Origin of the sequence: Methylocystis sp. L43 (genome assembly GCF_015709525.1) — a bacterium.
Classification (GTDB): domain Bacteria; phylum Pseudomonadota; class Alphaproteobacteria; order Rhizobiales; family Beijerinckiaceae; genus Methylocystis.
In genome coordinates, this window is sequence record NZ_JADNRA010000035.1 from 1 (window position 1) to 113,980 (window position 113,980).

The 113,980-nt window shown below is 63.8% G+C and carries 103 protein-coding genes, 2 tRNA genes, 2 pseudogenes and 1 riboswitch (1 of these 108 cut by a window edge); of the genes and pseudogenes, 60 read left to right on the forward strand and 47 right to left on the reverse strand.

Annotated elements, in window-relative coordinates:
- Both IYX23_RS16220 and IYX23_RS16225 read right to left on the reverse strand, forming a co-directional pair.
- Nucleotides 1-263 (reverse strand): annotated as a pseudogene (locus IYX23_RS16220) (IS110 family transposase); the annotation flags it as partial.
- Nucleotides 264-535: 272 nt separating this feature from the next.
- Entirely contained in the window at nt 536-1,642 is a 1,107-nt protein-coding gene (locus IYX23_RS16225) for a cupin domain-containing protein (RefSeq protein ID WP_196394026.1), read from the reverse strand.
- A 355-nt stretch (nt 1,643-1,997) separates the two neighbouring features.
- Here IYX23_RS16225 and IYX23_RS16230 point away from each other — a divergent pair, with 355 nt between their 5' ends.
- The 7 genes from IYX23_RS16230 to gcvPB all read left to right on the forward strand — a co-directional run bounded on the left by IYX23_RS16230 (nt 1,998) and on the right by gcvPB (nt 9,595).
- Nucleotides 1,998-3,269, forward strand: a complete 1,272-nt coding sequence (locus IYX23_RS16230; protein WP_210330732.1) for an Nramp family divalent metal transporter — start codon at nt 1,998-2,000, stop codon at nt 3,267-3,269.
- Nucleotides 3,270-3,355: 86 nt separating this feature from the next.
- Nucleotides 3,356-4,399: a CoA ester lyase gene (locus tag IYX23_RS16235; RefSeq protein ID WP_196394028.1), complete on the forward strand. Its 1,044-nt coding sequence runs from the start codon at nt 3,356-3,358 to the stop codon at nt 4,397-4,399.
- Between the two features lie 93 nt (nt 4,400-4,492).
- Nucleotides 4,493-4,825 carry a heat shock protein HspQ gene (gene hspQ, locus IYX23_RS16240; protein ID WP_109024482.1) on the forward strand — a complete coding sequence of 111 codons (333 nt, stop codon included), beginning with the start codon at nt 4,493-4,495 and terminating at the stop codon, nt 4,823-4,825.
- 104 nt (nt 4,826-4,929) lie between these two features.
- Nucleotides 4,930-5,020, forward strand: a riboswitch (glycine riboswitch).
- Nucleotides 5,021-5,173: 153 nt separating this feature from the next.
- Complete coding sequence (gene gcvT, locus IYX23_RS16245) at nt 5,174-6,331, forward strand: glycine cleavage system aminomethyltransferase GcvT (RefSeq protein ID WP_196394029.1); 1,158 nt, start codon at nt 5,174-5,176, stop codon at nt 6,329-6,331.
- Entirely contained in the window at nt 6,328-6,702 is a 375-nt protein-coding gene (gcvH, locus tag IYX23_RS16250) for a glycine cleavage system protein GcvH (protein ID WP_196394030.1), read from the forward strand. The genes gcvT and gcvH overlap by 4 nt, the downstream gene beginning before the upstream one ends.
- 17 nt (nt 6,703-6,719) lie before the next feature.
- A complete protein-coding gene (gene gcvPA, locus IYX23_RS16255; RefSeq protein ID WP_196394031.1) occupies nt 6,720-8,060 on the forward strand; it encodes an aminomethyl-transferring glycine dehydrogenase subunit GcvPA in 1,341 nt (446 codons plus the stop codon).
- Complete coding sequence (gcvPB, locus tag IYX23_RS16260) at nt 8,060-9,595, forward strand: aminomethyl-transferring glycine dehydrogenase subunit GcvPB (RefSeq protein WP_196394032.1); 1,536 nt, start codon at nt 8,060-8,062, stop codon at nt 9,593-9,595. Before gcvPA ends, gcvPB begins: the two co-directional genes overlap by 1 nt.
- A gap of 3 nt (nt 9,596-9,598) precedes the next feature.
- Here gcvPB and IYX23_RS16265 read toward each other — a convergent pair whose 3' ends face one another.
- On the reverse strand, nt 9,599-10,681 hold the full coding sequence (locus tag IYX23_RS16265; protein ID WP_196394033.1) for a cytochrome c peroxidase: 1,083 nt from the start codon (nt 10,679-10,681) through the stop codon (nt 9,599-9,601).
- Nucleotides 10,682-10,954: 273 nt separating this feature from the next.
- Nucleotides 10,955-11,599, reverse strand: coding sequence for a helix-turn-helix transcriptional regulator (locus IYX23_RS16270; RefSeq protein ID WP_196394034.1), 645 nt, complete (start codon nt 11,597-11,599; stop codon nt 10,955-10,957).
- Nucleotides 11,600-11,765: 166 nt separating this feature from the next.
- Here IYX23_RS16270 and IYX23_RS16275 point away from each other — a divergent pair, with 166 nt between their 5' ends.
- Entirely contained in the window at nt 11,766-13,148 is a 1,383-nt protein-coding gene (locus tag IYX23_RS16275) for an anion transporter (RefSeq protein WP_196394035.1), read from the forward strand.
- A 5-nt stretch (nt 13,149-13,153) separates the two neighbouring features.
- Here the strand turns inward: IYX23_RS16275 and IYX23_RS16280 are convergent, their stop codons facing one another.
- Nucleotides 13,154-15,010, reverse strand: a complete 1,857-nt coding sequence (locus IYX23_RS16280) for a cation:proton antiporter (protein WP_196394036.1) — start codon at nt 15,008-15,010, stop codon at nt 13,154-13,156.
- A 255-nt stretch (nt 15,011-15,265) separates the two neighbouring features.
- Between IYX23_RS16280 and IYX23_RS16285 the strand changes: the two genes are divergently transcribed.
- The gene (locus IYX23_RS16285) at nt 15,266-15,529 is read left to right on the forward strand and encodes a type II toxin-antitoxin system ParD family antitoxin (RefSeq protein ID WP_123174377.1); all 264 of its coding nucleotides are present in this window, start codon (nt 15,266-15,268) and stop codon (nt 15,527-15,529) included.
- Complete coding sequence (locus IYX23_RS16290) at nt 15,526-15,825, forward strand: type II toxin-antitoxin system RelE/ParE family toxin (protein WP_196394037.1); 300 nt, start codon at nt 15,526-15,528, stop codon at nt 15,823-15,825. Before IYX23_RS16285 ends, IYX23_RS16290 begins: the two co-directional genes overlap by 4 nt.
- Nucleotides 15,826-15,897: 72 nt before the next feature.
- Here IYX23_RS16290 and IYX23_RS16295 read toward each other — a convergent pair whose 3' ends face one another.
- Nucleotides 15,898-17,100 carry a glycosyltransferase family 4 protein gene (locus IYX23_RS16295; protein ID WP_196394038.1) on the reverse strand — a complete coding sequence of 401 codons (1,203 nt, stop codon included), beginning with the start codon at nt 17,098-17,100 and terminating at the stop codon, nt 15,898-15,900.
- Nucleotides 17,101-17,237: 137 nt separating this feature from the next.
- Between IYX23_RS16295 and IYX23_RS16300 the strand changes: the two genes are divergently transcribed.
- From IYX23_RS16300 to IYX23_RS16335, 8 genes are all read left to right on the forward strand, one after another.
- Nucleotides 17,238-18,056 carry an alpha/beta fold hydrolase gene (locus IYX23_RS16300; protein ID WP_196394039.1) on the forward strand — a complete coding sequence of 273 codons (819 nt, stop codon included), beginning with the start codon at nt 17,238-17,240 and terminating at the stop codon, nt 18,054-18,056.
- Nucleotides 18,057-18,501: 445 nt separating this feature from the next.
- Nucleotides 18,502-19,674, forward strand: a complete 1,173-nt coding sequence (locus IYX23_RS16305) for a homoserine O-acetyltransferase (protein WP_196394321.1) — start codon at nt 18,502-18,504, stop codon at nt 19,672-19,674.
- A complete protein-coding gene (gene metW / locus IYX23_RS16310; protein WP_196394040.1) occupies nt 19,671-20,339 on the forward strand; it encodes a methionine biosynthesis protein MetW in 669 nt (222 codons plus the stop codon). Before IYX23_RS16305 ends, metW begins: the two co-directional genes overlap by 4 nt.
- Before the next feature lie 179 nt (nt 20,340-20,518).
- Nucleotides 20,519-21,328 (forward strand): Crp/Fnr family transcriptional regulator, encoded by an 810-nt coding sequence (locus IYX23_RS16315; protein ID WP_246716895.1) that lies wholly within the window; start codon nt 20,519-20,521, stop codon nt 21,326-21,328.
- Nucleotides 21,329-21,664: 336 nt separating this feature from the next.
- The gene (locus IYX23_RS16320; RefSeq protein ID WP_348643675.1) at nt 21,665-22,450 is read left to right on the forward strand and encodes a M15 family metallopeptidase; all 786 of its coding nucleotides are present in this window, start codon (nt 21,665-21,667) and stop codon (nt 22,448-22,450) included.
- 50 nt (nt 22,451-22,500) lie between these two features.
- Complete coding sequence (locus tag IYX23_RS16325) at nt 22,501-22,794, forward strand: YARHG domain-containing protein (RefSeq protein WP_196394042.1); 294 nt, start codon at nt 22,501-22,503, stop codon at nt 22,792-22,794.
- A gap of 210 nt (nt 22,795-23,004) precedes the next feature.
- Nucleotides 23,005-23,481 carry a hypothetical protein gene (locus IYX23_RS16330; RefSeq protein WP_196394043.1) on the forward strand — a complete coding sequence of 159 codons (477 nt, stop codon included), beginning with the start codon at nt 23,005-23,007 and terminating at the stop codon, nt 23,479-23,481.
- A gap of 75 nt (nt 23,482-23,556) precedes the next feature.
- Nucleotides 23,557-23,919, forward strand: coding sequence for a DUF1636 domain-containing protein (locus IYX23_RS16335; RefSeq protein WP_196394044.1), 363 nt, complete (start codon nt 23,557-23,559; stop codon nt 23,917-23,919).
- A gap of 2 nt (nt 23,920-23,921) precedes the next feature.
- Here IYX23_RS16335 and ppa read toward each other — a convergent pair whose 3' ends face one another.
- Both ppa and IYX23_RS16345 read right to left on the reverse strand, forming a co-directional pair.
- Nucleotides 23,922-24,455: an inorganic diphosphatase gene (gene ppa, locus IYX23_RS16340; protein ID WP_196394045.1), complete on the reverse strand. Its 534-nt coding sequence runs from the start codon at nt 24,453-24,455 to the stop codon at nt 23,922-23,924.
- 154 nt (nt 24,456-24,609) lie between these two features.
- The gene (locus IYX23_RS16345; RefSeq protein WP_026222669.1) at nt 24,610-25,131 is read right to left on the reverse strand and encodes a GNAT family N-acetyltransferase; all 522 of its coding nucleotides are present in this window, start codon (nt 25,129-25,131) and stop codon (nt 24,610-24,612) included.
- A 445-nt stretch (nt 25,132-25,576) separates the two neighbouring features.
- Between IYX23_RS16345 and IYX23_RS16350 the strand changes: the two genes are divergently transcribed.
- The 4 genes from IYX23_RS16350 (at nt 25,577) to IYX23_RS16365 (ending at nt 32,065) form a co-directional block, all read left to right on the forward strand.
- Nucleotides 25,577-27,154 carry a 2-isopropylmalate synthase gene (locus IYX23_RS16350; RefSeq protein WP_196394046.1) on the forward strand — a complete coding sequence of 526 codons (1,578 nt, stop codon included), beginning with the start codon at nt 25,577-25,579 and terminating at the stop codon, nt 27,152-27,154.
- A 468-nt stretch (nt 27,155-27,622) separates the two neighbouring features.
- Nucleotides 27,623-29,455, forward strand: a complete 1,833-nt coding sequence (locus IYX23_RS16355; RefSeq protein ID WP_196394047.1) for a trypsin-like peptidase domain-containing protein — start codon at nt 27,623-27,625, stop codon at nt 29,453-29,455.
- An 18-nt stretch (nt 29,456-29,473) separates the two neighbouring features.
- The gene (locus IYX23_RS16360; protein WP_196394048.1) at nt 29,474-30,352 is read left to right on the forward strand and encodes a PP2C family serine/threonine-protein phosphatase; all 879 of its coding nucleotides are present in this window, start codon (nt 29,474-29,476) and stop codon (nt 30,350-30,352) included.
- A gap of 3 nt (nt 30,353-30,355) precedes the next feature.
- Complete coding sequence (locus IYX23_RS16365; protein WP_196394049.1) at nt 30,356-32,065, forward strand: serine/threonine-protein kinase; 1,710 nt, start codon at nt 30,356-30,358, stop codon at nt 32,063-32,065.
- On the opposite strand, the gene IYX23_RS16370 is transcribed toward IYX23_RS16365, so the two are convergent.
- Nucleotides 32,040-32,387 carry a hypothetical protein gene (locus IYX23_RS16370; protein ID WP_196394050.1) on the reverse strand — a complete coding sequence of 116 codons (348 nt, stop codon included), beginning with the start codon at nt 32,385-32,387 and terminating at the stop codon, nt 32,040-32,042. The two genes, IYX23_RS16365 and IYX23_RS16370, sit on opposite strands and share 26 nt — an antisense overlap.
- Before the next feature lie 209 nt (nt 32,388-32,596).
- On the opposite strand from IYX23_RS16370, the gene IYX23_RS16375 reads away from it, so the two are divergent.
- The 3 genes from IYX23_RS16375 (at nt 32,597) to IYX23_RS16385 (ending at nt 37,204) form a co-directional block, all read left to right on the forward strand.
- Complete coding sequence (locus tag IYX23_RS16375) at nt 32,597-33,637, forward strand: alpha/beta hydrolase (RefSeq protein ID WP_196394051.1); 1,041 nt, start codon at nt 32,597-32,599, stop codon at nt 33,635-33,637.
- Between the two features lie 204 nt (nt 33,638-33,841).
- Nucleotides 33,842-36,052, forward strand: a complete 2,211-nt coding sequence (locus IYX23_RS16380) for a L,D-transpeptidase family protein (RefSeq protein ID WP_348643676.1) — start codon at nt 33,842-33,844, stop codon at nt 36,050-36,052.
- A gap of 105 nt (nt 36,053-36,157) precedes the next feature.
- Nucleotides 36,158-37,204: a class I SAM-dependent methyltransferase gene (locus IYX23_RS16385; RefSeq protein ID WP_196394053.1), complete on the forward strand. Its 1,047-nt coding sequence runs from the start codon at nt 36,158-36,160 to the stop codon at nt 37,202-37,204.
- Nucleotides 37,205-37,262: 58 nt separating this feature from the next.
- Here IYX23_RS16385 and IYX23_RS16390 read toward each other — a convergent pair whose 3' ends face one another.
- The 3 genes from IYX23_RS16390 to IYX23_RS16400 form a co-directional block, all read right to left on the reverse strand.
- Complete coding sequence (locus IYX23_RS16390) at nt 37,263-37,697, reverse strand: cupin domain-containing protein (protein WP_246716897.1); 435 nt, start codon at nt 37,695-37,697, stop codon at nt 37,263-37,265.
- A gap of 69 nt (nt 37,698-37,766) precedes the next feature.
- Nucleotides 37,767-38,468: a VIT family protein gene (locus tag IYX23_RS16395; RefSeq protein WP_196394055.1), complete on the reverse strand. Its 702-nt coding sequence runs from the start codon at nt 38,466-38,468 to the stop codon at nt 37,767-37,769.
- A gap of 38 nt (nt 38,469-38,506) precedes the next feature.
- Complete coding sequence (locus IYX23_RS16400) at nt 38,507-39,622, reverse strand: SbmA/BacA-like family transporter (protein ID WP_196394056.1); 1,116 nt, start codon at nt 39,620-39,622, stop codon at nt 38,507-38,509.
- A gap of 236 nt (nt 39,623-39,858) precedes the next feature.
- Here IYX23_RS16400 and IYX23_RS16405 point away from each other — a divergent pair.
- The 4 genes and pseudogenes from IYX23_RS16405 (at nt 39,859) to IYX23_RS16420 (ending at nt 42,626) form a co-directional block, all read left to right on the forward strand.
- Nucleotides 39,859-40,154: pseudogene (locus IYX23_RS16405) on the forward strand (type II toxin-antitoxin system RelE/ParE family toxin).
- 8 nt (nt 40,155-40,162) lie between these two features.
- Nucleotides 40,163-40,471 (forward strand): HigA family addiction module antitoxin, encoded by a 309-nt coding sequence (locus IYX23_RS16410; RefSeq protein WP_196394057.1) that lies wholly within the window; start codon nt 40,163-40,165, stop codon nt 40,469-40,471.
- 353 nt (nt 40,472-40,824) lie between these two features.
- Nucleotides 40,825-41,796: a cyclic nucleotide-binding domain-containing protein gene (locus IYX23_RS16415; protein WP_196394058.1), complete on the forward strand. Its 972-nt coding sequence runs from the start codon at nt 40,825-40,827 to the stop codon at nt 41,794-41,796.
- Between the two features lie 47 nt (nt 41,797-41,843).
- The gene (locus IYX23_RS16420; RefSeq protein WP_196394059.1) at nt 41,844-42,626 is read left to right on the forward strand and encodes a sterol desaturase family protein; all 783 of its coding nucleotides are present in this window, start codon (nt 41,844-41,846) and stop codon (nt 42,624-42,626) included.
- 513 nt (nt 42,627-43,139) lie between these two features.
- Here the strand turns inward: IYX23_RS16420 and IYX23_RS16425 are convergent.
- A tRNA-Ser gene (locus tag IYX23_RS16425) sits at nt 43,140-43,229 on the reverse strand.
- 127 nt (nt 43,230-43,356) lie between these two features.
- On the opposite strand from IYX23_RS16425, the gene IYX23_RS16430 reads away from it, so the two are divergent.
- A complete protein-coding gene (locus IYX23_RS16430) occupies nt 43,357-43,674 on the forward strand; it encodes a hypothetical protein (protein WP_196394060.1) in 318 nt (105 codons plus the stop codon).
- Nucleotides 43,675-43,707: 33 nt separating this feature from the next.
- Nucleotides 43,708-44,355 carry a peptide-methionine (S)-S-oxide reductase MsrA gene (msrA, locus tag IYX23_RS16435; protein ID WP_196394061.1) on the forward strand — a complete coding sequence of 216 codons (648 nt, stop codon included), beginning with the start codon at nt 43,708-43,710 and terminating at the stop codon, nt 44,353-44,355.
- 116 nt (nt 44,356-44,471) lie between these two features.
- On the opposite strand, the gene mepA is transcribed toward msrA, so the two are convergent.
- Nucleotides 44,472-45,431 carry a penicillin-insensitive murein endopeptidase gene (gene mepA / locus IYX23_RS16440; protein WP_196394062.1) on the reverse strand — a complete coding sequence of 320 codons (960 nt, stop codon included), beginning with the start codon at nt 45,429-45,431 and terminating at the stop codon, nt 44,472-44,474.
- A 158-nt stretch (nt 45,432-45,589) separates the two neighbouring features.
- Here mepA and IYX23_RS16445 point away from each other — a divergent pair, with 158 nt between their 5' ends.
- From IYX23_RS16445 to IYX23_RS16455, 3 genes are all read left to right on the forward strand, one after another.
- The gene (locus IYX23_RS16445; RefSeq protein ID WP_196394063.1) at nt 45,590-46,141 is read left to right on the forward strand and encodes a L,D-transpeptidase; all 552 of its coding nucleotides are present in this window, start codon (nt 45,590-45,592) and stop codon (nt 46,139-46,141) included.
- Nucleotides 46,142-46,380: 239 nt separating this feature from the next.
- Nucleotides 46,381-47,376 carry a hypothetical protein gene (locus tag IYX23_RS16450; RefSeq protein WP_196394064.1) on the forward strand — a complete coding sequence of 332 codons (996 nt, stop codon included), beginning with the start codon at nt 46,381-46,383 and terminating at the stop codon, nt 47,374-47,376.
- On the forward strand, nt 47,373-48,389 hold the full coding sequence (locus IYX23_RS16455) for a heparan-alpha-glucosaminide N-acetyltransferase (protein WP_196394065.1): 1,017 nt from the start codon (nt 47,373-47,375) through the stop codon (nt 48,387-48,389). Before IYX23_RS16450 ends, IYX23_RS16455 begins: the two co-directional genes overlap by 4 nt.
- A gap of 126 nt (nt 48,390-48,515) precedes the next feature.
- On the opposite strand, the gene trpB is transcribed toward IYX23_RS16455, so the two are convergent.
- The 5 genes from trpB to IYX23_RS16480 form a co-directional block, all read right to left on the reverse strand.
- A complete protein-coding gene (gene trpB, locus IYX23_RS16460) occupies nt 48,516-49,754 on the reverse strand; it encodes a tryptophan synthase subunit beta (RefSeq protein WP_196394066.1) in 1,239 nt (412 codons plus the stop codon).
- A gap of 186 nt (nt 49,755-49,940) precedes the next feature.
- On the reverse strand, nt 49,941-50,585 hold the full coding sequence (locus tag IYX23_RS16465) for a phosphoribosylanthranilate isomerase (protein ID WP_246716899.1): 645 nt from the start codon (nt 50,583-50,585) through the stop codon (nt 49,941-49,943).
- A 120-nt stretch (nt 50,586-50,705) separates the two neighbouring features.
- Nucleotides 50,706-52,118, reverse strand: coding sequence for a mannose-1-phosphate guanylyltransferase/mannose-6-phosphate isomerase (locus tag IYX23_RS16470; RefSeq protein WP_196394068.1), 1,413 nt, complete (start codon nt 52,116-52,118; stop codon nt 50,706-50,708).
- A gap of 104 nt (nt 52,119-52,222) precedes the next feature.
- Entirely contained in the window at nt 52,223-55,387 is a 3,165-nt protein-coding gene (locus IYX23_RS16475; RefSeq protein ID WP_196394069.1) for a helicase-related protein, read from the reverse strand.
- A 729-nt stretch (nt 55,388-56,116) separates the two neighbouring features.
- Nucleotides 56,117-56,190, reverse strand: a tRNA-Gly gene (locus tag IYX23_RS16480).
- A gap of 163 nt (nt 56,191-56,353) precedes the next feature.
- Here IYX23_RS16480 and IYX23_RS16485 point away from each other — a divergent pair.
- Nucleotides 56,354-56,722 carry a TIGR02300 family protein gene (locus IYX23_RS16485; RefSeq protein WP_196394070.1) on the forward strand — a complete coding sequence of 123 codons (369 nt, stop codon included), beginning with the start codon at nt 56,354-56,356 and terminating at the stop codon, nt 56,720-56,722.
- A gap of 96 nt (nt 56,723-56,818) precedes the next feature.
- Here IYX23_RS16485 and IYX23_RS16490 read toward each other — a convergent pair whose 3' ends face one another.
- Nucleotides 56,819-57,226, reverse strand: coding sequence for a MucR family transcriptional regulator (locus IYX23_RS16490; protein WP_196394071.1), 408 nt, complete (start codon nt 57,224-57,226; stop codon nt 56,819-56,821).
- 288 nt (nt 57,227-57,514) lie between these two features.
- Between IYX23_RS16490 and IYX23_RS16495 the strand changes: the two genes are divergently transcribed.
- Together IYX23_RS16495 and greA are read left to right on the forward strand one after the other, a co-directional pair.
- Entirely contained in the window at nt 57,515-58,528 is a 1,014-nt protein-coding gene (locus IYX23_RS16495; protein WP_196394072.1) for an MDR family oxidoreductase, read from the forward strand.
- A 257-nt stretch (nt 58,529-58,785) separates the two neighbouring features.
- Complete coding sequence (greA, locus tag IYX23_RS16500; RefSeq protein ID WP_196394073.1) at nt 58,786-59,253, forward strand: transcription elongation factor GreA; 468 nt, start codon at nt 58,786-58,788, stop codon at nt 59,251-59,253.
- Nucleotides 59,254-59,288: 35 nt separating this feature from the next.
- Here the strand turns inward: greA and IYX23_RS16505 are convergent, their stop codons facing one another.
- A complete protein-coding gene (locus IYX23_RS16505; RefSeq protein WP_348643677.1) occupies nt 59,289-60,056 on the reverse strand; it encodes a ParA family protein in 768 nt (255 codons plus the stop codon).
- A 190-nt stretch (nt 60,057-60,246) separates the two neighbouring features.
- Here IYX23_RS16505 and IYX23_RS16510 point away from each other — a divergent pair, with 190 nt between their 5' ends.
- The 6 genes from IYX23_RS16510 (at nt 60,247) to IYX23_RS16535 (ending at nt 69,610) form a co-directional block, all read left to right on the forward strand.
- Nucleotides 60,247-61,557, forward strand: a complete 1,311-nt coding sequence (locus IYX23_RS16510) for a replication-associated recombination protein A (protein ID WP_196394075.1) — start codon at nt 60,247-60,249, stop codon at nt 61,555-61,557.
- 237 nt (nt 61,558-61,794) lie between these two features.
- On the forward strand, nt 61,795-62,754 hold the full coding sequence (locus IYX23_RS16515) for an outer membrane beta-barrel protein (RefSeq protein ID WP_196394076.1): 960 nt from the start codon (nt 61,795-61,797) through the stop codon (nt 62,752-62,754).
- A gap of 253 nt (nt 62,755-63,007) precedes the next feature.
- Nucleotides 63,008-64,207 carry an efflux RND transporter periplasmic adaptor subunit gene (locus tag IYX23_RS16520; protein WP_196394077.1) on the forward strand — a complete coding sequence of 400 codons (1,200 nt, stop codon included), beginning with the start codon at nt 63,008-63,010 and terminating at the stop codon, nt 64,205-64,207.
- An 82-nt stretch (nt 64,208-64,289) separates the two neighbouring features.
- The gene (locus IYX23_RS16525; RefSeq protein ID WP_196394078.1) at nt 64,290-67,508 is read left to right on the forward strand and encodes a CusA/CzcA family heavy metal efflux RND transporter; all 3,219 of its coding nucleotides are present in this window, start codon (nt 64,290-64,292) and stop codon (nt 67,506-67,508) included.
- 2 nt (nt 67,509-67,510) lie between these two features.
- Entirely contained in the window at nt 67,511-68,917 is a 1,407-nt protein-coding gene (locus IYX23_RS16530) for a TolC family outer membrane protein (protein WP_196394079.1), read from the forward strand.
- Between the two features lie 213 nt (nt 68,918-69,130).
- Nucleotides 69,131-69,610: a hypothetical protein gene (locus IYX23_RS16535; RefSeq protein WP_196394080.1), complete on the forward strand. Its 480-nt coding sequence runs from the start codon at nt 69,131-69,133 to the stop codon at nt 69,608-69,610.
- A 68-nt stretch (nt 69,611-69,678) separates the two neighbouring features.
- Here the strand turns inward: IYX23_RS16535 and IYX23_RS16540 are convergent, their stop codons facing one another.
- The 6 genes from IYX23_RS16540 to IYX23_RS16565 form a co-directional block, all read right to left on the reverse strand.
- The gene (locus tag IYX23_RS16540) at nt 69,679-69,915 is read right to left on the reverse strand and encodes a hypothetical protein (protein WP_196394081.1); all 237 of its coding nucleotides are present in this window, start codon (nt 69,913-69,915) and stop codon (nt 69,679-69,681) included.
- A gap of 329 nt (nt 69,916-70,244) precedes the next feature.
- Nucleotides 70,245-70,526, reverse strand: a complete 282-nt coding sequence (locus IYX23_RS16545) for a hypothetical protein (RefSeq protein WP_196394082.1) — start codon at nt 70,524-70,526, stop codon at nt 70,245-70,247.
- Nucleotides 70,527-70,678: 152 nt separating this feature from the next.
- Complete coding sequence (gene acnA, locus IYX23_RS16550) at nt 70,679-73,390, reverse strand: aconitate hydratase AcnA (protein ID WP_196394083.1); 2,712 nt, start codon at nt 73,388-73,390, stop codon at nt 70,679-70,681.
- 92 nt (nt 73,391-73,482) lie between these two features.
- Entirely contained in the window at nt 73,483-74,919 is a 1,437-nt protein-coding gene (locus tag IYX23_RS16555; protein WP_196394084.1) for an MDR family MFS transporter, read from the reverse strand.
- A 71-nt stretch (nt 74,920-74,990) separates the two neighbouring features.
- Nucleotides 74,991-76,568: an ATP-dependent DNA helicase RecQ gene (locus IYX23_RS16560; RefSeq protein WP_196394085.1), complete on the reverse strand. Its 1,578-nt coding sequence runs from the start codon at nt 76,566-76,568 to the stop codon at nt 74,991-74,993.
- Nucleotides 76,565-76,861 carry a hypothetical protein gene (locus IYX23_RS16565; protein ID WP_196394086.1) on the reverse strand — a complete coding sequence of 99 codons (297 nt, stop codon included), beginning with the start codon at nt 76,859-76,861 and terminating at the stop codon, nt 76,565-76,567. Before IYX23_RS16565 ends, IYX23_RS16560 begins: the two co-directional genes overlap by 4 nt.
- 537 nt (nt 76,862-77,398) lie before the next feature.
- Here IYX23_RS16565 and ffh point away from each other — a divergent pair.
- The 5 genes from ffh to IYX23_RS16590 all read left to right on the forward strand — a co-directional run bounded on the left by ffh (nt 77,399) and on the right by IYX23_RS16590 (nt 81,508).
- Entirely contained in the window at nt 77,399-78,937 is a 1,539-nt protein-coding gene (ffh, locus tag IYX23_RS16570) for a signal recognition particle protein (protein WP_196394087.1), read from the forward strand.
- Nucleotides 78,938-78,996: 59 nt separating this feature from the next.
- Complete coding sequence (gene rpsP / locus IYX23_RS16575; RefSeq protein WP_029648641.1) at nt 78,997-79,356, forward strand: 30S ribosomal protein S16; 360 nt, start codon at nt 78,997-78,999, stop codon at nt 79,354-79,356.
- Nucleotides 79,357-79,503: 147 nt separating this feature from the next.
- Nucleotides 79,504-80,085 (forward strand): ribosome maturation factor RimM, encoded by a 582-nt coding sequence (gene rimM / locus IYX23_RS16580; protein ID WP_196394088.1) that lies wholly within the window; start codon nt 79,504-79,506, stop codon nt 80,083-80,085.
- 63 nt (nt 80,086-80,148) lie between these two features.
- Complete coding sequence (gene trmD / locus IYX23_RS16585) at nt 80,149-80,856, forward strand: tRNA (guanosine(37)-N1)-methyltransferase TrmD (RefSeq protein WP_196394089.1); 708 nt, start codon at nt 80,149-80,151, stop codon at nt 80,854-80,856.
- A gap of 112 nt (nt 80,857-80,968) precedes the next feature.
- Nucleotides 80,969-81,508, forward strand: coding sequence for a DNA starvation/stationary phase protection protein (locus tag IYX23_RS16590; protein WP_018406460.1), 540 nt, complete (start codon nt 80,969-80,971; stop codon nt 81,506-81,508).
- 21 nt (nt 81,509-81,529) lie between these two features.
- Here the strand turns inward: IYX23_RS16590 and IYX23_RS16595 are convergent, their stop codons facing one another.
- From IYX23_RS16595 to IYX23_RS16645, 11 genes are all read right to left on the reverse strand, one after another.
- Complete coding sequence (locus IYX23_RS16595; protein WP_196394090.1) at nt 81,530-82,411, reverse strand: 3-hydroxybutyryl-CoA dehydrogenase; 882 nt, start codon at nt 82,409-82,411, stop codon at nt 81,530-81,532.
- Nucleotides 82,412-82,579: 168 nt separating this feature from the next.
- Complete coding sequence (locus IYX23_RS16600; RefSeq protein ID WP_196394091.1) at nt 82,580-83,524, reverse strand: FAD-binding protein; 945 nt, start codon at nt 83,522-83,524, stop codon at nt 82,580-82,582.
- Between the two features lie 2 nt (nt 83,525-83,526).
- Nucleotides 83,527-84,273 (reverse strand): electron transfer flavoprotein subunit beta/FixA family protein, encoded by a 747-nt coding sequence (locus IYX23_RS16605; RefSeq protein ID WP_196394092.1) that lies wholly within the window; start codon nt 84,271-84,273, stop codon nt 83,527-83,529.
- 162 nt (nt 84,274-84,435) lie between these two features.
- Complete coding sequence (locus tag IYX23_RS16610) at nt 84,436-85,254, reverse strand: rhomboid family intramembrane serine protease (RefSeq protein ID WP_196394093.1); 819 nt, start codon at nt 85,252-85,254, stop codon at nt 84,436-84,438.
- Nucleotides 85,255-85,308: 54 nt separating this feature from the next.
- Nucleotides 85,309-86,736: a lipopolysaccharide biosynthesis protein gene (locus tag IYX23_RS16615; protein WP_196394094.1), complete on the reverse strand. Its 1,428-nt coding sequence runs from the start codon at nt 86,734-86,736 to the stop codon at nt 85,309-85,311.
- Nucleotides 86,737-89,970, reverse strand: a complete 3,234-nt coding sequence (locus tag IYX23_RS16620; protein ID WP_196394095.1) for an isoleucine--tRNA ligase — start codon at nt 89,968-89,970, stop codon at nt 86,737-86,739.
- Between the two features lie 250 nt (nt 89,971-90,220).
- Entirely contained in the window at nt 90,221-90,493 is a 273-nt protein-coding gene (locus tag IYX23_RS16625; RefSeq protein ID WP_196394096.1) for a hypothetical protein, read from the reverse strand.
- Nucleotides 90,494-90,543: 50 nt separating this feature from the next.
- A complete protein-coding gene (locus IYX23_RS16630; RefSeq protein ID WP_196394097.1) occupies nt 90,544-91,527 on the reverse strand; it encodes a bifunctional riboflavin kinase/FAD synthetase in 984 nt (327 codons plus the stop codon).
- 16 nt (nt 91,528-91,543) lie between these two features.
- Nucleotides 91,544-92,029: a MaoC family dehydratase gene (locus tag IYX23_RS16635; protein ID WP_018406450.1), complete on the reverse strand. Its 486-nt coding sequence runs from the start codon at nt 92,027-92,029 to the stop codon at nt 91,544-91,546.
- 61 nt (nt 92,030-92,090) lie between these two features.
- Nucleotides 92,091-92,999: a TIGR01459 family HAD-type hydrolase gene (locus IYX23_RS16640; RefSeq protein WP_196394098.1), complete on the reverse strand. Its 909-nt coding sequence runs from the start codon at nt 92,997-92,999 to the stop codon at nt 92,091-92,093.
- A complete protein-coding gene (locus IYX23_RS16645) occupies nt 92,996-93,712 on the reverse strand; it encodes a carbonic anhydrase (RefSeq protein WP_196394099.1) in 717 nt (238 codons plus the stop codon). Before IYX23_RS16645 ends, IYX23_RS16640 begins: the two co-directional genes overlap by 4 nt.
- A gap of 158 nt (nt 93,713-93,870) precedes the next feature.
- On the opposite strand from IYX23_RS16645, the gene IYX23_RS16650 reads away from it, so the two are divergent.
- The 3 genes from IYX23_RS16650 to IYX23_RS16660 all read left to right on the forward strand — a co-directional run bounded on the left by IYX23_RS16650 (nt 93,871) and on the right by IYX23_RS16660 (nt 97,629).
- A complete protein-coding gene (locus tag IYX23_RS16650) occupies nt 93,871-94,740 on the forward strand; it encodes a CoA ester lyase (protein ID WP_196394100.1) in 870 nt (289 codons plus the stop codon).
- Nucleotides 94,741-94,806: 66 nt separating this feature from the next.
- Nucleotides 94,807-96,210 (forward strand): hypothetical protein, encoded by a 1,404-nt coding sequence (locus IYX23_RS16655; protein WP_196394101.1) that lies wholly within the window; start codon nt 94,807-94,809, stop codon nt 96,208-96,210.
- Between the two features lie 15 nt (nt 96,211-96,225).
- The gene (locus IYX23_RS16660; RefSeq protein ID WP_196394102.1) at nt 96,226-97,629 is read left to right on the forward strand and encodes a heme biosynthesis HemY N-terminal domain-containing protein; all 1,404 of its coding nucleotides are present in this window, start codon (nt 96,226-96,228) and stop codon (nt 97,627-97,629) included.
- A gap of 109 nt (nt 97,630-97,738) precedes the next feature.
- On the opposite strand, the gene IYX23_RS16665 is transcribed toward IYX23_RS16660, so the two are convergent.
- The 3 genes from IYX23_RS16665 to IYX23_RS16675 are packed head-to-tail and all read right to left on the reverse strand — an operon-like array spanning nt 97,739 to nt 100,142.
- Nucleotides 97,739-98,290 (reverse strand): Smr/MutS family protein, encoded by a 552-nt coding sequence (locus IYX23_RS16665; RefSeq protein ID WP_196394103.1) that lies wholly within the window; start codon nt 98,288-98,290, stop codon nt 97,739-97,741.
- Complete coding sequence (locus IYX23_RS16670; RefSeq protein WP_196394104.1) at nt 98,287-99,402, reverse strand: MltA domain-containing protein; 1,116 nt, start codon at nt 99,400-99,402, stop codon at nt 98,287-98,289. The genes IYX23_RS16665 and IYX23_RS16670 overlap by 4 nt, the downstream gene beginning before the upstream one ends.
- A 2-nt stretch (nt 99,403-99,404) precedes the next feature.
- The gene (locus IYX23_RS16675) at nt 99,405-100,142 is read right to left on the reverse strand and encodes a Tim44/TimA family putative adaptor protein (protein ID WP_348643678.1); all 738 of its coding nucleotides are present in this window, start codon (nt 100,140-100,142) and stop codon (nt 99,405-99,407) included.
- A gap of 78 nt (nt 100,143-100,220) precedes the next feature.
- On the opposite strand from IYX23_RS16675, the gene IYX23_RS16680 reads away from it, so the two are divergent.
- Together IYX23_RS16680 and secB are read left to right on the forward strand one after the other, a co-directional pair.
- Nucleotides 100,221-100,664 carry an FxsA family protein gene (locus IYX23_RS16680; RefSeq protein WP_196394105.1) on the forward strand — a complete coding sequence of 148 codons (444 nt, stop codon included), beginning with the start codon at nt 100,221-100,223 and terminating at the stop codon, nt 100,662-100,664.
- A gap of 98 nt (nt 100,665-100,762) precedes the next feature.
- Nucleotides 100,763-101,251: a protein-export chaperone SecB gene (gene secB, locus IYX23_RS16685; protein WP_196394106.1), complete on the forward strand. Its 489-nt coding sequence runs from the start codon at nt 100,763-100,765 to the stop codon at nt 101,249-101,251.
- Nucleotides 101,252-101,372: 121 nt separating this feature from the next.
- Here secB and dnaQ read toward each other — a convergent pair whose 3' ends face one another.
- Genes dnaQ through IYX23_RS16700 form a run of 3 tightly spaced genes read right to left on the reverse strand, consistent with a single transcriptional unit; the run spans nt 101,373 to nt 103,321 of the window.
- The gene (gene dnaQ / locus IYX23_RS16690; RefSeq protein ID WP_196394107.1) at nt 101,373-102,089 is read right to left on the reverse strand and encodes a DNA polymerase III subunit epsilon; all 717 of its coding nucleotides are present in this window, start codon (nt 102,087-102,089) and stop codon (nt 101,373-101,375) included.
- A gap of 3 nt (nt 102,090-102,092) precedes the next feature.
- Complete coding sequence (gene coaE / locus IYX23_RS16695) at nt 102,093-102,683, reverse strand: dephospho-CoA kinase (protein ID WP_196394324.1); 591 nt, start codon at nt 102,681-102,683, stop codon at nt 102,093-102,095.
- Between the two features lie 11 nt (nt 102,684-102,694).
- Nucleotides 102,695-103,321 carry a Maf family protein gene (locus IYX23_RS16700; protein ID WP_196394108.1) on the reverse strand — a complete coding sequence of 209 codons (627 nt, stop codon included), beginning with the start codon at nt 103,319-103,321 and terminating at the stop codon, nt 102,695-102,697.
- Nucleotides 103,322-103,716: 395 nt separating this feature from the next.
- Here IYX23_RS16700 and hemE point away from each other — a divergent pair, with 395 nt between their 5' ends.
- Together hemE and hemJ are read left to right on the forward strand one after the other, a co-directional pair.
- Nucleotides 103,717-104,748, forward strand: a complete 1,032-nt coding sequence (hemE, locus tag IYX23_RS16705) for a uroporphyrinogen decarboxylase (protein WP_196394109.1) — start codon at nt 103,717-103,719, stop codon at nt 104,746-104,748.
- Nucleotide 104,749: 1 nt separating this feature from the next.
- On the forward strand, nt 104,750-105,169 hold the full coding sequence (gene hemJ / locus IYX23_RS16710; protein WP_196394110.1) for a protoporphyrinogen oxidase HemJ: 420 nt from the start codon (nt 104,750-104,752) through the stop codon (nt 105,167-105,169).
- Nucleotides 105,170-105,284: 115 nt separating this feature from the next.
- On the opposite strand, the gene IYX23_RS16715 is transcribed toward hemJ, so the two are convergent.
- On the reverse strand, nt 105,285-106,340 hold the full coding sequence (locus IYX23_RS16715) for an amidohydrolase family protein (protein WP_196394111.1): 1,056 nt from the start codon (nt 106,338-106,340) through the stop codon (nt 105,285-105,287).
- On the reverse strand, nt 106,330-107,094 hold the full coding sequence (locus tag IYX23_RS16720; protein ID WP_196394112.1) for a hypothetical protein: 765 nt from the start codon (nt 107,092-107,094) through the stop codon (nt 106,330-106,332). The genes IYX23_RS16715 and IYX23_RS16720 overlap by 11 nt, the downstream gene beginning before the upstream one ends.
- Nucleotides 107,095-107,433: 339 nt before the next feature.
- Here IYX23_RS16720 and rho point away from each other — a divergent pair, with 339 nt between their 5' ends.
- Entirely contained in the window at nt 107,434-108,699 is a 1,266-nt protein-coding gene (rho, locus tag IYX23_RS16725) for a transcription termination factor Rho (RefSeq protein ID WP_018406432.1), read from the forward strand.
- Nucleotides 108,700-108,748: 49 nt separating this feature from the next.
- Here rho and IYX23_RS16730 read toward each other — a convergent pair whose 3' ends face one another.
- Complete coding sequence (locus tag IYX23_RS16730; RefSeq protein WP_196394113.1) at nt 108,749-109,261, reverse strand: GNAT family N-acetyltransferase; 513 nt, start codon at nt 109,259-109,261, stop codon at nt 108,749-108,751.
- 59 nt (nt 109,262-109,320) lie between these two features.
- Between IYX23_RS16730 and IYX23_RS16735 the strand changes: the two genes are divergently transcribed.
- The 4 genes in view from IYX23_RS16735 to IYX23_RS16750 are tightly spaced (at most 36 nt apart) and all read left to right on the forward strand, a layout consistent with a single transcriptional unit that may run on beyond the window.
- Nucleotides 109,321-110,298, forward strand: coding sequence for an aromatic ring-hydroxylating dioxygenase subunit alpha (locus IYX23_RS16735; RefSeq protein ID WP_196394114.1), 978 nt, complete (start codon nt 109,321-109,323; stop codon nt 110,296-110,298).
- Nucleotides 110,295-111,593, forward strand: a complete 1,299-nt coding sequence (gene mnmE / locus IYX23_RS16740; protein WP_196394115.1) for a tRNA uridine-5-carboxymethylaminomethyl(34) synthesis GTPase MnmE — start codon at nt 110,295-110,297, stop codon at nt 111,591-111,593. The genes IYX23_RS16735 and mnmE overlap by 4 nt, the downstream gene beginning before the upstream one ends.
- A 36-nt stretch (nt 111,594-111,629) precedes the next feature.
- The gene (gene mnmG, locus IYX23_RS16745) at nt 111,630-113,471 is read left to right on the forward strand and encodes a tRNA uridine-5-carboxymethylaminomethyl(34) synthesis enzyme MnmG (RefSeq protein ID WP_196394116.1); all 1,842 of its coding nucleotides are present in this window, start codon (nt 111,630-111,632) and stop codon (nt 113,469-113,471) included.
- A protein-coding gene (locus tag IYX23_RS16750; protein WP_196394117.1) for a 16S rRNA (guanine(527)-N(7))-methyltransferase RsmG crosses the window boundary here: on the forward strand, nt 113,468-113,980 show its 5' portion. 126 nt of this gene lie beyond the right edge of the window; the window shows 513 of its 639 coding nt (coding positions 1-513); the start codon lies at nt 113,468-113,470; the stop codon falls past the right edge of the window. Before mnmG ends, IYX23_RS16750 begins: the two co-directional genes overlap by 4 nt.

Here is a 113,980-nt window from a genome sequence, read left to right on the forward strand (position 1 = left end):
AAAGCGCGCGCAAAATCGCGCGCCTGTTCGGGATTGACGCGCGCATGAGCCACGCCGGCGGCTTCAAGACCCAGACGCAATACGCGATCGTAACAGCCGGTCGCCTCGAACACCACGAAACGCCCCTGGACGAGCTGCGTCGAGACAAAGGCGGAGACCGCGCTGATCGTGTTTTCGATCCGAAAATAGCCTGCCAACGGATCAAAAATATCGAGATAGGCTTTGGAAACGTCGATTCCGACGCAAACAGGGGTTATGCTCATCGTGCCTGTCCCTGTGATGCGAGGTCTGTTGGCGCAGCCTCGTGCAACTGTTCAGGTGAACTTCGAAAAGCGGACGGGGATCAGGCCCGATACGGTGGCAACACCAGGAATCCAACGATCTCCCGTCCGCATTCTCAGTCTCTCACAAAACAGACACACAGGAATCCAGAGCAAATCCAGCACTCCTGAGTCGGCTCTGGATTCCCGGTCAGGCCTTCGGCCTGCCGGGAATGACAGGCCCCGCAAATGGATCAACCGGATTTCGTAATTACTCACTTCGTCATGAAGACGTCCCTGCGCGGGAATTTCTCGAAGACCGACGGATCCTGCCCGAAATTCGTCGCGAGAATGTCGGTCGGATTGCCGGCGATCCATTGCGACAGATCGATCGTCTGATAATGGGCGTTGTTGAAGACGATGAGCACGCGCACCGTATCGGTCCCGACATTTTCGAGCGAATGACCCATGCCCTGTGGGATATAGCCGACGTCGCCTTTCGAGAACGTCTCCTGGCGCCAGCGGCCCTTTGACCCAAACAGCGTGACGCAAAGCTGTCCGCTCAGCACATATTGCCATTCGGAAGCATTGGGATGCCAATGCAGTTCGCGAAGCGCGCCGGGCTCCATTTCCAGAACCACGCCGGTCATCGTCGTGGAAATCGGGAATTGCGATCCGTCGACGCGCCACTCGATTCCACCCGGAAACGTCTCGAAGGGCTTCTGCGACAGAAGGCTGTATTTGTGGGTGAGCGGCGGCGGCTTCCATCCCTGCAACGGTCGCGCGGGGGTCTCCGGCGGAATATTGCCCCGTGCGAAATAGACTTCCTGCTTGGGGAAACTGTCGAAGGTCGACGCCGGGACGCCGAAATTCTTGGCGAGCAGCTCCTTGGGCGCATGGCCGATCCAGTCGCTGATGCTGAATGTGCCGAATTCGGAGAAATAGCCATTGTCGAAGACGAGGATGAAATGACACAGGTCTTTTCCCAGCGTCTCGATGACATGGCCATGGCCGCGCGGAAAATACCAAAGATCGCCCGCCTCAAAGTCATTGGTCTCCGAGCAGCCCGCCGGATCGATGACCGTGGTGCGCACGCGTCCCTCGGTGACGAAGCCCCATTCGGCGGCGGTCGCGTGCCAGTGAAGCTCGCGCATGACGCCCTGCTCCATGCGCATTGAAACGCCGGCGATATCCTTGGAGATCGGCAGCTGAGCGACGGTCGCTTCCTTGCCATAGCTGGCGCCGTCGACGCGTCCTTGAGATTTTTCAAGCTCGAACTTGAACGTCGGCAGCTCGGCGCCCGAGGTCGCGGGATCGGGCACATTATTATGGAAGCTCGTGTGTCCGCCTTCCGAGCTTATCGGGATCGTCAATGAGAACATTACCAGCCCCCGCTGTTCTGACTGTGTGTCGCAATCTCTCGTCGCCTGACAAGCGCATCGGCTGATTCTGAATCGCGACGGCTCAGCTTGCGAGCATGCCTGCTCGGACGGCGCGCGACAAGGCGCGGCTGCGGCTGCGCTTCGCGCGCAGATGAAATTCTCCCGTCACGATTTACATTGGTGACAAAGGGAAGCCTTAAGGCGAAAACTTCTTGCTAAGAAGCGGCCCTTCCCGGCCTTGCCGAGAAGCGGCCCTTGCCAAGTAAATCCTGTGTCCGGCCGCCGCCGGCGCCTCGTGGAGACAAATGTGACGCCAGCGACGACCGCCAACGCGCCCGTTCCGCAGCGCGGCGATATGCGCCGATCCGTGCATGTGCCCGAAGGCGGCGCATTTTTTAGGCGGCTCTTCGTATTTCTCGGTCCCGGCTATCTCGTCGCCACCGGCTATATGGACCCCGGCAACTGGGCGACGGCGCTCGCCGGCGGCTCGAAGTTTGGCACGGCGCTGCTTTTTGTCGCCGTGCTGTCGAGCCTGATGGCGATCGTCCTGCAATCCCTTGCGGCGCGGCTCGGCGTCGGCGCGGAGCTGGATCTCGCGCAGGCCTGCCGGCGGCATTATCCCTTCCCGGCCGCGGTCGGGCTCTGGATCTTGGCGGAAATCGGCATTTTCGCCACGGATCTCGCGGAAGTGATCGGCACCGCCATCGGGCTGCAATTGCTGTTCGGCCTGCCGCTCGCGGTCGGCATCTTCATCACGGTGCTCGACACCTTTCTGGTCCTTGCTTTGGAGCGGGCCGGCTTTCGCAAGATCGAGCTTTTCGTCGTCGCGATGCTTGCGCTGATCGCCTTTTCCTTCCTCGCGCAACTCATCATGGCGCGCCCCGATTTTGCGCAGATCGCGCAAGGGCTCGTGCCGACGCGGCGCTTTTTCACCGATCCAGAGATGCTCTACATTGGCCTGGGCATCCTCGGCGCGACGGTGATGCCGCATAATCTCTTCCTGCACTCTTTCGTCGTGCAAACCCGCGCCGTGGCCGAGCCGCTCGATAAAAAGCGCGAGGCGATTCGCTTCGCGGTGATCGACAGCACGCTGGCGCTGTTTCTCGCCCTGTTCGTCAACGGCGCCATCCTCGTTCTCGCCGCCGCGGTCTTCCACGCGACCGGCCACACCGAAGTCGCCGAGCTTGGCGAGGCCTACCGGCTGATCGCGCCGCTGCTCGGGCAGCCCGTCGCGGCGACGCTCTTCGCCGTGGCGCTCATCGCCTGCGGGCTCAACTCGACCGTGACCGCCACCCTCACCGGCCAGATCGTCATGGAAGGATTCGTGCGGCTGCGGATGAAGCCGGCGACACGCCGCCTCATCACCCGCTGCATCGCGATCGCGCCAGCGATCGGCGTGACGCTCTATGCGGGCGAGTCGGCCACGGCGCAGCTGCTCGTCCTGAGCCAGGTGGCGCTGAGCGTGACGCTGCCCTTCGCGGTCGTGCCGCTCGTGGCCTTCACGGCGCAGCGCAGCGTCATGGGCGACCTCGTCGCGCCCAGACGCACCACCGCGCTTGCGGCGATCATCGCCGTCGTCATCATCGCCCTGAACCTGAAGCTGCTCTGGGACGCCGTAGCCGGCTGAACCGCTTACGGTTGTGACAACTGCTCAGCATTGCCAAGCCGACACATCTGGCTTAACTCGACGCAGTTTTTTGGAGCTGCGTCGAGATGAAACTTCCCAATCAATTCTACCGTCCGCTCGCCATCGGCGCCCCGGCGCCGCTGCGCGAACCGCCCGTCAAGGTTGAGCGGATGATCCATTTCGTGCCGCCGCATCTTGAAAAATTACGCGCCAAGGTTCCCGAACTCGTCAAACAGGTCGACGTCGTCCTCGGCAATCTTGAAGACGCGATTCCGGCCGACGCCAAGGAAGCCGCCCGCGCCGGCTTCATCGAAATGGCCAAGGCGACCGACTTCGGCTCGACCGGCCTGTGGACGCGCATGAATGCGCTGAACAGCCCCTGGGCGCTCGACGACATGATCGAGATCGTCGGCGCGGTCGGGAGCAAGCTCGACGTCGTCATGCTGCCCAAGGTCGAGGGACCCTGGGACATCGCCTATCTCGACCAGCTCCTGGCGCAGCTCGAAGCGCGGCATAGCGTGACGAAGCCGATCCTTATTCACGCCATTCTGGAGACGGCGGAAGGCGTCAAGAATGTCGACGCCATCGCTGCGGCGTCGCCGCGCATGCATGGCATTTCGCTCGGGCCGGCCGATCTCGCCGCGTCTCGCGCCATGAAGACCACGCGCGTCGGCGGCGGCCATCCGGACTATAAGGTGATCGCCGACGCCGTGCCGGGCCAAGACCTGCGCGCCTCTTTTCAGCAGGACCTTTGGCATTACACCATCGCCAAGATGGTCGACGCCTGCGCTTCCGCAGGCATCAAGGCCTTCTACGGACCCTTCGGCGATTTCTCTGACGCCCCGGCCTGTGAGGCCCAGTTCCGCAACGCCTTCCTGCTCGGCTGCGCCGGCGCCTGGTCGCTGCATCCGTCGCAAATCGCCATCGCCAAGAAGGTTTTTTCGCCCGATCCGCAAGAAGTCGCCTTCGCCAAGCGGGTGCTTGACGCCATGCCGGACGGCACCGGCGCGGTGATGATCGACGGCCGAATGCAGGACGACGCCACTTGGAAGCAGTGCAAGGTCGTCGTCGACCTCGCCAAGCAGGTCGCCGCCAAAGACGCCGACCTCGCCAGGATCTACGGATTTTGAGTGAATTTGGCTGTGGCGCCGCGTCCGATTGACGGCTGCGCCCCGGCTGCGTTACTAAAAGGCAAGTAAACAGCGTGTTAAAGGCGCCTTGGAATGCCGCGAGAAAACTCCGCGAAATTTTCTATTGGACAGGTGGTCAAGCATCGCCGCTATCCGTTCCGCGGCGTGATCTATGACGTTGATCCGGTGTTCGCCAACACTGAAGAGTGGTGGCTTTCAATTCCGGAAGAGCTGCGTCCGAACAAGGATCAGCCTTTCTACCACCTCTTCGCCGAGAACGCCGAAACCGAATATGTCGCCTATGTGTCGGAGCAGAATCTGCTGCCCGACAACAGCAACAAGCCGGTGCGCCATCCACAGGTCGACGAGACCTTCGAGCGCGACGACGATGGCGTCTACCGCATGCGGGCGCCTAAGCGCCACTGAGCAGCGGCGCTCCCGATCGGACCGGCGCTGCCGCATTGCGGAAAAAACCCGCAGCCGCCGGGATTGACGATCGCGCGAATCGACCACATTTTGATTGCAGGTCGAACTTCATCGCGGGAGAGACCGGCGCTCGCGCCGGCGCCGAAGGCGAAACCGCCCCGGAAACGCTCAGGCCCAAAGGACCGCGACGAAGTAGAAACTCTGGAAAGCGGCGAAGCGCGCAGGCGTTTCGCCCACCGAAGGGCGTAACCTGTCGCTTTAGCGCAGGGAAATCTCTCAGGTCACCGGACAGAGGGGGCGCGTAGCGAAGTTAGGCTTTGCTGCGCCAACCATGTCCTGGCGGAGTTGATGGTGACCGAACTCGACGTCGCGACCGCCGCGCCTCCCGCGCTGGCCAGACTTCCGCTCGACGCCGTGCATCGACGGCTTGGGGCGCGCATGGCGCCTTTCGCCGGCTACGAGATGCCGCTGCAATATGAGCAGGGCATCGTAGCGGAAACGCTCCATACGCGACGCCTGGCAAGTCTGTTCGATGTTTCGCATATGGGTCAGGCGATCCTCGCCGGCGCGCGCGCCGCACGGGCGCTTGAAAGCCTAACGCCAGCGGATTTGGCGTCGCTTTCGCCGGAGCGCACGCGTTACACGCAGCTGCTCAACGAGAACGGCGGCATACTCGACGATCTTCTCGTCACGCGTCTGCCAGGCGTCGAAGAGCGGCTGCTGCTTGTGGTCAACGCCTCGCGCAAGCAAGCCGATTTCGCGCTTATCCGCGCCGCGTTGCCGCAGTTTGATTTTAATCCATTGGACCGCGCGTTGCTCGCCCTTCAGGGCCCGCGCGCGGCCTCGGTCCTCGGCGCACTCCTCCCCGGCGCCGAGGACCTTCCTTTCATGGGCTGGCGCGCCTTCGACTTCGGCGGCGCGCCGCTCTTCGTGTCGCGCAGCGGCTATACGGGCGAAGACGGATTTGAACTGTCGCTGCGCGCCGAGCATGCCGAAGACCTCGCGCGTCTCCTGCTGTCGTATGAGGACGTTGCGCCGGCGGGCCTCGGCGCGCGCGACGCCTTGCGGCTGGAGGCGGGCCTGCCGCTCTATGGCCACGACCTCGATGAAACCACCGATCCGGTTGAGGCGGGACTCGGCTGGTCGATCGGCAAACGCCGACGCGTGGAAGGCGGATTCCCCGGCTTTGAGCGCATTCGGCTCGCGCTTGAGCAGGGCCCTGCCCGCAGGCGCGTCGGGCTCGAGCCGCAATCAAAGGCGCCGCTGCGCGAAGGCGCGGAGCTCTCGGCGCGCGACGGCGAAGCTGTCGGCCATGTCACGTCGGGCGGCTTTTCGCCGACGCTGCAACGCCCGATCGCGATGGGCTATGTCGCCAGCAATGACGCAAAGCTCGGCGCGACGCTTTCGGCGCCGCTGCGCGACAAACGCGTCGACGTCACGGTGGCGGCTTTGCCCTTCGTCCCGCACCGCTATTTCAAAACGCCGGCTGGAAAGGATGCGAGATGACCGAGCTTCGCTACTCCAAGGATCATGAATATGTCGCGCTCGACGGCGATCTCGCGACGCTGGGCATATCGGATTATGCGCAGTCGCAGCTCGGCGACATCGTCTTCATCGAACTGCCCGAAGTCGGCAAGAAGGTCGCGAAGGGCAAAGAGATCGCGGTCATCGAGAGCGTAAAGGCGGCGAGCGAAGTCTATTCGCCGGTGAGCGGCGAAGTCGTCGAAGTCAATCCGGAGCTTGGCGAAGCGCCGGCGCTCGTCAACGACGATCCGCTTGGACGCGGTTGGCTCATCAAGGTGAGAGTCAGCGATCCTGGCGAATGCGCATCGCTGATGGACGACGCCGCCTATTCGAGCTTCCTGAAGACGATTTAAGCGCAAGGAAAAGAACGATGCGCTATCATCCGCTGTCAGAGGCCGACAGAAACGCGATGCTCGCGACGATCGGCGTGTCGTCGATCGAAGCGCTCTATGCCGATGCGCCGCGCGCGACGCTGCTAAAGACGCCGCTCGATCTCCCAAAAGGCAAGTCGGAGCAGGAAGTCGAGCGTTTCTTCGCACGGCTTGCCGCCCGCAATATGCCTGCGTCGCGCGCGTCTTTTTTCGTCGGCGCCGGCGCTTACAAGCATCACATTCCTGCTAGCGTCGATCATCTCATTCAACGTTCGGAATTCTTGACGAGCTACACGCCCTATCAGCCGGAGATCTCGCAGGGCACGCTGCAATATCTCTTTGAATTCCAAACCCAGGTCGCTCTGCTCACAGGCATGGAGGTCGCCAACGCCTCGATGTACGACGGCTCGACGGCGACCGCCGAAGCCGTGCTCATGGCGCATCGCGTGACGAAGCGACGCAAGGCGCTACTGTCCGGCGGGCTACATCCGCATTACGCCGAAGTGGTCCGCACCATCTCGCGGCTTGCCGAAGACGAAGTCGAGACGATGGCGCCCGACATCGGCGCCGCCGAAGATCTCATCGCGCGCATCGACGACACGCTTTCTTGCGTCGTCGTGCAGACGCCCGATTTCTTCGGCAATCTGCGCGATCTGACGAAGATTGCGCAAGCTTGCCACGCGAACGGCGCGCTTCTTGTCGCCGTCTTCACCGAAGCCGTGTCGCTGGGTCTCCTCAAATCGCCTGGCGCGATGGGCGCCGATATCGTCGTCGGCGAGGGCCAGTCGATCGGCAATTCGCTGAATTTCGGCGGACCTTACGTCGGTCTCTTCGCCACGCGGCATGAATTCCTGCGGCAGATGCCCGGCCGCCTCGCCGGCGAAAGCGTCGACGCCGACGGCAGGCGCTCCTATGTGCTGACGCTGTCGACGCGCGAGCAGCATATCCGCCGCGACAAGGCGACCTCGAACATCTGCACCAACTCGGGCCTCTGCGCGCTCGCCTTCACCATTCATCTGACCTTGCTTGGCGAAGCCGGATTGACGCGGCTGGCGCGCGTCAATCACGCCAATGCGGTCTTGCTGGCGCAGATGCTCAATGACGTTCCAAAGGTCGAAGTGCTCAACGAAACCTTCTTCAACGAGTTTACGCTTCGCATCGGAGGCGACGCCGCCGCGCTTGTTGAGAGAATGGCGGCGCGCAGCGTTCTCGCCGGCGTTCCCGTCGCGCGGCTTCTGCCGCACGCCGCGCTTGACGATCTTCTCCTCGTCGCCACCACCGAAGTGAATACGCAAGAAGATCGCGACGCGTTCGTCGCGGCGCTTAAGGAGTCGCTCTGATGCTCGACAGACCCGCAGTCGTCGAACCGCTCGATGACGACAAAACGCCTGCGACCTTCACCGGCAATCGCGGGCTCGATCAGGAAGAGCCGCTGATCTTCGAGATCGGCCGCATTGACGCGACCGGCGTCGATGTCGACGATCCTGCGCCCGTCGCGACGCGGCTCGGCGCGCTGGAGCGCAATGCGCCCATCGGTCTTCCGGGACTGACCGAACCGGAGACGATGCGCCATTATGTGCGTCTGTCGCGCAAGAACTATTCGATCGACGCGGGGCTCTATCCGCTCGGCTCCTGCACGATGAAGCATAATCCGCGCAGCAATGAGAAGATCGCGCGCTATGAAGGCTTCGCGGATCTGCATCCGCTGCAGCCGCAATCGACCGCGCAAGGCGCGCTGGAGTTGATGCAGACTCTCGCCGACTGGCTGATGACGCTCACCAACATGCGGGCGGTGGCGATGTCGCCGAAGGCCGGCGCGCATGGCGAACTCTGCGGCATGATGGCGATCAAGTCTGCGATCGCGGCCAGAGGCGAAGCCGCGACGCGCAATGTCGTGCTCATTCCGCAATCGGCGCATGGCACCAATCCCGCGACGGCGGCGCTGCTCGGCTTTTCGGTGCGCGTCGTTCCGGCGGCGGCGGATGGAACCGTGCGCGCCGAGGCTGTCAAAGAGGCGCTCGCTCCCGACGTCGCCGCGATCATGCTGACCAACCCCAACACTTGCGGGCTGTTCGAACGCGAGATCGTCGCCATCGCCGACGCGATGCACGAGGCCGGCGGCTACTTCTATTGCGACGGCGCGAATTTCAACGCCATCGCCGGCGTCGCGCGTCCCGGCGACTTCGGCATCGACGCCATGCACATCAATCTGCACAAGACCTTCTCGACGCCGCATGGCGGCGGCGGACCTGGCGCAGGCCCGGTCGTGTTATCGGAACGTCTTGCGCCTTTCGCGCCGGTCCCCTTCATTCGCCGCAGCGGCGACGCGCTGGAGCTTGTCGAAGCGGCTGAGGGCACACAGAGCTTCGGCCGGCTGACCGCCTTCCACGGCCAGATGGGCATGTTCGTGCGGGCGCTCGCCTATATGCTTGCGCATGGCGCCGACGGACTCGCCCAGGCCTCGAAAGACGCCGTGCTCTCGGCGAACTATGTCCGCGCGTCGCTGCGCGATGTGATGACTCAGCCGTTCGGCGATCGCATCTGCATGCATGAAGTTCTGTTCGACGACGCCTGGCTGCGCGGCACCGGCGTGACGACGCTCGATTTCGCCAAGGCGATGATCGACGAAGGCTATCATCCGATGACGATCTATTTCCCGCTGGTCGTCCATGGCGCGATGCTCATCGAGCCGACGGAATCGGAATCGAAAGCCTCGCTCGATCTCTTCATCGCGACGCTGCGCGATCTCGCGCGCAGCGCCAAAGCCGGCGAGGTCGCGCGCTTTGGCCCCGCGCCGCGATTGGCGCCGTGCCGGCGAGTCGATGAAGCGCTCGCGGCGAGAAAGCCGGTGCTGCGGTGGACCGCCGCAGCCTGATCGTCACTGCGCTTGGGCGACCGGCGGGCCAGTGCGCGGCGGCAGAATCGGCAGGACCACCTCAGGCTGGCGCCCGGTCAGCGAATTGAGGAAGGCGACGATCTTGTCGGTCTCGTCGGCGCTAAGCGCGACGCCGAGCTGGCTTTCGCCCATCACCGCCACGGCCTTCTTCAGATCGAAGGTCGCGCCGGTGTGGAAATAGGGCGTCGTCAGTTCGACATTGCGCAGCGAGGGAACCTTGAAGGCGTATTTGTCGGCGATCGCCTTGGTGATCGCGAAGCGGCCCAAATCGTCCGGCGGCAGAAATTCCGCGCTCGGCTGTTTGACGACGCCGAAACGCGCATACATGCCGCCGCCGACATTCACGCCGTTGTGGCAGGTGACGCAGCCCTTCTCGACGAAGAGCTTCAGACCATCCTTCTGCGCCTCGGACAGGGCTTGATCGTCGCCTTTGAGCCAACGGTCGAACGGCGCGTCCGGCGTGATCAGCGTCGCTTCGAACAACGCGATGGCCCGGCCGATATTGTCATAGGCGACGGGATCGCTCTGTTCGGGAAAGGCCTGTTTGAAGGCCGCCACATAGCCCGGAATCCTCTTGAATTGCTCGACGGCGCGCTGTTTTGCGATCGCGTGCTCCGCCGTATTGATCGGCATCGGCCCGCCGCGCGTCTTCAACATCGCCTTGGGATTGGCCATCACCGAATTGACCACCTGGTCGGAAAGATTGGCGGCGCGCCCGTCCCAATACTGGGACTTGTTGAAAATGGCGTTCAACACCGTCAGCACTTCGCGGCCGGCGAGCTGCGCATTATGCCCGCCCGAAAGCTTGCCGCCGTCGACGCCGCCCATGCTCAGATTGTGACAGTCGGCGCAGCTGACATCGCCGCTTCCGGAAAGTCGCGGCTCGAAATAGAGCATCTTGCCGAGCGCGAGTTTTTCCGGCGTCGCCGTCTCTCCAGGAATCGCGGGCGGCGCTGACGGAATCGGCTCGAATAATTCTTTCGCCCGGTCCCGCAGGCCGGCGTCGGCGTAAGCCGGGCCGGCGAAAAGGAGCGCGACAAGAGAGACGATCGAAGAAAGACGCATGGCGGATTTCACCCGGATGGAAGCGGCGCAAGAGGTTGAAGCTTATACCACAGCTGCATGGGCGCGAGGCTAGATGCGTCGGTCGGCGGCTAAGCGTCACACGTCATGGATTCCGGCTGAACCTTTCGCTTGGACCCTTGTCATTCCCGGCAGGCCGAAGGCCTGACCGGGAATCCAGGGCCGATGCGGAAATGGTGGTTTTGCACTGGATTTCCGATCGCGCGCGTTGCGCGCGTCGGGAATGACAGCCAAGCAGATCGGCCGAAATTCGTATCATTGGCTCGCCCAGAGAATGCGGGCCATCCAGCTGACCTCGTCGCGCGGAATCGTGCGGTCGGGGTAGGCCGGATTGACCGAACGCAATTCGATCGTTCGCGCCGTCTCGCGCTTCAGCTCCTTGGCCATGATCTCGCCCGCGGTGGTCTTCACCACCACCCGGTCGCCGCGCCGCACCGGCGCCGCCGGCGAGACGATCACCACATCGCCGTCGCGATACAACGGCGCCATGGAGTCGCCTGAGATCTCCAGCGCGTAGGAATGTTCGTCGGCCTCGGCCAAGACGTCGATTTCGTCCCAGCCGGCGCCGGTGGCGAAACCCGCATCGTCGAAGAAGCCGCCGACCCCCGCCTGCGCTAGGCCGATCAGCGGCCGCGTATGGCGCCAGCGGCCGGCGGCGCTGTTCGCCATCACCAGCGACATGAATTCGTCGAGCCCGGCGCCGGTCGCCTGCAACACTTTGGCGATTGATTCGGTCGACGGCCAGCGCTGGCGCCCGCTCGCCGTTTCACGCTTGGAGCGATTGAAGGTCGTGGGGTCGAGGCCGGCCTTGCGCGCGAGACCCGACGGCGTCATGCCATATCGCTCGCCGAGCGCGTCGATCGCCGCCCAGATCTGAGCATGGGTGAGAATGTCGGACATGGCTGGCCGCCGCTCGGAAGAATTTCCTAGTTGGTAGGAATATATCTATTAACTATGCCGCACAATAGGAAATCAGCGCTGCCGGCTTGGCGCGCGCAAGGCCAGGCGCCATAACCCTCCTCTATGCGTCGTCTTCCACGCCGCGCGCTCTAACTTGCCGGGTTGCATGCCTTCCTCGCCCGAGCCCGCGCCAAATCGCACGCGCCACCCTTTCCTCACACTCTGGCTTGGGATTCTCGTCGCTATCATTGTCGCGGGGAGCGCGGCCTTGGCCGCTGTGGCGATCCTCGGGCTCGGCGAATTTCTGTCGCTCGTAAGCCGCCTGCCGACGCCAACGCCGCAGACGGCGGCCGTCGCCGCGATTTTCGCGGCGACCTATCTCGTGCTCGCGATCGGCAAGCTGCCCTATTATCGGCTCGACCGCGCCGGCGGCGCGCTGCTCGGCGCGAGTCTGATGATCGGCGTTGGCGCCTTGAGCCTCGACGAGGCCTATCGCGCCATCGATTTCGACGCCATCACCCTGCTGCTCGGCATGATGATCGTCGTCGCCAATCTGCGCCTTTCAGGCTTCTTCCGCCGGGCCGCCGACTGGCTGGCGGATGTCGCCCGGCGTCCGATCTTTCTGCTCATCGCGGTCGCGGCGGCGACGGGGCTGTTTTCCGCCTTTCTCGTCAATGACGCGATCTGTCTCGTCATGCCGCCGCTGGTCGTGGATTTGGCGCATCGGCTCAAGCGCGATCCGACGCCCTATGTGCTGGCGATCCCGCTCGCCTCCAATGTCGGCAGCGTCGCGACGATCACCGGCAATCCCCAGAACATGATCATCGCGACCGCCTCGGGCATTTCCTACGGCGACTTCGCTGAGGCGCTCTGGCCGATCGCCCTCGCCGGCGTCGCGCTGACGATCCTTTTGGTGGCGCTCGCCTTCCCGCGCGAATTCTTCTCGCGCAAGAGACTTACGCCGATCGTCGCGGCGCCGCGCGCTTTTCATGCGGCGCTCGCCTCGAAAGCGCTGCTGATCACCGCGGCGATGATCGGGTTCTTTTTCGCCGGCGTTCCGCCCGCCAAAGCGGCGATCGTCGCCGGCGGGCTGCTGCTGCTCACGCGACGCATCGGCTCAAAGAAAATCTACCGCGAAATCGACTGGCCGCTGCTGCTGATGTTCGCCGGACTCTTCATCGTCGTCGGCGCCTTCGACAAGGTGGTGCTGACGCCAGGAGAGATCGCGGACGTCGGGCGGCTCCATCTCGATGACGCGTCGACGCTCGCGCTCGTCTCCGCCGTGCTGTCCAATATCGTCAGCAATGTGCCGGCGGTCCTCGCGCTGAAGCCGTTCATCGTCGGACTGAGCGATCCGAGGCGCGCCTGGCTGATCGTGGCGATGGCGTCGACGCTCGCCGGCAATTTCACGCTTGTCGGCTCGATCGCCAATCTCATCGTCGTCGAGCGGGCGCGCGCGCTTGGCGTCACGATCGGCTTCTGGACCTATTTCAAGGTCGGCGCGCCGCTGACCCTCGCGACGATCGCATTGGGGCTGTGGAGGTTATAGGGGCGCTACGCCTCCTCCCCGCTTTCTTCCGCCGCGCGTCCCGATATGCGCCGGCGCGTATGCTCGCGCCTGATCTTTCGATTGCGCTCGGCATGCCGCGCGCGCGTCTTGTCGTCGGACGGCTGCAACAGCTTGCGAAACTCGTCGCGTTTCTCATGGATCGAGGCGATGACGAAGCCCATCGGCACGCCGATATCGACGAGCACGGTTTCGGCGAGCTGCAGGCTGGCTTCCACCGTTTCGGGAATCGCGTCGGTTGCGCCAAGCTTGTAGAGTTCGGTGGCGTGGTCGGCGTCGCGCGCCCGCGCGACGATGGTGAGATCGCCGCGCAGTTCATGCGCGAGACGGACGATCTCTCCGGCGGCGTGAACATTTTCGATCGTCACGACGAGCGCGCGGGCCTGCGCCACGCCGCAACGCATCAGGAACTCGCGCCGTGTGGCGTTGCCCCAGTAGATTTCGACGCCGTCCTCGCGCCCCGCGGTCACCAGCGACACGACGTTTTCGACGGCGACGAACGGGATGTCATGGCGCTTCAGCATTTCGCCGACAAGGCTGCCGATTCTGCCATAGCCGACGATCACGACGCGGTCCCCGGCGATTTCAGCCGTCGGCGCGAGATCCGCATAAAGCTGTTCGTCTTCCGCTTCTGTCGTCGGCGGGACGAGAGCGGCCCCGATCCGGCCAAGAAGGGGAATGGCGAAAATGCTGATCGTGACGACGATCATCGCGTCGGCGCCATAGTGACCCGGAAGCACGCCGACGGCCATCGCCGAGGTCAGCAGCGCGAAGGCGAATTCGCCGCCCGGCGCCAGCAGCAGCGACGCCTCGGCTGAAGGGCGCCATTCGACGCCAAAGAGCCGCGCGAGAACGAAGATGATCGCGCCCTTAACCGCGATCAGCCCGGCGGCGTATATGAAGATCGGAACGGGATCCGCGGCGACGGCGCCCATGTCGAGACCGGCGCCGACGGAAACGAAGAAGAGCCCGAGCAACAGGCCCTTGAACGGCTCGATCGTCACCTCGACCTCGCGCCTGAACTCCGTCTCCGCCAGCAGCAGCCCGGCGATAAAGGCGCCAAGGCCCATGGAGAATCCGGCGGCCGCTGAAAGCGCCGCCTCGCCGATGACGACGAGAAGGCAGGCGGCCATGAACAATTCGGTCAGCTGCACAGCCGCGACCATCCGAAACAGCGGACGCAGCAGCAGCCGTCCGATGAAGATCAGCGCGCCCATGGCGAGGAAGGCGCGCCCAAACGCCCACGCCGCCTGTTCGCCCGTGAAGCCGCCGTTCTTGGCTTCGGCGAGCGCGGAAACCAGGAAAAGAGCCGGCGCAACGGCAAGGTCCTGAAACAACAGCACCGAGAACGCGACGCGGCCGGACGTCTTGTTTAAGCGCCGCGCCTCGGCGAGCACCGGCAGGACGACGGCGGTCGACGACATGGCGAGGGCGATGCCCATCAACATCGAGGGGCCGAGTTCGACGCGGAAATAATAGAAGCCCACAGCCGCGAGAACGCTTGCACACACCACCAGCTGAGCGAGCCCGAGTCCAAAGACGAGCCGTCGCATGCGGGCAAGACGCTCCCAGGACAGCTCCAGGCCGATCATGAACAGCAGGAAGACCAGCCCGAATTCAGCGAGATTGGAGACGCCCTCGACATTGGTGATGGTGAAATTGCGCGCCCATTCATGGTCGCCCGCCAGTCGGCCGAGACCGAACGGCCCAAGCACGACGCCGGCGAAGAGAAAGCCCAGCACCGGCGAAACCTTGATGCGATGAAACAGCGGGACGACGACCCCCGCCGTGGCGAGAAAGACCAGCGCTTCGCGATAGGATTCAAGATGGATGGAGCTCGTCATGCCGCCTCGTTGCTCGCGCGCTGGTCCTTCGCGAAGAATAAATGGGTCACGCGGCGATTGGCGATGAAGACAGCAAGAGTCGCGCCGCCGGCGAGCTTGGGGGGAAGCCCGACTGGCGCGACCATAGCTGCTCGCGAGATCAGTCCGATTGACGGCCGAACACTATCCGATTCGGCGGCTGTCTCGCGCCCGCAGCGTCGGAACCCTTGATAATAGTTATTGGTCCGTGACATGTTAACTATAAGGAGACTCGTGATGGCCATCAGCGCAGATTTGGGGAGCCAGCTCGAGGCCTTCGTCGCCAAGCTGGTGGCGTCGGGCCGCTACAACTCAAAGAGCGAGGTCTTGCGCGAGGGGGTTCGCCTCATTCAGGAGCGCGAGGCCCGTCTTGCCGCCCTGGACGCCTCGATTGCGAGGGGCATCGCCGACGCGGACGCCGGACGCGCCAAGCCCGCGAAGGCGGTGTTCGATCGCTTGGAGGCTAAGTTCAAAGCCAAGGCGCAAGCCCGGCGCCGATGATTGTTGTCATCACCCAGGAGGCCGAAGCCGATCTTGAATCGATCGGCGATCATATTGCGCAAGAAAGCCCCGAGAGGGCCGTGACATTCGCGCGGGAGCTCCAGGAGGCGTGCGAGCGACTGGGCGACATGTCGCAACGATTTCCGCTCGTGGCGCGCTATGAACACGCCGGGATCCGCCGTCGCGTCCACGGCAATTATCTCATTTTCTATCGGGTCGGAATTGAAACCGTTGATGTGGTCCATGTGCTGCATGGAGCCATGAACTATGAACCGTTGCTGTTCCCTGAGGGGTGATTGGCGGTCGCAACTCAGGGATCGCCGTTTTTGGCGTTGTGAGTTTCCCGTCAGCGCGAACGGTGACTTCGGCTAGAGCCCGAGCAGACGCTCATAGACCTGCAGCGTGGCGCGCTGCATCTCCTCGACCGAAAAACGCTCCTGCACGTTTTGGCGCGCCCGCAGCGCCAGGTCGTCATGCGCCGAGGCCTGCAGGCTCAGCGCCTCTGCGATGGCGTCGGCCAAGGCGACCGGATCGCCGGGCGGCGTCCGCCAACCTGTCGCAAGGTGGCGCGGGGTCTGCGGCGGCGCCAGGACGATCTCCGGCGCGGCGCCGATATCGGAGATGATCACCGGCGCCCCCATCGCCTGCGCTTCGACGGCGATCCGCCCGAACGCCTCCGGCTCCGTCGCCGGCGCGACAATGACGGCCGCGGCCATATAGGCGGCGGGCATGTCCTCGCAGTAGCCGGCGTTGCGAACGACGTCGCTCAGGCCGGCGTGCTCGATCTGCGTTTCGAGGGCGCGGCGCGTGGAATCGCTGTGGGCGTCGCCGACGAAAATGACGCGCAGATCGCAGATTCCTTCCTTGATCAGCCGCTTGGTCGCCTCGACCAAAACCGAATGGCCTTTGCGCGCGGAAAGCCGCGACGGCAGCAGCACGACGCGATCATGCGCCGCGACGCCCCACGCCCCGCGCAGGCGTTCGACGCGGCGCCGGTCGACGGCGGCGGGCGAGAAGGCGCGCAGATCCGCGCCGCGCGGGATGACCACAATCCGCTCCGCGCTTTCCGGATGCAATTCCCGGATGCGCTGGGCGGCGAATTCGGAAATGGCGATCACCGCGTCGCCCGCCGACATGATGGCGTTGTAGCGCTGCTTGATCGCCGACGCGCCGCTATAGGCGCTGTGATAGGTGGTGACGAGCTTCGCGCCGGTCTGACGCGTCGCATAATAGGCGACCCAGGCGGGCGCGCGCGAGCGCGCATGCACGATGTCGACGCCTTCGTCGCGGATGATTCGCGCAAGCCGGACCGAATTCAGCGCCATCGCGAAGGGATTTTTCGTCGCCGCCGGAAACGGCGCCCAGACGCCGCCTTTCGACTGCAACTCGCTGACCATGCGGCCGCCGCGTGACGCCACAAGACAGCGGGCGCCGACCCGGCTGAGCGCCTCGGCCACGTCCACCGTCGCGCGCTCCGCCCCGCCCGACTGGAGATCGGGCACAATCTGCAGGATCGTTCGTCCGGCGAGTCGCTGGCCGGGCGCGGCGATCGTGGCGGTTTGTTGCGACATCGCTGGGCTAACGCGCGCCCCGGACAGAATCGTCCGGCTGCGGCATTCTGTTGCGAGATCCTTTACCAACTATGAGCGAACCGCCTATTTTCAATCGCGTCGCCTCTTCGATCCCAAGTGAACCTGAGTGAACCTGCTTGTCGGACACGCTCGACTTCCTCGACATTCCCAATCCTGCGGGCGGCGTCTGGCGCATCGCCCGGCGATGGCGCGCCGCGACGGCCGAGGCTGGAAACGCGCCGGGCCTCGTCTGGCTTGGAGGCTTCGCCTCCGATATGGACGGAACCAAGGCGAGCGCCCTCGACGCATGGGCAAAAGCGCGCGGGCGCGCTTTTCTGCGCTTCGACTATTCGGGCCACGGCCGCTCGGCGGGACGTTTCGAGGAGGGCTGCATCGGCGACTGGCTGGAGCAGAGTCTCGCCGTTTTCGAGCGCTCGACGCAAGGGCCGCAGATCGTCATTGGCAGTTCGATGGGGGGCTGGATCGCGCTGCTTCTGGCGCGGCGGCTGGCGGAAAAAGGCGAGAGCGCAAGGCTCGCCGGACTCATCCTCCTCGCGCCGGCGGTGGACTTCACCGAGGCGCTGATGTGGGAAGGCTTCGACGAAGCGACCCGCCGCGAACTCATGGAAAAGGGCGTCCTGCCCGCCAAGGAGCCGGATCACGGGCCGGTCACGCGGCGGCTGATCGAAGAGGGACGCCATCATCTGCTGCTCGGCGGCCTCATGCGCGCTTATGCGCGCGTGCATATTCTGCAGGGCATGCGCGATGACGCCGTGCCCTGGCGGCATGCGCTGACGATCGTCGAACATCTGAACGCCGATCCCGTCACGCTGACCTTTATCGCCGACGGCGATCATCGGCTGTCCCGCCCCGAAGATCTCGCGCAGCTCGCCGCCGCCGTGGAGACGATGAGCGCCCCGCCGCCGGGCGAGCCGCCGCCGACGCTGTTTGATTAAGGGGGGCGGCTACCACGCAAGGGCGCTTGTTGCTAACTTTCTTGGGCGGCGTCGCCAATTCGAGGGCGATCCAATCCGCGCCCGCACGAGCGAAGGCCGCGCGCCGTCCGGCGCTCCCGCAGGCTTCGAACTCGGGTTGATTTCAGCTCACTTCAGCCGTCATGGCCGGGCTTGTCCCGGCCAGCCACGCCGGGACATTGCGAAAACGCATCGCGCGGAGACGGCATGTTAGGCTCATGTTGTCACATTGGATCGGTCATCGCGTGGAGGACCGCGACACGCGCGGACATGAAGCGCGGCCATGACGCGGCTAGATGACGTCTCGTTAATCTGGATTCGAAACATTGTGCGCCGCCGCGCGGCGCTTGACACCTCCGCCGGCCCCATCGATGTTGCCGAACGAATTGTTCGGCATATCGAACGCTAGGATGATCGCTTGTCCGTATTGTCAGAAGCGCGGCCGGCCTGCAGCGAGGGCTTCGCGCCGAAAACCGTCGTCTTTCAGCCCGACCGACCGCTGTTGACCGACGGCGGCGGCCGGATCGCGCCGCTCGCCATCGCTTACGAGACCCGTGGAACGCTCAACGCCGCGCGCAGCAACGCCATTCTGCTGTGCCATGCGCTCACCGGCGACCAATATGCCGCGGGCGTAAATCCCGTCACCGGCAAGCCCGGCTGGTGGGAGGCGATGGTCGGCCCCGGCAAGCCCTTCGACACCGATCGCTATTTCCTGATCTGCTCGAATGTCGTCGGCGGCTGCATGGGCACGACCGGCCCGGCGTCGATCAATCCAACGACCGGCAAGCCCTATGGCGTCGACTTCCCGGTCGTCACCATCCGCGACATGGTGCGCGCGCAGGCGATGCTCATCGATCATCTTGGCATCGAGACGCTGTTTTGCGTCGCCGGCGGCTCGATGGGCGGCATGCAGGTGCTGCAATGGGCGGCGAGCTATCCGGAGCGGGTCTTTTCGGCCATGCCGATCGCCACCGCCGCCAAGCATTCGGCGCAGAACATCGCCTTTCACGAAGTCGGCCGACAGGCGGTGATGGCCGATCCGGACTGGCGCTCGGGGCGCTATCAGGAGCAGGGCGTGCGGCCCGAGAAGGGACTCGCGGTGGCGCGCATGTCGGCGCATATCACCTATCTCTCGGAAGCGGCGCTGCAGCGTAAGTTCGGCCGCAAGCTGCAGGACCGCAGCGCGCCGACCTTCTCCTTCGACGCGGATTTTCAGGTCGAGAACTACCTGCGCTACCAGGGCCTCGCCTTCGTCGAGCGCTTCGACGCCAATTCCTATCTCTTTGTCACCCGCGCCTGCGACTATTTTGATCTTGCCGCCGACTATGGCGGTTCGCTGGCCATGGCCTTCAAGGACACGAAGACGCGCTTTTGCGTCGTCTCCTTCACGTCGGACTGGCTCTATCCCACATCGGACTCGCGCGCCATCGTTCACGCGCTCAACGCCGGGGGCGCCTCGGTGTCCTTCGTCGAAATCGAATCCGACAAGGGGCATGACGCGTTCCTGCTGCACGAGCCGATGTTCATCGCGACGACGCGCGGCTTTCTCGATTCCGCCGCAAACGCACGTGGGCTCGCGCCTGACGGAACCTCGAAATGAACTACACGCCTGCGGCCGACGCGCCTCAGCGGCCCGCGCAGCCGCTCGAGCAATCGCGTCTCGATCTCGCCGTCATCGCCGAGATGGTCGCGCCCGGCGCGCGCGTTCTCGACGTCGGCTGCGGCGACGGCGCCTTGCTGCAGCTCCTGGCGCAGAAGAAGGGCGTCGACGGCCGCGGCGTCGAACTCTCGCAGCGCGGCGTCAACGAATGCGTGGCGAAAGGACTCTCCGTCATTCAAGGCGACGCCGACACCGACCTCTCCGATTATCCGGACGACGGATTCGACTATGTGATTCTTTCCCAGACGCTGCAGGCGACCCGTCGTCCGCGCGCGGCGCTCGCCAATATGCTGCGCATCGGTCGGCGCGCCATCATCTCATTTCCCAACTTCGGCTATTGGCGCGTGCGCGCGCAGCTCGTCTTTGGCGGCCGCATGCCTGTCACCGGCAGACTCGACTATCACTGGCATGACACGCCGAACATTCATCTTTGCACCATCCGTGACTTCGTCGAGATCGTCGACGAACTCGGCGCGCACATCGAGCGCGGCGTCGCCTTTGATCGCGCCGGCGCGCCGATCCGCTTCAGCGCGCCTTGGTGGGTTTGGAATCTCTTCGGCGAACAGGCTGTGTTTCTGCTGGAGCGTGGCGACCAACGACGCTGACGCGTGCGACGGTTTGTCCCGCGTGCGTCGCCTTTCGCGGGTTGACGGTTCGCGTTAGCCTTCCCCTTGGCGGCATTAAGAGAATTATGCGCGGGAGGGAGCGGCGGCGCCTCCGCTTCATGCGTCGTCATCCCTTGGATGACGCGCGTAATTCCGTGCGCTTCGGAGGAGGCGCGAGCTTGACAGTCGACACCGGCCCCGCCGTGCGAAGCTATGACAGCGCCTCGCAAAAGAGACGCGCCGGTCCCTGTGCGCCGCAGCCGGCAGGACCTGGGGAACTGCGCAGCGCGCCGCTCTTCGCGGGGGTCGACGAAGCGACATTGTCGCGTCTGTCGGCGGACGCCAGTATCGAGGCCCTCCAGGACGGCGATGTGCTTTTCCATCAAGGCGCTGTGGTCACGGACCTCGCATTCGTCTTGAGCGGCTATGTGAAGCTGCTGCGCATTTCATCCTCGGGACGCCAAACGCTCATCGGCATTTGCTCGGACGGCGAAATCATCGGCGAGGCCCCGACCGACGCCGATGAGAGTCACACGCTCTCCGCCAAGGCGGTCGGCGCGACCCACGTGCTCAAGCTGCCGGCGGCGCTGTTCGCTCGGCTCGTCAAGGAGTCGCCGTCGCTCTGCGCCGCGGTGATGCAAAACTCCAAGGAGAGCATCGCGCGTCTCCTCGGCGAGATCGAGTCGCTCAAGAGCCAGAACGCCGATCAGCGCCTGGCCAGTTTCCTACTCGGCCTCTGCCCGCCGGGCGAAGACCGGTGCCGCTTCCGCCTGCCCTATGACAAGCGCCTGATCGCCGCGCGGCTCGGCGTTAAGCAGGAGACACTATCGCGCGCCTTCGCCAAACTCCGCGCCCATGGCGTCCGCACGGAGACGCGCAACGTGCATGTCGAAAGCGTCTCGCAACTCGCCGACCAGTGCGACCGGCTGGGTCGGCCACGCCTGTCTTTGGGACGACGCAAGATCGAGACGCAGTGCGACGCCGCTTAGAGATCGGCTCGCGAATTAAAGTGAAGTCCGGCTTTTTCGCGCGAGGCGCGCTATAAGCCGTAAGGGAGTTCCCCGGCTTTGCCGGAGGCGGTAGAAGCGTACACATAGCGGAGATGCTTTGGCCTCTCGCCGTCGGGCGCGAAGAAAGCGTCGGAAATTATGGCGTTGGCGAAATATTGGCGGCGCGCAATGGCTTCTCACGGCAGCAAGAATGAAAAGACAGCGCCGATTCTAGATGACGCTGCATTTTGGCGGAATCGCCAAAATGCAAATAGCGTGATCGCTTCCAAAAGCTTAGAGCGCGCTCGACGCGCAAACTCGGATTCCACTTTTTTCGTGAGCCGCGCCCTAAAGATCGGCTTGCTCCTCGCGGGCGTCGAGATGCTTTTCTTTTCCGTCGCCGCTCGCGGGCAGGCAATTTCGCCCGACGCGTTGACGCACGCCTATCCAGATCAAATCGCCGGTCGCGACGACGCCGGGATCATATTCCGCGACGGAACAAGACAAAATCTCTCTGACGGCAGGACCGACAAGAGCTTCGACGAGAAACTGAAAAACGCCTCTCTCCTAGATCAGTTGAGCCTTCCCTATCCTAAGGGCGCGCTGACGCAGCCTCCCGGACCGCAGGACGATCCGGGACGCTTCCGCAACGCCGCCTTCTTCGACAAAATGTATGGGGATTGCGACAAGGGCGAAACGCAGAAGCATTTGACCGATATTCCCTGGTTCACTGGCAAGGTGAGAGTCACCAAGATCAATGGCGTCGCCGAAAAGCTGCGCGCGATCGCCACGGAAATCGATCGTCTGCCACAGGACATTAAGCGTCATGCTTATCCGAGCGCCGGCGCCTTCAATTGCCGCGTTGTGAAGGACACGGGCAAACGCAGCATGCACGCCTATGGTGCGGCGATTGATCTCAACACCGCCTTCTCTGATTATTGGCTCTGGCGCAAAGGCGGTTACCGCAATCGGATTCCTTACGAAATCGTGGAGATTTTCGAACGCCATGGGTTCATCTGGGGCGGCAAATGGGGGCATTTTGACACGATGCATTTCGAATACCGGCCCGAATTTTTCGACACGCCGCTAGGCGGCGAAGAGAAAAAACAACACGGTGATTGAAAAGAACTGCGCGGATCGTACGTAACATCAATTCGAGGAGGGGACTTCCGATGAGAATACAGAAGATTTTCGCGGCGCTTAGCCTTATCGGCGTGATAGGCGCGGGATCGATGGGGGTCGTCGCGCCGACCCCGGCGGCGGCGCAGGATCCGGCTTACATGTCTTGCGAGGAACTCTGGTACGCGCGCAACCGGATTTACGCGCGTAACGGCCATTGCTTCAATACAGACCGAGGGCGGGCCGCCTTCGGAGCCGGCTGTTTTCCACCTTACGGGCGGCTGAGCGGTTGGGAGAAAAGCCGCGTCAATCAGCTTCAAATGTGGGAGCGCCGTAAGGGCTGCTGAGCCCCATGTGCGGGCAAAAAATTCGCAGTTCAACAAGAGCCGCCACATAATCGAGCGTAGACGGTCCGCCTGCGCCTCTAATTTTCAGACGCGCATTCACGGTCGCGGAAATGGCGGATATGTTCGTCGCCGTCGACTGAACGCGCCTGCGTCGCAAATTCGGCGTCGGCTCTTGGTCAATTGCGCAGATGCATTTGTCGGGGAATCGCCATGATCGCCAATAAATCAATTGGGCTGCTTTTCTTGTCCATCATCGCGCCCGCGGCCGCTCAAGCGGGGGCGAGCAACGGCTCGAATGCGCTCGCGCTCGCGGCGATCGTCGGCGAATTGGCGCCCCAGACGAGCGCGCCCAATAAAAAGCTTCTTGCGGCGTTCTTCAGCGGGAAGGCGGACGCGCCGCACGCCAAGGATCTGCGCATTGCGGTCAAGGCCGACGCGATCGACTGCCGCGCCGGCAACGTGGACATCACCTCCCGCGCCTGCGAACTGACCTTCGGCGCAAAGAAGATCGAATTGCAGGGCCGGAAGGCGCATGAACTCTATGCGACCTTGATCGAGAACGGCGTTGTGTTGGAAGGCGCGGCGGGCACAACCCACGCGTCGATCACCGGGCTCGACTGCATCGTTGACGCCGACGAGGTGGCGGAAAAGGGTGGCGGCGGCGCGCGCTGCGCCTTCAATCCCTAAAAGCTGCGCCGCCGCACGCCCTTGTCTTTGGCGCGACTTTGGCCGAGAAGGCGCGTCCATAGACAGGAGTTCTAAATGGCTGCGCCGGGCGTCACGGTTTTTGTTTGCGTCTCCTGCCGCCACGGCGGCGACGCCGACATGCGTCCCGGCGCGCTTTTGCTGGAGGCGCTGCGCACGCGGCTGAACGAGCGCAATCTCGATATCGCCGTCGAGCCGGTGGAATGCCTCGCGGTGTGCAAGCGCCCGGCGACGGTCGCCTTCGCCGGCGGCGGCAAATGGACTTATGTGATCGGCGATCTCGACGGCGGCGTCCATGTCGACGAGCTGATCGATTCGGCGCAAAGCTTCGCCGCGACGGATAATGGCATCGTCGCCTGGAAGGACAGACCGGCGTGCTTCAAGAAGGGCGTGGTGTCGCGCACGCCGCCGCTTCGTTAAGCTTATTTCGCCGCTCGCGCCCGTTCGATCGCCTCGCTGATCAGCGCGCGCGCCTCGGCGGCGTCGCCCCAGCCAGCGACCTTCGCCCATTTGCCGGGCTCGAGATCCTTATAATGCACGAAGAAGTGCTCGATCCGGCGCCAGGTCATTTCCTGAAGGTCGGTGTAATTCTCGACGTCGACATAGCGTTGCGTGAGCCGCGCCGACGGCACCGCGACGATCTTTTCATCGCCGCCAGCCTCATCCGTCATGCGCAGCACGCCGATCGGCCTGACCGCGATAACCGCGCCCGGCGCCACGGGACGGGTGTTGGCGACGAGCACGTCGCAGGGATCGCCGTCATCGGAAAGCGTATGCGGAATGAAGCCGTAATTGCCGGGGTAGCGCATCGCCGTATAGAGGAAGCGATCGACGAAGAGCGTGCCGGAAGCCTTGTCGAGCTCATATTTGATCGGCTCGCCGCCAAGCGGCACCTCGACGATTACATTGACTTCGTGCGGCGGGTTCGCGCCGATGGGAATGGCGTCGAGACGCATTCAAGTGCTCCGATTGCGATAGATGGCGCAGCCTGAACGGCCGGCGCAGTAGTGGGTTGTGTTGAGGAAGGTCGCGCAACAAACCTAGCGAGGATCGCGGCGCTGCGCGGTCTGTATCCTCACATTGCTTCGCGTTTATGTCGCCAAATATGATTTACCGCACCGGGGCGGAAACGAAGCCGAAAGCGACGCGCGTCAGCATGTCCGCGCCGAACCGCTCCTCCGCGCGGCGGACGGTCTGTCCGCCGAGGCTGCGATAAAAGGCGAGCGCCTTCTCATTGTCGGCGAGCGCCCAGACGATGGTGGAGAGATAGCCGTGCTCGGCGAGTTCGCGCCGGGTGGCGTTGAACAGCCGGCGACCCAAGCCAAGCCCCTGCTGCTCAGGCGCCAAATAGATCTCAAAGATCTCGCCGGAATAGGGCATCGACGGCACGCGGTTTCGCCCATAGGTCGAGTAGCCGACGATAGCATCATCGAAGTCGAGAACGAGAAGACCGGTGCCGCGCACGATGGCCGAATGCCACCAGTTGGGACCGCGGCGAGCGATCATCCGCTCAAGCTCGGCGCCGGGTATGACGCCGCGATAGGCGTAGCGCCACGAGGCGTCGTGAACGCGCGTGATCTGCTCTGCGTCTCCGGGACGTGCATGACGGATGGAGAATGCGGTTTTGACCATGCCTTTGATGTTAGGTCCCATCGGTTCGTTTCGGCAAGAGCCATAAGCGTTTCAGCCGCAAAAATTCTCCTCGCCCGGACGCTTAGGCGTTTGGCGTCATTGCCTGTTTCACTTTATGACGCTCGCGAGTCGCGCGAGATGGCGCGCGGCGACGCGGCGCTTGCGGCGCGGGGCCTTCTTGCGCTATTCTTCCGGCGATTGCGGCTAACGCCGCCGGAACGGGACGAGATCGTTGCCCCACGCAACCGCCTTTGCGAATGACCCTGTGACGCCCGCGCGCGCACACGGATTCGCGCGGCCGCGTTCCCTGCCGCTTTTCGGCCTGCTGCTTCTTAGTCGCCCCTGAGCGCCCGACGGGCTCGCGCCCAGGCCTTCAGGGGACATGTCATGCAGTCAGACGACAAGAGCCCCTCAGCGGGCGCGGCACAGCAGGATTTCAAAACCGATGAGCAACACGTCACAGCCCGGCGCCGTCGCAGATAATGACGCGCGCGTCCTGATTTTCGACACCACTCTGCGCGACGGCGAGCAATCGCCCGGCGCCTCGATGACCTTGGAAGAGAAGCTCGAGGTCGCCGATCTCCTCGACCAATTGGGCGTCGATATTATCGAGGCCGGCTTCCCGATCGCCAGTCCCGGCGATTTCGAGAGCGTCAGCGAAGTGGCGCGGCGCGTCAAGAACGCCTCCGTCGCCGGACTGGCGCGCGCTTCCGAGAAGGACATCGACCGCTGCGCCGAAGCGCTGCGGGAGGCGAAGCGCCCGCGCATCCACACCTTCATCTCCACCTCGCCGGTGCATATGAAATACAAGCTCCAGCTGGAGCCGGAGCGCGTTTTGGAGATGGTCTCCGCCTCGGTGACGCGCGCGCGCAATCATGTCGCCGACGTCGAATGGTCGGCGGAGGACGGCACCCGCACGGAGCTCGATTTTCTCTGCCGCTGCGTGGAGGCTGCGATCAAGGCTGGCGCAACCACCATCAACATTCCCGACACTGTCGGCTACATCACGCCCACGGAATATGAGCAGCTGTTCCGCACGGTGCGCGAGCGGGTGCCCAATTCCGACAAGGCGATCTTCTCGGTCCATTGTCACGACGATTTGGGACTGGCCGTCGCCAATTCGCTCGCGGGGGTGCGCGGCGGCGCGCGGCAGGTGGAATGCACCATCAACGGCATCGGCGAGCGCGCCGGCAATGCGGCGCTCGAAGAAGTCGTGATGTCGATGAAGACGCGCGCCGACGCGCTGCCCTTCTTCACCGACATCGACGCCAGGCTCTTAACCCGCGCCTCGAAGCTGGTCTCGGCGGTCACGTCCTTTCCGGTGCAATACAACAAGGCGATCGTCGGGCGGAACGCTTTCGCGCATGAAAGCGGCATCCATCAGGACGGCATGCTCAAAAATGCGCACACCTATGAGATCATGACGCCGGAGAGCGTCGGGGTCTCCAAGACCTCGCTCGTGATGGGCAAGCATTCGGGCCGCCACGCCTTCCGCGAAAAGCTGAAGGAGCTCGGCTATGACCTCGGCGAGAACGCGCTGCTGGACGCCTTCAACCGCTTCAAGGATTTGGCCGACCGCAAGAAATTCGTTTACGACGAAGATCTGGTGGCGCTCGTCGACGACGAGATCGTCAACGCTCATGATCACATCAAGGTCGAGGCCTTGATGGTGATGGCCGGCACACATGGCCCGCAATCGGCGGCGCTCACGCTCGACGTCGACGGACAGAAGCTGACGCATCAGGCGACCGGCAACGGTCCTGTCGACGCCATCTTCAACGCCATCAAGGCGCTCGCGCCGCATGACGCAACACTGGAACTGTTCCAGGTCCACGCCGTGACTGAGGGCACCGACGCGCAGGCGGAGGTCTCCGTGCGCCTCTCCGAAAACGGCAAGTCGGTGACCGGCCGCGGCGCCGATCCCGACACTCTCGTCGCTTCGGCGCGCGCCTATGTCTCGGCGCTCAACCGGCTGATGGCGAAGCGCGCACGCGGCAAGCCCGAGGCCATGCAGGCGATATAGGCGGCGCGGCGACGCCTGACGCATACGGCGGCCGCGAGCGGATTTGACGATCCTGCTCGCGGCGCCAATCGGCCGTCCTTGAAATTCGACGCGCAGCCAACCCGTGATGTTTGGTGACGCATAACGCCGGCACGGCGGTGAAGCTGTTGACGAGAGGGCCGCGCGCCTCCGTTGCCGCAAATATATTCAATCGGTCAAAGAACGCGATTGCGCAAAAGGACAGTGTCCGTGCGGGTCGACCCGCGCGCGACTACCATCTAGATATCTTTGAAGAAATAGCACAGCGCTCGCCCAGCGTCTGAGCCGCTTGATCGCCGCCGCAAAAGAAACGCGCGCGCGCGCCTGCCGCCGCCATGGCCAATCGGCCTTGCCACCCGAGGAAAGTCGGGTCTATCCTCGAAATTGGGGCAATTCACGCATTTTCAAACGGCGAAGACGAGCGCGCCTTTTTTGGCGCAGGGGGCTGAAATGACGACTCCAATCGAGCGTATCATCATACGACATCTGTCGGGCTCCAAAGCCAATCAGATCGAACAGCTGCCCGTCGGCGACGCACGCGAATTCACCATCGGCCGCGATCCCACGTCGAAGATCGCTTTCGATCCTGTCGGCGACAGCGTCGTCAGCCGCAAACATGCGCTCATCCGCATCATGGGCGAAGGCGACAATATCTCCTTCAAGCTCTCGGACGCCGGCAGCAGCAATGGCACCTTTCTCAATGGCGAGCGGGTGAACGGCGAGGTCGAACTTCTTCCCGAAGACACGATCGAACTTGGCGCCAAGGGGCCGAAATTCGCCTTCGACGTGCAGCCGCGGCCCGCAAGTTTCGCCGCCAGAACTAAGGTGATCGGCGTCGGGGACACGGCGGCGACCCGCGTCATCAAGACCGCCGAAGCCGCCGCCTCGACGGCTGTGAACGCCGCCGCGACCGGCGCCAGCACGGCGGCAGGAGCGAACGCCGACGGCGGAGCGCCGAAGAAGGTCGGAATCGGCCACGAAACTGTGCAGCGGCTCATCGGAGAAGAACGCGGCAAGGCCAATCGAAACATGACAGGCGCGATCGCCGCGGTGGTCGCCTTCTTTGTACTCGGCGGCGCGGCGCTCTACTGGGTTCAGCATCGCGAACTCGAGCGAAAAGACGCGGAAGACAAGCTCGCTCAAACCGAGACGGATGAAAGGCTGTCGCGCATCCCCGGCGACGTCAACCTCAAGATCGGCATGAAGCCGCGCGAGATCTATGACAAGTACGCGAAAGCGACTGTCCAAGTCGGCATGATGTGGCGGCTGTACGATAAGCAGACCGGAAGGCCCATCCAGCACAAGACGATCGACTACAAAGGCCGGCGCTATCCCGCCTATGTGCAGCTGCCGAACAATCTCGGCGTCGTGCGCTGGTTGACCCTTGAAGACGATCACATCACCAATCTCATGGTCGGCGGCGGCGGCACCGGCAGCGGCTTCGTCATCAGCGAGCAGGGCTATATTCTCACCAACAAGCATGTCGCCGCCGGCTGGCAGGTCGCCTATGGCGCCGAAGGCGGCAGGGAGGGCATCCTCTACGATTACGTCGTCGTCTCATCGGGAAAGAAGCGCAAAGCCAAAATCAAGGAGCCGAAGCTCATCGATCTCTATGATTCGACCTATTCCGACGTTTTCCATTGGATTCCAGAATCCGGCGGCTACATTTTCAAGACCGACGATCCGACGACGGCGCTCGCGGGCAACACTCCTGATCCAAATTCCAACAACAAGGCGTCTTTCGTCGGCCGCAACGAAGTTCTCGAGGTCAAGTTTCACGGCAGCCGCTTGGGCGTGAACGCCAGTCTCGTGAGGACGTCGGCGGACGCCGACGCGGCGCTGGTCAAGATCGATTCGCCCCAGACGTTGACCAAAGTGGATATGGCGCCCAACGCCGCCGTCGAGATCGGCGAGAACATCACCGTGCTCGGCTATCCCGCCGTCTCGGTCGAAAATTTCGTGCTGCGGCAAACGGAAGAGCGCGGCCGCATTCGCAGCCAGCTCGAAAAGATCACCGAGGCGACCGTCACCGAAGGCATTGTGTCGAAGACCGCGAGCGGCGTGAAGTCGACGGAGGGCGGCACCTTCGCCAGCGACATGGGCGATGTTTACCAGCTCAGCGTCGTCGCCACCGGATCGGGCAACAGCGGCGGGCCGGTGTTCAACTCCTCCGGCAAGGTCATTGGTCTGTTCACCTACAGCCGCAATGTCGGCGACACCAAAGCGACCATGGCGGTTCCGATCAAATATGGCGCCGAACTCACCCAGGCGCAGCGCGAATAGCGAAGGGTCCGTCCTCCCATGACGGCGAACCAGCCAGAAGATCCGTTGCGCATCGCAGGCGCCATCCGCACGGATGTCGGATGCGTCAGGCAGCTCAACGAAGACTCCGTCGCCTTCATCGCAAGCGCCGGTCCCTCGCAGGCGCTTGACCACGGCGCGCTCGCGCTTGTCGCCGACGGCATGGGCGGCCACGCCGCCGGGGAAGTTGCGAGCGCGCTCGCGCTCGAAGTCGTGCGGCGCGTCTATTATTCGCTCGACAAGATCCCGTCCGAGGCGCTGCGGACCGCTTTTGACGCCGCCAATCGAGCGATCTTCGACTACGCCGCCAAACATCCTGACTGCGCCGGCATGGGAACAACCTGCACGGCGTTCGGCGTCAGGGACGGTCTTCTGTGGCTCGCGCATGTCGGCGACAGCCGCGCCTATCTGATGCGCGACGGCCGGCTTGTCCAACTTTCCGACGATCAGACGCTGCACGCGCAATTGGTGCGCGACGGCGTGATGTCGCCGGAGGACGCAGGCAAAGGCGCCGGAAGCAATGTCATTCTGCAGGCGCTCGGCACGCGTCTCGACGTCGAGCCGACAATCTGGACGGAAGGCCTGCCGTTGCGACAGGGCGACATCGTGGTCTTGTGCTCCGACGGTTTGACCAATCTCGTCTCCGACGCAAGGATCGCCGAAGTGGTCTCAAAAAACCCGCCGCCGGAGGCATGCCGGCTATTGATCGACGCCGCGCGCCGCGGCGGCGGACATGACAATATTTCGGTGGGCGTCTTCGTGGCGGAAACCGACGGCGCCGGTCGGACGGCCGATCAAGCGGCGACGAAGCGGATTAACATCGCCGACCCGCCGATGGGCGCCCTGACGGCGAAGATCGACGCCATCGCAGAGGGTTGAGCCATGACCGACCCGCAGATGATCGGACACTATCGCATCGTCAAACTGCTCGGCGTCGGCGCGATGGGCAAGGTGCACGCCGCGCTCGACACTTTCCTCGAGCGCGAAGTCGCGATCAAATCCCTGCGCGCGGAGCTCACGCAGGATCCTGATTTCGTCGGACGATTCCGCGCCGAAGCGACGAGTCTCGCCAAACTCAATCACCCCAACATCACGACGCTCTATTCGCCGGTGCTGCAGGGCAGCGACCTCTACATGGTCATGGAGCTCATAAACGGCCGGCCGCTCGACGAGATCTTAAGGGAGCGCGGCAAGCCGCTCGGCGTCAAGGAAAGTCTCGCCGTCATCGCGCAGGCGGCGGACGGACTCGCCTATGCGCATCAGATGGGCGTCATTCACCGCGACATTAAGCCGTCGAACCTCATGGTCGCCGACGACGGCCGAATCAAAATCATGGATTTCGGCATCGCGCGGGTGCGCGGCAGCGTGCGTCTCACGCGCGCCGGCACGGCGGTCGGCACGCCGCTTTACATGTCGCCGGAGCAGTGCCGCGGCGGCGAAGGCGATGAGAGAAGCGATCTCTATTCGTTGGCCGTCGTGCTTTACGAGATGCTTGCCGGCGCGCCGCCCTTTTCCGGCGCGACCGAATATGATCTCACTCAGGCGCAGATCCACGCCGAGGCGCCGCCGCTCGTGCCGCGCATATCGGGCGTCACGCCGGAAATTGAATCGGCGATCATGACGGCGCTGTCGAAACGTCCGGAGCAACGCTTCCCGACTATGCGCGCCTTCAGCGACGCGCTCGGCGCCACGGCGCTGCGCATTGACGCCTCGAGCATTATTCGAAGCGCGGGACATCTCGTCCAGGATTCGACGGCCGAGCGCGACGTGCCGACGCCCGAGCACATGTCGACGAAGCTTATCGCCCTCGCCAAAAGTCGCAGCGCGACGCTCGTGCGCCGCTTCAAGCGGCTGCATCCCGCGGCGCAAGGCGCTTCCCTCGGCATCGCGGCTGCGGCGCTCGCCACATTGGCTTTTCTCGCGCTGATCGAGCCGTCGTCGCCAGTACGGGACGAACGCCAGACCCGAATCGATCCAGGCGACGGCGACCGCCGTCCCATCAGCAGAGTCAACGATGCGCCGATCACTCGGGGCGGCGACTGCAATTCGCAGTTTGCGACGCGAAACGATCCGTTGGGCTGCAATTGGCGCCAGCCATCCTCTTCAAACTCGAGCGCTTCGATTTCCGAGCTGCGCGCGGCGATGAAGGATCGCGGACGATGGGATGTCGCCTTCCCGCTTGCGCAAAAACTGGCGGAGTCCGGCGACAAGGAGGCGCAGTATCATCTCGCCACTCTCTACGCGAAGGCGCCGGGCCGGCAGAATTTCTCGGAGGCCTTCAACTGGTTCAAAAAATCAGCGATGCAGGGCTATGCCGACGCGCAGGCGTCGCTCGGCGTCATGTACAAGGACGGCATGACGCCCGACGGCAGGCAAGACCCGACCGAAGCGGTGCGTTGGTTTGAGCAGGCGGAAGCGCAAAACAACGGCAGAGCGCAATATTGGCTCGGCGAAGCCTATGAGAAGGGCCTGGCGGGACTGGACGTCAGTCGCGGCAAGGCCGAAGAACTCTATTACAAGGCGAGTCTGCAGGACGTCCCCGACGCCGCCGAAGCCTTGCAAAGACTCAAGCGGCGACGCGGCCGGCGTTAAAGTCCGCCTTTGCTGAATTGTCCGCCGCCGCCACCCCCACCCCCGCCGCCGCCGCTGTCCCCTCCGCCACCGCCGCCGCCATGACGGCGACGGTTCGCGACACGTACGCGTCCGCGATGACGCGCGTAATGGCGGCGCGCCTGATAATGATGGTAGCCGCCAGAATGGCGGCGGTGAAATCGGAAGCGAAACCCTCCGAGCATCGCGCCAATAAGACCCAGCTGCGCGGACGCCGGCTCCGGGTCCAAAATGACAAGAGGCAGCGTGAAAGCGCCGAGCAAGAGACCTCGGCGCGAAAGCCGACGGTCGGCGCCGTCGTCATTGTCAGTCATGGAACTCGCCCCCGCAGACGGTAGGCGATGATATTGTTCTCGCGGCTGCGTCCTGTCAATTTGCCGCGCGCTTCGTCAGATTTCGCATCGGTTCTTGAAAAATCGCGCTTAGGCCGACGGTCGGCGTTGGCCGCGCCTTCAACGATGTATCATCGACGCGCCGGATAATCCCGAAAGCGCGAAGTTTTGGAGAAGGTTGATGGGCGACATCGAGAATCGCGGCGCCGCGCCGTCCGACTTTGTCGACGCGCGCGCGGACGGACCGGGAGTCGTCCGCATCTTTGAAGATGATCCAGCCGCGCCCTTCTATCGATTGCTGTCGAAACTGCGCGCGCCCGTCGCGATGCGAGACATGATGATGGCGCCCGTGCGCGCCTGCTACAGAGGCGAAGGGCTGACGATCGACCCGGCGGAACTGCCGCCAAGCGCCGCGCAGCTCTATCCGCAGGTCTCGGTTTTCACCCTCGCCGTTCCTTCGGACGCGGGACCAATCCGCTGCGAATGTTACGCGCCGCCCGGCGACGGCCCGAAACCGCTGATGCTGTATGTGCATGGCGGCGGCTTTGTCGTCGGACGATCCGAGGACACCGCCTATGTCACCAGCCGCATCGCCGCCGAAAACGACGTCATCGTGGTCAGCGTCAATTATCGCTGGGCGCCCGAATGGCCCTTCCCAGCCGGCCTCGACGATTGCATGGCGGTTTTGCGCTGGATGCGTGACAGAGGCGCGGACGTTGGCGGCGACGCATCGCGCATAGTTGTTTGCGGAGATTCCGCCGGAGGCAATCTCGCGGCGGCCTTGCCACTAAGAGCGAGAGGCGACGGCGCATCGATTGTCGCGACCATACTATTATGTCCGGTCACGGATTTTCACTTCGAAAAATTTGCGTCCTACGAGCGGCTTGCCCCGACCGGCGTCGTGATCGACGCGTCCTTCATGGGATTTGCGCGCGGCGCCTATCTTTCGAAATCGCAGCAGTGGCGGGACCCCTGCGCAAGCCCGGCGCTCGGCGATTTGACCGGCTACCCGCGAACTCTGCTCGTCAGCGGAACCGCCGATCCGCTTGTCGACGACAATCGCGCCTTTGCCGAGAAATTGACGGCGGAAGGCGTGAAGGTCACGCATTTCATTGGCGAGGCCATGCCGCACGGCTTCTATTTCTTCCCCGGCATATTGAAGGAGACCGACGCAGCCTTCGCGGCGATCGCGAAATTCCTCCCGGCGGCGCTCCAAGGCTAAGTCAAAACAAGCTTCTCTTCGCTGCGCACGAAGCAAAGCTCAAGCACTGGATCTTGATCTTGGTTGCTGTTTGGCCACGTATTAGCCATTCATTATCGATTAAATAAGAAATTCGCCTTAGTACCGAAGGTGCTCAACCGCAGTTTGGAGCGGCAAATGCGCTTGCGAACGCGCTCTCGCGCCCGACTTTTTTCGAAGGTGGCAGTGACCGCCGCCGCGACGCTCGGCTTGGCGCGGACGCCTGTCATGGCGCAGGGCTATTATTTCTGGGGCGACCGCGAGCCTCTCATCAATGCGGTTCCGGAGCCAGAGCGCATCTCTCGCCCGCAACGCCCGGCCGCGCGAAAGAAAATCTCCCGTCCGGCGACCGCCAAAAACGGCGCGGCGTCTCTGCAGGGCGCCAAGCCCGAGGTCGCACAGCTCGACCGGCCGCTCTTCGTCGTCGCCTCCATCGCCGACCAGCAGGTGTCGATCTACAACCACAGCGGCCTGGTCGCCCGTTCGGCGATCTCGACAGGCATCGTCGGACATCCGACGCCCAAAGGCATTTTCACCATCATCGGCCGCGAACGGTTCCACCGGTCCAACATCTATTCCAGCGCGCCGATGCCCTTCATGCAGCGGATCACCTGGTCCGGCATCGCCATGCATCTTGGAGTCGTTCCGGGGCATCCCGCCTCGCATGGCTGCATCAGGCTTCCCGCTGCATTCGCGGCGAAGCTCTGGGGCATGACCAGAATCGGCGAGCGGGTCGTGATCTCGCCGCACGACGTGTTTCCTGCCGAATTCGAACACCCGCTGCTGCCAGCGCCTATGATGCGCGCATCCGAAAAAGGCGCGCCAGGGGGCGACTCTCAACAGCCTCCCAACGTCGCCGCAGATCGCCCCGCCCAGCCTCAGGCGGAGCAGCCTAAAGCCGAGGCGGCCCAAACAGACGCGCCGTCGGCAAGCGCCGCGGATCGGGAGCCGTCCCTCGTCGAGTCCGATCCGCCAGGGGGTGCGCGGCGCGAAAATGCAGAGCAGCCCAAGGCCGAAACCAGCGAAAAAGCTGGGGGAACGGACCCGCTAAAGCAGCCCCTTACCGCAGGCGACCCGCCGGCGGCCAATCCGCAGAACCGGGCGGAGACGCCTAAAATCGACCCCGGTGCCGACGTAACTGGAACCGCCAAAGCCGCGACGGCCGCTGATCTGCAGCAGCCCTCCCCCGTCGAAGCCGACGCGCCAGCCGCGCCTTCGCTGCAACAAGCGGAGCAGTCCGAAGTGGAAACCGGCGACAAGATCGCTTCGGTCGACGCAGCCGCGCCCGCTGCAGACTCGCACCGGCCGGCGCTCGACTCGGCTGAAACGCCTGCGATCAAGGTCGAGCACAATGCGGACCAGCCGAAAAGCGAAGCCTCGGCTGACAGACCCGCGTCCTCGGCTCCCTCGAGCCAAGCCGCCGTCACCGATCGACTGACGGTGAATCCGCGTCAATATGCCCAGCGACTCAAGGCCAAGGCTATGGCCGAAGCGGCCGCCGCCAGCAAAGCCATCAAGGCTATATCCGCTGAAGTCATCCTCAAGCAGAAGGAAGCCGCGCGCGCCGCGGCGGCGCTCCGCGCCGCAGAAGCCGCGCAGGCTGCGGCCCGCGTTAAAGCAGACGCGGCCGCTGCATTGCACGGCGCGGCGGCCGTGGCGGCCGCCAGCCAGCAAGAGCCGGCCATGGCGGCGGAACGCAGCGCGACGGCGGGCGATGAGCAGGCCAAAGCCAAAGCTGACCGCCTGACGAGAACCTATGGCGAAGCTCTGCTCGCTCAGGATGCGGCGCTGCTGACTCAAACGGACGCCGCCTCCGCGTTGGTCGAAGCCACGGCCAAACTCGAACAGGCGAGAGCGGCCGTCGTCGCCGGGGACTCGGATCTGGCGGACGCCGAGCGGCGTTTGGATGAGGCGAAAACGACCGCCGCCGCCGCTGCAACCGCTCAAAGAGAGGCCGAGCGGCGCCTGGCGCCCATCTCGGTGCTGGTCAGCAAGAAGGATCGGCGGATCTATGTTCGCCAGGGCCTGTCGCCGCTTTTTGATGCGCCAATCGAGATCCGCGATCCAAACGCGCCGCTCGGCTCGCATCTTTATATTGCGACGGCGGCCAAGGACGACGGAAGCTCGCTCAAATGGTCGGTCCTGTCGATGCCGGAAGCGCAGACGGAGCGCAGGAAGAATCTGGCGTCGGCCGATGCAAAAGCCGACATATCCTGGGATTGGCGCCCTGCGAGCGCGACCCCGTCCGAGGCTCTGGAGCGCGTCGACATCCCAAAAGACGTTCGCGAGCGGATCGCAGAGCGGCTGTGGACTGGGGCGTCGCTCATCATCTCGGACCAGCCGGTCAGCAGCGAGACCGGAAACGACGGCACGGATCTGACGATCAAATTGCGCTAGGCGGTAGTCTCGGTTGCGGCGATCGAGTCGAGCGACATCGCGCGACGCCGGCGCGCGATTAGCCAAAGGCGCATCCCGCCGGCCATCCACCAAGAGAGGTGAGCGATGAATCTGGACATGAACAAGCTCGACTCGCTGCTCGGAACTGTCGTCAATGAACTGGGCGCCGCTTCCAACGCGGCTCTGGTGATCATCGGGGACAAGCTCGGCCTGTTTCGCGCGCTTTCGCAAGGCGCCGCCACCTCCGCCGAACTCGCCGACAAGACCGGCACGCATGAGCGCTATGTGCGCGAATGGCTCTCCGCGCAAGCGGCTTCCGGCTTCGTCGATTATGACGCCGAAGCGGGCACGTTCTCGATGTCTCCCGAGCAGACCGCGGTGTTTGCGGCCGAGGACAGCCCCGCCTTCATGGTGGGAGGCTTCAGCCTGATGTCGGCGATTTTTCACGACGAACCCAAACTCGCCGAAGCCTTCAAGAGCGGCAAGGGCATGCATTGGGGCGACCATTGCAATTGTCTGTTCTGCGGCGTGGAGCGCTTCTTCCGGCCGGGCTACCGGACGCACCTCGTCGCCGAATGGCTGCCGGCGCTTGACGGCGTCGCCGCCAAGCTCGAGCGTGGCGCGAAAGTCGCCGACGTCGGCTGCGGCCATGGCGTCTCGACCTTGCTCATGGCCGACGCCTTTCCGAACTCGGAATTTGTCGGGATCGACTACCATGAGGGTTCGATCGCGCATGCAAGGGAGATGGCCGACGGTCGCAAGAACGTGCGCTTCGAAGTGGCGCGGGCGCAGGATTTCGCCGGCGCGCGCTACGACCTCGTGACGATGTTCGATTCGCTGCACGATATGGGCGATCCCGTCGGCGCCGTCGCACATATTCGCGACGTCTTGGCGGAGGACGGAACGCTGATGCTGATCGAGCCCGCGGCCGGCGACAGCCTTGCGGAAAATCTGAACCGTGTTGGGCGGGTCTATTACGCCGGCTCGACCCACATCTGCGTGCCGACGTCGCTCAATCAGGACGTCGGGCTCGCGCTCGGCGCGCAAGCCGGCGCGAAGCGCATCGGCGAGGTCGTGCGCGAAGGCGGCTTCTCCCATTTCCGCAAGGCGGCGGCGACGCCGTTCAATATGATCCTGGAGGCGCGACTCTAGGACGACATGAAAAACACCTGTCGGTTGTCTAACGGACGGGCGTTCGAGTTCTGCCGTGCTACGGCGCTGGCGGTCGGTTGATCGTGACTTCAGCGCCCGGCGGCAACTGATCGATCACCAGCAATTTGACCGGAACGGCGCCGACCGTCGCGCCGAAATGCCAGCGGTCGACGCTCTCAATCACGAATTCGCCAGCGTGATAGACGCGCGGCGCGGAATCGCCCTGCTGGACCATCAGTTCGCCTTCAAGAATATAGGCATAGCGCTGATACCGATGCTTATGTTCCGGCAATCTGACGCCGGGCGCCAGAGTGTACATCGAAGCCACGACCTCCAAGGGCCCCTGCGGAAGCGTGATCGGCTGCCCGGTGGCGGTTTTTGTCGCCCTGGCGATTTCCGTCACGACTTCGGCGGGCGCAGGCTCCTTCGCGACGGCCGCGCCGACCAAATTGAAAGCGACGCACAGGACCGCGACAAACCCCAGGCGAATCATCTGCTGCTCCATTCGCGATCTGATTCTTGCGTTCGCCATATAGAACCGTTTCTTCAAGCGCCGGTTCATTTAAACGGCCATGCCGAAAATCTTGCCGACGCCCGCCGTCAGCGCCAGCGCCAATGCGCCCCAGAAGGTCACGCGAACCGCGGCGCGCAGGACGCCGGCGCCGCCGGCTTTCGCGCCGACGGCGCCAAGCAGCGCCAGGCACCCCAAAGACGCGACCGAGACGATGGAGATGATCGCGGCGCGCGGCGCGATCCCGACGATGAGGAGTGGCAGCGCGGCGCCAGCGGCAAAGGTCACGGCCGACGTTAGCGCCGCCTGCACCGGCCGCGCGCTGGCGATCTCCGAGATGCCCAATTCGTCGCGCGCATGCGCGGTCAGCGCGTCCTTCTCCATCAGCTGCAAAGCGACCTGTCGGGCTAGCTCAAGGTCGACGCCGCGCTCGACGTAAATATGCGCAAGCTCCTCCCTTTCGAGCTCGATTTGCTCGCTCAATTCCTTGCGTTCACGCGCGAGATCGGCCTTTTCGGTATCGGATTGGGAGCTGACCGAGACATATTCGCCCGCGGCCATCGACATCGCGCCGGCCACCAACCCCGCCGCGCCGGCGATCAGCACCTCACTGCGCGTCGCTTGCGCCGCGGCGACGCCGACGATCAGGCTCGCCGTCGACACGATGCCGTCATTGGCGCCGAGCACCGCCGCCCGCAGCCAGCCGATGCGCTGGACGAGATGGCTTTCACGGTGCATGCGAAGTCGGCTCATGTTCCCTCTTGGTCAGCGCTGCGTCGCAAGCGCGCGCGCTATTCCTCTCGTGTCGTGTCAATCGCTAAATCAAGAGCCGCGACGCGCCGCGCCGAAGCCGACCAGTTCGCGATGCTCAGGGCGTTGTCGGCGAGCCAATTGAGGGAAAGCTGCACCTGCAAAAAGGCTGCGGCGGCCTGCATCAGATCTCCGAGCGTCAAATCGCCGGCAAGATATTTCGGCGCGCCAAGCAACAGGGGGACGGCGGGAGCCAGTAGATTGTTCGCATGCGTTAAAAAAACGATTTTCGTCTGCCCCTGGATCACGCGCCCCCAGGTTGTTGCGAGCAGAAAGAGAAATCTGTCGAAGGGATTTCCGCTCTGGGCGTCGATCTCGGGCAGCCGATCGGGAATGATCGGAACCCCCTTGACGACGGGATGGCGCAGGTAATCGCCGATATCGCGATCGATGTCCTCGTCGGCTTCCACCACCGCTCTCGATTCGAACTCATGACGGGCGCGGGTGAGCGCATAGCGGAAGTTCCCCTCCGCCGCGGCCTTTGCTTCGACGCTTGCCACCAGCGGTCGCCCGAGCACCCACATGCAAAACGAAGTCACCACTGAATAGACGAAGACCGCGAGCACCAGATAGCCGGGTATGACCACGCCGAGAAACTCATAGGAGCCCCCGACTTGCCAGAGAACGAGGATGAAGGCGGCTGACACCAAGAAAATATTGATGACGCCGCCGGCGAGATCGACAAAAAGCTCGATCGCCAGCCGACCGTCGTCGGCGATGCGGGCTTCCGGATTATCGATCGCGGGGGATATGGCGCAGGCTTGGCGAGACTCATTGACGAGCCATTTTTCGATGAGCGAGGCGGTGAGCCACAATCGCCAGTTGACCTGAAGTCGCATACGAAACTGCGTTGTGGCGATCGAGGCAAGACCGACGCCGACGGCCAGAATGGCGAGTTGAAGAATTCCCCCGGTCACCTCATCGACTTTATGCGTTTCAAGCGCGTCGAAGAAACTCTTGCTCCAGCGATTCACGGCCAGAGCCATGTAAGTGTTCACAACCAGGCAGATAAGAAATCCAACCGAGAGAACCCACGCCGGGCGTTGCGTCTGGCCTCTCCAATAGCCCATCGCAAGCCAGAGGAACCGCTGAATCACGTCGTTCCCTTCGAGCGAGATTTGTGAGATCGGCTTGAGGATTGCGCTGCGCGCGCGAGCGACAAGACCCTATTCATGCTTCGCTTTGTAGCTGGTCTGGGCGCAGCAGGAAACGCCGGCGGATCGGGGGGCGTTGCCGCCGGTCAATGTGGGATTGCAACACCCGAGCCTTGGGTGGCGGTCCGCATTGCAATGTGACCCACAGAGTGGTACATATACCCCTATAAAGTTGCGGCATGATCGAAAGCTTTCGGGACGATTGGCTGCGCGCCTTCTTTGTCGACGACGTCGTTCAAAGAAAATCCCGCCCGATCTCGAAAACCGCCTGTTCCGCAAACTCCAGATGATCGACGATGCGACGACGGATCAGGATTTGCGTGTCCCGCCGAGCAATCACTTCGAGAAACTGCGCGGCGATCTTTCCGCCTTTCATTCGATCCGGGTGAACAAGCAGTGGCGACTTATCTTTCAGCGGGATGGCGCTAAGGGCGAAGCATCCGGCGTCTATCTGGACAATCACAGTCACCAGTGAGGCGAGCCATGTTGATGACGACGCGCAAGCCGGTGACGGTGGCGGAGATTCTGGTCGAAGAGTTCATGGAGCCGATGGGGCTGACCCAGGCCGCGCTGGCGGAGGCGATGGGCGTCCAGCGCAAGCATGTCAACGAACTGTGCAATGACCGCAGGAATGTGACGGCGGCGACGGCGCTCATTCTCGCCCGCGTGTTCGGCAATAGTCCCGACTTCTGGCTGAACGTGCAGCGACGCAGCGATTTGTGGGAAGCGATGAACTCACCTCGCGAGCGCGAGCGTATCGAACGGGCGAAGCCGTTGAAGGCCGTCGCGTGATGCGCGCCGGCGCTCCCTTGACGCAGCCGACGATGGCCGCATCCCGGCGCCGAAATCGCGAAGCGAGCGCCAGCGTAGCGTTCTGAACTGGCGGGCCGAGAACAATGAAGATGAAGATGGGAACTACGTCTGCGCTATAGCCCTATGATATTTCCTGCTGGAGTGCGGGAGCGATAGGAAGGCGCATGACGTGGTGGCGACGCTGGCCGGACGTGATTAACGCCGTCATCCAAATCCAGCAAGACTCATGCAGATCGACAGCTGCCGAACCAATCGACAACTTTCTAAGTGGAACCTACCTCCGCTGAAGCACACTGAGAATTCTTGGGTTAGGCGCCGGTGCGGGATCTGACATGAGCGTTCATCGGGAAATGACGCCTGACAGCGTCGACTTTCAGGCTCTGCAGGCGGAGTGCGGGCAGGTGGACTTTCCGGCCGGCGAGAGCCTGCGGACGGCCGGCCAGCATTACCAGGACATGTATCTGCTGGTCGAGGGCGCCGTCGAGGTGGATTTCATCCCCGCCGGTCGCAAAGGCCAGGTCGTGTTGACAGGTTTTGGCCAGCCCGTGGGCGAAATCGGCTTTTTGCACGGGCGTCCGGCAACGGCGACTGTCACAGCACTTAGGCCAACGCGCGCGTTACGTATCGACGATGCCACTTTTTTGCGCCTGGAAACGCGGCACCCGGCCGCATTTGCCTCGATTTTGCGTCGCCTCGCGGAAATCGCTGAAGATCGAACCAGTCAGAATCTCGTTCTCTATCTGCCGACAGAATTCGCTGGCGAGCAAAGCGTCGAGGTTCTGCTGTGCCGCAACGAGGAGATGCTCACGCGCGCACAGCGGTTGCGATATGAAGTCTACTGCGAGGAATTGGCAAGAAGATCCCCGTTTGCCGACCATGAAAAGAAGGTCATCGCCGACGAACTGGACAAATTTGGCCGCACGTTGATTGCGATCGAGGCGGGGAAGGCCATAGGCACGCTACGCGGCAATCTTCCGCGCGAGGGGCCGCTTGGCGCCCTGGCGCAGCTTTATGGAATGGAGTCGTCGCCGCATTTTCCTGACTGCGTCGCAGTTTGCACAAAATTCGTCGTGCGGAAATCAACGCGCACGGGTCCCGCAGCATTGAAGCTGATGTCCGCAATGGTCCGCCTCGGTCTTCGACTCGGCGTGAAGGAATGTTTCATAGACTGCGTTCCGTCCCTCTTGCCCTTCTATAAGGCGATCGGCTTTTCCGTCGCAGGCCCCATGTTCCTTCATGTCGAAAATGGTCCGTCGCTGCCGATGGCGATCGACGTTGTCAAACATGGCGCGCGCCTGAAGTGAGCGACGGGACGTCGCACTTGAACGACCGATATGGAGGGAAGGCGGCCATGCTCACAACGACGGAATGGATGATGCTGCTGGCGATTGCAGCGCTCGGGCATGTGATGGCGCTGATTTGGCGCTTTGCGGCGATGAGCGAGTGGAAATTGTGCGGGCGCAAGATCTATGACCTGTCGATCAGCGAGGAGCAGATTTGGCGCGAGCTGAAGAATTCGCTGCATGCGCCCATACATGCGGTGATCCTGGGCGCCTTTCTTCTGCTCGGGTTTTTCGTCAACCGCAGCCTATCGTCGTTCATCGCGACCGCGCTTGCGACAACGCTGTGGGCGGAGGTCTGGCATTATGTTTCTCATCGCGCTTTCCATCTGACCGCGTTGCATTGGATTCACGCCGAACATCACCGCAGCCGGATCAACAGCCCGTTCACCGCAATCTCCTTCTCCTTTACTGAAAAGATCATATTTGACCTCGGATTGCTCGGGCCCCTGGCGGTCATTGATCATTTCGTTAGCTTGAACATTTATGGCATAGCCGCTTGGCTTATCGGTTATCTCGTCATCAATTCCTTCAGCCATGCGAATTTTGAAATAAAGTCACGCGACTATAACAAGTGGTCTGGAAAGATTCTGACGACGGCGACCTATCACGCGCTGCATCATTCTCGATATACGGGCAATTATGGTCTCGGAACGCGGATCATGGACCGCGCTTTCGACACTGAATGGGCTGACTACGAAGCGCTTTACGACCGCGTCAATCGCGAGCGGCGGCCACTGCGCAATCTGCGCGAGAAGGCTGCGCCGGTCGGTGCGCCGCCGGTTGCGCCATAGACCCGTGGCCATGCCGGAAAATCCGCGCGGCCGGCAGGCGATAGCCCCGAGGAATCAAGGCACACGGGTCTCTGCGACGTAAACGGCTGCCGAGTCACAGCCAATGTCGACGAGGCTCTGTCCATCGTGCGTGATCTTATCGGTCGTCGCTCAGCGGGCGATTCCGATGGAAAAGCGGGACGACCTCGCCGCCCGTCATTTGAAGGATCGTCTGCCTGACCCAGAGCGTCTTTCCGAAATCCTAGCCTCCGTTACCAACCGGCGGCAGGATCGCGCGCGAGCGTCGCCGCGAGCATGTCCCGAACTCATCCGGCTTTGTGGAGAAGCCCGCGAATGCATCCGTCTTCCCGGCGATGGCTATCGCCGGGACCTGCTTCGCGCCTCGCTCAGTGGGTCAAAGTCGCAGAGTGGGAAGTCCGCATCATGGGATCAAACGGAAAGTTGCTGCGAACCCTCGCCGGCGCAGCAGGCGCAAAATTGGCTATCGGCCGCGCGCCCACTTCTGTTCTGACCTGGCGGAGGGGGCGGGATTCGAACCCGCGATACGGTTTCCCGCATACACACTTTCCAGGCGTGCGCCTTCAACCACTCGGCCACCCCTCCGCGAAGCGCGCACTATATTCACGCGCGACCGGAACGCAACGCCAAGCATGGACAGACGCGGCCGCGGCGCCTATTCTCCCCACGCTTTTTCGACCCCTCGCAACATTTACGTTCTAACGAAGAGACCATGCTGCGACTCCTCACAAGACTGATCGGCCTTCTCCTGCTCGCCGGCGGCTTCATCGCCCTCATCGTCGACGGCACGCGCTCGATCGCCGCCGGCCGCGTCATGGTGACGAGCATCAGCAGGGGAACGTCCGCGGTGTTTCCCGGCCTCTACCAGTCGCTGCAGTCGAACGTCGAGAACGTCTCCGCCTTTCTGTGGGACCCGGTTCTGACCACGCTGATGCTGGCGCCGGTCAGCGTCGCGTTTGGCGGCGTCGGGGCCCTGCTGATCCTGCTCAGCCACCGGCGGTCGGCGCCTCTCTATTACGCACGGCGCTAGTTTCCCTCGAGCCGCCACACTATATCGGGCGCCATGACGATCTTCGACGAACTCGGACTTTCCAAACTGCTCGGGCCCATACCCGACCGCGAAACGCCGGTGGCGCATGGCGCGCGCCATTTCGTTAACGGGCGGCCGCTCGATCCGCCATTTCCGCTGGGGTCCGAACAGGTTCTCTTCGGCATGGGCTGCTTTTGGGGCGCCGAGCGCAAATTCTGGCAGGCCGGCGACGGCGTCTATGTGACGGCGGTCGGCTACGCCGGCGGCGTGACGAAAAATCCCACCTATGAGGACGTCTGCAGCGGCCGCACCGGCCATGCGGAGGTGGTGCGCGTCGTCTACCAGCCGCCGGCGATGAGCTTCGAAGCGCTGTTGCGCCTCTTCTGGGAGGGCCATGACCCGACGCAGGGCATGCGCCAGGGCAATGACGCCGGCACGCAATATCGCTCGGCCATCTATGTCTCGACGCCGGAACAGCTCGCCGCCGCGAAGGACTCGCTCGCCATGTATCAACGCGTATTGACGCAAGCGAATCTCGGCGCGATCACGACGGAAATCCGCGAAGCTCCGCCGTTTTATTACGCCGAAGAATATCACCAGCAGTATCTCGCTAAAAACCCCGCCGGCTACTGCGGACTCGGCGGAACCGGCATCGCCTGCCCGCTCGGCTCTTGCGACTAGAGCGCTTCCCGATCACATGGGAATCATGTGATCGATAAGGAATCGCTCAAAATCAAAACATTGGAGCAGGTTCTCATAGAAAAGTCGGTCAACTTTTTCGGAACCTGCTCTGAGCCCTATCGCGCGCGCAAGACCTCGCGGCAGGCTGACGGCAATCCCGCCATGGTCATCGGGGGCCAGCTCTTGCCGCCCGGCGTTCTCGGGCGCAGCACCTCATCCTTGAACCACCAGGCGAGCGACGCGTCGCAGCCGTCGCCGGCGGGGGTCGGGTCCTGGTCGCGGCAGTTGGAGCCGTTCGGGCAGTGAAGCCGGATGTGGAAATGGTAGTTGTGGCCCCACATCGGCCGCACCTTGTGCATCCAGCTTTCGCCCTGCGCCGAGCGGCATAACGCGCGTTTGATCGCGGCGTTGACGAAGATGCGCTGCACGGCCGGCTCCATCGCCGCCGCGCGGATCACGGCGATATGGCCTTCGCTCCATATGTCGGTCCGAACGTCGAGCCGATCGTCGCGCACGACGTCGGTCGACATCACCTCTTCGCGCTCTTCGCGCGTCAACTCGCGATTGGGCATCGGCGTGAGCCAGATGTCGGCGTCGAGGCCGATCTGATGCGACGCGTGGCCGTTCAGCATCGGCCCGCCGCGCGGTTGCGACAGATCGCCGATGAGCAGGCCTGGCCAGCCCGATTCGCGCGCCGCCTTCGACGAAAAATGCTTCAAAAAGGCGATGAGATTGGGATGACCCCAATTGCGGTTGCGCGACAGGCGCATGACCTGCCAGTGGGGGCCGTTGATCGGCAGCGGCTCGCCGCCCGCGAGACAGCCGCGCGAATAGAAGCCGATCGGATCGGGATGGAGCGGCGCCGCCGCCTGCGCGCGGCCGAACAGCTCTCGCGCCGGCGTCACCGGACTGGACGGATTGGCGAGCGGCGGCAGCGGCTTTGGATCGAGCGTGCCCCTATCCTGCGCCAGAGCGCCATCTGTCGTCGCCAGCGCCGCCAAGGACGCCAGGGACCCCAAGCCTGCTAAGGCGAACAGCGCCACGCGCAGCGCGCGCAATATCGAATTTGTCGTCATGGGCGTTTCGCCCCCAGTCGCGAAGCGCGCGTCGCCGGCGCAAAGGTTTGCGATTCATCCTTGCCGCGAAAGCTTACCGCTTCATTTAGTTTGATGGAGCGCCAAGCCACAGCAGAAACGCCGGCGAGGCCGCTTGCGCGTTCGGTTAGGAGTCCGTCATGCGTATTCCCGTCATCCTTCCTTTCATTCTTTGTCCATTCGTGGGTGCGAGCGCGGCGAACGCCGCCGCCCACATCCATATCAATCTTTCGACGCAGACCATGCATGTCCAGTCTTCGTCGGGCAGCTATTCGTGGCCGGTGTCGACGGCCCGCGCGGGCTATTCTACGCCGCGCGGCTCGTTTGCGCCCACCGGCATGCAGCCCATGCATTATTCGCGAAAGTATCACATGTCGCCCATGCCCCACTCGATCTTTTTCCGCGGCGGCTATGCGATTCACGGCTCTTATGAGACCGGGATGCTCGGCCGGCCCGCGTCGCACGGCTGCGTGCGCCTGTCGCCCGGCCACGCGGCGATGCTGTATCAAATGGTGCGGAATGAAGGCGGCCGCATTTCGATCACCGGCTCGCCGCCTCACGGCCAATACTATGCCAGCGCGCGGCGGGGGAGCAGCGTCCACTATGCGTCCTCGCGCGGCCGTTCCTATTATGGCTCGGGCTACGCAGTCGCCGATCCTTTCGCCGCTCTGTTTGGCGGCGGCCTTTTCTGAACGCTTGAAGCGCTTCCCGGTCGCATGGAGCATGTGATCGGTAAGAAATCGCTCAAAATCAAATTGTAGCAGGTTCTCATCGTCAACTTTCGGCGCCTGCTCTAAGCAAGGGCCTGTCCTCCCGGGGGCGGGCCCGCTCCTTGTTTTCGCCTTTTGCGCCCCATTAATGGATCGCGACGCTTGCCGCGCGCTTTCTTTGCGCGCGATAAGGAGCTCAAAAGCAGCAAGGAAGCTTCCAGTTGACGACATTCGATCGCCGCCGCTTTCTTTTGGGAGCCGGCGGCTTGGGAGCCGGCGGCTTGGCCTTCGCCGGCTCAGCCTCGGCACAGGCTCCGGACGCGGCCGAAGAGTTGCAGGTTCGCGTCGAGAATAATTCGGCGCCCGAGCTCTGCGCCGAGAAGGACAATGTCGAACTCGACTTCATCTCGCCGCGCGTGCGCAGTCTGCAGATCCAGGCCGTGCACCCCTCCTACATCAACACGATCGCCTCGGATCGCTGGGCGCCCGACTGGTCGAGCTGCGATTTCACCGTGGACCCCAAGGCGTTTTCGCAGGCGCGCCGCAAGACCTTCTGGGAGACGCCGGAATTCTGGCTGACGGGCTACACCTTTCCCTCGTTTTGGCGCCCCAACGACGTGCCGATCCGCGTCGGCGATTCCGTCGAGCACGGCTTCCATCTGATCCAGCTCTGGATGTGGCATCGTGAACGCGCCGAAGAAATCATGGTGCTCTATCCGCCCGACGGCTATTGGCGGGCGCGGCCGCTGCCCTTCGACGACATGCGCTGGACGGCTTACGGCTCGTCCTTTCTCATCGGGCCGGTCGAGACGCAGGAGCGGCCGATCGTCGATCTCGAGGAAATCGTCTTCGAGCCACAATCGCGTAGCCTGATCCTCAAATTCAGGCGCGGCGGCGAAGGCCGCCTCTCGATCAAAAGCGTCGATCAGGACCGGATAACGCTCGACGTCTCCTTCAGTCAGGCGATGCCGAACGGATTGCCCTTCGCGGCGCTGCGGTCGATGTACGCCATGGAGACGATGAGCGACGCCGCCATCGTCGCCTGGCGCAGTAAGCGCGGGAAGAGTTGGGAGGAAGCGCCCGTCATTCGCTTTCCTGGCGCCAGTGCGACGGAAGTGTGGGTCGGCCGTCATCTGCCGTCACGCCATAATCTTTCGGCGCCCGACATGGTGTTCAGCAAATTCCAGGGCGCGCCGCCGGCGGCCGCGCGCCGATGAGTCAGGCCCGCTGGTGGGCGCTCGACGCGGCGCGCGGAATCGCCGTCCTGGCGATGGTCGTTTTTCACGTCATCTGGGATCTCGCGCATTTCGGCTATGCGCCGGCTAATCTCCCTTGGTCGACGCCCGTCAGGCTCTTCGGCCATTCGATCGCCTTCGCTTTTCTCTTCATCGCCGGCGTCGCGCTGGTCCTGGCGAATCGGGAGCATATGCGCTGGCCGGCCTTCTGGCGCCGCTTCGCGCTCATCGCCGCGGCGGCGGCGCTGGTGACGGCCGGCACCTATGCCCTTTTTCCCACCTCCTATGTGTTCTTCGGCATTCTGCATTGCATCGCGGCCGCCAGTCTGATCGCCGTTCCCTTTCTTTTCGCGCCGTGGCCAGCCGCATTCGCTTGCGGCGCCTTTTTCCTTCTCGGCGGTGAGTTCTTCGCGTCGGCCGCCTTCAACGCCGATTGGCTGCAATGGATCGGGCTTTCGACCAGCGAACCGATGACCCAGGACTGGCGCCCGCTGTTTCCCTGGGCCGGCGCGCTGCTCCTCGGCGTGGCGGGGGGAAAACTCGCTCTCCCCCTTTACGGGGAGAGGCTTGGCGTGAGCGGCGAGGGCATTTCACGCGAAAGAATGACGCAGAAAAATTCGCGGGATTTTGCCACGCCGCCAAACCCCCAGGCCCCTCACCCTAACCCTCTCCCCACGAGTGGGGAGAGGGGACCGCTTCCCTTCCTCGGCCGGCACAGCCTTCTCATTTATCTCGCACATCAGCCGGCGCTCTTCGCGCTCTTTATGGGACTCGCCTATCTCATTCCGCCCGCCGTCGACGCGACGGAATTCGTCGCCTCATGCGAAGCGCGCTGCATGAATGAGGGCGGCGAGGGAAAAATCTGCCACGACGCCTGCGCGTGCACGGCGCGGGAGGCGATCAGCAGCAAGGCGCTCGCCGGCGTGACCGATGAGGTCGAGCGTGGACGAAGGCTCAACGAGATCGCGCAGAGGTGTGTGGCGAACGGCAGATGAGCCTTGCATTGCCCTCATGCTGAGGAGCGCCTGCAAGGCGCGTCTCGAAGGGCGAGGAAAATGGCGGCGCATCCTCGTCCTTCGAGACGGCGGCTTTGCCGCCTCATCAGGATGAGGATGCTTTTTTCACATCCCGCCGAGATGCTCGGCGACGGTGAAAATATCCTTGTCGCCGCGGCCGCACATATTCATCACCATCAGATGATCGCGCGGCTTCTGCGCCGCGAGTTCGAATACTTTCGCCAGCGCGTGCGACGGCTCCAGCGCCGGAATGATCCCCTCGAGTTTTGAGCAGAGCTGAAAAGCGCTCAGCGCCTCCTGATCGGTGGCGTTCAGATATTTCACGCGGCCGATCTCATGCAGCCAGGAATGTTCCGGGCCGATGCCGGGGTAATCCAGCCCCGCCGAAATCGAATGGCCTTCGAGAATCTGGCCGTCGTCGTCCATGAGCAAATAAGTGCGGTTGCCGTGCAGCACGCCCGGACGCCCGCCGGTGAGCGACGCCGCATGGCCGTTCGGCACATGGACGCCATGGCCCGCCGCCTCGACGCCGTAAATCTCGACGCCGGCGTCGTCGAGAAACGGATGGAACAGGCCGATGGCGTTGGAGCCGCCGCCGATGCAGGCGACGAGCGAATCCGGTAAGCGCCCTTCCATCTCCTGCATCTGAACGCGTGTTTCATTGCCGATGATCGACTGAAAATCGCGCACCATCGCCGGATAGGGATGCGGCCCCGCCGCCGTGCCGATGCAGTAGAAGGTGTCGGCGACATTCGTCACCCAGTCGCGCAGCGCCTCATTCATCGCGTCCTTCAAGGTGCGGGCGCCCGACTGCACGGGGATGACTTCGGCGCCGAGCATCTTCATGCGGAAGACGTTGGGCTTCTGCCGCTCGACGTCGACGGCGCCCATATAGACCACGCAGTCGAGGCCAAAGCGCGCGCAGGCGGTGGCGGTCGCGACGCCATGCTGGCCGGCGCCCGTCTCGGCGATGATGCGTTTCTTGCCCATGCGCCGCGCGAGCAGGATCTGCCCGAGCACATTGTTGATCTTATGCGCGCCGGTGTGGTTGAGCTCGTCGCGCTTGAAATAGACCTTGGCGCCTTTGCCCTCGCCCGCGCGTTCGCGCACATAATCGGTGATGCGCTCGGCGAAATAGAGCGGCGAGGGGCGCCCGACATAATGTTTGTGGAGGCTCGTGAGCTCCTCGTGAAAGGTGGGATCGATCTTCGCCTTCTCGTACGCCGCTTCGAGGTCGAGCACGAGCGGCATGAGCGTTTCGGCGACGAAACGCCCGCCGAAAATGCCGAAGCGGCCGTTTTCATCCGGGCCGGCGCGGAAGGAATTGGGAATCGGCTTGTTCACGGGGGCGTCCTCGCTCTGCGTCGCTACCCCCTCCCCAGCCCTCCCCCGCTACGGGAGAAGGAGTCAGATTCGGCGCTTCATCGAGTTTCCCGCAATGCGGCTCGTTGGCGTCCCCTCTCCCGCGTAGCGGGGGAGGGACAGGGAGGGGGCCGATCCGTCGGCGCAGTCTTAAACTGTCAAACGCCGCTATGAAAGCCGAGCGGCGGCCAGGAAGGCTGCAATCTTCGCTGCGTCCTTGACGCCGCGTTCGCGCTCGACGCCGGAAGAGACGTCCACCGCGCGAGCCCCGGTTCGGCGCATCGCTTCCGCCACATTTTCGGGCGTGAGTCCTCCCGAGAGCATCCAGTGCTTCGCAGCGACGCCGCGCAGCAGAGACCAGTCGAAAGCGACGCCGGCGCCGCCGGGAACCGCCGCGTTCGGCGCGGGCTTGGCGTCGAACAGAATGACGTCGGCGACGTCTTCATAGGCGCGCGCCGCCTCGACGTCGCCGGACGTCGCGACGCCCGCCGCCTTGATGACCGGCAGGCCGAAGCGCGCCTTCACCTCGGCGACCCGCGCCGGCGTCTCGCTTCCGTGAAGCTGGAGATAGTCGGGCGCGAGCGCGTCGATGATGTCTTGAAGCGCTTCGTCGTCAGCGTCGACGGTGAGCGCGACTTTGCTGATGCGATCCTGCGCGAGAAGACCAAGCGTGCGGGCGGTCTCGAGGTCGATATGGCGCGGACTTTTCTCGAAGAAGACGAAGCCCGCCATGTCCGCGCCGGATTCGATCGCCGCGAGAAGCGTCTCGGGCGACGACAGACCGCAGATTTTAACGATGGCTGATTGCGTCATGGCCGCGCTTGTCGCGGCCATCCACGCCGGCCGCTACGGTTATTTTGCAAAGTTGGCGCGCGTTCTTGAACGTGGATGGCCGGCGCAAGGCCGGCCATGACTAGGGAAGTCGGGCGCCCACTACCCGCGATTATACGCGTCCTCGAAGCGGACGATATCGTCTTCGCCAAGATAGGAGCCCGTCTGCACTTCGATCAGCTCCAGATCGATCTTGCCCGGATTGGTCAGGCGGTGCTTGCTGCCGATCGGCAGATAGATCGACTCATTCTCATGGACGAGATGGATTTCCTCGTCGCGGCCGACCTCCGCCGTGCCGCGCACGACGATCCAATGTTCGGCGCGGTGGAAATGCTTCTGCAGCGACAGCCGTTGGCCGGGCTTCACCACGATGCGCTTCACCTGATAGCGCTGGCCCTCGTCGATCCCCTGGTAATAGCCCCAGGGCCGGAAGATGCGCTTATGTTCGCCGGCCTCGCGCCGGTTCTCGCTGCGCAACTGATCCACGAGCTGCTTAACCTGATCGCCATGCTCATGGCTGAGCACCAGCACCGCATCCTGCGTGGTCACGACGATGATGTCATCAACGCCGACGACCGTCGTCAGCGTGTCCTCGGAGCGCACATGGACGTTGCGGGCGTTCATGACGACGCCTTGGCCGCGGATGGAATTGCCGAGTTCGTCGCGGTCCGACAATTCCCAGACGGCGCGCCAAGTGCCGACGTCGGACCAGCCGATGTCGGCGGGAATCAGCGCCGCTTTGTCGGTCTTCTCCATCACGGCGTAGTCGATGGATTTCTTCGGGGCATGCGCGAAGGCTTCGGCGTTCAGGATCATGAAGCCGAGATCCTGGCGGGCGGTTTCGATCGCGGCTTCGGCGGCGGCGAAAATGCCCGGCTCGAACTGCGCGATCTCCGACTGCATGACGTCGGCGCGAAAGATGAAGTTGCCGCTGTTCCAGAAATAGCCGGCGTCGACATAGTCCTGCGCCGTCGCGCGGTCCGGCTTTTCGACAAAGGCGTCGAGCTTGTAGACCTCGCAACAGGACTCGAGCGGCGCGCCGGGGCGCAGATAGCCGTATCCCGTCGCCGGGCCGTCGGGCTTGACGCCAAGCGTGACGATATAGCCCTGGGCCGCCGCGGCGCTCGCCCGCTTGCACAGATCAATGAGGCCATCGGTGTCACGCACGACATGGTCTGCGGCGAGCACGACGACGATGGTGTCGGGCGCGCGGCGCGCGGCGAGGCCCGCCGCGACGGCGACCGCCGGACCCGAGTCGCGGCGCGACGGCTCCAGCACGACGTCCGCCTGCGCGCCGATCTCGCGCAGCTGGTCGGCGATGAGGAAGCGGTAGTCGAAGTTGGAGACGACGATCGGCCTTTCGAACGCCGGGTCAGCGAGCATCGCCAAGGTCGTCTGAAAGGTGGAGCGCTCGCCAACGAGCGGAATAAACTGCTTGGGAAGCGTCTCGCGTGACTCGGGCCACACCCGCGTCCCCGATCCCCCGCACATAATAACGGGCAATATCTTCGTCATAAGCCCCTCTAGCACTCGGCCGCGCCCGCCCCGGGGCAGCAATAGTTGTCAGCCCGACTATTGGCAATACGATGGCAAAGCTATGGGCATAAGCGCAAGCGCCGCTATTTGCCCTTCTTCTCAAGTTCGGCCTTGAGCGCCGCAAGCTTGGCGAAGGGCGAATCCGGATCGGGCTGGCGCTCGCGCCGCTCCGGCGCGGCGAAGCCTGCAGGGCGCCGGGCGCGGGCGTCATCGCGCGGCGGGCGGCCCTCGAAGCGCGGCTTTCCGGCCGGACGCCCCTCCTTGCCTGGAGCGTTGCCGGGCCGCTGGTCGCGGCGCGGCGGCCGCTGCTGCTTGTCCTCAGCGCCCTGACCGGGCGCCTGCCGATGCGCGCCGGCCTCGCGGGGGCGCGGAGCGGAATGCACGTGGCGCTGCGGACGCCAGATTTCGATGGATTCCGGCTCGGTCGGCGCGGCTTTGGCCGGCGCAGCCGCCGAGGCGGGCTCTTCTCGCGCGTCAGTCGCTGTCGCCTCTTCTTCGCGCGCCTCGGCGCTTTCTTCCACGGCGACGGACGCCGCCGCCTCCGTCGTCGGCGCTTCATCGGCGGCAGGCGTCTCGACCGGCGCTTCCGCCGAGGCGGCCGGTTGCGACGCGAGAGCCGGCTCCGCTTCCGCGGCGACAGGCGCCTCGGCGGCGGCGCTTTCGGCCTGAATATCCTCGCCCGCGGCTTCCGCAGGCTTGGCCGCAGCTTTTGGCGTCACAGGCTCCATCGCAGCCGCGGGCACGATCGCAACGGTAATCGCCGGCCCCGGGCGCTGCGTCGAAGCATAGCCGAGCGACTTCAGGATCGAGGAAAAAGCCTCGCCGGAACAGCCCGTCAGCGAGGTCATCGCGACGGTGACGACGAAGCCGTCGGCGTCGGCCGCGCCGGGCGGCGGCTCGCCCGCGGTGAGCCCCGGACGGTAGGCGATCGCCGGCCGAATGAGATCGGCGAGACGTTCGAGAATATCGACGCGAACGACGCGCTCGCCGCAGACCCGAAAGCCGGCGGCGCGATAAAAACCTTTCGGGATCGATGCGTCGGCGGCGAAGGAGGTGCGTCCGGAGGCCGCCAGATGCGGCACTTCCTCAAGACCCCTCACGTTCTCGAGACCGCCGTGATGCAGCGCCCAGAGCAGCGCCGAAAGCGCGCGCGGCGCCGGCTTGAGGAGCGCGGGCAGATAGATGTGATAGGCGCCGAACCGCACGCCGAGCTTGCGCAGCGCGGCGCGGTCCTCCTGGGAGAAAGCCTTCACGTCCTTGGCGACGCGCGCGCGGTCCAGCACGCCCAATTCTTCCGCGAGCTGAAAGGCGACGCCGCGCGTCACCCCTTCCAAGCCTTCGCCCTTCTCCAGCTGCTCGAGCGGCCCGAGCAGCTTCTTGACATGTTGCGCGAGCCAAAGGTCGAGGCGTTGCTTGACCTTCTCCAGAGCCGGTCCTGTCAGCTGCTCGTCGGCAAGCACGCGCGTCGTGGGCGCCAGCACGCCGGCGCCGGAGGCGATTTTCCCCACAGGCTCGCCGAGCCAGCGAATCAGGCCGTCATTGCCGAGCGCGAAGGCGTCGTCGACCGCGTCGAAGACGCGGGTCGCGCGCGCCTCGAACTCTCCAGCAAGCGCCTTCTGCGCCGCGGCGTTCAACGTCTTGGCCGCTTCGCCTGCCGCGCCGGGGTCCGGCGTGAAGCGAAATCCCTGGAGGCTTCCGACGTGCTGGCCTTCGACCAGAACGTCGCCGGCGGCGTTGATTTCGGCTTCAAGCATCGCGTTCTCTCTTAAGCGGCGCGCCAGCACGCTGGTGCGGCGGTCGACGAAACGCTGCGTCAGTCTGTCGTGCAACGCGTCGGATATGCTGTCCTCTACCCGACGCGCGACGCTCTGCCAATGCTGAGAGTCGTCGAGCCAGCCGGAACGGTTGGCGATAAAACTTGCGGTACGCACTTGCGCGAGGCGGTTCGACAGCGTCGCGATGTCGCCGTCGATGCGGTCCACCGCTTCGATCTGCCGCGCCATCCAGTCCTCGGGGATCTTGCCGCGCCGGGCGACGAACGCGAATATCGCCAGCGCGAGCTCGGCGTGAGCGGCGGGCGAAGTCTTGCGATAGTCGGGGATCTGACAGGCTTCCCAAAGCCGCGCGACATCGGCCGTCGTCTTGGCGTTGCGGCGCGCGATGTCGTCGCGGCTCGCGGCTTCAAGCGCCCTTTGATCGTCTGCGACCCGCGCGCGCACCAGATCCGGATGCGCCGGGACCTGATCGAGAGAATGCATCAGCGCGTCGATCGAAGAAAAATCGAGGGCGCTGTTGCGCCACTGCAGCGTCTTCACTGGATCGAAGCAATGGTCTTGCAACGCCTCGATCAAGTCGTCGTCGAAGGGCGGGCAACGGCCGGTCGCGCCAAAAAAGCCGTCGCTCATATGGCGACCCGCTCTGCCGGCGATCTGTCCAAATTCGGCCGGCGTCAGTCTCCTATGGCGCAATCCGTCGAATTTGCGATCGGACGCGAAGGCCACATGGTCGACGTCGAGGTTGAGGCCCATGCCGATGGCGTCCGTCGCGACAATGTAGTCGACGTCGCCGCTTTGATAGAGCTCGATCTGCGCGTTGCGCGTGCGCGGCGACAGCACGCCGAGCACCACGGCGGCCCCGCCGCGCTGGCGCTTGATGAGTTCCGCGATCGCGTAAACCTCTTCGGCCGAAAAGGCGACGATGGCGGTGCGCGGCGGCAGCCTCGAGATTTTCTTGTCGCCGGCGAAGGAAAGTTTTGAAAGTCTCGGACGCGTGAAGATCGGCGCGCCGGGAAAGAGCTCCGTAACAAGCGGCGCCATCGTCGCCGCGCCGATCAGCAGCGTTTCCTGGCGTCCGCGCCAGTGGAGTAGCCTGTCGGTGAAAATATGGCCGCGGTCGAGATCGGCGGCGAGCTGGATCTCGTCGATCGCGACGAAATCCGCCTGGACGTCGCGCGGCATGGCTTCCACCGTCGCGACCCAGTAGGCCGGCGCCCGGGGCTTAATCTTTTCCTCGCCGGTGATGAGCGCGACGTTTTCCGCGCCGACGCGCTCGACGACGCGATTATAGACCTCGCGGGCGAGCAGGCGCAGAGGCAGCCCGATGACGCCGGAGGGAAAGGACAGCATCCGCTCGATGGCGTGATGCGTCTTGCCGGTGTTGGTGGGGCCGAGCACCGCCGCCACGCCCCTGTCGAACGGCTTTGCGCGGGGGGCGGCGCGGCTCGTCGGGTAAGACGGCGCGACTGTCATTTGTTCTTTGCTGCCTGACGCGCGCCGCAGCGCGCCCTCGTTTCATATCGAAACTTAGAGCAGGGCGCGACTTTACCTTCTGAACAGCCTGCGAACGAATCGCGCCCGAATCGCTGACTCTCGCCGAGTCATGCTCTGTTCCAACAATATATGGATGCGCGGGCAAATCGAAACGCCAGAACTTGCGAGAACGGCCCATCGATGGCGTCGCGCGCACGCATAGCGAAAAAGCCGCCGGCGGACTCTTTTCGGCGGGTCTGTCAACGGCCAAGATTAGCCGGTTTGGCGTCTTACCGTTAAGCTTTGGGATTAACCGGGAACGCAGCAGGCACGAATCAGCGTTCGATCTCAGTTGGCGTTGCGTTCCGGCGAATTTGCGCGACCCTCGATCGCGTCATCGCCGCGTCGATACGAGGAGCGAGGAGAAAACGACCAACAACGCTTAACGCTGCGTCCTTGTCTGGGACGCTTGAACGAGGCGGCGCGGCGTTCGCGCGCGTGGCCCCTCGACGTTGCGGCGGCTTTGCGCGGCGCGCCTCTGCGCCTATTGGTAAACGCCAAGGTTGATTCGCATGTTTGGCGAGACTCCAAAAAACGGAGCGAACCGGCGGTGCGCGAACGGGGGAATAACGGGCCGGAGATCCGGCCGCAGTGGTCAAGGCGCGGCCGAACGCAAACGAACCGGCGGGCCGTCATCGCTCGAGCCAGGGAAAGCTCACTGAAAGGGGCTGGAGCGGGTGAAGGGAATCGAACCCTCGTATTCAGCTTGGAAGGCTGCTGCTCTACCATTGAGCTACACCCGCGTGACGGCGATTCTATGCCAATCTGCGCGGCGCTTGGCAATGGGCGCGCAGACAATGCATTTCCCATTTGACAGCGAGGCGGGACGCCACTAACCGGAGCGCCCACACAGTCTCTCAATACAGGCGGGACGTTCCCACGCTGCTTCTCGAGGACCCATCGACCGTGGCCAAACCCGAACTCGGCGCCAAACGCCAATGTCAGTCCTGCGGGACGAAGTTTTATGACTTTAACAAGGACCCGATCGCCTGTCCGAAATGCGGCGCGATTTATCAGGTTGTGGCGCTGACGCGCGCGGCGGCGCGCGCGCAACAAGAAGAAGAAGAGAGCGAACTCGAAAAGGAGAACCCGGAAACCGTGTCGCTCGAAGAAGTCGAGGAGACGGAGACCGTGGCGGAATCGATCGATGTCGAAGATGATGTGGAGATCGAGGGAGACGACGCCGAAGACGACACCTTCCTCGAGGAAGAAGAATCCGACGACGATGTGTCGGGACTGATCGACGGCGATATCGAAACTGACGAAGAGACCTGAAACTTCGGGGCGTCGTCAGCAGCGCCCGCCTGGCGCGACAGAGCGCGCCGCGGCTTTCAGGTCAGTTGGGGAAAGGGCGGCCGTTTTGGCCGCCTTTTATTTGCCGCGACGCCGGCGCTGCTGGCCGAGCCCCATCTGCTTGGCGAGATTAGACCGCGCCTTGGCGTAGTTGGGCGCAACCATCGGGTAGTCGGCCGGGAGGCCCCACTTCTCACGATAGTCTTCGGGCGACAAGCCGTATTGCGTGCGCAGATGACGCTTCAGCGATTTGAACTTCTTCCCGTCCTCAAGGCAGATGATGTAATCATTGGTCACCGAACGCTTGACGGGAATCGCCGGCTTCGGCGGCTCGGCGGGCGCGGCCGCGGAGCCCACGCCAACGCGCAACAAGGCGTTATAGACTTCGCTGATGAGCCCGGGCAACTCTCCGGCGGGGACTGAGTTGTTGCTCACATAGGCGGAGACGATGTCGGCTGCGAGTTCAATGTTGTTGGCTTGATTCATCGGATTGCTCACCACTTCCTGTTGAGACGGGCGCCGCCCCCGCCGCCCTTGTTCAATGCTTTGCTGCATAGAATCATCGCCTGGCCGTTACTTGTTGACTGCCTAACAGAATAGTGCGACTGCATCAAGAAATATTATGCACTATTGGCGCCGGCCAATTCTGCATAGTTGATCCATCAGAATTTCGCGCGTTACGGCGGTGACGGTCTCATGTTTTCCTTTTTTTTGCTTTTTTTTCTCCGCTAAAAAGCGCTGGTTTGGCGCAGCCAACAGCGGAGGCGCTGCCATATGACTGGTTTCAGAGCCATTCGCATCGACAAAGACGATCACGGTCAACACGCCGAATACGTCGTCATGCGTGAGCGCGACCTGATGGAGGGCGATGTCGACGTCGACATCGCTTTCTCGGCGATCAACTACAAGGACGGTCTCGCCGTCACCGGGAAGGGACCGGTGGTGCGTCGCTTTCCAATGATCCCCGGCGTCGATCTCGCCGGTCGCGTCACGCGCTCCGCGCATCCGGAATTTGCGGCGGGCGACATTGTGGTCGCGACGGCCTGCGGCCTGGGCGAAGCGCATTATGGAGGCTTTGCGGAAAAGGCGCGGCTATCGGGCGACTGGCTCACGAAACTGCCGCCGACGCTGACGCCGGCGCGCGCCATGGCGATCGGCACCGCGGGACTGACCGCCATGTTCTGCGTGCTTGCGCTGGAGCGTCATGGCGCGCGGCCCGAGGACGGGCTCGCGGTGGTGACGGGCGCGACGGGGGGCGTCGGCTCTTTCGCCGTCGCGTTGCTCGCCAAGGCCGGCTGGCGCGTGGCCGCCGTCACCGGACGCGCGAGCGAAGACGCCTATCTCCAACGCCTCGGCGCGTCCGAAATCATCAGCCGCGACGAATTGTCCGCTCCGGGAAAGCCGCTGCAAAAGCAGCGCTTCGCCGTCGGCGTCGACACGGTCGGCGGCGTCACTCTCGTCAATCTTCTTGCGCAGACGCGCTTTGACGGCGCCGTCGCCGCTTGCGGCAATGTCGGCGGCATGGCGCTGCCGGCGAATGTCGCGCCTTTCATACTGCGCGGCGTCGCGCTGCTTGGCGTCGAAAGCGTGCGCCCGCGCATCGCGCTGCGGCGGGCGGCGTGGGCCCGAATTGCGCAGGATCTCGATCCCTCCGCAATCGACGCCATGAGCGAAATCATCCCCTTCGATAAAGCGCTGGATCGGGCTCGTTCGATCGTTGGAGGAAAAATTCGCGGACGCGCGGTCATCGACATGGGCCTGCATCTGTCGCTCCCAGACGCGGGTTGACAGGGTCGCCAGCGCAAAGAAGAGGACCCGGCGCCGCCCCTGCCGCCCTTCACACTTGAAACCGCGACACAGAAACCTGGGTCTTTGAGCCGCCAAGCTAAGCCTTCGTAAGCGCGCGCGAATCGTCGCATCGACGCGCCAATTTCTCGACAAGCGCGCCCGTCTCGGCTCTAATGCCCGTGACGGCCCGCTTGGGCCGATTATTTTTGTTAAGGACGCTCGCCGCATCGGCGCGGCGAACGAAAGGTCAAAAGCGCATGAGTTCGGCTTTTACGAAAGAACAGGACGACGACAATCCGCGCGAGGATCTGCCTGACCGGCCCGTCAGTCCGCACCGCAATCTGGTCACGCCCGAGGGCCTCGAACAGATTGAAGCCGAGCTTGCGCGCCTGCAGAAGGAAATCGAACGCGCGACGGCGAGCGAAGACAATCACGCGCTCGCGCTAGCGCAGCGCGATCTGCGCTATTGGTCGGCGCGTCGCGCCAGCGCCGAAGTTATCCGGGCGATCGCCGATCATTCGCATGTGCGGTTCGGCCATCGGGTCGTCGTCGAACTCGAGGACGGCGAACGCCGCAGTTTCCGGCTCGTCGGCGAAGATGAAGCCGATCCGACCAAGGGGCTCATTCCCTATGTCGCGCCGCTCGCCAAGGCGCTGATGGGCAAGTCCGTCGGCGATAAGGCGGAGGTCATCCACCACAGCGCGCGAATCGTCGAGATCGGGTAGACGCGCGCGCACCACCTTCCGGCGCGCTTCGATGATCAGGCGGCCTTCTTGGCCGCCTTTCCTGCCTTCGAGGCTGGCGTCTTTGCTGCGCTCGGCTGTTTTTTCAGTCGGCGCTTGATCGAGCCCCAAAGTTCGCGCATCTCCTCGGCCGCGACGCCGTCCGGGTTGTATTCGCCGACGCCGCGCCCGAGCCGCGCCGCTTCCTGATAATCGACGCGCGACGAAACGAGCGGCGCGAGGAGCCCGCCCATCGCCTGCAGCGCCTTGGCCCCGAGTTCGACGCGCGCGCTCTGTTGCGCCGGCGGACATTGGTTGAGCAGAAAGGCGTAATCCTTGCCTTTCTCCTTCACGCGCATGCGCGTGATTTCCGACGCCCACAGATCGAAGGCGTTGGGGCGCGCCGGAATGACGCAAAGATCCGCGGCGCGCACGGCCGCCGAAAGATAGTCGCCCTCCTGGCCCGGCGCATCGATAATAGCGAGCGTCACGCCCTTTGCGGCGAGCGCGGCAAGCGCCTTGCTCAGTTTCGACGGGGGCACATGTTCGACCGCGATGTCGGCGGCGCCGCGCGCGCGCGACCATTTGACCAGAGTCTGCAGCGGGTCGAGATCAATGATGAACACGCGTTCCCCAGCCTGGCGCGCGGCGACGGCGACGCTGCTGGCGAGCGTGCTCTTGCCGGCGCCGCCCTTCTGGGTGACGAAAGCGATGGTGCGCATGTGCGACGGTCCAGTCTTGTGATTGATGTCGACGCTGTGCACGCGATACTTAACGAGGGAGATCGAGCTTCCAAACTCGTTCACCTATTTGTAATACTTGCGGCAGGGTTAACCGCGCGTTAACGGCTTGGCTTCAGCGGTCGAGACTCTGATGCCCGGCCGCTATTGACTCCCTCTTCGCCAGACTCTTTTTTCAGGACGCCGCGCTCTTTTGGCGGATTCGGCTACCAGAGATTCTCGCAAGCAAGCCGTCTCGCTATGTTAATCAGTAACCATGTCCGATCTGTTCCAAGCCGCGAAGCTCGAAGACGACGCGCCGCGTCCGCTCGCCGACCGGCTCCGGCCAACGCGTCTCGATGAGGTGGCGGGACAGGATCATCTGCTTGGTCCCGAGGGCGCGCTGACGCGGCTCATCCGCGCCGGCGCGCTGGGCTCGCTCATTTTCTGGGGTCCGCCCGGCACCGGCAAAACCACGGTCGCGCGGCTTCTCGCGCATGAGACCAAGCTCGCCTTCGTGCAGATTTCGGCGATCTTTTCCGGCGTCGCCGATCTGAAGAAGACATTCGAGACGGCGCGCGTCAGACGCGCGGCCGGCCAGGGGACCTTGCTCTTCGTCGACGAGATTCACCGCTTCAATCGCGCGCAGCAGGATTCCTTCCTGCCGGTGATGGAGGACGGCACGATCACGCTCATCGGCGCGACGACCGAGAATCCTTCCTTTGAACTTAACGCCGCGCTGCTCTCGCGCGCGCGCGTGATGACCTTCAAGGCGCTCGACGAAGCGGCGATCGAACAGCTGCTCAAACGCGCCGAAAACGCCGAAGGCAAGCCGCTGCCGCTCGAACCTGACGCGCGCGAAGCGCTGGTCGGCATGGCCGATGGCGATGGCCGCGCGGCGTTGACGCTCGCCGAGGAAATCTGGCGCGCCGCAAAGCCCGGCGAGATCTTCGATCGGACGGGGCTCGTCGACATCGTGCAGCGCCGCGCGCCGATCTACGACAAGGCGCAGGAAGGCCACTACAATCTCATCAGCGCATTGCATAAATGCGTCCGCGGTTCGGACCCCGACGCCGCGCTCTACTATCTCGCGCGCATGCTCGCCGCCGGCGAAGATCCGCTGTTTCTCGCACGCCGCATCGTGCGCATGGCGGTCGAAGACATCGGCCTGGCCGATCCGCAAGCGCTCGTTGTCGCCAACGCCGCCAAGGACGCCTATGATTTCCTCGGCAGCCCCGAGGGCGAACTCGCGCTGGCGCAGGCGGTGATCTATGTGGCGACCGCGCCCAAATCGAACGCCGCCTATGTCGCCTTCAAGCGCGCGCAGCGCGTGGCGGAGGAGAAGGGCTCGCTGATGCCGCCGAAAGTCATCCTCAACGCGCCGACGAAAATGATGCGCGAAGAGGGCTATGGCGCGAACTACGAATATGACCATGATTCGCCCGACGCCTTCTCAGGCCAGAACTACTGGCCTGATTCGCTCTCGCGGCAGAAGTTCTACAAACCGGTCGAGCGCGGATTCGAGCGCGAGATCGCCAAACGCATCGACTATTGGGATCGACTGCGCAAAGAGCGCGGCGATTCATAAAAATGCGCGCGTGAAGACGTCGCGAAATCGAGTCTTTCGCTGTTGCATATTGGTCACGTCCTTTAGCAAAAGCGCCTGTGAACGCCCAAAACCGCAGCGTTTTGATTGACCCCTGGAATGTTTCCAACGTAAGCCTGAACCTATCGGCGCATTGTCGCAGAAGCGGCGATCTTATTCGGCGGGATCGTTTGGAATAGGGGCCGCAGGATCTGAATTTTACTGTAGAGGGGGTCACACATGACCAAATTGCCTGTCGCCGCCGGCCTCGCGCTGGCGCTTACCGCCGGATCGGCGCTCGCCGCCGACCTTCCGCATTATAAGGGCCCCCCGCCGTTCATGCCGCCGCCCTTCACCTGGACGGGCATCTACGGCGGCGTCAACATCGGCGGCGCCTTCGGCAATCAGGACAATCAGTGGACGCGTGAGAACATTCACTCCGCTCTGGGCGCGCCGATTTTCGGCGGCGTGGGTTGGAACCGCAAGTCCAACCTCAGCGGCGTGATCGGCGGCGGCCAGATCGGCTACAACTATCAATTCAATCCCTGGTTCGTCGTCGGCGTGGAAACGGACTTCCAGGGCGCCGGAATTCAGAACACCACCAACGGTTGGGGCCCGGGCGTGACGACGCCTGGGATCGCCATCCCGGGCGTGCTCTCAAGCGCTTATGCCGGCGCCGGTACCGTCAACAGCCGCGTCAATTGGTGGGGCACAGTCCGCGGCCGCGTCGGCGTCACGCCGTTCATGCCCAACCTGATGTTCTACGCCACGGGCGGCTTCGCTTACGGCCAATCCAGCAGCAACTTCAACTATGGATCGACGCGCGGCATCTCCGGCGCCATCCCCTTCGGCCCGTTCGCCATCCCCTACAACATCACCTCGGGCGCCTTCGGCAGCGCGAGCTTCGACAACGTCAAGACCGGCTGGACCGTCGGCGGCGGTTTCGAATATGCGCCGCTGATGTTCCCGAACTGGTCGTTCAAGCTGGAATATGACTATGTCGACCTCGGCCGCACGACCTTGACGACCCTTGGTCTGGGCACCACGACGTTTGCCATCGGACCGTTCGCCGCATCTGCGCCGTTCTTCAACAGCGCGACGACGAGCGTTCAGACACGCTTCCATGTGGCGCGCGTCGGCCTCAACTATCGGTTGAACTGGTTCAGCGCGCCGTCGGCGCCGGTGCTCGCCAAATATTGAGCCAACGGCAAAGCGGCAAACTCCACGCAAATAGAAGCTCGGCCTTTTGGCCGGGCTTTTCTTTTTAAAAACTGCGGCATGTGCGAAAGAGCCGAGAACCGCCGCATAGACCGGGTCAGCCAACTCCTTTAAAGAAAGATGAATCAACGCCGGGCGCGCGATATCCCCCTTGCGTCCGCGGCGGCCAATGGCTCGAGCGGCGCGCCAACGCCACGCCTTTCAGACCGCTCGTGACGGAGCTGACTTCGCGATCATGACCCGTTATCGGTCCGTCCTGGTTCTTGCCGTTCTCGCGAGCCTGGCGATTGGCGCCGCGCTGCCGTCGCTCTTTGGCGCCATGCGCAGCCGCGTCTCGCCTGACCGCCAAAGCGAGGCGACTGAGCCCGGGCCCGCCGACGGCGAAGTTCGGCTTTCCGCCGCTCAGATCGAAGCGTCCAAGATCGCGACGGCGAAGGTCGGCCCTGGCGTCATTACGCGCCGGATCACGGCGCCTGCCGCCGTCAAACCCGATCCGGACAAAATCGCGCGGGTCGCCGCCAAGGTCGCAGGCGTCGTCGAAGAGATGCGCAAGCGTCTGGGAGACCAGGTCGCGCGCGGCGAAATCATCGCGATTATCGACTCCCGCGAAGTGGCCGAAGCGAAAAGCGAGTATCTCGCCGCATCGGCGAATTTCGATCTGCAGAATGTGCTTTTTCAACGCGAAAAAGGGCTTTTCGAAAAGAAGATCACCGCAGAGCAGCTGTTTCTGAAAGCCAAAACCGTCTTCATGGAAGCCAAAGTGAAGCTCGATCTTGCGCGGCAGAAGCTCGCCGCGCTGGACATGAGCGAGCAGGAGATCGCCGCCCTGCCCTCTCAGCCCATCGCCGATCTTCGCCGCAAGGAGATCCACGCGCCGATCTCCGGGCGCGTCATCGAGCGTCTGGTCAGCGTCGGCCAGCCCGTCGGGGGGGAAGGTCAGGCGAAGGAACTCTACGTCATCGCAGATCTCTCTGTCGTAGAGGTCGAACTTGCGGTGCCTGCCGCCGATCTCGGCCTGTTGCGCGATGGCCAGGAGGTTCGGCTGCAAAACGCGGAAGGTCGCGGATTCGACGGCAAGATCACTTATGTCAACGCGCTCATCACGCGCGAGACGCGTTCGGGCCAAGTCCTCGCGCGCTTTGCGAACCCCGATTTCGCACTGCGGCCGGGCAGCCTGCTGGAAGCGGATATCTCGCTCAAGGAGACCCGGGTGAAGCTCGAGGCTCCGCGCTCGGCGGTGATGATCATCGACGGCAAGCCCAACGTCTTCGTTCGCACGACTGAGGGCTTTGCCAAGCGCGAAATCGAGTTGGGACGTGGCGATGATGACTCGGTCGAGGTCGTCGACGGCCTGAAGGAAGGGGAGGAGATCGCCGTTTCTAACGTCTTTCTGCTGAAGGCCGAGCTCGGAAAACAGAGCATCCCGGAGGAATGATGCGCGCGGACGGCCTTTTGTTCTCGTTTCCGTCGATTCAACCGGGCGCCTCTAATGCGCCTTCGACCGCCAGTTGCCGTCGATGATCAAGAATCTCATCGCCTTCTCGGTCCGAAGCCGGTGGCTCGTGGTGTTGATGACAGCGCTCGCCGTGCCGCTTGGCGTCTGGTCGCTCTTGCGATTGCCGATCGACGCCGTGCCGGACATCACGAATAACCAAGTTCAGATCAACGCCTTCGGACCGGCGCTTTCCGCCTTCGAGATCGAAAAACAAGTCACCTATCCGATCGAGAACGCCATCGCGGGAATACCTGGGCTCGAATATACCCGTTCGCTTTCCCGCAACGGCTTCGCCCAGGTGACCGCCGTCTTCGGCGACAGCGTCGATATTTATTTCGCCCGCCAACAGGTGGGCGAACGCCTCACGCTCGCCAAGGAGTATTTTCCACCCGGCGTAGAGTCGCATATGGGCCCGGTCGCCACCGGGCTTTCAGAGATCTACATGTGGTCGGTCGCCTACACGCCGAGAGGCGGGGATGAACCGGCGCCGGAAGGAAAGCCGGGCTGGCAGAGCAATGGCGATTATCTGACGCCGGAGGGGCAGAGACTTCGCAACTTGGTCGAAATGAACGCCTATCTGCGGACGGTGCAAGATTGGATCATCCGGCCTTTGTTGCGCACCGTGCCCGGCGTCGCCGGCGTCGACTCGCTTGGCGGCTACGTCAAGGAATATCACGTTCAGCCCGACCCCGCGAAAATCTTCGCTCTCGGACTGTCCTTCGCCGATCTCGCCGGCATTATCGAGCGCAATAACATCAGCCGCGGCGCAGGCTACGTCGAGCGCAATGGCGAGGGCCTCGTCGTGCGTAGTCCGGGGCGGCTCGAGTCCATGGACGACATCGCCAAGGTCGTCGTGTCGACGAGAGGCGGCACCCCCGTGCGCGTCGAGGATATCGCGGAGGTGGGCGTCGGACGCGAGCTGCGCGTGGGCAGCGCCAGCATGAACGGCGAAGAAGTGGTGATCGGCACCGCGCTGATGCTGATCGGCGCCAACAGTCGTGAAGTGTCGGGCGCCGTCAATGCGAAGATGAACGAGATTCGCCGGCTGCTGCCGCCCGGCGTCGAAGTGCGCACGATCTTAAACCGCACCGTGCTCGTCAACGCTACGATCAAAACGGTCGCCCTGAATCTTGTTGAGGGCGCCGCGCTCGTCATCCTCGTGCTCTTTGTCATGCTCGACAATTTTCGCGCGGCGCTCGTGACGGCGATGGTCATACCGCTGACGATGCTGCTGCTGGGCATAGGCATGCATGTCGGAAAGATCAGCGCCAATCTGATGAGTCTCGGCGCGCTCGATTTCGGGTTGATCGCCGACGGGGCCATCATTGTCACCGAGAACTGCCTGCGCCGTCTTTCGCAGCGTCAGAGCGCCTTGGGCCGCGCGCTCACGCTGGAAGAACGGCTGACGACCGTGATCGACTCGGCGGTCGAGATGCGACGGCCGACCGTCTACGGCCAGGCGATCATCATCCTCGTCTATGTGCCGATCCTGACCTTTTCAGGGGTCGAAGGCAAAATGTTCCATCCGATGGCGATGACCGTCATCATGGCGCTCGCCTCCGAGTTCGTCCTGTCGCTGACGTTCTTTCCGGCGATGATCGCCATTGCGCTTTCAGGTCGCGTGCGCGAATCCGAAAACGTCGTCGTGAGCGTCCTCAAGCGCGCATATGAACCCATTTTGAAATGGGCGATGGCTGCGCCTTTGAAGCCGATCGCGCTGGGCGCGGGCGCCTTCGTCCTCGCGGCGCTTCTCTACTTGACGCTGGGCGAAGAGTTCGTGCCGACGCTCGACGAAAAAAACCTCGCGATGCAGGCGAACCGAATTCCCAGCGCGTCGCTGACGCAGGCGCAGGCGATGCAGTTCGAGATCGAGAGCGCGCTACGCAGTTTTCCCGAAGTCGACTATGTCTTCTCCAAGACCGGCACGGCCGAGATCGCGACCGATCCCATGCCGCCAAACCTGACCGACACATTCATCATGTTGAAGCCGCGCGACAAATGGCCCAACCCAGGCCTCGACAAGGCGGCGCTGATTCAAAAATTGGAGGCGCGGCTCGCGCAACTGCCGGGCAACGCCTATGAGTTCTCGCAGCCCATTCAATTGCGCTTCAACGAATTGCTCGCCGGCGTGCGCGGCGACATCGCCGTAAAAGTGTTTGGCGAAGACTTTAACGTCATGTTGAAGGCTGCCAATCAGATCGCCGGCATTCTCAATTCGATCAAGGGCGCGAGCGACGTCAAGGTCGAACAAGTGGCCGGATTGCCGATTCTCGATGTCGCCGTCAACAAGGGCGCGATTGCGCGGCTTGGCCTCAGCGTCGCCGCCGTGCAGGACGTGATCGGCGCGGCGATCGGCGGACAAAGGGCTGGAGTGGTGTTCGAGGGCGATCGCCGCTTCCCTATTGTCGTCCGGCTGCAAGACAATTTGCGCGAGGACGCGCAGGCTTTGGAGTCCATTCCCGTCGCGCTTCCCGGAGCGGCGAACGACAACGCGCCGGTCGTGCTGCTGAAGCAGGTGGCGAAATTTTCCATCCAGGACGGCCAGAACCAGATTTCGCGGGAAAACGGCCATCGCCGCGTCGTGGTCACCGCCAATGTGCGCGGCCGCGACATCGCGTCCGTCGTCGATGAGGCGCGGGCGAAAATCGAGTCAAAAGTTATCCTGCCGCCCGGCTACTGGATTGCCTGGGGCGGCCAGTTCGAGAATCTCGCGGCGGCGCGCACGCGTTTGATGTTCGTCGTGCCGATCTGCTTTTTCCTCATTCTTCTGCTGCTCTACTCCTCGCTCGGCTCGGCGCGTGACGCGCTGCTGGTGTTCACCGCGGTGCCGCTGGCGCTTTCCGGCGGCGTCGCCGCGCTGTGGCTGCGCGGCATGCCCATGTCGGTCTCGGCCGCTGTCGGCTTCATCGCGCTCTCGGGCGTCGCTGTGCTGAACGGCCTCGTCATGCGCACCTATATTTCGCAGTTGATCGCAGGCGGCATGGCCGAACGCCAGGCGATCTTCAAAGGCGCCATGACGCGACTGCGCCCTGTCGTGATGACGGCCCTTGTCGCCTCGCTCGGATTTCTGCCGATGGCGCTTGCCACGAGTACCGGAGCCGAAGTGCAAAAGCCGATCGCGACAGTCGTCATCGGCGGCCTGATCAGCGCCACGCTTCTCACTCTTGTCGTTCTGCCGGCCCTTTACGCGTTCTTTTGTCGCTCGCCAGAGTCAGCTTCCGCGCAACAAAGCGGGGGCTGACCGTGAGCGTGCGCGGCGTCGCCTCGGTCCTGATCTGCTTCATTCTGAGCGGCGGCGCGTCCCACGCCGAAACCTTGATGGGCGCGATGTGTCGCGCCTACAACGCCAATCCGCAGCTCAACGCCGGCAGAGCGGAGCTGCGCGCGATTGATGAGAATGTGCCGCAGGCGCAGGCCGGCATGAGGCCGCGCATTACGGGCGACGGCTACCTCGGCGTCCAGCGCAATCGCTATATCACGCAACAACGAGACGTCGATCTCAACGACCCCACCCTCTCAGCCCGCACGAAGAGCATCCAAAACGGCGGCAGCGTTCCTCGCTCCGCCACTTTGACCATCGAGCAGCCGATTTTCGACGGCTTCAAGGCGCGAAACGAAACGCGCGCGGCGGAATCGGGCGTATTCGCCGGACGCGAACGTTTGCGCCTCACCGAGCAACAGGTCTTATTTGATGCCGTCGCCGCTTATATGAACGTCTTGCGCGACACGGCGGCGCTCAAACTTCAGGAGAGCAATGTCGCCGTTCTGAAGGAGCAATTGCGCCAGACGCGGGAGCGCTATCAGTACGGACAGATCACCTTGACGGATGTCGCGCAGGTCGAGGCGCGGCTCGCGGGCGGAAAATCTCTTGCCGGCGCCGCGCGCGCGACGCTCGACGCCAGCATCGGCGTCTATCGCAAAACGGTCGGCGTCGAGCCGACGAAGCTCGCGCCGGGCGCGCCGATCGACCGATTGCTGCCGAAGTCGCGCGAAGAAGCGGAACGCATCGCGCAACACGAACATCCGTTCATCCTCGCGGCCCTTCACGAGGCCGACGTCGCCGATCTCGACATCAAGGCGCTCGAAGCCGACTTCATGCCCAAACTATCAATCGTCGGCGACGTTTTTACGCAGACCGACATCGCGGGCATTGGCAATCGCAACATCGGGGCCAAGCTCGGAGGCCATCTCAGCGTGCCGATTTACGAGGGCGGCCTGACGTCCTCCCGCGTGCGGCAGGCGAAGGAGACCGCCGGCCAGCGCCGGTTTGACGCCGACGTCGCGCGCGCCGAGGTTCTCTCGCTCGTGCGCGCCTATTGGGGCGCGCTGCAGGCGGCGAAAACTCAGATTTCAGCAGCGCAAACGCAGATCGCCGCGGCCGAGCGCGCGCTTTACGGCATAAGAGAAGAAGCCAAGGCGGGTCAGCGGACGACGCTCGAAATTCTTATCGCGCAGCAAGAGCTGCTCTACGCCCGCATCGCGCTCGTCTTCGCTCAGCGCGATCGCGTCGTCGCCTCCTATGCCGTGCTCTCTTCGCTCGGGCGGCTTTCTTCGGCCTGGCTTGGCCTTACGCCAAACGGCTATGATCCTGCGATTCACTTCGAGCAGGTGAAGGATCTCTGGGGCGACCCGACCACGCCCGACCGCTAAGATTTACGACGCGTCGCGAATGCTGCGATAAGATGCGAGAGCGCTTCCCGATCACATGGAATCATGTGATCGATAAGGAATCGCTCAAAATCAAAACATTGGAGCAGGTTCTCGTCGAAAAAGTCTGTCAACTTTTTCGGAACCTGCTCTAAAGTTTAAAAAACGGACGCGCCCTGGGCGGCGGAAATCATAAAGGTTGAGGGAGAGGACATCATGCGAGGCGCTTTCACAACATTCGCCGTTGCGATGCTGCTGGCGTTGCTACCGGCGATCCCGGCCAATGCTTTTTGCATGTTCGGCTGCAATCCGACTGAAGCGCATGCGCGGCAGATTTTCGAGAACTTGCTGAAGCAGCGCGTCGACAAGCCGTTCAAGATCGTCGAGTTCAAACAGACGATGACCGAGCGCCTTGAGATGCACGCCACCGGAGAAAAGGGCTACGAAATCTTCTTCAATGCGCGGGTCGAGTTTCCGGAAGGCGCAAATCTCGAATGCAAAGCTGACGAGGCTGGAAAGTTTCCCGAGGGCTGTTCGCCGAGCAACCATTATGTGACTGCGCCGCGCAGTTCCGATCCCCCGGGCAAGCAATATATCGCGCCCGGCTCAACGGTTCTGTTCGATGAGGAATATCGCTTTTATGAAGCGGGCAGCGGCTGGAAAGGCCCGGACGGGAAGGTCTATACGGTCGATTGATAAAAAAACGGGCGCGCAGTGAATGCGCGCCCCGTCTCTACCGACCTCGCTCGCGAGGCTCGGGTTTTTTATTCCTTGGTGTTCTGCGGACAGCCGCAGGCGGCGTCGCAGGCCTTCTTGTTGGCGGCAAGCTCAGCTTTATTGGAGCCGTAATTCATCTTGCGGGCCAGATACTCGTCGTCGCATTTCTCGGCGCATTTGGCCTGCTTGTCTTCGTCCGCTTTATGGACGTCGCAATCTGCGAAGGCCGGGCTGATCATGCCGACGACGAGCGCCGCCGCCGTCACAATGGCGAAATTCCTCATATGGTCGTTTCCTTCCCTTACCCATTCAGGGCGTTTAGACTGCGCTTGCGCTCGACCCCTCCCGCCTTGGAACAGCAACGGCCGCACATAACGCAATGAGCGGCGGGACGATGTCGTATGTGGCCTCTCATGTCAATTGCGCGCCACTGGCGCCATGTCTCAAGCCGCTTCGCCGGTCTATGGCGCGGTTCGCGAAAATCGTCTTGTTTCCATGTTCTTGATGAACACGAAGACGCGGCGTGACGGTTCCTGCGTTTGATCGGCGCAACGCGAAAAGGGCGCGCGATCGCTCGCGCGCCCTAGTACCGCTGTACGAACCAATGAGACTGTTAAAGGCCCTTCGAGTTCTCCGGGCAGCCGCACTTTTCGTCGCACGCTTTCTTGGCGGACTTGATCTTGCTCATGTCCGCCGTCCAGCCCTGCTGGTCCTTGAGATAGGCGTCCTCGCATTTGCTGGCGCAAACGGCCTGATCGTCTTCAGCGTGCGTGTCGCAGCTGATGCGCGTCGCCTGGCTCGGTGCGCGCGAACCGACGCCGGCGTCGAAGGCGAACGACGGCGCGGTCGTCGCCAGAAACAGGGCGGCGGCCGCCGTAAGGGCGTATTTATTCATATGCTGATTTTCCTCTTCTTCGCGTCGTGAGCTTTTTTGTTTTTGTAGAGCGCTGCGTTGAAGACATTGCAACCGCAACGGCTCGAATCCAACGCAAAGCACAGCAACGCTGTCGGAGGACCTCGACTGAGTCAATGGTTTTTTGTCCAGATCTAAGGGGCGAGTTGTCGCAACACATAGGCGAGGATGCCGCCGTTTTTGAAGTATTCCAGCTCGTCGAGCGTATCGATGCGCGCGAGCAGCGGCGCCGTCTTGGTGGACCCATCCGAAAATAAGATCGAGGCGACCAGAGTCTTGCGCGGCGCAAGCCCCTCGCACAGGCCATGGATGGTGACGGTTTCATCGCCCTTGAGTCCGAGCGTGTCCCAACCTGTCCCCTCCGCAAAGGTGAGCGGCACGACGCCCATGCCGACGAGATTGGAACGGTGGATGCGCTCGAAACTTTTGGCGATCACCGCGCGAACCCCAAGCAGCATGGCGCCCTTCGCCGCCCAGTCGCGTGACGAGCCATTGCCATATTCGGCGCCGGCCATGACGACCAGCGGCGCGCCCTCGTCTCGGTAGCGCATGGCGGCGTCATAGATCGGCATGATCTCGCCGCCCGGATAATGCTTGGTCAATCCGCCTTCCGGCGTGAGGCCTTTCGCATCCCGCATCATGTGATTCTTAATGCGGATGTTGGCGAATGTGCCGCGCATCATCACTTCATGATTGCCGCGACGCGTGCCGTATTGATTGAAATCGGCGGGCGCGACGCCATGCTCCATCAGCCATTGGCCCGCGGGCGAAGCCGCCTTGATCGAGCCGGCGGGCGAGATGTGATCGGTGGTGATCTTGTCTCCAAAGAGCGCGAGGATGCGGGCGCCGACGATATCCTCCACAGGCGTAGGCTCGCGCTGCAGACCGACGAAATAGGGCGGGTCGCGCACATAGGTGGACTGCTCGTCCCATGCGTACGTCTCGCTGCTGGGCGCCTCGACGGCGCGCCAGTGCGCGTCGCCCGAAAAGACGTTGGCGTAGGTCTCGCGAAACAGATTGCGCGTCACCTGATCGCGGACGAAGGTCGCTATTTCCGCATTCGGCGGCCAAATGTCGCGCAGATAAACCGGCGCCCCGGCGCTGTCATGTCCAAGAGGCTCCTTCGTCAGATCGATCGCCATCGTGCCCGCGAGCGCATAGGCGACGACGAGCGGCGGCGAGGCGAGATAATTCGCCTGGACGTCGGGATTGACCCGCCCTTCGAAATTGCGGTTTCCCGACAGCACCGAGGCCGCGACGAGGTCATGCTCATTGATGGTCTTCGAGATCGCCGGCGGCAGCGGCCCCGAGTTGCCGATGCAGGTTGTGCAGCCAAATCCCACAAGATTGAAGCCGAGATCGTCGAGATATTTCTGCAATCCGGACTTCGAGAGATATTGCGCGACGACCTGGCTGCCCGGGGCGAGCGAGGTTTTCACCCAGGGTTTCACCTTCAGTCCGCGCGCGACCGCGTTGCGCGCCAGCAATCCCGCGCCGATGAGCACGCTGGGGTTGGACGTGTTGGTGCAGGAGGTGATGGCGGCGATGACGACGTCGCCATGGCCGAGATCGAAACCTTCGCCTTCGACGCCATAGCGCTGCCCGAGTCCGTCTTCCTTCTTATATTCGGTCGCGAGCGCGCCGAGGAACGCCGAGCCGACTTCGGAAAGCGTGGCCCGGCTCTCGGGGCGCTTCGGGCCGGCGAGCGACGGCGTCACCTCCGCAAGATCGAGGCTCAACGTATCGGTGAATTCGGGATCGGGCGCGCCGGACTCGCGCAGCATCCCTTGCGCCTGGGCATAAGCTTCGATCAGCGCGATGCGGTCGTCGGCGCGCCCCGACATCCGCAGATAGGAAAGCGTCTCCTGATCGATTGGGAAGAAGCCGCAGGTCGCGCCATATTCCGGCGCCATATTGGCGATGGTGGCGCGATCGGCGAGGCTGAGATGATCAAGCCCTTCGCCGAAGAACTCGACGAATTTCCCGACCACGCCTTTTTTGCGCAGCATTTGCGTGACGGTCAGGACGACGTCCGTCGCCGTCACGCCTTCCTTTGGCGCGCCGGTGAGCTTGAAGCCGATCACTTCCGGCGCGAGCATCGACAATGGTTGGCCGAGCATCGCGGCCTCGGCCTCGATGCCGCCGACGCCCCAGCCAAGAACGGCGAGGCCATTGATCATGGTCGTATGCGAATCGGTGCCGACCAGCGTGTCGGGATAGGCGAGTTCGACCGTCTTGCCGTCGATGCGCTCGGTGCGCGTCCAGACGGTCTGCCCGAGATATTCCAGATTCACCTGATGGCAGATGCCGGTGCCGGGAGGCACGACGCGGAAATTGTCGAACGCCGACTGGCCCCATTTCAAAAATCGGTAGCGCTCGCCATTGCGCTCATATTCGAGTTCGACGTTGCGGGCGAAGGCCTGCGGCGTGCCGAAACTGTCGACGATCACCGAATGGTCGATGACAAGATCGACGGGAACCAGCGGGTTGATCTTCTGCGCCGTCCCGCCGAGCGCGACGACGGCGTCGCGCATCGCCGCAAGATCGACGACCGCCGGCACGCCAGTAAAGTCCTGCATCAGCACGCGCGCCGGCCGGAAGGCGATTTCGCGTTCCGTCTTGCCTTTCTCCTCGAGCCATTTCGCGAAGGTTTCGATCGACTCCCTGGTGACTGAACGGCCGTCCTCGTTGCGCAGCAAATTTTCGAGAACGACCTTGAGCGAATAGGGCAGGCGGGAGACGTCGCGAAGCCCGTTCTCCTCCGCCGCCCTCAGCGAGAAATATTGATAGGACCGGTTTCCGACGACGAGCGTCTGGCAGGCGTTGAAACTATTGAGAGAGGCCATGGAAGGGTCCTTGCGGCGCGGGAAGGCGGAATCTTTCTAGAAAATTCCATGCCATGGGGGCAAATAGAAAAGACGGGAGCAAAATCGACCCGTCAGCTGCGCCGCTCGCCGCGCAGCGGCCGCTCCTCCATACGCGCGAGGAAAAGCAGGGACAGGCCCACGCAAACGGCAAGCGCCAGAAAAACGAGACGAAAGCTCGAAAACAAAGCGGCGCCGTCGACGTCCGTCTTCATCTCCTCAAGCAATTGCGCGCGGCCGCCGCCAATCGCCAGGGCGGCGAAAAGTGCGACGGCCGCCCCGGCCGCGAGCTGCCGAAAGAATTGCATCGAGGCCGTCGCCGTCCCGAGATCGCGCGAATCGACCGCATTCTGCACCGAAACTGTGGCGACAGGCAGCATCGCGCCGATCCCGAAGGTCGTGACGGTGAGCAAGGCGTTGAGCCAAAGCAGCGAGCGGCCCGAGCCCATCATCGCCGCCGCGCCCAGCGCCGCGAGAGCGCCGGCGCCGAGCCCGAGGAGCGGAGCCGTCTTGTAATGCGTCAAACGCCCCATCAATCGTCCCGACAGTGTGGCGCCGGCGACGGTGCCGACCATCAGGGGAATAAGCGTCAGCCCCGATTCGCTCGCATTCATCCCGCCGCAGATTTCGTAATAGATCGGCATCACGACCGAAAGTCCGACGAACCCGCCGAGCCCAAAGGAGCTCGACAGGATGGCGTCGCGAACGATCCGTAGCCGGAGAATGCGCAGCGGAATGAGCGGCTCCTCGGCGCGCGCCGTGCGCCAGGCGAAAAGTCCCCAGGCGAGGGCGGAGGCGGTCAGGAGCCCGACGATCGGCGCCGACCGCCACGGATAGCGCACGCCGCCCCAGCCGAGCGCCAGCACGAGAAGGCCGGAGCCGGCGATCAGCAACATCGCGCCCAGATAGTCGACGCGATGCGGATGACGCCGCTCCGGCACGCGCTTCAACCTCGAATTGACGATCAGGAGCGCCGCGAGCCCCAGCGGCAGATTGATCCAGAAGATCAGCGACCAATGCCAATATTGCGCAAAAATGCCGCCGAGCGCCGGACCGGCGATGCTGGAGGTGATGAACACCGCGGCGAAATAGGACTGATATCGGCCGCGCTCGCGCGGCGAGACAAGATCGGCGACGATCGTCTGCGCGAGCGAAATCAGGCCGCCGCCGCCAAGTCCCTGAATGACCCTCGCGCCGGCGAGCGCCGCCATGCTCGGGGCCAAAGCGCAAGCGACCGATCCGATCACGAAAGTGATCACCCCGACCAAAATGACGCGCCGCCGTCCGTAGACATCGGCGAATTTGCCGTAGAGCGGCGTCACCACCGTCGCCGCGATGAGATAGGCGGTCACGATCCAGGGCAGATCCTGCGGATCGCCGAGGTCCGCCGCGATGGTCGGCATGGCCGTGACGACAATCGTCTGGTCGAGGGCCGAGAGCAGCATCGCGAGGCCGAGCCCGAACATGACCTGTCGCAGTTCGGCGGGGTTTGGCGGCGGGTTAGCGGACATGGCCTCGGGGGAACAGCACGGGGAGCCCTAACTACAGTGTTGCGGCGCCGAACGAAACCCTCACGCCGGCCTTATAGGGCTTCGCGGATCACCCGCAGCAGCGCCGCCGCATCTTCGAGCCCCCGCAGCAGCGGATGGTCGGCGCCTTGCGGCCTTTCCCGCGCGAGGGCGCGCAGCGCCTGTTCGGAGGCGACGATTCGCGGCGCCAAACCGCGCCGTTTGGCGATGGCGAGCCGCTCGGCCTCGAGCGCGCGCAGCAGGCGCGCCTCGGCCACCGTCAGCGGCGGCTCCTGCTGTTGTCGCGGCGTGTCGATCGGCGCTGGCGTGAGCTCAGGCAGATCGGCATCATCTTCCGAAAGGTCGGCGCGCGCGGCGAAGCCGCTTGCGAGCGCGACGCGCCATCCGAGCGCGAATGATGAGAGGCGCCGGGGCCACGCCAGCGGTCCGCCGCGGCAATGATCGCATCGGCCGCAAGGCCCGCTCTCTTCGCCAAATTCTGCGAGGAGACGCTGAAAGCGGCAGCCCGGCGCGGCTGCAAGCCGGGCCATCGCCTGACGTCTGGCGTAATCGCCGGCGGCCGCGTCATTGTCTTGCGCCGCTTCCGGAATGCGCCAGCGCAGCGCCAGCTCCGCGGGCGAGAACAGCGTCAGCGCGCGGGCCGGCGCGCCATCGCGTCCGGCGCGGCCGATCTCCTGATAATAGCCTTCGACCGAGGTCGGCAGATCGGCGTGAACGATGAAGCGCACGTCGGGCTTGTCGACGCCCATGCCGAAGGCGATGGTCGCCACCATCACCGCGCCCTTGCGGGTAAAGAAAGCGTCCTGGCTCTCCGAGCGCGTGTGGGCGTCGAGCCCCGCGTGATAGGGCAGCGCATCGAAGCCGAGCCGCGAGAGTTCGCGCGCCAGCGCGTCGGTCTTGTTGCGCGAGTTGCAATAAATGATGCCGCTTTCCTTCCCGGCGCCGCGGCCTTTGCGCGCGAATTCGACGATCTGTCGCAGGCCGGCGCGCTTCTGTGCGAAATCGAGCGCAAGATTCGGCCGCGCGAAGGAGCGCTGAAAAATCTCGGGAGGCCGAGAAAACAGCGTGCGGGCGATGTCGTCGCGGGTGCGCGGACCGGCCGTCGCGGTGACGGCGAGCATCGGCGGGGCGCCGAGCTTTCGGGCGATGTCGCCGAGCGCGCGATAGTCGGGGCGAAACTCATGGCCCCAATGCGAGACGCAATGCGCCTCGTCGACCGCGAAGAGTTTTATGCGAATGCTGCGCAATAAATTCTGCATTCCGTCCTGGGCGAGACGTTCGGGGGCGGCGTAAAGCAGCTTTGCCCGGCCCGATGCGACGGCGTCGATCGCGGCGGCGGCCTCATTGTCCTCCTGCATGGAGTGAAGCGCGACGGCGCCGACGCCCGAATCGGCGAGGGTTCGAAGCTGGTCGCGCATCAGCGCGATCAGCGGCGAGCAGACGAGAACGAGCCCGCCCCCCGGCGCCGCGGCCGGCAGCTGATAGAGCAGCGATTTGCCGGAGCCCGTCGGCATGATGGCGATGGCGTCGCGGCCGTCGAGCACCGCCTCGACGATCTCCGCCTGCCCCGGCAGAAAGTCCGGAAAGCCGAAAATGCTGCGCAGCAATTCTTGCGCGGACAGTCCCATCATGGCGCCGCTTGCGGCAGCAGCGCCTCGGCGATTTCGCGCCATTCGTCTTCGAGCGGGCCTCTTTGCGGCTCTCGCCCGGCGCGGCGATACCAGTAGAAGGCGTTCGAAAGATCGCCTTCCTTGCGATGGAGGTAGGCGTGGACCCACATGCTCTGGGGGTCGGATTTGTCGTCGACGCATTTATGCGCCGCGTTCCAATCGCCCGTGGCGTCGAACCACAGCGCGCGCAGCGGCGGCGGGAGCGCCGGCGGCTCGGGTGCCGAAAGCGATTCGAGAAAAGCGTCGACGGTCATGGGCTGCTCTCAAATCATAAGAAGAGCATCATGGCGGCGCGAAGCAGCGCAACAGCTCTTTCTGCATTTCGCCGCGCCAACCATAATTAATCGAGCGAACGACTCTGCTCGGTAGTTAGCGGAAATACCTCCCCCTTGCGGGGAGGTCGGCGGTCGCAGACCGCCGGGTGGGGGTCTCACCGCGCCAGCATGCAATGACCCCCACCCGACCCCGCTTCGCGGGGCCACCTCCCCGCAGGGGGGAGGGAATACGCAAAACCCCAGCCCTCGACTCGATCCAAAGTCGCCAAGCCGACCAACGCGACCGATATTCGTGAAGTTCGCGCTTAGCTATTCGCGTCGGATTCCTGCTCTGAAGTTATGAGTATAACCCCCAGATGTTGACGCACGAAACCATCCCGCGTATCAATTCCTCCAATCTCGAAAGAGAACCCTAATACGCCGAGCCGCCCGAGAGGCGGTAGGCCAACGCCCGGCAGCGCGATGCGCCCCCGGGCGCGTTTTGCTTTGGAGCCTTCGCGCTCGCGGGAGAACAGCATGTTCGAGAGCCTTTCCGATAAGCTCTCCGGCATTTTCGACAAGCTCACACGGCGCGGCGCGCTTTCCGAAGCCGACGTCAATGAGGCGCTGCGCGAAATCCGCCGCGCGCTGCTGGAGGCCGACGTCGCGCTCGACGTCGTGCGCTCCTTCACCGACAAGGTCCGCGACCGCGCGATCGGCGCCGGCGTCATCAAATCGGTGACGCCCGGCCAGATGGTCGTCAAGATCGTCAATGACGTGCTGATCGAGACGCTCGGCCAGGACGCGGAGCCGATCGATCTCGTCGCCGCGCCGCCGCTCGCCATCATGATGGTCGGCCTGCAAGGCGCCGGCAAAACCACGACCACCGCCAAGATCGCCAAACGGCTGAAGGAGCGCCACGGCAAGCGCACGCTGATGGCCTCGCTCGACGTCAAACGCCCGGCGGCCCAGGAACAGCTCGCCGTGCTCGGCCGGCAAGTCGAGGTCGACACGCTGCCGATCGTGCCCGGCCAGACGCCGGTGCAGATCGCCAAGCGCGCGATGGAGGCGGCGCGGCTGCAGGGCTATGACGTGGTGCTGCTCGACACCGCCGGCCGCACGCATATCGACGAGCCGCTGATGGCCGAGATGGCGGAGATAAAGACCTCCTCCAAGCCGCATGAAATCCTGCTCGTCGCCGATGCGCTCACCGGCCAGGACGCGGTCAATCTCGCCCAGAATTTCGATGCGCGGGTCGGGCTGACGGGCATTGTATTGACGCGTATGGACGGCGATGGCCGCGGCGGCGCGGCGCTCTCTATGCGCTATGTCACCGGCAAGCCGATCAAGCTCATCGGCGTCGGCGAAAAGATGGACGCGCTCGACGAATTCTCGCCGACGCGCATCGCCAACCGCATTCTCGGCATGGGCGACATTGTCGCGCTGGTCGAAAAGGCCGCCCAGGCGATCGACGCCGAACAGGCCCGCAAGGCCGCCGAGCGGATGGCCAAGGGCAAGTTCGATCTGCAGGACCTTTGCGATCAGCTCGCCCAGGTGGAAAAGATCGGCGGATTGGGCGGCATCATGGGTCTGCTTCCGGGCGTCGCTAAGATGAAGGATCAGATCGCCGCGTCCGGTTTCGACGACAAGATGGTCAGGCGCCAGCGCGCCATCATCCTTTCGATGACGCCCAAGGAGCGGCGCAATCCCGATCTGATGAAAGCCTCACGCAAGAAGCGCATCGCCGCAGGCTCGGGCGTCAAGGTCGAGGACGTCAATAAGCTCCTCAAGCAGCATCGGCAGATGGCCGATCTGATGAAGTCCTTCGGCGCAGGCAAGCGCGGCGGCGGCATGATGGGCAAGGCGGCGCAAATGATGGGGCTCGGCCCCGGCATGCAGATGCCGTCTCAGGAAGAGCTGCAGCAGCTGCAGGCGAAGCTTGGCGTCCAGCAGCCGAAAGCGCCGCCCGGCGGCATTCCGGCGGCGCCGCCCCCCGATCTTCTCGCCAAGCCAAGCCTGCCGGGGCTCGGCGGCGGCTTGCTGAGCGGATTGAACCCCTTCGGGAAGAAGAAATAGCAAACCGGCGATTGTCGTCGCCGGCCCTTCACTCACCTCAACGCAACAGGAACGAAAACATGTCCCTTAAAATTCGTCTCGCCCGCGGCGGCGCCAAGAAGCGTCCCTTCTATCGTGTCGTCGTCGCCGACTCGCGCTCGCCGCGCGACGGCCGCTACATCGAGAAGATCGGTTATTTCGATCCCTTGAAGGAGAAGGACGCGGCCGACCGCCTCGTGCTCGACACGGAAAAGGCGAAGGCCTGGATGGAGAAAGGCGCGCAGCCAACCGACCGCGTCGCGCGCCTGCTCGACGGCCTTGGCGTGATGAAGCGCGAAGCGCGCAACAATCCGCAGAAGGCGCAGCCCAAGAAGAAGGCGCAGGAGCGCGCCGCCGCGGCGGCCGAGGCCGCAGGCGCGGCGGAAGCGCCGGCGGCGTAAGCCTTCTGTGCGTCACGTTTCATTCGCCCTCATGCTGAGGAGCGCCCAACGGGCGCGTCTCGAAGCACGAGGGCGGACAGCGCGCGCGGCGATTTCCTCGTCCTTCGAGACGCCGCCTGCGGCGGCTCCTCAGGATGAGGAAATCGAATGAAAGGGCCTGCGAAAGGCCTCGTCCTCCTCGGCCGCTTCGGCGCGGCGCATGGCGTGCGCGGCGAGATCCGACTGCAGAGCTTCACCGCCGATCCTTTGGCGATCGCGGCCTATGACGGCCTCACCGATAAAAGCGGGACGCGCCATTTCAGGCTGCGCGCCGTGCGCCCGCAGGGCAAGGACATGCTCGTCGCGCAAGTCGAGGGCGTCGACGACCGCGCCGGCGCCGAGGCCTTAAGCCGCGTCGAAGTCTACGTCGCGCGCGACAAACTCCCCGCGCCGGAAGAGGACGAATTTTATATCGCCGATCTCATCGGCCTTCGCGCCGAAACGGCGGATGGCCAAATGGTCGGCGTCGTCGTCGCGGTGAGAAATTTCGGCGCGGGCGATATTCTCGAGATTGCGCCCGCGCAGGGCCCCGAAAAATTATCAGACTTTGCGGACGAAGCCCCGCGAAGCAAGGTCGGCGTCGAGACGCTGCTTCTGCCCTTCACCAAGGCCACAACGCCCCTCATCGACGTGAAAGCGGGGCGCGTCGTGATCATTCCGCCGACGGAGGTGGAAGGGGAAGCTCCGTAGGCGTTCGCCAGGCAGACTGCGCCGCTCTTCTCCGCTTCCCGCGCTTCATGCCATAACCGCACCATGTTCCGCGCGACGGTCCTGACGCTCTTTCCCGAAATGTTTCCAGGTCCCTTGGGCCTGTCGCTCGCCGGCGACGCGCTGTCGCGCGGCGTCTGGGCGCTTGAGCCGCGGCAGATCCGCGAGCATGGGCTCGGCCGCCATCGCGCCGTCGACGACACGCCCGCCGGCGGCGGCCCGGGCATGGTGATGCGCGCCGACGTGCTAGCGGCGGCGATCGACGCCGCTGCGCCCAAGGACGATCCGCGCCCGCGCCTGCTGATGAGTCCGCGCGGCGCGCCGCTGACCCAGGCGCGCGCGCGCGCGCTCGCCCAAGGCCCCGGCGCGATCATTCTCTGCGCCCGATTTGAAGGCGTCGACGAGCGCATCATCGACGCTCGCGCGCTCGAAGAAATGTCGATCGGCGATTTCGTGCTTTCGGGCGGCGAGATCGCGGCGCTGGCGCTGATCGACGCCTGCGTGCGGCTCATTCCCGGCGTGATGGGCGAAGAAGCCTCAGGCGTCGAAGAAAGTTTTGAGGCCGGGCTCCTCGAATATCCGCATTACACGCGGCCACGCGAGTTCGAGGGGCGCGACATCCCCGACGTGCTGCTCTCCGGCGACCATGCCAGAATCGCCAAATGGCGCCATGAACAGGCGCTGGCGCTGACCCGCGCGCGACGCCCCGACCTGTTGGCGCCCCAGACAGGCGACGCTTCCCGCCACCGCTAAATCTCCGCGCTCTGCTCTATTTTTCATCTGGTCCGCCAGCGCGCGCGATCTAGCTAATAGCAGCGCACCCCGAGCTTGAGCCTGGAGCCAGGGCGCAAGGAGGCCCACCCAAATGCAAAAAACAAAGACGCCGATGAAGCCCGACACCGAACGTTCGGCGCTGGATACGCCGACCGATCTCGAAAAACAGTCGACGATGAAGGTCGCCGCGGAGGTCAACAAGCTCGTCGCCGACGCCCTCGCGCTTTATATGAAGACCAAGAATTTCCACTGGCACATGAGCGGCCCGCATTTCCGCGACTACCATCTGCTGCTCGACGAGCAGGCGACGCAGATCTACGCCGCCGTCGACCCGCTTGCCGAGCGCGTGCGCAAGCTCGGTCAGCCGACCCTGCGCTCGATCGGGCAGGTGGCGCAGATGTCCCGCATCAAGGACAATGACGAGGAATTCGTTTCGCCTTACGACATGCTGTGCGAATTGCTCGACGACAACAAGGGCATGGCCGAGTCGCTGCGCAACGCCCATAAGGTCTGCGACGACAATGAAGACATCGCAACGGCGAGCCTTCTCGAAACTTTTCTTGACGAGACCGAAAAGCGAACCTGGTTCCTGTTCGAGGCGGCGCGCGGCGCCGGCCCCGGCGGCCACTGACACAAGGCGGCCGTTCGAACGCTAGCGCGTCGGAACGGGCGTGCCGCTGCGATAATCGTAGAAGCCGCGCTGCGTCTTTTTGCCGAGCCAGCCCGCTTCGACATATTTCACGAGCAGAGGGCAGGGGCGGTATTTCGAATCCGCCAGGCCCTCATGCAGCACCTGCATGACCGAAAGACAGGTGTCCAGGCCGATGAAATCGGCGAGTTGCAGCGGACCCATCGGGTGGTTGGCCCCGAGCTTCATCGCCGTGTCGATGGCGTCGACCGAGCCCACGCCTTCGTAGAGCGTGTAGATCGCCTCATTGATCATCGGCAGCAGAATGCGGTTGACGATGAAGGCGGGGAAGTCCTCAGAAACGCTGATCGTCTTGCCAAGCTTGACGACGAACGCCTTCGTCTCCTCGAAAGTGACGTCATCGGTCGCAATGCCGCGAATGAGTTCGACAAGCTGCATGCGCGGCACCGGATTCATGAAATGAATGCCGATGAAGCGCTCCGGCCGACCGGTGACGGCGGCAAGGCGCGTGATCGAAATCGATGACGTATTGGAGCTGATGATCGCGCCGGGCTTCACGAACTGCGCGAGCTCGGTCAGAATCTTTCGCTTGAGGTCTTCGACCTCGGTCGCCGCCTCGATTAAGAGGTCGGCGTCGGCGAAGTCGGCCATTTTTGGCGCGCCGGATATACGCTCGAGCGCCGGTTCGACCGCCGCGGCGTCGATCTGGCCGCGCTCCACGGCGCGTCGCATCTGCGCGGCGACATCGGCGATGCCGGCGTCGATGCGTTCCTGCGAAATGTCGTTCAGGGCGACGTCATAGCCGGCAAGCGCGCAGACATGGGCGATCCCCTTGCCCATCTGGCCCGCGCCGATGACGCCGATCTTGCGAATTTCGAAGCCCATTTTTTACCACCGTCAGCCAAGCTCGCGCCGGATAGCAAGCGGCGCGCCCGCGCTGAGTGCGTGCCGCAGTGCAATATAACTTGCGTTCCTTCGCAAAGAAAACAAAGAAAAAGCTCTGGGCGCCGACGCGCCGGACCATGCGGACCGAAGCGACGGCGGTTTTTGTGGTCAGCGGCCGATCTTCACCAGTTCGGCTTCAAGCTCGGGCAGCGCCGTGAAGAGGTCGGCGACCAGGCCATAGTCGGCGACCTGGAAAATGGGCGCCTCCTCATCCTTGTTGATCGCCACGATCACCTTCGAATCCTTCATGCCGGCGAGATGCTGGATCGCCCCCGAAATCCCGGCGGCGATGTAGAGATCGGGCGCCACGGCCTTTCCGGTCTGGCCGACCTGCAAGTCGTTTGGCGCATAGCCGGCGTCGACGGCGGCGCGAGACGCCCCGATCGCGGCATTAAGCCGCGTCGCGACCGGATCCAGCACCTTCTGGAAATTCTCCGCCGACCCGAGCGCGCGCCCGCCGGAAAGAATGATCCGCGCTGAGGTGAGTTCGGGGCGCTCCGACTTCGCCAGCTCTTCGCTCTTGAAGGCGGAAACGCCGGGATCGGCGGGCGCCGAAATCGCCTCGATGGGCGCCGAGCCGCCTTCGGGGGCCGCCGCGAATGCGGTGGTGCGCACGGTGATCACTTTCTTTGCGTCCTTCGCGCGCACGGTCTGGATCGCATTGCCGGCGTAGATCGGCCGCTCAAATGTGTCGGCCGAAACGACCTTGATGATGTCCGAGACCTGCATCACGTCGAGCAGCGCCGCTACGCGCGGCAGCACGTTCTTCGTCGCCGAGGTCGACGGCGCGATGATGACGTCATAAGCGCCGGCGAGCGAGACGATCAGCGCGGCGACAGTCTCGGCCAGAACATGGTCGAGCGACGCGTCTTCGGCGACGAGGACCTTCTCGACCCCGGCGAGCTTGGCCGCCTGCTCGGCCGCGCCCTTGAGGCCGGGCCCGACGATGAGGACATGAATGGGACCGCCGATCTCCTTCGCCGCGGTGAGCGCCTTGGCGGTCGCCGGGGCGATCGCGTCGCCGGCGGTTTCGGCAAGAAGCAGAATCGTCATCTTTAAAGCACTCCCGCTTCCTTGAGCTTGCCAACGAGCTCGACGACCGAGCCGACCTTGACGCCCGCCTTGCGTTTCGCAGGCTCAGTGGTTTTCAACACGTCAAGGCGCGGCGAAATGTCGACGCCATAATCGGCCGGCGACTTCACGGCGACTTCTTTCTTCTTGGCCTTGATGATGTTGGGCAACGAGGCGTAGCGCGGCTCGTTGAGGCGCAAATCCGTGGTGACGACGGCCGGCAGCTTCAGGCTGACGGTCTGCAGCCCGCCGTCGATCTCGCGCGTCACGTCGACGGAGCCGTCCGCCATCTCGACTTTCGAGGCGAAGGCGCCCTGACCCCAGCCGAGCAACGCCGCGAGCATCTGGCCCGTCTGATTGCAATCGTCGTCGATCGCCTGCTTGCCCATGATGACGAGCTGCGGCTGTTCCTCGGCGACGATCTTGGCCAGGATTTTGGCGACGGCGAGCGGCTCGACGGTCTCGTCGGTTTTGACCAGAATGCCCCGGTCGGCGCCCATGGCGAGACCGGTGCGCAAGGTCTCGTCGGCCTTGGCCGGTCCGATCGTGACCACCACGACTTCCGTCGCCTTGCCGGCCTCCTTGAGCCGCAGCGCCTCTTCGACGGCGATCTCGTCGAAGGGGTTCATCGACATTTTCACATTGGCGAGATCGACGCCCGAACCGTCCGCCTTGACCCTGATCTTGACGTTGTAATCGACGACCCGTTTGACGGGCACGAGAATCTTCATCGCGCGACCCCTTGGTCCTTCTGACCCTTTGGCGAGACGGTGTCGGAACGCCGCTTGCGCGCGCTCCATTCTGGCTAAAGCCGTCGCGCGGTCTGGTAGCGGGGGCGCGCGCGCAAGTCAAACCGCCCAAGTCAAACAAAGCGATCGCGCCGAACTGATCGATCAGGGGGCGTCGTCGCCGGCGTCCTGCGCGCGCGGCGTGGGGGCGAGCGCGCCGCTCCTGTCGAAAAGCCGGTGCCGGCGGCGCTTGAAGATCGGCGTCAGCACCAGACCCGCGGCGATGCCGCCGACATGCGCCATCCAGGCGACGGCGCCGCCCTCGCCCATGGAGGCGTTGATCAGCTGCATCACAATCCAGGCGCCGACGAATAGCCAGCCGGAGGCGACAAAAGAGAACAGCGGCGCCCGCAGCCCCAGGATCGACCTCGGCCGCGCCCCGGAGAGCCAGGCGCCGAGATAAATCGGCGCGAGCGCCAGCGAGAGGGGCGGAAAAATTCCCGCGACCGTGGCGCGTGGATGGAGCAGCAGAAAGGCCGCGCAGACGCCGGAGATCGCGCCCGACGCGCCGACGAGCGGCAAGATCGAATGCGGCGTGGCGTAGATGTAGAACACGCCGGAGGCGACGCCGCAGGAAAGATAAAACAGTAGATAGTGGAGCGACCCCATGGCGTCTTCGACATTGTCGCCGAAGACGTAGAGGAACAGCATATTCGAGCCGAGGTGCACCCAAGACGAGTGAAAGAACAGCGCGGTGACGAGCGTCAGCGCAGCCGGCGGCCCGACGATCCAGTCGGCGAGCTGGGCCTCGCCGAAGAGCACGCGCGGGATGATCGCGAAGCCGCGGACGACGGTCAGGGGGTCGCCGAAAATCTCGCTCTGCACGACGAGGAAGACGATGACGTTGAGCGCGATCAGCGTCCAATTCACGATCGGCCGCCGCAAATAGCGCAACGGCGCATCGTCATAGATCGGCATCACCATGGGCGCGCTCCTTTCGACCGCTAGCCTAACATAGGGCGACGCCGACTGGCCGCGTCACGACCGGGCAAGTCGCCGATTGAGCCACGTCGTCGCGAGAACGCCCAGCCCGGCGATGTCGAAGGCGACGGTCAGCAGTCCGTAGACGACCGCGCCGGCCAGGATCTGCGCAATCAGCGTGGAAATGCCCGGACTCATCTCGCGTAAAGGCGTGAGCGCGAGCGACATCGCGCCCGTCGCCACAAGCGCCGCGAACATGTCCCAGAACGACGGCCAGATCGGCTGCGTGCGCAGCGCGAAATAGACCGTCGCCACAAGCGCCGCGATATAGGCGCCGGCTTGCGCGATCGCGAGATTGGACGCGTCCTCGCCCCAGGGCAGAAAAAGCAGCAGCGCAAGGCCGAAGGCGACCGCCGCAAGCGCCGCGACCATCAATGGCGCCGTCTTCTTCTCAATCTGAAAGACGGGATTCACGCCGAACAGAATGACGCCCATCGCGAAAAGTCCCGGAAGCAGCAGGCCGAGGTAATGACCGAAGGGACCGCGATATTGCGCCGGCACGATCAGCGCTTCGATCGACGGCATGACGAACCACAGGCCGGCGCACGCCGGCAGTAAAAAGGCGACGACGATGCCCATGTTGCGCGCGACCTGCTCCTTGGCGCGGTCGACGCCATGGAGTTCATGCGCCGCGACGGCGATCTGAAACAAGAGCACGTCGAGCGCCGAACCGAGCGCCTGCACCGCGCGCACGCCAAGATCATACGCCAGCGCGAACTGCCCGGTTTCGGCGAAACCGAAGACGCTGGCCACGATGGAGCGCGCCGCGAGCGGCATCGCCTGGTAGAGAAGATGCGCGGTGACGATCGGCGCGCTATAGGCCGCAAGCGCACGCGCATTCTGACTCGAGGCGGCGCGAATATCGGCGCCGGGATCGAGCAGCGCGCGACGCCCGAGAACGACCGTGCCGAACAGGCTCGCGACGCCGCCGGCGAGCGCCACCGCCGCCGAGTGAAAAATAAAGGCGCCGCCGCCAATCAGGACAAGCGACAGCGCGTTCTTAGCGAGCATGAGGCGCACATAGGCGTGGTCATGAAAACGTGCGCGCACAAGCGCGGTGCAATAGTCGAAAAGCCCGTTGGCCACCGACGTCAGCAGCGCAAGCAGGATGAGATTGGTTTCGAAGTCGAGCGGCGGCCCGGCAAGCGCATAAAGGCCTGTGGCCAATGCAAGGAAGAGCGTGACGCCGATGAAGGCCGCGTCGAGCGTCGAGCGCACCACCGGCTCTTTGTCGCGCGTGCGCTTTGAGTAAAAGCGCGTCGCGGAAAGACGCAACCAGTCGTAGAGCGCCGTCTGCACGACGACCGCGATGGAGAAGGCGAGCGCAAAGCGGCCATATTCCTCGGGGCCGAGAAATTTCGCCACCGTGAGGCCGATGACGAAATTGACGATCGTATTGGCGAGAAATGCCAGAAGGACGTTCACTTACGAGCCTGCCCCGCTCCAGCGGCCGAGCGCGACAAGCTCGCGCAACGCCTGCGCGTCGCGCGGCGTCACGTCGGGATAATCAGGATCCGCCGTCGCGGGATCGAAATATTTCCACGAGCGGGCGCATTTGACGCCGGCCGCGCGTTGCGAAACGACGCCGACGCCCGGCGCTTCCGGCAGGCGGAAGGCCTCGATCGGCGCTTCTCCCGGCAAGACGCGGATATCCGAGGCGATGCAGATTTCGGCGAAGTCGACGCCGTCGAGCCCGGCGCGCAACGACTCATCTTCTACATAAACGGTCGGCGCCGCTTCCAGCGAAGAGCCGATGCGTTTTTGCGCGCGCTCGATTTCAAGCGCGCCGGTGACGACCGAGCGGATCTTGCGAATCTTCTCCCATTTGGCGGCAAGCGCGTCGTCGCGCCACGCCTCGGGAATGGTGGGAAAATGCTCGAGATGCACGGATTGCGCGTTCGGAAAGCGCGAAAGCCACGCCTCCTCCGCGGTGAAGACGAGAATCGGCGCGAGCCAGGTCGTGACGCTGCGGAAGATGCGATCGATGGTCGCGAGCGCCGCCTTGCGTTTGACGCTCGAGGGCGGATCGCAATAGAGCGCGTCCTTGCGCACGTCGAAATAGAAAGCCGACAGCTCGCTCGTCATGAAATGGGTGAGCAGCGCGACGACGCGCTTGTAGTCATAGGCCGCATAGGACGCGCGGATCGACTCGTCGAGCTGATGCAGACGATGCAGCATGAGACGTTCAAGCTCTCCCGCCTCGCGCATCGCCGCATCGTCATTTGGCTGATAATGCGCCAGCGCGCCGATCATCCATCGCGTTGTGTTGCGCAGCTTGCGATAAAGCTCGACGAAAGTCTTGAGGATTTCGGGGCCAACGCGCAGATCGTCGGCGTAATCGGACGCGGCGACCCAGAGGCGCATGATGTCGGCGCCGGAATCGGCGATAATTTTTTGCGGCGCGACGACATTGCCCAGCGACTTCGACATTTTGCGGCCCCGCTCGTCGAGCACGAAGCCATGCGTCAGCACGGAGTCGTAAGGCGCGCGGCCGCGCGTGCCGCAGCTTTCGAGAAGCGAGGAATGAAACCAGCCGCGATGCTGATCGGAGCCTTCAAGATACATGATCTCGTCTTCGCCGCCGTCGCGCTTGCGACGAATGCCCGCGAGCATCGGAAAATGCTGCGGATCTTCGAGCGTGAAGGCGTGGGTCGAGCCTGAATCGAACCAGACGTCGAGAACGTCGGAGATTTTCTCGTAATCCTCCGCCTTGTAATCGGGCGAAAGAAAACGCTCGGCGGCCTTCGCTTCATACCAGGCGTCGGCGCCTTCCTTCTCAAAGGCCTCGATGATGCGGGCGTTGACGCGCGCGTCGACAAGCGGCTCATGCGTGCCCTTCTTGACGAAGACGGCGATCGGCACGCCCCAGGCGCGCTGGCGCGACACGACCCAATCGGGACGATTGGCGATCATGCCGCGAATGCGGTTTTCTCCGGCCGACGGCGTCCATTGCGTGCGGGCAATTTCCTCAAGCGCGATCTCGCGCAGCGTCGACGCGTTAGGGCGCGCACTTTCAATGCTCGCGCTATCCCTCCCCTCGACGGGGAGGGTCGCATCGCGAAGCGATGCGGGGTGGGGTGTGTCGTCTTGATCCCCCACCCGGCCGCCTTCGGCGGCCGACCTCCCCGCAAGGGGGAGGTAGGGCGCCGCGCCAAACGGCCGATCCATCGCGATGAACCCAGACGCGATGGATTTATCCATCGCGATGAACCATTGCGGCGTGTTGCGGAAAATTACCGGCTTCTTCGAGCGCCATGAATGCGGATATTGATGCTTGAGCTTTCCGCGCGCGACGAGATTGCCGGCCTGAACGAGGGCGGCGATGACCGCCTCATTGGCGTCGCCCTTCTCGCCCTTGTCGGTGATGACGCGCTTGCCTTCAAAGCCCGGCGCGTCCTTCGTGTAGAAACCGTCCTCGTCGACCGTATAGGGAATGCGCGTCTCGACGCCGCGCGATTGCAGTTCGCGCGCGTTCGCCATCCAGATGTCGAAGTCCTCGCGGCCGTGGCCCGGCGCGGTATGCACGAAGCCCGTGCCCGTGTCGTCGGTGACATGTTCGCCGTCAAAGAGCGGCACGTCGAAATCATAGCCAAGATGCGCAAGCGGATGCGCGCAAACGAGTTCTAGAAGCTCATCAGTACTGACATCGCGAACGCGAGTGGATTTGCCCTTAGCTTTCGCGAATACGTCATCAGCGAGATTATCAGCCAGGATATATGCGTCGCCCTCCCGAGCGTTGCTGAATTCTGTTATTTCATCAAGGCGATACAATCCGTATGAAATCTTGCTCGAAAACGAAATCGCGCGGTTTCCAGGCAGCGTCCACGGTGTTGTGGTCCAAATGACGACTCGGACATTTTCGTAGCTCGGAAAATTTCCGGAAGAGACCTTGTCGAGTTCTCTAAGCGGCCGTAGCGGTGCTAATTCCCCGATCGCCCGAAATCCGCTGCGATGAGACGCGCCTTTGATCGGAAACGCCACCCAGACCTGGTCGCTCGTATAATCCTCATATTCGACTTCGGCTTCGGCGAGCGCGGTCTTTTCGACGACGCTCCACATCACCGGCTTCGAGCCGCGATAGAGCAGGCCGCTGGCGGCGAATTTCATGATCTCGCGCGCGATCGTCGCTTCCGCCGGAAAAGCCATCGTCGAATAGGGATGGCCCCAATCGCCGGCGACCCCTAAGCGCTTGAACTCCTCGCGCTGAACGCCGAGCCAATGTTCCGCATAGGCGCGGCATTCGCGCCGGAAGGCGATCATGGCGCCTGGATCGGTGAAATCGGGCTTCTGCTTGCCTTTGGCGCGGTAATTCTCCTCCTCGATCTTCCATTCGATGGGCAGACCGTGGCAATCCCAGCCCGGCACATAGACGCAGTCCTTGCCAGTCATGCGCTGACTGCGCGTCACGAGATCCTTGAGGATCTTATTGAGCGCGTGGCCGATATGGATATTGCCGTTGGCGTAAGGCGGGCCGTCGTGGAGCGTGAATTTCGGACGGCCTTCGCCCGATTCGCGCATTTTTTGCTCCAGGCCGATGGTCTCCCAGCGCTTGAGGATTTCCGGCTCGCGCTCCGGCAGGCCGGCGCGCATCGGAAAATCCGTGACCGGCAGATAGAGGCTTTTGGAATAGTCAGGCCCTTTTGGGCTGTCGTCGTTCATTGTCGTGAAAACCGGCTGGGGCGGGACGCAGGCGCCATAAGCGCCGCTATTGCGCGCTGATTAGAGGATTTGTGGAAAGAGCGCCAATCGCGCCGCGCCCGGACCCTGCGCGAGCCTTTAGCTCAGGAGCGCGCTGCGAAAAAAATGCAGCGTGATCTCGCGCAGGCCGGGCCGGTAATTCGAATGGCGGTCAGGAAAAGCATCTGGTCCTCAGTAGCAGCGCAGACCCAACGGGAAAAGAGGCCAGGTCCTAACGCGGCCGCCTCAGCCCAAGCATTCCGGCGAGATACGCGAAGCCTCCCGCCACGACGGCGACAAACAGCAACACCAGAAACGCGCCCGACAGCAGCGTGAACCCGATGAAGAGCAACAACAGCAGCACGGCGGTGACGATCAGGCTCTGCCACGGCGAGAGCTTGACCACCTTGATCCGGCCGGCGCCTCTCCCGACCCAGATCCGGGAGGCGTCCGTCTCCTCGCCCGGCAAGATGATTTCGACGCGTCCCTTGGGTTCTTCGTCCATACGTTTTCCTCCTGTCGAGGATGATGTCCCCAAGCTAGATCGCGCGCAACTTATGGCAACAGATCATTCGCTCGGCTCAAAGCGCCGCTTTCGGCCAATAGTCTTCGCGCCTCTTCGACGTCGACGCGCATTCTTTCGACGAGCGCCTCGACGCTGTCGAATTTCGCTTCACCGCGTATGAAGCCGTAGAAGGCGACTTCCACCTCCTTGCCGTAGAGGTCGCCATCGAAATCGAAGAGGAAGACTTCAAGCAGCGGCGCGCCATTGTCAAAGGTCGGCCGGCGTCCGAAACTGGCGACGCCCTCATAAATCTTCCCCTCGAATTCGACCGTCACGGCGTAGATCCCGTGCTTGAGCCGATTGGCGGGATCGAGCGCGATATTGGCGGTGGGAAAGCCGAGCGCGCGCCCGCGCTTCTCGCCGTGGCGCACGACGCCGCGAATGAAATAAGGGTGGCCGAGGAGCCGTCGCGCCAGCGCCGCGTCGCCGCGTTCCAGCGCTTCCCGCGTCGCTGTCGAGGAGACGGCTTCTAAGCTGCCTTCTTCGTCCTGGGTGATGCGATCGACGATCTCCACGATCATCCCGAGCCGTTCGCCTTCGGCGCGCAAAAACTCCGGTCCGCCTTCGCGGCCGGCGCCGAAACGAAAATCATAGCCCGCGACGACGGCCGAAAGCTGCAGGCGCTTGTGCAAGATCTCTTGCGTGAAGATGCGGGCGGAGCTTTTCGCGAAGTCCTTGTCGAAGGTGAGCACGATCATTCCGTCGAGCCCCAGCCGAGCGGCCTGCGCCGCCTTTGCATCGGGCGGCGTGAGCCGAAAAATCACCGTCTGTCCCGCAAAAAAATCCGCCGGATGGGGCTCGAAGGTCAGCAGAATGCAAGGACGCGAGAGTTTCGCGGCGAGCGCCTGCGCGCGTGCGATGACGCCGCGATGGCCTCTGTGCAGCCCGTCGAAATTGCCCACCGCCGCGACCGCGCCTTCCAATCCAGGCGGCGGCGCTTGAGGGTCGCGCGCGACGATGAAGGAGGCGGACACGGCCCGGCCGGAGGCGTTAAGCCGAGGCCGGCTTCGCCTCTGCTGGCGCTGGCGCCGCGACGCGCATCACCTGCTCGCGGCTCGGCACCATAACGAAGGCCTCGCCGTCGAGCACGACTTTGCCGTCGACGAGACATTCGCATTTGAGCTTGGCGCGCCGGCCTTTTTCGATCAGCTCCACCACCTCGACGATGACGGTGATCACGTCGCCGATCTTCACCGGCGCGCGGAAATTCAGCGTCTGCGACAGATAGACGGCGCCGGGGCCCGGCAGATACATGCCGATGACCGTCGAAATGAGCGACGCCGTATAAAGACCGTGCACGATTCGCTCGCCAAAGCGCGTCTTCGAGGCGAAGTGATCTGAAAGATGAATCGGATTGCGGTCGCCGGAAAGATCCGCGAAGGCGATGACGTCGTCGTCCATCACCGCCTTCATCAGCGTCTCGCGCATGCCGACGCTCAGATCTTCGAAATAGTAGATTTTGAACGGCGTCGACATGGAAGCCACCGGAAAGTTGCGCGCGGATCGTGACCGCAGATGAGGCCTGTGCAGCCCCCTTTTACCAGAAAAGCTCGCGAGCCAAAGCCTTGGGACGAGCGCCGGCGCGCACGAAGAGCGATTCGAGCGCCGCTTCGTCAAGCGCGCCGCCGCCGGGATGCAGCTCGGCGCGATGCACGCCATGGATGATGAAGAGGCAGTCGAGCCCGGCGCGGCCCGCGCCGGCAAGGTCGGTGAAGGCGCCGTCGCCGATCGCCAGCGTGCGCGCCTTGTCGAGTTCGCCCCCGCGCAAATTCTTGAGCCGCTCCAAGGCGGCGGCGTAGATCGGGGCGTGGGGCTTGCCGAAGGTCAGAACGCGGCCGCCGATCGCCGCATAGCGATCGGCGATGGCGCCGGCGCAGTAGACGAGATCATTGCCGATGGCGACGACAACATCGGGATTGGCGCACAGCATCGTCAGGTCGCGCGCTTTCAGCGCCGCGAGCTCTTCGTCGTAATCCGAGGGGGTTTCGTTGCGGTCGTCAAAGAGGCCGGTGCAGACGATGTAATCGGCGGCTTCCGGCCCGACGCGCATGATCGGCGCGCCGAGACGCCGCGCGGCCGCCCGGAACAGACCGTCGTCGCGCGAGGGACCCAGGTGGTAGACCGCCTGTCCGTCCCGCGCGACGATTTCGCGCAGCGCCAGCTCCCCCGCGGAGAGGAGATCGTCGAAACAATCCTGCGGCACGCCAAGGCCGAGGAGCTGGCGGCGCACTTCTTCGTCGGGACGCGAGGCGTTGGTGATCAGCACGACGGTTCCGCCTTGCGCGCGAAAGCGCCGCAGCGCCTCGGCGGCTTCCGGGAAATGCCGCCGGCCGTCGATCAGCACGCCCCAGCCATCGCACAGAATCGCGTCATACCCGTTCGCGATGTCGCGCAGACCGGCGATGAAGGGAATGCGGCTGCGGTCTGGCGCGGGCCCTGCCGTCAAAAGCGCGCCTCGGCGAATGCGGCGGCGTAGGCTCCATCGCAGACGGGATTGAAGAGCCCGGTCGATTCGTCGAGCAAGAACAATCGCCCGTCCATGATTCGAAACAGCGCGCCGTGCAGCCGCAGATGCCGGTGATGTTCGAGCACCTGGATCATGGGAAAGGAGCGCAAGTTACGCAGCGTCTGCTTCACCGACTCGAACTCCAGGCGCTCGACATAGGCGGCGTCCTTGGGATTAGGCCGAATGCCCAGGCGATCAGCCGCCGGGCCAAGCATTTTGATCCAGTCGCCGATGAAGTCGCTGTGGCTCAGCCGCGGGGCGTCGGGATCGGCGGCGATCTCCGCATAGGCGCGCACGCCGCCGCATTGCCCATGGCCAAGCACCACGAGGTCCGTAACCTTTAGCGCCATGACGGCGTATTCGAGCGCCGCGGACGCGCCGTGATAATGATCGTCAGGCTCGTAAGGCGGCACCAGCGCCGCGACGTTGCGCAAGACGAAAAGCTCGCCGGGGCCAGCGTTGAAGATGGTCTCAGGCGCGACGCGCGAATCGCAGCAGCTGATGATCATCGTTTTGGGGGTCTGGCCCCTGACCGCCAATTCTTCGAATCGGTCGTGATCGGCCAGGAAACGCCCGCTGATGAAGGACTCATAGCCCGTTATGAGGGTTTCCGGCAGACCGGCCGCGCCGTATGACTGCTCGTGATCCGCCATTTAACGTTCCCTTCGCGCCACTTGACCAGATCCGCTTTGGCGCAGTCGCCTTGGTCCAGTTCGCCTTTGGCCGCGCGGATGGCGGACCCCGCGGTTATTGTGTAGATCACGCGGCGGGGTCAAGAGCAGGCCGAATCCTTTCGATACCGGAGTTTCGAATGATTTCCCGACTAAAGCGCAGCGTGCTGGCGATGCCGGGCTCGAACGCCCGAGCGCTGGAGAAGGGCAAGACGCTCGCCGCCGACGTCCTGATGTTCGAACTTGAAGACGGGGTCGCGGAATCCGCCAAGGCGACGGCGCGCGCACAGGTTGCGGCGGCGGTGGCCGACGGCGGCTATGGCGCGCGGCAACTCGTCGTGCGCGTCAACGCCCGCGGCTCCGAATGGTATAAGCCCGACATCGCCGCCATCGCGCCGCTCGGCCCAGACGGAATCGTCATTCCCAAGGTCAATTCACGCGACGAAATTTTGAAGGCGGCCGCCGATCTCGTGGCCGCCGGCGCGCCGTATAAGACGCGCCTCTGGGCGATGATCGAGACGCCGCGCGCCGTCTTTGACATCGAAAAAATCGCCAGCGCCGCAGACGATCGGGCTTCGCGACTCGAGGTCCTGGTGCTTGGCCCCAACGACATCGCCAAATCGACGCGTGCGCGGCTCACGCCCGGACGGCCGGCGCTTTTGTCCTGGCTTTCGGCCGGCGTGCTTGCGGCGCGGGTCCACAACATCGAGATCATCGACGGGATCTACAACGACTTCAACGATCTCGACGGCCTGCGGCGCGAGGCGGCGCAGGGGCGCGACTTCGGCTTCGACGGCAAAATGCTCATTCATCCAGGTCAGATCGGTCCGGTGAATGAAATTTTCGCGCCGAGCGCCGATGAGGTCGATTTCGCCCGCCGGATCATCGCCGTGTTCGACGAGCCGGAAAACGCCGACAAGGGCGTCGTGCAGATCGACGGGAAGATGGTCGAACGTCTGCATCTCGACATTGCGCGCCGCACGTTGCAGCTTGTCGAGGCGTCAGGCTGACGGCCGCCTGTTTTGCGGGCGCCCAACGCATCAACTATAAGGATGCGGGACAGCAAGGATTAGCCAATGGTCTTGCCGAACGACGAAGAACCGAAGCGCGTCGAATCTTCGGAAGCGCCCATCGATTATACAGAATCGCCGTCTGAACCGCCGCCTCCGCCGCCGGTCAGACGCAAGCGGCGCTCCTTCTTCAGCCTGCTGGCGTCGACGCTGCTGCTGCTCGCGGTCGTCGCGGGCGCGGCGCTTTATGCGGCGATCGCGTTCAAGGACCGAGACGAGCGCCTAAAGGTCGTCGCCGACTATGCCGAGCCTTATGTGGATCAGGCGAGCGGCGCCTTAGGCGTGTTGAAGGACCGCGCCGCTTCGCTCATCGGCGAGACCGAACCGGCGCAGACGACGACGCCCGAGACGCCGGCGGAAGGACAGTCAGCCACGAGCAGCGCGGAAGCGCCCCAGCCCTCCACCGCGGCCCCGCCTACCACGCCGCAGTCCGCCACCGCGCCCATGAAATCCCCCGAACCGGCGGTCGAACCGACGCCGCTGGCGCCGCCCACGTCGGCGCCTAACGCCACAATGGAAGCACAGAAGGCGGCCATCGAATCGCAAAAAGCGGCGATCGCGGCGTTGCAGGGCCGCGTCGATTCGGCCGAAGACCTGGCGCAACGCGCTTTGCGCGCCGCCGAAGCGGCCGAGGCGGCCGCCAACGCCGCGAAGAGCGCCGCCGATGCGGCGGCGAAGGCGAGCCCGGCCCCCCTCGCTCCGGTCGCTCCCGTTGAACAGGGCGAGCCCGGGGCGCTAACCGCCAGCGAGCAGATGACGGCGCTTGAAGGCCGCATCGACGAACTCGGGAATGAGACCAAGGCGCTGCGCGAGCGCTTCGAGTCTTCGAAGGGCGAGACGCGCGCGGCGCCAGAAACCACGGCGGCCACGGCGGCGAAGACTCCCGACGGCCCCGCGGCGATCGTGGTCGTCGCCTTTGCGCTGCAGCGCGAGTTGGAGGCCGGCCGGCCCTATGCGCTCGAGACGAAGGCGCTGACGCGGCTCGGGGCCGATCCCACCGCGCTGGCGGCCCTCTCGCCATTGGCCGAAAAGGGCGCGCCGACCGCCGCGCAATTGAAGACGGACTTCGCGCCAGCCGCCAAGCGCATTCGCGCGCTCGAGACTGGCGCTTCCGGCGATCTTGCAGAGCATCTGATGAAGGGCGCCAGCAAACTCGTGCGCGTTCGACCCTCGGGTCAGGCGCCGGCGACCGAGGCTCAGACGGTGGAAGAAAAAGTCGCTCACATCGAAGCGGCGCTCACCCATGGCGACCTCGCTCAGGCGAGCGCCGTTTTCGCGGCGCTCCCCGAAGCGGCCCAGAACGAAGCCAAAGATTTCGGCGCGACCTTGCGCGCCCGCGTCGACGCAGGACGGGCGGCCGACGATCTGCTGCATGGCGCGATCGCCGCGCTTGGCGCAACGAAGGAATAAGCGGGATCCATCGCCATGCTGTTTCTGTTTTTCTTCATCATCGCGCTTGCCGCGGTCGCCTATGGCCTCGAATTGCTGATCGAACAGCCCGGTTCGCTGACGCTGGATTTCGCCGGGTACCAGTTCGAAGCGTCGATACCGGTGGCGGTTGCAGGTCTGCTGCTGGTCATCGCCGCGACGATCGTCCTCTGGGCGATCGCCATGGCGGTGCTGCGGGCGCCTAGCCGTTGGAGCGGCGGCTCCCGAATGAAGCGCCGCGATAAGGGATTCGATGCGCTTTCGCAGGGATTGATCGCCGTCGGCTCAGGCGACGCCGCCCGCGCCCGCAAGGCCGCGCACGTCGCCGAACGGCTGCTGCCAAGCGAGCCGCTCACACAAGTGCTGAAGGCCCAGGCGGCGCAGCTCGCCGGCGATCGGCGGGTCGCGGAAGAGACCTTCCACAAGATGACGTTGAAGCCGGAGACAAAGCTGCTCGGGCTCCGCGGGCTGCACATCGAGGCGCGGCGCCGCGAGGATACGGACGCGGCGCATCATTTCGCCAAGGAGGCGCATGACATCGCGCCAGTGCCCTGGGCGGGCGCCGCGATGCTTGAGCACCTCGCCGCGCAAGGCGACTGGCAGAAGGCGCGCGAGGCGATCGAGGCGAGCCTCACCGCCAAGGCGATCGACGCGCCGACGGCGCAGAACCTTCGCGCCGTGATCGAAACCGCCATGGCGATGGAGAAGGAGCGCGACCATCCCCATGACGCGCTCCATCTCGCACGCCAGGCGTTGAAGCGCCGGCCGGGCTTCGCGCCGGCCGCCGTCGCCGCGGCGCGCGTGCTTGCCCGCCATGGCGACCAGAAGCAGTCGCTGAAGCTGATCGAAACGGTCTGGGCGACGAAACCGCATCCGGACCTCGCCGCCGCCTATCTCGAGGCGCTGTCGGGCGAGTCGAATACGACGAAGCTCGCGCGGGTGGAGAGGCTCGCCCGCGCCGCCCCCAATGCGCCGGAGAGCCGGCATATCGTCGCGGAGGTCGCACTGTCGGCGCGCGATTTCGCCAAGGCCCGCGACGCGCTCGCGCCGCTCATCGCCGCCGGCCGTCATCCGACGGCGCACACCTGTCTGATGATGGCGGAGATCGAAGACGGAGAGCACGGACCGTCAGGTCCGGTGCGCGAATGGCTCGCCCGCGGCTCGCGCGCCCCGCGCGATCCAGTCTGGATCGCCGACGGCGTCGTCTCCAAGAACTGGCTGCCGATGTCGCCGGTCACCGGCCGGCTCGACGCCTTCGAATGGAAGCCGCCGCCGGACTCCGCGCAACATCTGACCGAAGAAGGCAAGCCCAACATTCCGGCCGCCTTTTTGACCCGTCCCGCCGAACCCGTGGCGCTGCCAGCGGCCGAGGTCTCGGGCGCGGCCGGGCAGCAGGCTTAGAGCGCTTCCCGATCACATGGAATCATGTGATCGATAAGGAATCGCTCAAAATCAAAGTATTGGAGCAGGTTCTCATCGAAAAAGTCTGTCAACTTTTTCGGAACCTGCCCTAGCGTATCCGATCCGCCCGTCGGATGCGCACATAGAGCGCGCCTTCGCCGCCGTGATGGCGCGCCGCTTCGCCAAAGCCGACGACGACGTCGCGCAGATTCGGCGCTTCGAGCCACATCGGCACGACGCGCCGCAGCACGCCGCCTTCGTCCCGCGTCAGCCCCTTGCCCGTCACGATGATCGCGATTCGCGCGCCATTCGCCTGACATCGGCGCAGGAAGGCCGTTAGCGAGCGCTGCGCCTCCGCCTGCCGCAGGCCGTGAAGGTCGAGCTTGGCGTCGACGTCAATCCGTCCGCGCTTGATCTTCACGAAGGTGCGCGGGTCGATGTCGATCGGCCGCGGCGCCGGCTTCGGCGCCGTTGGGCGGTCGCCGTCCACCGAAGGCTCCAAAGGCGCCAAGCGCACGGGGCCTTCGGTCGACGGCGTCGGCGACACGTGCTTTTTTGGACGCGCCCGCGCAGGTCGAACGTCAGCCGTCGCTATTGTCCAGAGCTCGGCCTCGGCCTGCGAGAGCCGGCGCGCATATCGGCGGGAATTCTCCTCGCTCACGGATCGTCCCCAACGTCCTTCGGCAGCAGCACAATCATTTCGGCGGCGTGCCGGATGTCGCCGGCCCGCCTCCCCGCCGCTTCGCCCGCGCCGAAAAAAAGATCGGCGCGCGCTGGACCAATTATGGCAGATCCGGTGTCCTGCGCGATCATCAGTCGACGAAATGGCGTTTCCGCCTCTCCTTGCCATGGAATTCGCGCGGCAATCCAGAAGGGCAGGCCGTAGCACCAGATCGAGCGGTCGACGGCGATCGACCGGAATGGCGTCAGCGGCGCGCCCTGCCCGCCGATCGGTCCGATCCTGCGCCGCTCAGACGCATCGATCTCGAAGAACACATAGGAACGGTTCTCCTGCAACAGCCGACGACCCGCTTCGCCGGGGCCGGCGCCGAGCCGCCGCAATGTCTCCTTCATCAGATCGAGCGACATCTCGGCTTTCGTGACCAGCCCGCGCTCAATCATCAGCCGGCCAATGGACGTATAGGGCCAGCCGTTGCGCCCCGCATAGGTCAGCGTCATGACGCCGCCGCCGGGAAGTCGCAGCCGCGCCGAACCCTGCACCTGGATGAGAAACAATTCGACGGGATCGCGAACATAGGCGAGAGGATGCGCGCTCGGCGCCGCGCTTTCCTCTTCGATCGCGCGGCGATCGGGATAGGGCGCGAGCGCGCCATCGGCCTGCAGGCGCGCGCTGGTCAGCGTCTCGCCGGTGGGCAGCGAGAGCGGCGAGTCGTTCAGAGTGATGAGATCGCGCGGACGCGACAGGACCGGGGTCGTGAAACCCGGCTCGGGCGACAATCTGGCGTCGACCTCCACCTCGTAATAGGCGGTCACGAAGCCCTTCGTCTTGATGGCGTGCGGGCGAAACCAATCCTGAAAAAAGCGGCCAGGATGGTCGAGGGCGCCGAGCGCCGCGCGCGCCGCGGCGATGAGCGAAGGGGGCGGCGCGACGGCGCCACGTTGCTCTTGCGCCTTGGCGTCGATGATCTCGGCGGAGCGTCGGAAGGCGTCGAATGCGGCGGCGAGATCGTCGGCCGCAAAGCCGTCGATCTCTTCAAATTCTATCTTTTGCAGCAGATCGGAGGCGGAAAACTGCGGCGCATTCCGCGACATGCTCAGTCTTCGGTTTGCGTCGCGACGAGCTTCCAATTGGGATCATTCGCCTTTGCATCGCGCGCAAAGGTCCAGCGCTCGACGACTTTGCGCGTCTGCCCGCCGTCGATCGTTTCGCCGGCCTGGTCACGCCGCACGCTCATCAGTCGAACGACGAAACGCACCGTCACCTCATTGCGGCCGGCGATGGCCCGGGCGGCGTCGACCGTCGCCGAGTCGATCGCGACGACGGCGGTCTCCATGCTTTCGCCCTGCTGCTCACGCCGGGCAATCTCCGCCGAAAACCCGTCGAAGACGTCCTGCGACAGCAGCGGCTTCAAGGTTTCCCGGTCGCCCTTGGCGAAGGCCGTGACGATGAGTTCATAGGCGCGGCGCGCCCCGCCCACGAAGGATTTGCCATCGAAATTGGGGTCCGACGCCGCCACGGCGTCGAGGCCGCTCCAGGCGGAGGCGACGCCTTTCTCAGCCACGCCCTCCCAACGCTCCGCGCCAGTGGGGCGCGATGGCGCTTCGGGGGGCGGCGCGACGCCCGGGGCCGGGGTGACCGCAGCTGGGGCCGGACCACGCGGCGCGAAGCGGGCGGGGGGCGGCGTGTCGCGATCCACCCGCATTCCGAGCACCGAGCGCAGCTTCCAGATGACGAAAACCGCGAGCGCCGCGAAAACGATAAGGCTGGGATCGAAGAGATCGCCGGAGGCCGGCATTGGCAACTCCCGAATGAATTTGTCGTCGGCTATCATGTCGCTTCGTACATGTCACGAATCAAGGGGCGGGCGTATCGCCGCGGGCGGTCAATGGCCGCAAAGATCGGATGATCGGTGAAATCTAAGCTTGTCGGCGCCGTCCTCGCAACCTGGATCGTGCTGGAGATTCTGTGTTTTGCGCTGGTCGTCCACGCCGTCGGGCTTCTCGCGGCGATCGCGCTCGCCATCGGCGCTTCACTGCTCGGCCTCTCCGACGTGCGGCGCCTCCTCGATTTTGTCCGCGCCGGATTGGCCGCCAAGGCGAAAGGCGAAAGCTCCGCCCTGCACGACGGGGCCTTTCTTGACGCAGCGATGCAGGCGCTCGCCTCCATCCTGCTCATTCTGCCTGGCTTCGCCTCGGATTTTGTCGGGCTGGCGCTGAAGTCGCCGTCCGTGCGGCAGAGCCTGGCGCGGCGGCTGCGCGCGCGGTCCCGGAACGCTGACCCGCGGCTGATCGACCTCGACCCGCGCGAATGGCGGCGCGACGCGCGTCGCCCGCGGCGAACCGCGCCGAAGTAGGCCGGCGAAGTAGAACCAGGGGCGCGCCTTGTTCGCTTCTGACAGACGTGTTAGGCGGGCGCGAATTCTCATGACAACGGCTTTGCTGGAGATCCTACATGACCGACACCAATGGCAACGGCGCGCAAGGAGCGCCGGGCGGCGCTCCGGCCCTCAATTCGCTTGCTCAATATCTGAAGGATTTCTCCTTCGAGAATCCCAATGCGCCGCGTTCGCTCGGCGCGCAGGAGAAGGCGCCAAACATCTCGATTCAGGTCAACGTCAACGCCAAACAGCTGGCGCCGACCGACTTCGAAGTCAGTCTGATGCTCGACTGCAAGGCGGGCGAGGGAGACGGACTGCTCTTCAAGCTCGACCTTGAATATGGCGGCGTGTTCCGACTGTTGAACATTCCCGAAGACCAGGTGCATCCGATCGTGATGATCGAATGCCCGCGCATGCTGTTTCCCTTCGTTCGCCAGCTTGTGGCCGACGCGACGAGCAAGGGCGGTTATCCGCCGCTCTATATCGATCCGATCGACTTCGTCGCGCTCTATCAGCAAAAGGCCGCCGAAGCGGGCGTCCAGAGCGGCGCTCAGGGCAATTAGCCAGCAGGTTCCGAAAAGTTGGCAGACTTTTTCGACGAGAACCTGCTCCAGCTTTTCGATTTTGAGCGATTCCATATCGATCACATGATTCGATGTGAATTCCATGTGATCGGGAAGCGCTCTAGCCAGCGACGCTCGGCGCGGCGTCTTCGTCGCTTGCGAGGTAGCGATCCCAGATCGGGGATTTGATCGTCGCGACAAAGACAGAGTGGGCCGTCTCTTCGGCCGCGCTTAACCGCGGCGCGAGCGGCTCGGGGCGACGGCGCAACAGATCGTTCAAGGCGGCGATGCGCACAGCCTGAACGGTCTGAAGCGACAACGCAGACTGGCGTCCCCCGCAAAGCTCGGCATAGACCTCGGCGAGGAGATTGGCGTCAAGCAGGGCGCCATGCTTCTCGCGCCGCGACAGATCGATCGCGTAGCGCTGACACAGGGCGTCAAGAGAATTTGGGCCGCCAGGGTGGCGGCGGCGCGCCATGGCGAGCGTGTCGATGATGCGCGCGCCGCCGAGCGGCGGCAAATTCATGAGGGCGAATTCGGCGTTGAGAAAGCGCGTATCGAATTCGGCGTTGTGAATAACCAGCGGCGCATCCTCGATAAAGTCGAGAAATTCGGCGGCGATTTCCTTGAAGATCTGGTGCTGCGCCAGAAATTCGCGCGAGAGGCCATGCACCCGGAAGGCCTCGTCCGGCATGTCGCGCTCTGGATCGATGTAGCAGTGGAAATGTCTGCCCGTCGGGATGAGATTGGAAATCTCGACCGCGCCGATTTCGACCACGCGATGCCCGCTCGACGGATCGAGCCCCGTCGTTTCAGTGTCGAGAACGATCTCCCGCATTTTTCACCCGAGCCGCGCGTTAAGCGCTTTCACAATGTTTCGCACCTCTTCGCGCGCTGCGTCGAGACCCTGGTCGGTATGGACCACAAAATCGGCGCGGGCGCGCTTTTCTGAATCAGGCGTCTGCTTCGACAGAATGGACGCGAATTTCTCCGCCGTCATGCCGTCCCGGGCAAGAACGCGCGCCTTTTGCACATCTTCCGGCGCGGTGACGACGACAATGACCTCGAAGTCCTTTTCGGCGCCGGTTTCAAACAGCAGCGGGATATCGAAAACGACGATGCGGTCGCCCTGATTTTTACGTTCTTCGATCAGAGCGTCCCGCGCCGCCCACACCATCGGATGCACGATCGCTTCCAGACGCTTGAGCGCCGCGGGATCGTCAAGAACGCGGGCGGCGAGCCGCGGACGGTCGACGACGCCATTCACGACCACGCCGGGAAACGCGCGCTCGATCTCGGCCGCCGGCGGTCCTTTATAGAGGTCATGCACGAACTGATCGGAATCGAGAACCGCGATGCCTTCGGCGCGAAACATGTCGGCCGTCGTCGACTTGCCCATGCCGATCGACCCGGTCAGCCCCACACGCAGCATCTTTGGCTGTGTCACGAAAGGAGCGCCCCCTCGCGCCGAAGCGCCTCGAGAAGCTCCAGCAGCGGAAGCCCCATGATGGTCCAGTAATCGCCTTCGACCCTGGAGAAGAGTTGCGCGCCCAGGCCTTCGATCTGATAGGCGCCGGCTGAAGTCAGCGCATTCTCTCCGATCGCCGCCAGATAAGCGGCGATGAAATCTTCGCTCAGCGCGCGCATGGTGAGGTCGGCGACGCCGACCGTCGCAAAGACGACGGCGCCGTCCCGCGCCAGGGCGATTGCCGAATGCAGGCGGTGCCGGCGGCCGGAGAGGAACCGCAGAAGCGCTTCGGCGGCACGCATATCCGCCGGCTTGCCGAAAATCCTGCCTTCGCAGCTTGCGACCTGATCGGCGCCGAGCACGAGCCGGCCGCCAGCGGAAACGACGAGCGCCTTGGCGCGCGCCAACGCTAAGGCGATCGCGTCGGCGTCGGCGCCGCCGAGCCGCGATTCGATCGCCCGTTCGTCGACATCGGCGGGGATTATCTCAAAAGGGACGCCCGAATGCAGCAGCGCCTGCCGCCGGCCGGCGCTCTTCGAGGCGAGAATCAGCGGCGCCGATTCGCGCCAGAAGGTCGAACTTAGCCTCGCGGTCACGTCCACAGCCCTCCCGCATAAGCCGAAGAGCGGGGATAAAACGCGCTCAAAAAATGCTCCGCTTCGGTTAGCGGGCACAGAGTCCCCAAACGCTCAACAGGAGAAGCCCTGTCGAACGGATTCCCGCCGGCGCCGGTACAGGAGGGATTCACAGGCCATCCACAATCTCTTGCGCCGAGAACGACCGATACGTCCATGATTCCATTCACTGTCTGAATTTTTCCCGCTACGGCCCCCGCGACCGGGTCTTCGCGGCTCGCCTGTGGGCGACTGGTTAATGAAAATTAACTTTTGTCCGCTACGCGATACAACTGAAGAATCAATTCTTATTAAAATGAATTTTGTTTTAATGGCGTTTCGCGCTACCCCGCTTGTCGAGGACGACAGACGGAGCGAACGCGATGGCGGAAGAGAAGGCGCTTCTTTCGGTTCTGCGCAGACAGGTGCGAAGCGTTCCGCCGCTCTGGCTGATGCGTCAGGCGGGCCGTTACCTTCCCGAATATCGGGAGGTTCGGGCGACGACGAAGAGCTTCCTCGATTTTTGCTATTCGCCGCAGAAGGCGGCCGACGTGACGCTGCAGCCGATCCGGCGCTTCCACTTCGACGCAGCGATTTTATTCTCCGACATTCTTGTGGTGCCCGACGCCATGGGCCAACGGGTTTCCTTCGAGAGCGGCTCGGGTCCGCGGCTGGAGCCGATTGAAACCCCGGAGCAGGCGCAGCGGCTCGGTGCGTTCAAGATCGAGCATCTTTCGCCGGTCTTTGAGACGATCGATCTTGTAAAAACCGCGCTGCCTTCGGACGTGGCGTTCATCGGTTTTTGCGGCGCGCCGTTCACGGTCGTGAGCTATATGATCGCCGGGCAGGGCACGCCCGATCAGGCGCCGGCGCGTCTGTTCGCCTATCGTTATCCCGACGCGTTCGCGCAGCTGATCGATCGCGTCGTTGAGGCGTCGATCGACTATCTTGCGCGTCAGATCGAGGCTGGCGTCGAGGTCGTGCAGATCTTCGACAGCTGGGCGGGCGTCTTGCCGGCGAATGAATTTCAGCGCTGGTCGGCGGAGCCGGTCCGGCGGATCGTGGAAGGCGTCAAAGCGCGCCATCCGCAAACGCCGGTAATCGCCTTCATACGCGGCGCCGATGCGCATCTGCCCAAGCTCACGCAGACGATCGGCGCCGATGGCTATGGCATCGATACGGCGCTCGATCCCGCATGGGCCGTTGCGCAAACCCAATCGAACGTGCCGCTGCAAGGCAATCTCGACCCTCTCGTGCTTGTCGCGGGCGGAGACGCGCTGGACCGCGAAGTCGATTCGATTCTCGCCGCCTTCGAAGGCCGTCCGCATATTTTCAATCTGGGTCACGGCATCTTGCAGCAGACGCCGATCGAAAACGTCGAGCGGCTTGTCGCGCGCGTTAGGGGGGCCGGCTGACATGTACCTCTGGATCAAAGCGCTGCATGTGATCGCCATCATCTCGTGGATGGCGGGGCTTCTCTATTTGCCGCGTCTCTTCGTCTACCATGCAAGCGCGGGCGAGGGAGCGCTCTCTGAGACGTTCAAGATCATGGAGCGGCGGCTGTATCGCTACATCATGACGCCGGCGATGCTCGTCGCCTGGATGACCGGAATCTATCTGGCCATTGAGGGCGGCGCGCTGTCGTCAGGATGGTTTCATGCGAAAGCGACGCTCGTGGTGCTGCTCACCGCCGCGCATATTCACGACGGCGCGCTGATGCGCCGTTTCGCGGCGGACGCCAATGTTCATTCGCCGCGCTACTATCGCATCTTCAATGAACTGCCGACCCTGCTGATGATTGGCGTCGTTATTCTGGTGATCGTCAAGCCGTTCTGACTCGCGAGCAGGTTCCGAAAAAGTTGACAGACTTTTTCGATGAGAACCTGCTCCAATATTTCGATTTTGAGCGATTCCTTATCGATCACATGAGTCCATGTGATCGGGAAGCGCTCTAGGCGATGATCTTCTCCCAGTCGGGAGCGATCGGCCGCGGTGCGCCATTCACCTTGCCCTTGTTGGCGCCATAGATGCGCTCCGCGGTTCGCCAGCAGAGATCCGCGCAGGCCTTGTCGCTCAGCTGGTCGAGAAAAACGTCGTAGCGTTGGAGTTCAGGTCCCAAGCGCTCGAATTTGGCGACGAGATCGGAGCCCAAACAAATGCGCTCGCTATGACGTTCGGTGAGAGCCAGCCAATTTTCGTCAGGCGCGCAATCGGGGCAGATGGCGACGTCGTAGATCACCCATGAATAATCGACGCACACGTTAGGATATTGGTCGAGCAGTCGCTCGACCATCTGATAATAGAAGGGCGCATTCACGCGGCGCGACATGCCGCAATGCGCGAAGATAAAGCGCGTGCGCGGAAATTCGCGCAGCGCCTCTTCAAGTTCGAAGAGATAGACGGGATGATCGCCCTTCGAAACGGCTGTGACGTTTTGATGCAACAGCACCGGAAGGTCGTAGTGGCTGGCAAATTCGTAGATCGGGTAGAGCGCGCGATGATTGGCGCGCGCATTTTCGCCGAAGGTGAAGGCGGTGAGATCGTCGTGGCGCAACAGCATTTCGCCAATCCCGCTCCACACGTCGGGATATTGCTCATATAGCCGCTCGACGTGACGAATGGCGTAACGATCGACTGGATTGAAGCCGCAGATCAAAGGATAGAGTCGGCTCCGATGCTCTGCGGGGAGCGCGCGCACCATTTCGGCGACGATGACGTCCGTATGGGCGTAATAATAGCAGTGCGCGTCGTTGGCGAGATAATAGTCCGGCGGCTCGCGGTCGTATTCGTTCCATAGTTTGCGCACGGGCAGTCCGAAAATCACCGCCTTATCGACGTTGGCGCGATCCATGTGATCGATCAGCGCCGGTCCGCCTGGCGTCTCCTGAACGAAATCGACGACGTGAAGATGCGCGTCGATCATCCGGCGTCTGCTGCCGCGAAGCCGCGCAAGCGAACCGACGTCTTGCGATTTGCGGCGCGAAATACGCGATGGTTCATAGGGCATTGTCCGCTCCGAGCTTGGCGAGCAATTGGACGGCCTCGTCCGGCCTGATTCGATTGTAGAGGTAAAGCCAGGCCCGGCGATCGCCGATGATCTCGACGAGCTGTCGGCGATCGAATTGATCAAGCAGAGTCGCGCTGATGGCTGGCGGGAGCGCGCGCAGCAGCAGCGCCAGATCGCGCGCGTTGCGCGTCAACTCCGCGACGCGCGCGAATCCGATGCTGTCGAACAGCGCGCGTTGAGCGTCTTCGGCGAGCGCGTTTAACGCGAGCGCTAGATCGTCGCCATGGCGGATGAGGCGACGCAAATAATCGGCGCCGAGAAGTTCAAGAAGCCGCCGGCTGCGTTGCGCATAGGTCCATTCCAGAACGCCTGAAAGGTCTCGCGCGGTGACGATGAGCTTGCGTAATCCTGGTCCGCCAAGAGTCTCGATGACGCTCAACCTGACTTGCGGCTCCGCGATCGTCGCCAGCAGCTCGCGCAGGTGACGCGCGGTCTGCAGAGCGTCGGCCAAGGAATCGCCCATCGCCTCGACGAGGAAGATCTGGTCGTCGCGACCGAGCCCGCGCATCAGCAGCGGCAGGTCCGAAGGCTTGCGAATGATTTGCGGCAAATGCGGGCGCAGCTGCGTGAGAACCTCCCGGTCGCGGCGGCCGTTGAGAACGTCGAGAAGGACGACAAGCTCCTCGGCGTCGCCGACGTCGGCGCTTTCGCCGTCCAATCGAACCGGATAGCGAGCGAGAGTGATGGCGGACATCTGAAGTCCCATGAGCGAAGAGGGAGAGATGAGCAAAGGGGAAAAGATTATGCGGCGCCCAAGTTCGGCAGCGCCAGTCCGGCAGCGCCAGTCCGGCAGCGCCAGTCCGGCAGCGCCAGCGGCGCTGACCGGTTTGGCGCGATAGGGCCGCTTTAACGGAACTCTTGATTCATGTCTGGAAATTGTCTAAGTGAACCCTATCCCTCTGAGGCCCGTGTCTGCTTGTAGCGGCATCGCCGGATTTTCGCCGGCGCTCCCCGAAGGCCGTCTCCCCCGCCACACCTCTTCTCTCCGGCTCGTTTCCATCTGCGCGCCAGTAATACCCAAGGTTCCTCCTGAATGCGGGAAATTAAACTTTCGGACTTGAAGGCCAAGTCCGCCGCCGAACTCCTCGCTTTTGCCGAAGAGCACGAAGTCGAGAACGCCTCTCTCCTGCGCAAGCAGGAACTCCTCTTCGCGATTCTGAAACAATTCGCGAGTCGCGACGTCGAAATCGTCGGCGTCGGCGTTGTCGAAGTGCTGCAGGACGGCTTCGGCTTCCTGCGGTCGCCCGATGCGAATTATCTCGCCGGTCCCGACGACATATACGTCTCGCCCTCGCAGATCCGGAAGTTCGGCCTGCGCACCGGCGATACGGTCGAGGGCATGATCCGGAGCCCGAAAGAGGGCGAACGCTATTTCGCGCTGTTAAAAGTCAACAGCATCAATTTCGAAGATCCCGAGAAGGTGCGCCACAAGGTGCCCTTCGACAATCTGACGCCGCTCTATCCGGACGAGCGCCTCAAGCTCGAGATCGAAGACCCGACCCGCAAGGATCTCTCGTCGCGCATCATCGATCTCGTCGCGCCGATCGGCAAAGGGCAGCGCGCGCTGGTCGTGGCGCCGCCGCGCACCGGCAAGACCGTGCTCCTGCAGAATATCGCGCAGTCGATCACGACCAATCATCCCGAGTGCTATCTCATCGTGCTGCTCATCGACGAGCGGCCTGAGGAAGTCACCGACATGCAGCGCTCGGTGAAGGGCGAGGTCGTCTCCTCGACCTTCGACGAGCCGGCGGTGCGCCACGTGCAAGTCGCGGAAATGGTGATCGAGAAGGCGAAGCGTCTCGTCGAACACGGCCGCGACGTGGTGATCCTGCTCGATTCGATCACGCGGCTCGGGCGCGCCTACAACACCGTCGTGCCGTCGTCCGGCAAGGTGCTGACCGGCGGCGTCGACGCCAATGCGCTGCAGCGGCCCAAGCGCTTCTTCGGCGCGGCGCGCAATATCGAGGAGGGCGGCTCGCTGACGATCATCGCGACGGCCTTGATCGACACCGGCTCGCGCATGGACGAAGTCATCTTCGAAGAGTTCAAGGGCACCGGCAACAGCGAGATCATTCTCGACCGCAAGGTTTCCGACAAGCGGATTTTCCCGGCGCTGGACATCACCCGCTCCGGCACCCGCAAGGAAGAGCTGCTCGTCGCGCCCGACATCCTCAAGAAGATGTATGTGCTGCGCCGGATCCTCAATCCGATGGGCACGGTCGACGCGATCGAATTCCTGCTCGGAAAGCTGCGCGAAACGAAGAACAATCTGGGCTTCTTCGATTCGATGAATACGTAACGGCGATAAGCGTTGAGCCGACTCGTCGGCTCTCGTCTCGCCGCCTGTTTTATTCGTTGAAACGCAGCGCCATCAGCGTTTCGTCGAGATAATCGCCGTCGCCGTTTTTCGCTGAGCGCTCTTCGACGCCATAGGCGCGAAATCCCCATCTCTCGTAGAAACGCAGCGCGCGAAAATTCGTCGAGACGACGGTGAGCGTGACGATCTCGACGCTGCCGCGCGCCTCGTCTATCAGTCTTTTCATGATCGCGTCGGCGGCGCCGGATCCGCGCTCAGCAGCCTTCACATACATGCCGTAGAGCAGCGCTTTGTGGCGCGTCTTCACGCCGTCGCTCCAAGCCAGTCCGCCAACGCCAATCATTCGCGAATCTTCTGCGTTGAACGCGCCGATGACAAAGTCGCGCTGAAGGCGTGCGGCGACCGCGTCTGGCGCGATGTGAGCTTCATCTTCCGGCGCGAAGCGAAAGGCGCGGGGCTCCAATGTAAAGCTCTCAAGTCGCAGCGCTTGAAAGCGTTTCGCGTCCGAGCCGTTGAGCCGGCGACATATTGCTTGCGTTCGCATATGTCTTTGTGCCGGACAGTCCTTGCGAATTCCAGCGGCGAAAGGAATAAGCGGCGCGCATGTTCAAGGATTTCGCCAATGTGTGGACGATCGTCGGCCTGGCGCGCGACTTAAAGCGCGACGCGCCGCTGGCGATGCGCGTCGCCGGCGAGCGCGTCGTCTTCTTCCGGGACGCCGGCGGCAAGGCCTGCGCCCTCATCGATCGCTGTCCGCATCGCGGCGTCGCGCTCTCGCTCGGGCGAGTCGAAAAGGGCGTCATCGAATGCCCCTTCCACGGCTGGCGTTTCGACGGCGCCGGCCGCAACTGCCACGTCCCCTGGAATCCGGACGCCAAACGCGAAAACTTGAGCGCCGTGGCCCTGCCGTGTCGCGAGTCCGGCGGTCTGCTGTGGCTCTACACGGGGTTCGATCCCAACGAGGAACCTTCGCCATCTCAGAGGCTTATGGCGCCGCAGGGCGTCGCGCTGTGCGCCCAATCGGTGGTCTGGAAGGCGCATTGGACGCGAGTCATGGAAAACATGCTCGACAGTCCGCATCTGCCTTTTGTGCACCGCAGCACGATCGGGCGCGATCTTTCTAAGCACGTCGGCGCCGGCAGGCTGGACATGATTTTTGAAGCGACGCCCTACGGCGGACGCATTTGCGCGAGCGTCGATGGCGCGCCCCGCGCCGGCAATATGGATTATCGCTTTCCCAATGTGATGGAGCTCTTCATCGACCCGCCGGGGAAGATTTTTCGGCTCATGGTCGCCTGCATCCCCGAAGACGAGCAGACGACCCGGCTTTGGCTCCTGACCGTGCGCAGTTTCGCGCGTGCGCCGCTGTTTGATTTCGGCTTCCGCTGGATGAATCGCAGGATCGCCCGCGAGGATCAGGCGATCGTTGAATCCTCTCTGCCGCCCGTGGTTCCGCCGGCGGCCGAAGAGGCGTCCGTTCGCACCGATGCGCCGACCCTGGCGTTTCGCAAGATTTATCGCGAGCGGTTGCTGGGAAGTTCCGGATCTGCGCCGCGCGGAAACCAGGCAGCCTCGCCGTGACGCCGGATGACACGATCTTCGCGCTCGGCACCGGCGCAGGGCGCGCCGCCATCGCCGTCATCCGGATTTCGGGGCCAGGGGCCGGGGAGGCGGTCATGGCGCTCGCCGGCAAGCTCCCGGCGCCGCGGCAGGCGAGCTTTGCGGTTCTGCGCGATCCAGAAACTGGGGAAATGCTTGATCGGGGGATTGCGCTGTTCTTTCCCGGTCCCGCGTCGACAACGGGCGAGGATTACGCCGAACTGCAGCTCCATGGCGGCCGCGCGGTCGTGGAGGGCGCGCTCGCCGCTTTGCATCGGCTCCCTGGCCTTCGGCCGGCCGAACCCGGTGAATTCGCGCGCCGCAGCTTCGCCAATGGCAAGCTCGATCTCTCTCAAGCGGAAGCGCTGGCGGATCTCGTCGACGCGCAGACCGAGGCGCAGCGGCGACAAGCGTTGCGGGTGGCGGGCGGCGCGTTGCGCCGGAAGGTCGAGGGCTGGCGGGCGACGCTGGTGGAGTCGCTGGCGCTTGTTGAAGCCGAACTCGACTTCAGCGACGAGGCGGACGTCGGGGTGTTTTCGCCGGCGCGGCTCGGCGCGCTGCTTTCGCCGCTTGCCGAAGACATGCGCGCGGCGCTGCAGCTCGCGCCAGCCTCAGAGCGCATGCGCGATGGGTTCGTCGTTATGATTCTCGGGCGGCCGAACGTCGGCAAATCGACGCTGATCAACGCGCTGACCCGGCGCGACCTGGCGATCGTCTCGCCGATCCCCGGCACGACAAGGGATATGATCGAAGCCCATCTCGATATTGGCGGATTGCCGGTCACGCTGATCGACACGGCAGGTCTGCGTGAGGCGGCGGACGCGATCGAGCGGATTGGCGTCGATCGGACGCTGGCGCGGGTCGAAACCGCCGATCTGGCGCTTTGGCTCTCGGATTCTGCAGAGGCGCCGCCGGCGCACGACGTCGAGACAATCCGCGTCGCGACCAAAACCGATCTGACGCCGGCGCCTCAAGGCGCGATCGGCGTCTGCGCCTTGAGTGGCGAGGGGCTCGAGACTCTGGCGGCAGCGATTGGAGCGCGCGCCCGGGCGCGCCTGGGCGACGGCGCGGCGTCGCTGATCGCGCGAGAACGGCATCGCCATGCGTTGGAACAAGCCGTTGAAAATATTGAAGTTGTCCTTGCTGGCGGCGAGGCGCTCGAGCTTCAGGCCGAGGAACTGCGCCGCGCCAGCGCCGCGCTCGGGCGGATTGTCGGCGCCGTCGATGTTGAGGAAATTCTCGATGCGGTCTTCTCGCGTTTCTGTATCGGCAAATGATATGTTTCACGTGAAACAGGAGAAATGATTTACGGGATGAAGCAATTCGACGTCATTGTAATCGGCGGCGGCCACGCCGGCTGCGAGGCTGCGGCCGCGGCATCGCGTCTTGGCGCCCGAACGGCGCTGGTGACCCAGAATCGCGCAAAAATCGGCGAAATGTCCTGCAATCCGGCGATCGGCGGGCTCGGCAAGGGCCAGCTGGTGCGAGAGATTGACGCGCTCGACGGGCTGATGGGGCGGGTCGCCGACGCCGCCGGCATCCAGTTCCGCGTGCTCAACCGCTCCAAGGGCCCGGCGGTGCGTGGTCCCCGCGCCCAGGCCGACCGCATGCTCTATCGCGCGGCGATGCAGGCGGCGCTCGACGCAACCGCAAATCTGACGATCGTCGAAGCCTCCGTCGAAGATCTGCTGATGGAGCGCGAAACTGTTCGTGGCGTCGTCACCGCCGAGGGCGAGATCAGGGCCGCATCCGTCGTCGTCGCCACCGGCACGTTTCTCGGCGGGGTGATCCATATCGGCGATGAGCGCACGCCGGCGGGTCGGATGGGCGACGCGCCGTCCAACGGACTGAGCCGACGGTTGCGGGCGGCAGGCTTTGCGGTCGCGCGGCTCAAGACCGGCACGCCGCCGCGGCTCGACGGGCGCACCATCCGCTGGGAGGCTCTCGAAGTCCAATGGGGCGACCCGACGCCCGAGCCCTTCTCCTATTTGACGACGGCGATCGCGAACCGCCAGATCGCCTGCGGCGTCACCCGCACGACGCCTGCCGCACATCAGATCATTCTCGACGATCTGCATCGCTCGCCAATGCGGACGGGGGCCATCTCCGGCCCGGGACCGCGCTATTGCCCCTCGATCGAGGACAAGGTGACGCGCTTCGCCGACCGCGACGCCCACCAGATCTTTCTCGAACCCGAAGGGCTCGACGACGACACGGTCTATCCGAACGGCATTTCGACCTCGCTGCCGCTCGCGACCCAGCAGGCCTTCATCAACGCCATTCCTGGGCTCGAGAAGACCCGCGTTCTGCGACCGGGCTATGCGATCGAATATGACTATGTCGATCCGCGCGAACTCTGTGCGACGCTCGAGACCAAGCGTTTTCGCGGGCTCTTCTTCGCCGGGCAGCTCAACGGCACCACCGGCTATGAAGAGGCTGCGGCGCAGGGGATTCTTGCCGGGATCAATGCGGCGCGCTACGCCGCCGGAACGGCTGCGATCATCTTCGATCGGGCCGAAGCCTATCTCGGGGTGATGATCGACGATCTCGTCACCCGGGGGGTCGGCGAGCCCTATCGCATGTTCACGTCGCGCGCCGAATATCGCCTGTCGCTGCGCGCCGACAATGCCGACGAGCGCCTGACGCCGCGCGGGATTGAGATCGGCTGCGTCGGCGCTGATCGGGCGTCGCATCACGCAGTTCGCGCGGCCAGCCTGCAGGCGGCGCGAACGATGCTGCAGACGCGCGAATTGACCTCGGCGGCCGCGCGCCGGCATGGGCTGCCGGTCAATCAGGACGGGCTGCGCCGCAGCGCCTATGCGCTGCTGTCGTTTCCGGACATCACCCTCAATCGCCTCGCGGCGATCTGGCCCGAGTTGAGCGGAATTGACCCGCAAACTGCTGAACGCATCGAGACCGAGGCGCACTACGCCGTCTATCTCGACCGCCAGCAGGCCGATATCGACGCGTATCGACGTGATGAGCGGCTGGCGCTGCCGGATGGGTTAGATTATGCGGCGATCGCCGGGCTCTCGGCGGAATTGCGCGGAAAATTGAGCTATCTGCGGCCGCGCACCATCGGTCAGGCGCAGCGCATCGACGGCATGACGCCTTCGGCGTTGACGCTGTTGGCGGCGCGGGCGCGCCGCGCGTGAGAGACAGATCTTGCCGGGAAGAGGCGCTCAGTCTTTTCCCAGAGCTCAAACCGATTGAAGCCGAGCTTGAGATCTACGAGTCGCTGCTGCGTCGCTGGCAGGCGAAGATCAATCTCGTTTCCTCGGCGACGCTCGACGACATTTGGTTGAGGCATTTTGGCGATTCGGCGCAGGTTCACGCCGCCGCGCCGCACGTCAGGCGTTGGGCGGACCTGGGGTCCGGCGCGGGATTTCCGGGGCTGGTGACCGCGCTTTTGTTGAAGTCAACGCCGCACGCGCTGGTGCATCTGATCGAGAGCGATCAGCGCAAGGCTGGATTCCTCCGCGCTGTTTCACGTGAAACAGGAGCGCCGGTGGTCATTCATGCTGAGCGGATCGAAAGCATTCTGCCAGTTTTGGCCGCCGAAGTTGGCGGCGTCAGCGCACGCGCCCTCGCGCCGCTCTCCCGTCTCGTGCAACTTGCCGAAGCGCCGTTAGAAAAAGGCGCCCTTGGCGTGTTTTTAAAGGGG

Bases quoted from the DNA above. Each gene is read 5' to 3' on its own strand.
- mepA (WP_196394062.1), bottom strand. From the start codon at position 45,431: ATGACGACAAATTCGATATTGCGCGCGCTGCGCGTGGCGCTGTTCGCC.
- IYX23_RS16660 (WP_196394102.1), top strand. From the start codon at position 96,226: ATGCTGTTTCTGTTTTTCTTCATCATCGCGCTTGCCGCGGTCGCCTAT.
- hspQ (WP_109024482.1), top strand. From the start codon at position 4,493: ATGCCGCGAGAAAACTCCGCGAAATTTTCTATTGGACAGGTGGTCAAG.
- IYX23_RS16420 (WP_196394059.1), top strand. From the start codon at position 41,844: ATGCTCACAACGACGGAATGGATGATGCTGCTGGCGATTGCAGCGCTC.
- IYX23_RS16225 (WP_196394026.1), bottom strand. From the start codon at position 1,642: ATGTTCTCATTGACGATCCCGATAAGCTCGGAAGGCGGACACACGAGC.
- IYX23_RS16295 (WP_196394038.1), bottom strand. From the start codon at position 17,100: ATGTCGCAACAAACCGCCACGATCGCCGCGCCCGGCCAGCGACTCGCC.
- IYX23_RS16715 (WP_196394111.1), bottom strand. From the start codon at position 106,340: ATGCCCTATGAACCATCGCGTATTTCGCGCCGCAAATCGCAAGACGTC.
- IYX23_RS16650 (WP_196394100.1), top strand. From the start codon at position 93,871: ATGATTTCCCGACTAAAGCGCAGCGTGCTGGCGATGCCGGGCTCGAAC.
- IYX23_RS16545 (WP_196394082.1), bottom strand. From the start codon at position 70,526: ATGAATAAATACGCCCTTACGGCGGCCGCCGCCCTGTTTCTGGCGACG.
- IYX23_RS16635 (WP_018406450.1), bottom strand. From the start codon at position 92,029: ATGTCGACGCCGTTCAAAATCTACTATTTCGAAGATCTGAGCGTCGGC.
- acnA (WP_196394083.1), bottom strand. From the start codon at position 73,390: ATGGCCTCTCTCAATAGTTTCAACGCCTGCCAGACGCTCGTCGTCGGA.
- IYX23_RS16595 (WP_196394090.1), bottom strand. From the start codon at position 82,411: ATGGGCTTCGAAATTCGCAAGATCGGCGTCATCGGCGCGGGCCAGATG.
- IYX23_RS16515 (WP_196394076.1), top strand. From the start codon at position 61,795: ATGACCAAATTGCCTGTCGCCGCCGGCCTCGCGCTGGCGCTTACCGCC.
- gcvPB (WP_196394032.1), top strand. From the start codon at position 8,060: ATGCTCGACAGACCCGCAGTCGTCGAACCGCTCGATGACGACAAAACG.
- hemJ (WP_196394110.1), top strand. From the start codon at position 104,750: ATGTACCTCTGGATCAAAGCGCTGCATGTGATCGCCATCATCTCGTGG.
- IYX23_RS16270 (WP_196394034.1), bottom strand. From the start codon at position 11,599: ATGTCCGACATTCTCACCCATGCTCAGATCTGGGCGGCGATCGACGCG.
- gcvPA (WP_196394031.1), top strand. From the start codon at position 6,720: ATGCGCTATCATCCGCTGTCAGAGGCCGACAGAAACGCGATGCTCGCG.
- IYX23_RS16625 (WP_196394096.1), bottom strand. From the start codon at position 90,493: ATGGACGAAGAACCCAAGGGACGCGTCGAAATCATCTTGCCGGGCGAG.
- IYX23_RS16655 (WP_196394101.1), top strand. From the start codon at position 94,807: ATGGTCTTGCCGAACGACGAAGAACCGAAGCGCGTCGAATCTTCGGAA.
- IYX23_RS16720 (WP_196394112.1), bottom strand. From the start codon at position 107,094: ATGTCCGCCATCACTCTCGCTCGCTATCCGGTTCGATTGGACGGCGAA.
- IYX23_RS16390 (WP_246716897.1), bottom strand. From the start codon at position 37,697: ATGATTCGCCTGGGGTTTGTCGCGGTCCTGTGCGTCGCTTTCAATTTG.
- IYX23_RS16290 (WP_196394037.1), top strand. From the start codon at position 15,526: ATGATTGTTGTCATCACCCAGGAGGCCGAAGCCGATCTTGAATCGATC.
- IYX23_RS16735 (WP_196394114.1), top strand. From the start codon at position 109,321: ATGTTCAAGGATTTCGCCAATGTGTGGACGATCGTCGGCCTGGCGCGC.
- IYX23_RS16730 (WP_196394113.1), bottom strand. From the start codon at position 109,261: ATGCGAACGCAAGCAATATGTCGCCGGCTCAACGGCTCGGACGCGAAA.
- msrA (WP_196394061.1), top strand. From the start codon at position 43,708: ATGACGATCTTCGACGAACTCGGACTTTCCAAACTGCTCGGGCCCATA.
- IYX23_RS16385 (WP_196394053.1), top strand. From the start codon at position 36,158: ATGAATCTGGACATGAACAAGCTCGACTCGCTGCTCGGAACTGTCGTC.
- metW (WP_196394040.1), top strand. From the start codon at position 19,671: ATGAACTACACGCCTGCGGCCGACGCGCCTCAGCGGCCCGCGCAGCCG.
- IYX23_RS16535 (WP_196394080.1), top strand. From the start codon at position 69,131: ATGCGAGGCGCTTTCACAACATTCGCCGTTGCGATGCTGCTGGCGTTG.
- IYX23_RS16280 (WP_196394036.1), bottom strand. From the start codon at position 15,010: ATGACGAGCTCCATCCATCTTGAATCCTATCGCGAAGCGCTGGTCTTT.
- IYX23_RS16445 (WP_196394063.1), top strand. From the start codon at position 45,590: ATGCGTATTCCCGTCATCCTTCCTTTCATTCTTTGTCCATTCGTGGGT.
- IYX23_RS16345 (WP_026222669.1), bottom strand. From the start codon at position 25,131: ATGGTCAAAACCGCATTCTCCATCCGTCATGCACGTCCCGGAGACGCA.
- IYX23_RS16645 (WP_196394099.1), bottom strand. From the start codon at position 93,712: ATGGCGGATCACGAGCAGTCATACGGCGCGGCCGGTCTGCCGGAAACC.
- IYX23_RS16620 (WP_196394095.1), bottom strand. From the start codon at position 89,970: ATGAACGACGACAGCCCAAAAGGGCCTGACTATTCCAAAAGCCTCTAT.
- mnmG (WP_196394116.1), top strand. From the start codon at position 111,630: ATGAAGCAATTCGACGTCATTGTAATCGGCGGCGGCCACGCCGGCTGC.
- IYX23_RS16365 (WP_196394049.1), top strand. From the start codon at position 30,356: ATGACCGACCCGCAGATGATCGGACACTATCGCATCGTCAAACTGCTC.
- IYX23_RS16325 (WP_196394042.1), top strand. From the start codon at position 22,501: ATGAGAATACAGAAGATTTTCGCGGCGCTTAGCCTTATCGGCGTGATA.
- IYX23_RS16350 (WP_196394046.1), top strand. From the start codon at position 25,577: ATGAGCAACACGTCACAGCCCGGCGCCGTCGCAGATAATGACGCGCGC.
- IYX23_RS16370 (WP_196394050.1), bottom strand. From the start codon at position 32,387: ATGACGACGGCGCCGACCGTCGGCTTTCGCGCCGAGGTCTCTTGCTCG.
- rpsP (WP_029648641.1), top strand. From the start codon at position 78,997: ATGTCCCTTAAAATTCGTCTCGCCCGCGGCGGCGCCAAGAAGCGTCCC.
- IYX23_RS16415 (WP_196394058.1), top strand. From the start codon at position 40,825: ATGAGCGTTCATCGGGAAATGACGCCTGACAGCGTCGACTTTCAGGCT.
- gcvT (WP_196394029.1), top strand. From the start codon at position 5,174: ATGGTGACCGAACTCGACGTCGCGACCGCCGCGCCTCCCGCGCTGGCC.
- ppa (WP_196394045.1), bottom strand. From the start codon at position 24,455: ATGCGTCTCGACGCCATTCCCATCGGCGCGAACCCGCCGCACGAAGTC.
- IYX23_RS16455 (WP_196394065.1), top strand. From the start codon at position 47,373: ATGAGTCAGGCCCGCTGGTGGGCGCTCGACGCGGCGCGCGGAATCGCC.
- IYX23_RS16285 (WP_123174377.1), top strand. From the start codon at position 15,266: ATGGCCATCAGCGCAGATTTGGGGAGCCAGCTCGAGGCCTTCGTCGCC.
- IYX23_RS16565 (WP_196394086.1), bottom strand. From the start codon at position 76,861: ATGACCGTCGACGCTTTTCTCGAATCGCTTTCGGCACCCGAGCCGCCG.
- IYX23_RS16355 (WP_196394047.1), top strand. From the start codon at position 27,623: ATGACGACTCCAATCGAGCGTATCATCATACGACATCTGTCGGGCTCC.
- gcvH (WP_196394030.1), top strand. From the start codon at position 6,328: ATGACCGAGCTTCGCTACTCCAAGGATCATGAATATGTCGCGCTCGAC.
- hemE (WP_196394109.1), top strand. From the start codon at position 103,717: ATGGCGGAAGAGAAGGCGCTTCTTTCGGTTCTGCGCAGACAGGTGCGA.
- IYX23_RS16670 (WP_196394104.1), bottom strand. From the start codon at position 99,402: ATGTCGCGGAATGCGCCGCAGTTTTCCGCCTCCGATCTGCTGCAAAAG.
- IYX23_RS16470 (WP_196394068.1), bottom strand. From the start codon at position 52,118: ATGACGAAGATATTGCCCGTTATTATGTGCGGGGGATCGGGGACGCGG.
- IYX23_RS16395 (WP_196394055.1), bottom strand. From the start codon at position 38,468: ATGAGCCGACTTCGCATGCACCGTGAAAGCCATCTCGTCCAGCGCATC.
- IYX23_RS16335 (WP_196394044.1), top strand. From the start codon at position 23,557: ATGGCTGCGCCGGGCGTCACGGTTTTTGTTTGCGTCTCCTGCCGCCAC.
- trmD (WP_196394089.1), top strand. From the start codon at position 80,149: ATGTTCCGCGCGACGGTCCTGACGCTCTTTCCCGAAATGTTTCCAGGT.
- IYX23_RS16605 (WP_196394092.1), bottom strand. From the start codon at position 84,273: ATGAAGATTCTCGTGCCCGTCAAACGGGTCGTCGATTACAACGTCAAG.
- rho (WP_018406432.1), top strand. From the start codon at position 107,434: ATGCGGGAAATTAAACTTTCGGACTTGAAGGCCAAGTCCGCCGCCGAA.
- IYX23_RS16375 (WP_196394051.1), top strand. From the start codon at position 32,597: ATGGGCGACATCGAGAATCGCGGCGCCGCGCCGTCCGACTTTGTCGAC.
- IYX23_RS16265 (WP_196394033.1), bottom strand. From the start codon at position 10,681: ATGCGTCTTTCTTCGATCGTCTCTCTTGTCGCGCTCCTTTTCGCCGGC.
- IYX23_RS16590 (WP_018406460.1), top strand. From the start codon at position 80,969: ATGCAAAAAACAAAGACGCCGATGAAGCCCGACACCGAACGTTCGGCG.
- IYX23_RS16540 (WP_196394081.1), bottom strand. From the start codon at position 69,915: ATGAGGAATTTCGCCATTGTGACGGCGGCGGCGCTCGTCGTCGGCATG.
- rimM (WP_196394088.1), top strand. From the start codon at position 79,504: ATGAAAGGGCCTGCGAAAGGCCTCGTCCTCCTCGGCCGCTTCGGCGCG.
- IYX23_RS16235 (WP_196394028.1), top strand. From the start codon at position 3,356: ATGAAACTTCCCAATCAATTCTACCGTCCGCTCGCCATCGGCGCCCCG.
- IYX23_RS16555 (WP_196394084.1), bottom strand. From the start codon at position 74,919: ATGTCCGCTAACCCGCCGCCAAACCCCGCCGAACTGCGACAGGTCATG.
- coaE (WP_196394324.1), bottom strand. From the start codon at position 102,683: ATGCTGCGTGTGGGGCTGACCGGGTCGATCGGCATGGGCAAGTCGACG.
- IYX23_RS16560 (WP_196394085.1), bottom strand. From the start codon at position 76,568: ATGATGGGACTGTCCGCGCAAGAATTGCTGCGCAGCATTTTCGGCTTT.
- IYX23_RS16490 (WP_196394071.1), bottom strand. From the start codon at position 57,226: ATGAATCAAGCCAACAACATTGAACTCGCAGCCGACATCGTCTCCGCC.
- dnaQ (WP_196394107.1), bottom strand. From the start codon at position 102,089: ATGCGGGAGATCGTTCTCGACACTGAAACGACGGGGCTCGATCCGTCG.
- IYX23_RS16675 (WP_348643678.1), bottom strand. From the start codon at position 100,142: ATGATAGCCGACGACAAATTCATTCGGGAGTTGCCAATGCCGGCCTCC.
- IYX23_RS16525 (WP_196394078.1), top strand. From the start codon at position 64,290: ATGATCAAGAATCTCATCGCCTTCTCGGTCCGAAGCCGGTGGCTCGTG.
- IYX23_RS16520 (WP_196394077.1), top strand. From the start codon at position 63,008: ATGACCCGTTATCGGTCCGTCCTGGTTCTTGCCGTTCTCGCGAGCCTG.
- greA (WP_196394073.1), top strand. From the start codon at position 58,786: ATGAGTTCGGCTTTTACGAAAGAACAGGACGACGACAATCCGCGCGAG.
- IYX23_RS16610 (WP_196394093.1), bottom strand. From the start codon at position 85,254: ATGGTGATGCCGATCTATGACGATGCGCCGTTGCGCTATTTGCGGCGG.
- IYX23_RS16465 (WP_246716899.1), bottom strand. From the start codon at position 50,585: ATGACGCAATCAGCCATCGTTAAAATCTGCGGTCTGTCGTCGCCCGAG.
- ffh (WP_196394087.1), top strand. From the start codon at position 77,399: ATGTTCGAGAGCCTTTCCGATAAGCTCTCCGGCATTTTCGACAAGCTC.
- IYX23_RS16360 (WP_196394048.1), top strand. From the start codon at position 29,474: ATGACGGCGAACCAGCCAGAAGATCCGTTGCGCATCGCAGGCGCCATC.
- IYX23_RS16430 (WP_196394060.1), top strand. From the start codon at position 43,357: ATGCTGCGACTCCTCACAAGACTGATCGGCCTTCTCCTGCTCGCCGGC.
- IYX23_RS16600 (WP_196394091.1), bottom strand. From the start codon at position 83,524: ATGACGATTCTGCTTCTTGCCGAAACCGCCGGCGACGCGATCGCCCCG.
- IYX23_RS16475 (WP_196394069.1), bottom strand. From the start codon at position 55,387: ATGACAGTCGCGCCGTCTTACCCGACGAGCCGCGCCGCCCCCCGCGCA.
- IYX23_RS16495 (WP_196394072.1), top strand. From the start codon at position 57,515: ATGACTGGTTTCAGAGCCATTCGCATCGACAAAGACGATCACGGTCAA.
- IYX23_RS16330 (WP_196394043.1), top strand. From the start codon at position 23,005: ATGATCGCCAATAAATCAATTGGGCTGCTTTTCTTGTCCATCATCGCG.
- IYX23_RS16230 (WP_210330732.1), top strand. From the start codon at position 1,998: ATGCGCCGATCCGTGCATGTGCCCGAAGGCGGCGCATTTTTTAGGCGG.
- IYX23_RS16510 (WP_196394075.1), top strand. From the start codon at position 60,247: ATGTCCGATCTGTTCCAAGCCGCGAAGCTCGAAGACGACGCGCCGCGT.
- secB (WP_196394106.1), top strand. From the start codon at position 100,763: ATGACCGACACCAATGGCAACGGCGCGCAAGGAGCGCCGGGCGGCGCT.
- IYX23_RS16410 (WP_196394057.1), top strand. From the start codon at position 40,163: ATGTTGATGACGACGCGCAAGCCGGTGACGGTGGCGGAGATTCTGGTC.
- IYX23_RS16275 (WP_196394035.1), top strand. From the start codon at position 11,766: ATGCCTTCCTCGCCCGAGCCCGCGCCAAATCGCACGCGCCACCCTTTC.